The 111553-nt window shown below is 62.3% G+C and carries 110 protein-coding genes and 3 tRNA genes (2 of these 113 only partly in view); 46 read left to right on the forward strand and 67 right to left on the reverse strand.

Annotated elements, in window-relative coordinates; genetic code table 11:
* The 8 genes from ACYG9R_RS01675 to minC form a co-directional block, all read right to left on the reverse strand.
* Positions 1–740, reverse strand: the 5' portion of a protein-coding gene (locus tag ACYG9R_RS01675; RefSeq protein WP_023824429.1) for a hypothetical protein. The gene continues 436 nt to the left of window position 1, outside the view; only the first 740 of its 1176 coding nucleotides appear in the window; its start codon is at positions 738–740; the stop codon falls past the left edge of the window.
* A 144-nt stretch (positions 741–884) separates the two neighbouring features.
* The gene (locus ACYG9R_RS01680; RefSeq protein ID WP_023824428.1) at positions 885–1766 is read right to left on the reverse strand and encodes an EamA family transporter; all 882 of its coding nucleotides are present in this window, start codon (positions 1764–1766) and stop codon (positions 885–887) included.
* 340 nt (positions 1767–2106) lie between these two features.
* Complete coding sequence (locus ACYG9R_RS01685) at positions 2107–2688, reverse strand: dihydrofolate reductase family protein (protein ID WP_031199569.1); 582 nt, start codon at positions 2686–2688, stop codon at positions 2107–2109.
* 166 nt (positions 2689–2854) lie between these two features.
* Positions 2855–3391, reverse strand: a complete 537-nt coding sequence (locus ACYG9R_RS01690) for an SRPBCC family protein (protein ID WP_023824426.1) — start codon at positions 3389–3391, stop codon at positions 2855–2857.
* Entirely contained in the window at positions 3388–3819 is a 432-nt protein-coding gene (locus ACYG9R_RS01695; protein WP_023743859.1) for an ArsR/SmtB family transcription factor, read from the reverse strand. The genes ACYG9R_RS01690 and ACYG9R_RS01695 overlap by 4 nt, the downstream gene beginning before the upstream one ends.
* Before the next feature lie 337 nt (positions 3820–4156).
* On the reverse strand, positions 4157–4429 hold the full coding sequence (gene minE, locus ACYG9R_RS01700; RefSeq protein WP_023684809.1) for a cell division topological specificity factor MinE: 273 nt from the start codon (positions 4427–4429) through the stop codon (positions 4157–4159).
* Complete coding sequence (gene minD, locus ACYG9R_RS01705) at positions 4426–5241, reverse strand: septum site-determining protein MinD (RefSeq protein ID WP_023670342.1); 816 nt, start codon at positions 5239–5241, stop codon at positions 4426–4428. Before minD ends, minE begins: the two co-directional genes overlap by 4 nt.
* 49 nt (positions 5242–5290) lie before the next feature.
* Positions 5291–6130 carry a septum site-determining protein MinC gene (gene minC / locus ACYG9R_RS01710; protein WP_023824424.1) on the reverse strand — a complete coding sequence of 280 codons (840 nt, stop codon included), beginning with the start codon at positions 6128–6130 and terminating at the stop codon, positions 5291–5293.
* 330 nt (positions 6131–6460) lie between these two features.
* Here minC and ACYG9R_RS01715 point away from each other — a divergent pair, with 330 nt between their 5' ends.
* The 3 genes from ACYG9R_RS01715 to ACYG9R_RS01725 all read left to right on the forward strand — a co-directional run bounded on the left by ACYG9R_RS01715 (position 6461) and on the right by ACYG9R_RS01725 (position 8984).
* Positions 6461–6718 carry a hypothetical protein gene (locus ACYG9R_RS01715; RefSeq protein WP_031199567.1) on the forward strand — a complete coding sequence of 86 codons (258 nt, stop codon included), beginning with the start codon at positions 6461–6463 and terminating at the stop codon, positions 6716–6718.
* 620 nt (positions 6719–7338) lie between these two features.
* Positions 7339–7842, forward strand: coding sequence for a hypothetical protein (locus tag ACYG9R_RS01720; RefSeq protein ID WP_023824421.1), 504 nt, complete (start codon positions 7339–7341; stop codon positions 7840–7842).
* A gap of 131 nt (positions 7843–7973) precedes the next feature.
* A complete protein-coding gene (locus tag ACYG9R_RS01725) occupies positions 7974–8984 on the forward strand; it encodes a response regulator (protein WP_023824420.1) in 1011 nt (336 codons plus the stop codon).
* 121 nt (positions 8985–9105) lie between these two features.
* Here the strand turns inward: ACYG9R_RS01725 and ACYG9R_RS01730 are convergent, their stop codons facing one another.
* The 5 genes from ACYG9R_RS01730 to ACYG9R_RS01750 all read right to left on the reverse strand — a co-directional run bounded on the left by ACYG9R_RS01730 (position 9106) and on the right by ACYG9R_RS01750 (position 16956).
* A complete protein-coding gene (locus ACYG9R_RS01730) occupies positions 9106–10284 on the reverse strand; it encodes a DUF3644 domain-containing protein (protein ID WP_031199564.1) in 1179 nt (392 codons plus the stop codon).
* A gap of 404 nt (positions 10285–10688) precedes the next feature.
* On the reverse strand, positions 10689–11003 hold the full coding sequence (locus ACYG9R_RS01735; RefSeq protein ID WP_023824418.1) for a DUF2934 domain-containing protein: 315 nt from the start codon (positions 11001–11003) through the stop codon (positions 10689–10691).
* Between the two features lie 87 nt (positions 11004–11090).
* Positions 11091–11681: a BA14K family protein gene (locus tag ACYG9R_RS01740; protein WP_023824417.1), complete on the reverse strand. Its 591-nt coding sequence runs from the start codon at positions 11679–11681 to the stop codon at positions 11091–11093.
* Between the two features lie 192 nt (positions 11682–11873).
* Positions 11874–15683: a methionine synthase gene (gene metH / locus ACYG9R_RS01745; RefSeq protein ID WP_023824416.1), complete on the reverse strand. Its 3810-nt coding sequence runs from the start codon at positions 15681–15683 to the stop codon at positions 11874–11876.
* Positions 15684–15834: 151 nt separating this feature from the next.
* Positions 15835–16956 (reverse strand): KamA family radical SAM protein, encoded by a 1122-nt coding sequence (locus ACYG9R_RS01750; protein WP_031199563.1) that lies wholly within the window; start codon positions 16954–16956, stop codon positions 15835–15837.
* 200 nt (positions 16957–17156) lie between these two features.
* On the opposite strand from ACYG9R_RS01750, the gene ACYG9R_RS01755 reads away from it, so the two are divergent.
* From ACYG9R_RS01755 to ACYG9R_RS01765, 3 genes are all read left to right on the forward strand, one after another.
* Positions 17157–18803, forward strand: a complete 1647-nt coding sequence (locus tag ACYG9R_RS01755) for an acyl-CoA synthetase (protein WP_023824414.1) — start codon at positions 17157–17159, stop codon at positions 18801–18803.
* Between the two features lie 236 nt (positions 18804–19039).
* Positions 19040–19933, forward strand: a complete 894-nt coding sequence (locus ACYG9R_RS01760; RefSeq protein WP_023824413.1) for a hypothetical protein — start codon at positions 19040–19042, stop codon at positions 19931–19933.
* Positions 19934–20195: 262 nt separating this feature from the next.
* On the forward strand, positions 20196–22817 hold the full coding sequence (locus ACYG9R_RS01765) for a bifunctional diguanylate cyclase/phosphodiesterase (protein ID WP_031199562.1): 2622 nt from the start codon (positions 20196–20198) through the stop codon (positions 22815–22817).
* Between the two features lie 45 nt (positions 22818–22862).
* Here the strand turns inward: ACYG9R_RS01765 and ACYG9R_RS01770 are convergent, their stop codons facing one another.
* The 4 genes from ACYG9R_RS01770 to ACYG9R_RS01785 all read right to left on the reverse strand — a co-directional run bounded on the left by ACYG9R_RS01770 (position 22863) and on the right by ACYG9R_RS01785 (position 26718).
* Entirely contained in the window at positions 22863–24485 is a 1623-nt protein-coding gene (locus ACYG9R_RS01770; protein WP_023824411.1) for an ABC-F family ATP-binding cassette domain-containing protein, read from the reverse strand.
* A 379-nt stretch (positions 24486–24864) separates the two neighbouring features.
* Positions 24865–25608 (reverse strand): 2OG-Fe(II) oxygenase, encoded by a 744-nt coding sequence (locus ACYG9R_RS01775; protein WP_023715114.1) that lies wholly within the window; start codon positions 25606–25608, stop codon positions 24865–24867.
* A gap of 118 nt (positions 25609–25726) precedes the next feature.
* Positions 25727–26251 carry a carboxymuconolactone decarboxylase family protein gene (locus ACYG9R_RS01780; RefSeq protein WP_023824410.1) on the reverse strand — a complete coding sequence of 175 codons (525 nt, stop codon included), beginning with the start codon at positions 26249–26251 and terminating at the stop codon, positions 25727–25729.
* A gap of 44 nt (positions 26252–26295) precedes the next feature.
* Entirely contained in the window at positions 26296–26718 is a 423-nt protein-coding gene (locus ACYG9R_RS01785) for an OsmC family protein (protein WP_023824409.1), read from the reverse strand.
* A gap of 174 nt (positions 26719–26892) precedes the next feature.
* Between ACYG9R_RS01785 and ACYG9R_RS01790 the strand changes: the two genes are divergently transcribed.
* From ACYG9R_RS01790 to ACYG9R_RS01800, 3 genes are read left to right on the forward strand one after another with little or no spacing between them, the layout of a single operon-like run.
* Complete coding sequence (locus tag ACYG9R_RS01790) at positions 26893–27345, forward strand: (2Fe-2S)-binding protein (RefSeq protein ID WP_023824408.1); 453 nt, start codon at positions 26893–26895, stop codon at positions 27343–27345.
* A gap of 15 nt (positions 27346–27360) precedes the next feature.
* Positions 27361–29664, forward strand: a complete 2304-nt coding sequence (locus ACYG9R_RS01795) for a xanthine dehydrogenase family protein molybdopterin-binding subunit (protein WP_023824407.1) — start codon at positions 27361–27363, stop codon at positions 29662–29664.
* Between the two features lie 10 nt (positions 29665–29674).
* The gene (locus ACYG9R_RS01800) at positions 29675–30982 is read left to right on the forward strand and encodes a c-type cytochrome (protein ID WP_023824406.1); all 1308 of its coding nucleotides are present in this window, start codon (positions 29675–29677) and stop codon (positions 30980–30982) included.
* A 21-nt stretch (positions 30983–31003) separates the two neighbouring features.
* Here ACYG9R_RS01800 and ACYG9R_RS01805 read toward each other — a convergent pair whose 3' ends face one another.
* Both ACYG9R_RS01805 and ACYG9R_RS01810 read right to left on the reverse strand, forming a co-directional pair.
* Positions 31004–32497: an AMP-binding protein gene (locus ACYG9R_RS01805; protein ID WP_081726899.1), complete on the reverse strand. Its 1494-nt coding sequence runs from the start codon at positions 32495–32497 to the stop codon at positions 31004–31006.
* A 47-nt stretch (positions 32498–32544) separates the two neighbouring features.
* Entirely contained in the window at positions 32545–33360 is an 816-nt protein-coding gene (locus tag ACYG9R_RS01810; RefSeq protein ID WP_023701859.1) for a p-hydroxycinnamoyl CoA hydratase/lyase, read from the reverse strand.
* A 152-nt stretch (positions 33361–33512) separates the two neighbouring features.
* Here ACYG9R_RS01810 and ACYG9R_RS01815 point away from each other — a divergent pair, with 152 nt between their 5' ends.
* Complete coding sequence (locus tag ACYG9R_RS01815) at positions 33513–33986, forward strand: MarR family winged helix-turn-helix transcriptional regulator (protein ID WP_031199558.1); 474 nt, start codon at positions 33513–33515, stop codon at positions 33984–33986.
* A 305-nt stretch (positions 33987–34291) separates the two neighbouring features.
* Here the strand turns inward: ACYG9R_RS01815 and ACYG9R_RS01820 are convergent, their stop codons facing one another.
* The gene (locus tag ACYG9R_RS01820) at positions 34292–35374 is read right to left on the reverse strand and encodes a transposase (RefSeq protein ID WP_460221803.1); all 1083 of its coding nucleotides are present in this window, start codon (positions 35372–35374) and stop codon (positions 34292–34294) included.
* A 297-nt stretch (positions 35375–35671) separates the two neighbouring features.
* Here ACYG9R_RS01820 and ACYG9R_RS01825 point away from each other — a divergent pair, with 297 nt between their 5' ends.
* Together ACYG9R_RS01825 and ACYG9R_RS01830 are read left to right on the forward strand one after the other, a co-directional pair.
* Entirely contained in the window at positions 35672–36397 is a 726-nt protein-coding gene (locus ACYG9R_RS01825; protein ID WP_023824096.1) for a 3-keto-5-aminohexanoate cleavage protein, read from the forward strand.
* 171 nt (positions 36398–36568) lie between these two features.
* Positions 36569–37612, forward strand: coding sequence for an acyltransferase family protein (locus ACYG9R_RS01830; RefSeq protein WP_081726871.1), 1044 nt, complete (start codon positions 36569–36571; stop codon positions 37610–37612).
* A gap of 314 nt (positions 37613–37926) precedes the next feature.
* Here ACYG9R_RS01830 and ACYG9R_RS01835 read toward each other — a convergent pair whose 3' ends face one another.
* Positions 37927–38778, reverse strand: a complete 852-nt coding sequence (locus ACYG9R_RS01835) for a hypothetical protein (protein WP_023727808.1) — start codon at positions 38776–38778, stop codon at positions 37927–37929.
* A 442-nt stretch (positions 38779–39220) separates the two neighbouring features.
* On the opposite strand from ACYG9R_RS01835, the gene ACYG9R_RS01840 reads away from it, so the two are divergent.
* The 6 genes from ACYG9R_RS01840 (at position 39221) to ACYG9R_RS01865 (ending at position 44070) form a co-directional block, all read left to right on the forward strand.
* The gene (locus ACYG9R_RS01840) at positions 39221–39730 is read left to right on the forward strand and encodes an Lrp/AsnC family transcriptional regulator (RefSeq protein ID WP_023670324.1); all 510 of its coding nucleotides are present in this window, start codon (positions 39221–39223) and stop codon (positions 39728–39730) included.
* Complete coding sequence (locus ACYG9R_RS01845) at positions 39727–40890, forward strand: saccharopine dehydrogenase family protein (protein WP_023824098.1); 1164 nt, start codon at positions 39727–39729, stop codon at positions 40888–40890. The genes ACYG9R_RS01840 and ACYG9R_RS01845 overlap by 4 nt, the downstream gene beginning before the upstream one ends.
* 108 nt (positions 40891–40998) lie before the next feature.
* Complete coding sequence (locus ACYG9R_RS01850; protein WP_023824099.1) at positions 40999–41787, forward strand: ABC transporter substrate-binding protein; 789 nt, start codon at positions 40999–41001, stop codon at positions 41785–41787.
* Positions 41788–41922: 135 nt separating this feature from the next.
* Entirely contained in the window at positions 41923–42600 is a 678-nt protein-coding gene (locus ACYG9R_RS01855) for an amino acid ABC transporter permease (protein ID WP_023693902.1), read from the forward strand.
* Positions 42597–43271, forward strand: coding sequence for an amino acid ABC transporter permease (locus tag ACYG9R_RS01860; protein ID WP_023684787.1), 675 nt, complete (start codon positions 42597–42599; stop codon positions 43269–43271). Before ACYG9R_RS01855 ends, ACYG9R_RS01860 begins: the two co-directional genes overlap by 4 nt.
* Before the next feature lie 70 nt (positions 43272–43341).
* Positions 43342–44070 (forward strand): amino acid ABC transporter ATP-binding protein, encoded by a 729-nt coding sequence (locus ACYG9R_RS01865; RefSeq protein ID WP_023670319.1) that lies wholly within the window; start codon positions 43342–43344, stop codon positions 44068–44070.
* Positions 44071–44279: 209 nt separating this feature from the next.
* On the opposite strand, the gene ACYG9R_RS01870 is transcribed toward ACYG9R_RS01865, so the two are convergent.
* The 9 genes from ACYG9R_RS01870 to ACYG9R_RS01910 all read right to left on the reverse strand — a co-directional run bounded on the left by ACYG9R_RS01870 (position 44280) and on the right by ACYG9R_RS01910 (position 54719).
* On the reverse strand, positions 44280–45347 hold the full coding sequence (locus ACYG9R_RS01870) for a cyclic nucleotide-gated potassium channel (RefSeq protein ID WP_023684786.1): 1068 nt from the start codon (positions 45345–45347) through the stop codon (positions 44280–44282).
* A 144-nt stretch (positions 45348–45491) separates the two neighbouring features.
* Positions 45492–46562: an adenylate/guanylate cyclase domain-containing protein gene (locus ACYG9R_RS01875; protein ID WP_023824100.1), complete on the reverse strand. Its 1071-nt coding sequence runs from the start codon at positions 46560–46562 to the stop codon at positions 45492–45494.
* A 3-nt stretch (positions 46563–46565) separates the two neighbouring features.
* Entirely contained in the window at positions 46566–47060 is a 495-nt protein-coding gene (locus tag ACYG9R_RS01880; protein ID WP_023670316.1) for a Rab family GTPase, read from the reverse strand.
* An 11-nt stretch (positions 47061–47071) separates the two neighbouring features.
* Positions 47072–49750: an OmpA family protein gene (locus tag ACYG9R_RS01885; RefSeq protein ID WP_031199445.1), complete on the reverse strand. Its 2679-nt coding sequence runs from the start codon at positions 49748–49750 to the stop codon at positions 47072–47074.
* A 7-nt stretch (positions 49751–49757) separates the two neighbouring features.
* Positions 49758–50423, reverse strand: coding sequence for a hypothetical protein (locus tag ACYG9R_RS01890; RefSeq protein WP_023670314.1), 666 nt, complete (start codon positions 50421–50423; stop codon positions 49758–49760).
* A 196-nt stretch (positions 50424–50619) separates the two neighbouring features.
* Complete coding sequence (locus ACYG9R_RS01895) at positions 50620–51021, reverse strand: GFA family protein (protein ID WP_023715108.1); 402 nt, start codon at positions 51019–51021, stop codon at positions 50620–50622.
* A gap of 21 nt (positions 51022–51042) precedes the next feature.
* Positions 51043–52101, reverse strand: coding sequence for a Gfo/Idh/MocA family protein (locus ACYG9R_RS01900; RefSeq protein WP_023824102.1), 1059 nt, complete (start codon positions 52099–52101; stop codon positions 51043–51045).
* Between the two features lie 103 nt (positions 52102–52204).
* Positions 52205–52990, reverse strand: coding sequence for a ThuA domain-containing protein (locus tag ACYG9R_RS01905; RefSeq protein WP_023689044.1), 786 nt, complete (start codon positions 52988–52990; stop codon positions 52205–52207).
* A gap of 166 nt (positions 52991–53156) precedes the next feature.
* Entirely contained in the window at positions 53157–54719 is a 1563-nt protein-coding gene (locus ACYG9R_RS01910; RefSeq protein ID WP_081726872.1) for a DUF2778 domain-containing protein, read from the reverse strand.
* Between the two features lie 482 nt (positions 54720–55201).
* Here ACYG9R_RS01910 and ACYG9R_RS01915 point away from each other — a divergent pair, with 482 nt between their 5' ends.
* The 3 genes from ACYG9R_RS01915 to ACYG9R_RS01925 all read left to right on the forward strand — a co-directional run bounded on the left by ACYG9R_RS01915 (position 55202) and on the right by ACYG9R_RS01925 (position 56705).
* On the forward strand, positions 55202–55753 hold the full coding sequence (locus ACYG9R_RS01915) for a cytochrome c (protein ID WP_027048847.1): 552 nt from the start codon (positions 55202–55204) through the stop codon (positions 55751–55753).
* 130 nt (positions 55754–55883) lie between these two features.
* Entirely contained in the window at positions 55884–56306 is a 423-nt protein-coding gene (locus ACYG9R_RS01920; protein ID WP_023684778.1) for a hypothetical protein, read from the forward strand.
* A gap of 237 nt (positions 56307–56543) precedes the next feature.
* On the forward strand, positions 56544–56705 hold the full coding sequence (locus tag ACYG9R_RS01925; protein ID WP_023689048.1) for an FCD domain-containing protein: 162 nt from the start codon (positions 56544–56546) through the stop codon (positions 56703–56705).
* A gap of 324 nt (positions 56706–57029) precedes the next feature.
* Here ACYG9R_RS01925 and ACYG9R_RS01930 read toward each other — a convergent pair whose 3' ends face one another.
* Positions 57030–57962: a dimethylarginine dimethylaminohydrolase family protein gene (locus ACYG9R_RS01930; RefSeq protein ID WP_023693913.1), complete on the reverse strand. Its 933-nt coding sequence runs from the start codon at positions 57960–57962 to the stop codon at positions 57030–57032.
* 14 nt (positions 57963–57976) lie between these two features.
* Positions 57977–59578 carry a zinc-binding metallopeptidase family protein gene (locus ACYG9R_RS01935; protein WP_031199448.1) on the reverse strand — a complete coding sequence of 534 codons (1602 nt, stop codon included), beginning with the start codon at positions 59576–59578 and terminating at the stop codon, positions 57977–57979.
* 83 nt (positions 59579–59661) lie between these two features.
* Between ACYG9R_RS01935 and ACYG9R_RS01940 the strand changes: the two genes are divergently transcribed.
* The 6 genes from ACYG9R_RS01940 (at position 59662) to ACYG9R_RS01965 (ending at position 65334) form a co-directional block, all read left to right on the forward strand.
* Entirely contained in the window at positions 59662–60558 is an 897-nt protein-coding gene (locus tag ACYG9R_RS01940; RefSeq protein ID WP_023705214.1) for a LysR substrate-binding domain-containing protein, read from the forward strand.
* Between the two features lie 103 nt (positions 60559–60661).
* Positions 60662–61753, forward strand: coding sequence for an ABC transporter ATP-binding protein (locus tag ACYG9R_RS01945; protein WP_023824105.1), 1092 nt, complete (start codon positions 60662–60664; stop codon positions 61751–61753).
* Positions 61754–61835: 82 nt separating this feature from the next.
* The gene (locus ACYG9R_RS01950) at positions 61836–62951 is read left to right on the forward strand and encodes an ABC transporter substrate-binding protein (protein ID WP_023689052.1); all 1116 of its coding nucleotides are present in this window, start codon (positions 61836–61838) and stop codon (positions 62949–62951) included.
* Between the two features lie 21 nt (positions 62952–62972).
* On the forward strand, positions 62973–63806 hold the full coding sequence (locus ACYG9R_RS01955; protein WP_023670301.1) for an ABC transporter permease: 834 nt from the start codon (positions 62973–62975) through the stop codon (positions 63804–63806).
* Positions 63806–64612, forward strand: a complete 807-nt coding sequence (locus ACYG9R_RS01960; protein WP_023684771.1) for an ABC transporter permease — start codon at positions 63806–63808, stop codon at positions 64610–64612. Before ACYG9R_RS01955 ends, ACYG9R_RS01960 begins: the two co-directional genes overlap by 1 nt.
* A gap of 107 nt (positions 64613–64719) precedes the next feature.
* Positions 64720–65334: a LysE family translocator gene (locus ACYG9R_RS01965; protein ID WP_245259945.1), complete on the forward strand. Its 615-nt coding sequence runs from the start codon at positions 64720–64722 to the stop codon at positions 65332–65334.
* Positions 65335–65380: 46 nt separating this feature from the next.
* Here ACYG9R_RS01965 and ACYG9R_RS01970 read toward each other — a convergent pair whose 3' ends face one another.
* Both ACYG9R_RS01970 and ACYG9R_RS01975 read right to left on the reverse strand, forming a co-directional pair.
* Entirely contained in the window at positions 65381–66271 is an 891-nt protein-coding gene (locus ACYG9R_RS01970; RefSeq protein ID WP_023727817.1) for an alpha/beta fold hydrolase, read from the reverse strand.
* Positions 66271–66606: an antibiotic biosynthesis monooxygenase family protein gene (locus ACYG9R_RS01975; protein WP_031198108.1), complete on the reverse strand. Its 336-nt coding sequence runs from the start codon at positions 66604–66606 to the stop codon at positions 66271–66273. The genes ACYG9R_RS01970 and ACYG9R_RS01975 overlap by 1 nt, the downstream gene beginning before the upstream one ends.
* Before the next feature lie 130 nt (positions 66607–66736).
* Here ACYG9R_RS01975 and ACYG9R_RS01980 point away from each other — a divergent pair.
* Positions 66737–66810, forward strand: a tRNA-Cys gene (locus ACYG9R_RS01980).
* Positions 66811–66830: 20 nt separating this feature from the next.
* Here the strand turns inward: ACYG9R_RS01980 and ACYG9R_RS01985 are convergent.
* Positions 66831–66907: transfer RNA gene (locus ACYG9R_RS01985), tRNA-Arg, on the reverse strand.
* A 60-nt stretch (positions 66908–66967) separates the two neighbouring features.
* Positions 66968–67273 carry an ETC complex I subunit gene (locus tag ACYG9R_RS01990; RefSeq protein WP_023670294.1) on the reverse strand — a complete coding sequence of 102 codons (306 nt, stop codon included), beginning with the start codon at positions 67271–67273 and terminating at the stop codon, positions 66968–66970.
* 173 nt (positions 67274–67446) lie between these two features.
* Between ACYG9R_RS01990 and ACYG9R_RS01995 the strand changes: the two genes are divergently transcribed.
* From ACYG9R_RS01995 to ACYG9R_RS02010, 4 genes are all read left to right on the forward strand, one after another.
* Entirely contained in the window at positions 67447–68631 is a 1185-nt protein-coding gene (locus ACYG9R_RS01995; RefSeq protein ID WP_023742341.1) for a flavin-containing monooxygenase, read from the forward strand.
* Positions 68632–68682: 51 nt separating this feature from the next.
* A tRNA-Pro gene (locus ACYG9R_RS02000) sits at positions 68683–68759 on the forward strand.
* Positions 68760–68924: 165 nt separating this feature from the next.
* Positions 68925–69236 carry a hypothetical protein gene (locus tag ACYG9R_RS02005; protein ID WP_023824106.1) on the forward strand — a complete coding sequence of 104 codons (312 nt, stop codon included), beginning with the start codon at positions 68925–68927 and terminating at the stop codon, positions 69234–69236.
* A gap of 380 nt (positions 69237–69616) precedes the next feature.
* Positions 69617–69877 carry a hypothetical protein gene (locus tag ACYG9R_RS02010; protein ID WP_023684764.1) on the forward strand — a complete coding sequence of 87 codons (261 nt, stop codon included), beginning with the start codon at positions 69617–69619 and terminating at the stop codon, positions 69875–69877.
* A gap of 307 nt (positions 69878–70184) precedes the next feature.
* On the opposite strand, the gene ACYG9R_RS02015 is transcribed toward ACYG9R_RS02010, so the two are convergent.
* The 5 genes from ACYG9R_RS02015 to ACYG9R_RS02035 form a co-directional block, all read right to left on the reverse strand.
* Complete coding sequence (locus ACYG9R_RS02015) at positions 70185–70601, reverse strand: type II toxin-antitoxin system VapC family toxin (protein ID WP_023824107.1); 417 nt, start codon at positions 70599–70601, stop codon at positions 70185–70187.
* On the reverse strand, positions 70598–70852 hold the full coding sequence (locus ACYG9R_RS02020) for a FitA-like ribbon-helix-helix domain-containing protein (protein WP_023670289.1): 255 nt from the start codon (positions 70850–70852) through the stop codon (positions 70598–70600). Before ACYG9R_RS02020 ends, ACYG9R_RS02015 begins: the two co-directional genes overlap by 4 nt.
* A 123-nt stretch (positions 70853–70975) precedes the next feature.
* Positions 70976–71680: a DnaA regulatory inactivator HdaA gene (gene hdaA / locus ACYG9R_RS02025; protein ID WP_023824108.1), complete on the reverse strand. Its 705-nt coding sequence runs from the start codon at positions 71678–71680 to the stop codon at positions 70976–70978.
* 2 nt (positions 71681–71682) lie between these two features.
* Positions 71683–72876: an AI-2E family transporter gene (locus ACYG9R_RS02030; RefSeq protein ID WP_023824109.1), complete on the reverse strand. Its 1194-nt coding sequence runs from the start codon at positions 72874–72876 to the stop codon at positions 71683–71685.
* Positions 72848–73405 carry a CDP-alcohol phosphatidyltransferase family protein gene (locus ACYG9R_RS02035; protein ID WP_023824110.1) on the reverse strand — a complete coding sequence of 186 codons (558 nt, stop codon included), beginning with the start codon at positions 73403–73405 and terminating at the stop codon, positions 72848–72850. Before ACYG9R_RS02035 ends, ACYG9R_RS02030 begins: the two co-directional genes overlap by 29 nt.
* Before the next feature lie 187 nt (positions 73406–73592).
* Here ACYG9R_RS02035 and purM point away from each other — a divergent pair, with 187 nt between their 5' ends.
* The 3 genes from purM to ACYG9R_RS02050 are packed head-to-tail and all read left to right on the forward strand — an operon-like array spanning position 73593 to position 75907.
* Positions 73593–74672 carry a phosphoribosylformylglycinamidine cyclo-ligase gene (purM, locus tag ACYG9R_RS02040; protein WP_023684760.1) on the forward strand — a complete coding sequence of 360 codons (1080 nt, stop codon included), beginning with the start codon at positions 73593–73595 and terminating at the stop codon, positions 74670–74672.
* Entirely contained in the window at positions 74669–75376 is a 708-nt protein-coding gene (purN, locus tag ACYG9R_RS02045) for a phosphoribosylglycinamide formyltransferase (protein ID WP_023689060.1), read from the forward strand. Before purM ends, purN begins: the two co-directional genes overlap by 4 nt.
* 6 nt (positions 75377–75382) lie before the next feature.
* Positions 75383–75907 carry a SixA phosphatase family protein gene (locus tag ACYG9R_RS02050; protein WP_023705321.1) on the forward strand — a complete coding sequence of 175 codons (525 nt, stop codon included), beginning with the start codon at positions 75383–75385 and terminating at the stop codon, positions 75905–75907.
* 193 nt (positions 75908–76100) lie between these two features.
* Here the strand turns inward: ACYG9R_RS02050 and ACYG9R_RS02055 are convergent, their stop codons facing one another.
* The 6 genes from ACYG9R_RS02055 to ACYG9R_RS02080 form a co-directional block, all read right to left on the reverse strand.
* Positions 76101–76334: a DUF680 domain-containing protein gene (locus ACYG9R_RS02055; RefSeq protein WP_023689062.1), complete on the reverse strand. Its 234-nt coding sequence runs from the start codon at positions 76332–76334 to the stop codon at positions 76101–76103.
* 237 nt (positions 76335–76571) lie between these two features.
* Positions 76572–77345, reverse strand: coding sequence for a 4-hydroxy-tetrahydrodipicolinate reductase (gene dapB / locus ACYG9R_RS02060; protein ID WP_023695553.1), 774 nt, complete (start codon positions 77343–77345; stop codon positions 76572–76574).
* Between the two features lie 63 nt (positions 77346–77408).
* The gene (gene speB / locus ACYG9R_RS02065) at positions 77409–78212 is read right to left on the reverse strand and encodes an agmatinase (protein WP_023693928.1); all 804 of its coding nucleotides are present in this window, start codon (positions 78210–78212) and stop codon (positions 77409–77411) included.
* 96 nt (positions 78213–78308) lie between these two features.
* A complete protein-coding gene (locus tag ACYG9R_RS02070) occupies positions 78309–79481 on the reverse strand; it encodes an amidohydrolase (protein WP_023695555.1) in 1173 nt (390 codons plus the stop codon).
* A 12-nt stretch (positions 79482–79493) separates the two neighbouring features.
* Positions 79494–80720, reverse strand: coding sequence for a Zn-dependent hydrolase (locus ACYG9R_RS02075; protein WP_031199450.1), 1227 nt, complete (start codon positions 80718–80720; stop codon positions 79494–79496).
* Positions 80721–80722: 2 nt separating this feature from the next.
* Positions 80723–81925 carry a diaminopropionate ammonia-lyase gene (locus ACYG9R_RS02080; protein ID WP_023824111.1) on the reverse strand — a complete coding sequence of 401 codons (1203 nt, stop codon included), beginning with the start codon at positions 81923–81925 and terminating at the stop codon, positions 80723–80725.
* A gap of 103 nt (positions 81926–82028) precedes the next feature.
* Between ACYG9R_RS02080 and ACYG9R_RS02085 the strand changes: the two genes are divergently transcribed.
* Positions 82029–82505 (forward strand): Lrp/AsnC family transcriptional regulator, encoded by a 477-nt coding sequence (locus ACYG9R_RS02085; RefSeq protein WP_023689068.1) that lies wholly within the window; start codon positions 82029–82031, stop codon positions 82503–82505.
* Between the two features lie 58 nt (positions 82506–82563).
* Here ACYG9R_RS02085 and ACYG9R_RS02090 read toward each other — a convergent pair whose 3' ends face one another.
* The 6 genes from ACYG9R_RS02090 to ACYG9R_RS02115 all read right to left on the reverse strand — a co-directional run bounded on the left by ACYG9R_RS02090 (position 82564) and on the right by ACYG9R_RS02115 (position 89499).
* Positions 82564–84672 (reverse strand): molybdopterin-containing oxidoreductase family protein, encoded by a 2109-nt coding sequence (locus ACYG9R_RS02090; RefSeq protein WP_023824112.1) that lies wholly within the window; start codon positions 84670–84672, stop codon positions 82564–82566.
* Between the two features lie 158 nt (positions 84673–84830).
* Positions 84831–86708: an ABC-F family ATP-binding cassette domain-containing protein gene (locus ACYG9R_RS02095; protein ID WP_023824113.1), complete on the reverse strand. Its 1878-nt coding sequence runs from the start codon at positions 86706–86708 to the stop codon at positions 84831–84833.
* A 135-nt stretch (positions 86709–86843) separates the two neighbouring features.
* A complete protein-coding gene (locus tag ACYG9R_RS02100) occupies positions 86844–87290 on the reverse strand; it encodes a Ros/MucR family transcriptional regulator (protein WP_023670270.1) in 447 nt (148 codons plus the stop codon).
* 167 nt (positions 87291–87457) lie between these two features.
* Positions 87458–87691, reverse strand: a complete 234-nt coding sequence (locus ACYG9R_RS02105) for a hypothetical protein (RefSeq protein WP_023684750.1) — start codon at positions 87689–87691, stop codon at positions 87458–87460.
* Positions 87684–88652, reverse strand: coding sequence for a DMT family transporter (locus tag ACYG9R_RS02110; RefSeq protein ID WP_245260073.1), 969 nt, complete (start codon positions 88650–88652; stop codon positions 87684–87686). Before ACYG9R_RS02110 ends, ACYG9R_RS02105 begins: the two co-directional genes overlap by 8 nt.
* Positions 88653–88665: 13 nt before the next feature.
* Positions 88666–89499 (reverse strand): hypothetical protein, encoded by an 834-nt coding sequence (locus ACYG9R_RS02115; RefSeq protein ID WP_023824114.1) that lies wholly within the window; start codon positions 89497–89499, stop codon positions 88666–88668.
* Between the two features lie 111 nt (positions 89500–89610).
* On the opposite strand from ACYG9R_RS02115, the gene ACYG9R_RS02120 reads away from it, so the two are divergent.
* Positions 89611–90579 carry a LysR substrate-binding domain-containing protein gene (locus ACYG9R_RS02120; RefSeq protein WP_023670266.1) on the forward strand — a complete coding sequence of 323 codons (969 nt, stop codon included), beginning with the start codon at positions 89611–89613 and terminating at the stop codon, positions 90577–90579.
* Positions 90580–90819: 240 nt separating this feature from the next.
* On the opposite strand, the gene ACYG9R_RS02125 is transcribed toward ACYG9R_RS02120, so the two are convergent.
* Positions 90820–90972 carry a hypothetical protein gene (locus ACYG9R_RS02125; protein WP_023701894.1) on the reverse strand — a complete coding sequence of 51 codons (153 nt, stop codon included), beginning with the start codon at positions 90970–90972 and terminating at the stop codon, positions 90820–90822.
* 136 nt (positions 90973–91108) lie between these two features.
* Between ACYG9R_RS02125 and ACYG9R_RS02130 the strand changes: the two genes are divergently transcribed.
* From ACYG9R_RS02130 to ACYG9R_RS02140, 3 genes are all read left to right on the forward strand, one after another.
* Positions 91109–91276, forward strand: coding sequence for a hypothetical protein (locus ACYG9R_RS02130; RefSeq protein WP_023684745.1), 168 nt, complete (start codon positions 91109–91111; stop codon positions 91274–91276).
* A gap of 50 nt (positions 91277–91326) precedes the next feature.
* Positions 91327–93408, forward strand: a complete 2082-nt coding sequence (locus tag ACYG9R_RS02135; protein ID WP_023824115.1) for an ATP-dependent helicase — start codon at positions 91327–91329, stop codon at positions 93406–93408.
* 160 nt (positions 93409–93568) lie between these two features.
* On the forward strand, positions 93569–93871 hold the full coding sequence (locus ACYG9R_RS02140; RefSeq protein ID WP_023670262.1) for a DUF982 domain-containing protein: 303 nt from the start codon (positions 93569–93571) through the stop codon (positions 93869–93871).
* 359 nt (positions 93872–94230) lie between these two features.
* Here ACYG9R_RS02140 and ACYG9R_RS02145 read toward each other — a convergent pair whose 3' ends face one another.
* Genes ACYG9R_RS02145 through ACYG9R_RS02155 form a run of 3 tightly spaced genes read right to left on the reverse strand, consistent with a single transcriptional unit; the run spans position 94231 to position 96785 of the window.
* Complete coding sequence (locus ACYG9R_RS02145; RefSeq protein WP_196813603.1) at positions 94231–95358, reverse strand: acyltransferase family protein; 1128 nt, start codon at positions 95356–95358, stop codon at positions 94231–94233.
* A 34-nt stretch (positions 95359–95392) separates the two neighbouring features.
* Positions 95393–96172 carry a methyltransferase domain-containing protein gene (locus tag ACYG9R_RS02150; protein ID WP_155923276.1) on the reverse strand — a complete coding sequence of 260 codons (780 nt, stop codon included), beginning with the start codon at positions 96170–96172 and terminating at the stop codon, positions 95393–95395.
* Between the two features lie 16 nt (positions 96173–96188).
* Entirely contained in the window at positions 96189–96785 is a 597-nt protein-coding gene (locus tag ACYG9R_RS02155; protein WP_155923277.1) for an acyltransferase family protein, read from the reverse strand.
* A 477-nt stretch (positions 96786–97262) separates the two neighbouring features.
* Here ACYG9R_RS02155 and ACYG9R_RS02160 point away from each other — a divergent pair, with 477 nt between their 5' ends.
* The 3 genes from ACYG9R_RS02160 to ACYG9R_RS02170 are packed head-to-tail and all read left to right on the forward strand — an operon-like array spanning position 97263 to position 102258.
* Positions 97263–98195: a class I SAM-dependent methyltransferase gene (locus ACYG9R_RS02160; protein ID WP_245260074.1), complete on the forward strand. Its 933-nt coding sequence runs from the start codon at positions 97263–97265 to the stop codon at positions 98193–98195.
* Positions 98196–98203: 8 nt separating this feature from the next.
* Positions 98204–101473, forward strand: coding sequence for a glycosyltransferase (locus ACYG9R_RS02165; protein ID WP_196813604.1), 3270 nt, complete (start codon positions 98204–98206; stop codon positions 101471–101473).
* Between the two features lie 2 nt (positions 101474–101475).
* Complete coding sequence (locus ACYG9R_RS02170; RefSeq protein WP_155923278.1) at positions 101476–102258, forward strand: hypothetical protein; 783 nt, start codon at positions 101476–101478, stop codon at positions 102256–102258.
* Between the two features lie 35 nt (positions 102259–102293).
* Here the strand turns inward: ACYG9R_RS02170 and ACYG9R_RS02175 are convergent, their stop codons facing one another.
* The 3 genes from ACYG9R_RS02175 to ACYG9R_RS02185 all read right to left on the reverse strand — a co-directional run bounded on the left by ACYG9R_RS02175 (position 102294) and on the right by ACYG9R_RS02185 (position 105084).
* Positions 102294–103079, reverse strand: a complete 786-nt coding sequence (locus ACYG9R_RS02175; RefSeq protein ID WP_023824123.1) for a GGDEF domain-containing protein — start codon at positions 103077–103079, stop codon at positions 102294–102296.
* A 397-nt stretch (positions 103080–103476) separates the two neighbouring features.
* On the reverse strand, positions 103477–104127 hold the full coding sequence (locus ACYG9R_RS02180; protein ID WP_023824124.1) for a hypothetical protein: 651 nt from the start codon (positions 104125–104127) through the stop codon (positions 103477–103479).
* Positions 104128–104571: 444 nt separating this feature from the next.
* Complete coding sequence (locus tag ACYG9R_RS02185) at positions 104572–105084, reverse strand: DinB family protein (RefSeq protein ID WP_023824125.1); 513 nt, start codon at positions 105082–105084, stop codon at positions 104572–104574.
* A 269-nt stretch (positions 105085–105353) separates the two neighbouring features.
* Here ACYG9R_RS02185 and bluB point away from each other — a divergent pair, with 269 nt between their 5' ends.
* Positions 105354–105989 carry a 5,6-dimethylbenzimidazole synthase gene (gene bluB, locus ACYG9R_RS02190; RefSeq protein ID WP_023824126.1) on the forward strand — a complete coding sequence of 212 codons (636 nt, stop codon included), beginning with the start codon at positions 105354–105356 and terminating at the stop codon, positions 105987–105989.
* Positions 105990–106001: 12 nt separating this feature from the next.
* On the opposite strand, the gene ACYG9R_RS02195 is transcribed toward bluB, so the two are convergent.
* Complete coding sequence (locus ACYG9R_RS02195; protein ID WP_023824127.1) at positions 106002–106226, reverse strand: hypothetical protein; 225 nt, start codon at positions 106224–106226, stop codon at positions 106002–106004.
* Between the two features lie 236 nt (positions 106227–106462).
* Between ACYG9R_RS02195 and ndk the strand changes: the two genes are divergently transcribed.
* Entirely contained in the window at positions 106463–106885 is a 423-nt protein-coding gene (gene ndk / locus ACYG9R_RS02200) for a nucleoside-diphosphate kinase (RefSeq protein WP_023701900.1), read from the forward strand.
* A gap of 85 nt (positions 106886–106970) precedes the next feature.
* Here ndk and ACYG9R_RS02205 read toward each other — a convergent pair whose 3' ends face one another.
* Complete coding sequence (locus ACYG9R_RS02205; RefSeq protein ID WP_023711913.1) at positions 106971–107426, reverse strand: MarR family winged helix-turn-helix transcriptional regulator; 456 nt, start codon at positions 107424–107426, stop codon at positions 106971–106973.
* A gap of 64 nt (positions 107427–107490) precedes the next feature.
* Between ACYG9R_RS02205 and ACYG9R_RS02210 the strand changes: the two genes are divergently transcribed.
* Positions 107491–107967 carry a cupin domain-containing protein gene (locus tag ACYG9R_RS02210; RefSeq protein ID WP_023711914.1) on the forward strand — a complete coding sequence of 159 codons (477 nt, stop codon included), beginning with the start codon at positions 107491–107493 and terminating at the stop codon, positions 107965–107967.
* A gap of 3 nt (positions 107968–107970) precedes the next feature.
* Here ACYG9R_RS02210 and ACYG9R_RS02215 read toward each other — a convergent pair whose 3' ends face one another.
* The 5 genes from ACYG9R_RS02215 to uvrC all read right to left on the reverse strand — a co-directional run.
* A complete protein-coding gene (locus ACYG9R_RS02215) occupies positions 107971–108738 on the reverse strand; it encodes a YbaY family lipoprotein (protein ID WP_023824128.1) in 768 nt (255 codons plus the stop codon).
* Between the two features lie 70 nt (positions 108739–108808).
* On the reverse strand, positions 108809–109282 hold the full coding sequence (locus tag ACYG9R_RS02220; protein WP_023689088.1) for a molybdenum cofactor biosynthesis protein MoaE: 474 nt from the start codon (positions 109280–109282) through the stop codon (positions 108809–108811).
* A 4-nt stretch (positions 109283–109286) separates the two neighbouring features.
* A complete protein-coding gene (moaD, locus tag ACYG9R_RS02225; protein WP_023824129.1) occupies positions 109287–109541 on the reverse strand; it encodes a molybdopterin converting factor subunit 1 in 255 nt (84 codons plus the stop codon).
* 1 nt (position 109542) lies between these two features.
* On the reverse strand, positions 109543–110139 hold the full coding sequence (gene pgsA, locus ACYG9R_RS02230; RefSeq protein ID WP_023673449.1) for a CDP-diacylglycerol--glycerol-3-phosphate 3-phosphatidyltransferase: 597 nt from the start codon (positions 110137–110139) through the stop codon (positions 109543–109545).
* A gap of 170 nt (positions 110140–110309) precedes the next feature.
* Positions 110310–111553 carry the 3' portion of an excinuclease ABC subunit UvrC gene (uvrC, locus tag ACYG9R_RS02235; RefSeq protein ID WP_023824130.1) on the reverse strand. 832 nt of this gene lie beyond the right edge of the window, so 1244 of the gene's 2076 nt are visible here — the last part of the coding sequence; the start codon falls outside the window, past its right edge; it ends in the stop codon at positions 110310–110312.

Below are 111553 nucleotides of genomic sequence, written 5' to 3' on the forward strand. Positions count from 1 at the left end.
GACGCGGCGCTGTCGACTGCCGCATTCTCGGGCGACAGCAGGCCGAGCTCGGTCGGGTAGGCGGACAAGGCCAGTCGTCGTTCCATGCCATCGCCGGTGACTTCGATCGCGTCGGCGTCATCGGGCAGATCGAGACGGAAGCCAGCTCCAGCACTTAGCGGATGCACCGCCACCTCTTGCCCTTTCGCCATCACCGAGATGCTCGCCGAAGCACCGTCCGCTACGCGGCCGCTGAGCCGGCGTATCGCAAACAGGCCGACCGGCTGCAGCATTGCTTCCGAGGCCAGCCCGGTGGGCGAGCCCGGCAGCGGCCGGAGGTGCTGCGACTGGACCTCGTTGGCGCTGCTGGAGCGCCAGCCGGGCGGAACCGACACGGTGAAGCGGTAGCTGCCCGGCACATGGATGGGCGCGGCCCGACGTTTCGCCGACGCCAGGAAATTGGCAAAGCCGCCGCGGTTGCTCCGCGCCGCGGCGACGAAGCGGCCGTCGCCATCATGCAGTCTGACCATGATGCCGGCCATCGGGCGGTCGCCGAGCCCGTAGCGGCCGTCGCGATCGGCATCGAAATAGACAAAGGACGAATGATTGAGCTTGCCGTGGTTGCCCGACCAGTCCCGGCGCACGGCGTAGTCGTTGGCCGGATCTTCACGAAGCCGGGCTCTGAGACGAGACCGCGCCAGCCGCCAGGCGAGAGCCGCAACGACAGCGGCGAACCCGACAAGGAGTATTGCCTTGATCACGGACGGCTCAAGCAATGCTGTCGGCCCTGCTCATCTGGATCTCCTGCACATACATCGATCCATATATCGATGCTGCAGGCGCTTGAGCAACCGGACACGGGACCGGCGGACATGGCGTCGGCCTCATATACCCATCTCGGGCAACTATTCCGGCGACGGCACCGGCGGCTTGGTGGTCAGCGCGGCGCCGAAGGCGGCGACGACCACGGCGGCGACGCCCGCGCACTGCAGCGGGCTCAGGGTCTCGTGCAGGAACAGGAAGCCGGCCAGCGCGCCCAGCGCCGGCTCCAGACAAGTCAGCGTGCCGTAGAGCCTGGCCGGCATCCGGGTCAGCGCCACCATCTCCAGCCAGAACGGCAAGGCGCTGGAGAACAGCCCGACCAGCAGCGCGCTGACCAGGATCGCGGGTGCGATCAGGCCGGTACCCGCCTCGGCTAGGCCGAACGGCAGGGCGAGAGCAGCGGCAATGACCAGCCCGTAAGCCGTGGTCTGGCTGCCAAGCTCGGCGCCCGCCTTTTGCGCAAAGACGATGTAGAGCGCCCAGCAGCCGCCGGCGGCCAGCGCCAGCATCACGCCGATCGGGTCGAGTGCACTGCCGGAGTGGATGAAGGGCGACAACAGCAATATGCCGGCAACGGCCAGCACCACCCAGACGAAGTCGGTGGCGCGCCGCGACGACAGCGTCGCCACGAGCAGCGGGCCGGAGAATTCGAGCGCCACCGCGACGCCGAGCGGAATTCTGGCGAGCGCTGCATAAAACAGCAGGTTCAGCGCCGCGAGGTTGACGCCGTAGGCGATGAGCCAGGGCAGCACGGCGCGCGACGGCCGCACCCGCCACGGCCTCAGCACCGCCGCCAGCATCAGCGCCCCCACGACCAGCCGCAGCGCCGTGGTGCCGTTGGCGCCAATCAGTGGAAACAGGCCCTTGGCGAAGGTGGCGCCGATCTGGATCGACACCATGGCGCCAAGCAACGCGCCGATCGGCAAGCCCTTCGCTTCAGCTGCGGCAATCGGCGTCGACGTCAATTCCAGTCCCTCCCCGCGCGACCAGCCGGCCGTAGCGCAGGCCGGAGATAGGGATAAAGGGCCTGGCTGTCGTGTGGCACGAGCGGGCTGTTGATAGGGCAAGGGTGGGAGGCGAACGCCGACGCATTTCCTCTCCCCGTCGATCAGGGGAGAGGTGTCGAGCGTAGCTCGACGGAGTGGGGGTCGACCGTTCATCCGCCTGATTGCCTGCTTGCAGGCGTTTCGCCCCTCGCTCCGTCGCTCCTGTTTTGCGGCGACCGTGGGTTTCATGAGCGCCTTCCCCCACTCCGTCGCCGCTTCGCGGCGCCACCTCTCCCCCTCGGAGGGAGAGGAAAAGAGGCTAGCTCGCCAGCCCATACACCAGGCTCACACGTCCATCCGAAAGCGCCTCGGCCTTGCGCAGTTCCAGTCCGTGCCGGGCGTGCACCGTGCCGAACAGCGCCTTGCCGTCGCCGGCGAGCAGCGGATAGACGATGAGCCGCATTTCATCCACTAGCCCCGCCTCGATCAGGCTGGCGGTGATGCGGGCGCCGCCCATGAGATAGATGTTCTTGCCGGGCTCGCGCTTCAGCGCCGCGACGTCGTCGAGGCTGCGCAGGAAGCGCGTCGAGGCCCAGGCGGCCGAAGTCATGGTGTTCGACAGCACATAGTGCGGGGTTTTCGCGGCAAAGCGCGCCCATTCGAGTTCGGCCGGGTCGACCAGTCTGCCGGTCATCGGCAATGGCTGGTCCGGCTCGTTCTCAAGGATCGCGCTCCAGTAGCGCTCATAGCCGGCATACATGACGCCGCCGAGCAGGCAGGCGTCGATCTCAGGCATCAGGCTGTATTCCTCCGACCAGTTGTCGACCCAGTCGGCGAAGCCTTCGGGGCCTTCCATCTTGCCGTCGATGGAGATCTTCATTCCGGTGATCAATTTACGCATGACTTCCTCCTTCGGGCTTGCGGGATGCAAGCACGTTGCCTGGTTTCACTTCCGATGACGCGCCGCGGTGTCTGGCGAAGGCGCGTGTTTCGCCGGCCCTTGCGCCGGCATCCGATGCAAGGGATCGATGGGGCCCGGTCGGACCGGGCGACGCGTCAGGTCAGGGTCAGGCCGGCAGGCGCCGGTCGTATTCCGCCACGATACGGCTAAAGCTGTCCCAGAACGGTTCGGGCTTCTCGGCCGCCACGCGGGCAACCAGGAGGTCGAGATGCACGTGCCAGCCGGCGGCATGCATCATCAGGCTCGAGCGGTCCGGCAGGCGGCGGTGGACCAGGGTGAGCAAGACGTCGTCGCCGCGCTGCGCCAATTCGAAGGTGACATTGCCGCTGCCGTTCCAGGTGATGGTGAGCTTGCGCGGCGGATCGCACTCGACGATCTGGTTGTGCATCCGCTGCTCGCCGCCACCGAAGCTGGCCGGCCTGTCGCCGGGCGGGTCGGTCAGTTCGTCGTTGCGCCAGACCAGTTCGAAGGAAGAGCCTTCCTCCATCTCCATGTCGCCGGCCGCCAGCCATTTGCGGCGCAGATCGCTCTGCGTCAGATATTCCCAGACGCGCTCCCTGGTTCCGGGCAAGAGCCGTTCGATCCTCAACGTGGCCGGCTGGATCAGCTGGGCGTAGCCGTCGAAGCTGTTCATCTGATTCATCGGTCGTCTCCCTTGGAAGGTGTTGGCCTGGGTGATTCCGGCTTGGATGGTTCTGGATTTGCCGGTGCCGGCATTGTCTGCGTTGTCGACGTTTTGCGCCCCGCCTCCTCGCGCAAAAGCTGTTCGAGGACATCGAGGCGGCTGTTCCAGAAACGCGCGTATTGGCCGAGCCACTGATAGGCGGTGGCCAGCGGGCGTGCCTCGAGGCGGCAGACATGGGTGCGGCCGCGCACTTCACGCCGGATCAGCCCGGCATGCTCCAGCGCCTTGATGTGCTTGGAGGCGGCGGCCAGCGACATGGCAAAGGGCTGTGCCAACTCGCTCACCGTACGCTCGCCGCCGGCGAGGTGGTTAAGCATGTTCCGGCGCGTGGCGTCGCCAAGGGCGTGAAAAACCTGGTCCATCTGGGGCGTCTCTAATTCAACCATGTAGTTGAATATAGAGGCGAGATTTTAGATAGTCAACTAGTTGGTTGAATGTTTTTTGGCGAGAGGAGCTGGCCCCCTACCTCCCCCTTGTGGGGAGGTCGGACCGCAGGTCCGGGCGGGGGTGCTTGGCGCAGGCGAGCGCGAGGAGCGCAATCTCCCCCCTCGTGGGGGAGATGTCCGGCAGGACAGAGGGGGGCGCGAAGGATCGCTACGTCTCAGCGAATCCAGATCTTCGGCAAAGCCGTTGCTACATGTAATTGACAGGCCAGCGGGACAGCGCCCCCCTCTGGCCTGCCGGCCATCTCCCCCACAAGGGGGGAGATCAGCAGCTTCAATCTCACCCCGCCATGGCCAGCGGCACCGCGCTCTTGTTGGGGATCTGGATGTCGATCTCCAGCGTCGACATGGTCTCGCCGCGGTCCATCGAAACTTGCAGATAATCCTGGTCGATCTGCACGTGCTTGGCGATCACCGCCATGATCTCCTCGCGCAGGATGGAGACGAGATCGGGCTGGCTGCGGTTGCGGCGCTCATAGGCAAGCAGCACTTGCAGCCGTTCGCGCGCCACCGGCGCGCTGGTGCGCCGCTTGAAGATGTCGAGCAGGTTCATGCCGCCCTCCTTCCCAAAAGACGATCGAGGAAGCCCTTGCGCTCGAAGGGCACGATGACCGGCAGCTGTTCGCCCTCGAGGCGCTTGGCGGCGTCGATGTAAGCCTTGGCGGCGGCATTGAGCGGCTCCGACAGCGTCACCGGCGAACCGAGGTTGGAGGCGCGCAGCACATCCTGGCTTTCGGGAATGATGCCGAGCAGCGGCACCGACAGGATCTCCAGCACATCGTCGATCGACAGCATTTCGCCCCGCGCGGCGCGTCCCGCATCATAGCGCGTGACCAGCACATGCTTGGCGATCTGCTCGCCCTCCTCGGCCCGCAAGGTGCGGGAATCGAGCAGGCCGATGATGCGGTCGGAATCGCGCACCGACGACACTTCCGGATTGGTGACGATGACCGCCTCGTCGGCAAAGCGCATGGCGAGCTGCGCGCCGCGCTCGATGCCGGCCGGGCTGTCGCAGAAGACATAGTCGAACACCGAGCGCAGCTTGCCGATGACCTCGGCCACGCCCTCCTCGGTCAGCGCATCCTTGTCGCGCGTCTGCGAGGCCGGCAGCAGGAACAAGGTCTCGACCCGCTTGTCGCGGATCAGCGCCTGCGACAGCTTTGCCGAGCCTTGGATGACGTTGACGAGGTCGAACACCACGCGCCGTTCGGCGCCCATGATCAAATCGAGGTTGCGCAGGCCGACATCGAAATCCACCAGCGCCACCTTCTTGCCGGTCTTGGCGACCGCCGCCCCCAGAGCCGCGGTAGAGGTCGTCTTGCCGACGCCCCCCTTGCCCGAGGTGACCACCACTACCTTGCCCATCAATAAAGCCTCCGTTGTTGTTCGTTATGTCGTTGTCGGGCGAGACGCATTAGCTGAAAGGGGCGATGCGCAGCATGCCGTTGTCGAGAAATGCCTGCACAGGCTTGCCCCGGACTGACGGGTCCATCTCCTCGGCCGTGCAATACCAGCCATCCACCGAGAGAAGTTCGGCTTCGTTCCTGCGGCAGAAGACACGCGCCGCCGTGTTGCCTTGAGCGCCTGCCGAAGCGCGGCCGCGCAGCGTGCCATAGACGTGGATCGAGCCGGTGGCGACGATCTCGGAGCCGGAGGCGACGGAGCCCAGCACGATGACGTCGCCATGCGGATGGAAGATCAGCTGGCCCGAACGGATCGGCGAGCGGATCATCAACGTGCCGGCGTCCGGGGCCTTGGTGTCTCGAGGCTGCGTCTTGGCATCGCTCGCCGGTTTCAGATCGCCCGTCTTCAAATCGCCCGCCTTCAAATCGCCGGCCTCTGCCTTGATGTCACCGGCCGCCTTCGTATCGCCTGCCGGCGTGGCGTCCTCCGCCCTGCCCGCCTTGCGGCTGGGCTGCAGCAGCCCGTCGGTGGTCGCCTCCTTGGCGCCGACCAGCACTGGCGGCAGATGCGTGCCAAGCTCGGCGCCACCATCGAGTTCCATGGCATAGATGCGGATTCCGCGCTGGCCGAGCAGATCGACCAGCGCTTCGATGGCCACGACATCGGGCTTCAGCACGTTGAGATCGAGCACCACCGGGCGCCCGACAAAATAGCCCGGCGAATTGCCGACCCAGCGATCGAGGCTCTCCAGCCAAACGTCCAAAGGCGCCTCCGGCGTCAGCGTGAAAGCGACGAAGGAGCGGGCGCGAAAGCGAATGGATTTGGCCTCGAGGGGAGCGGCAAAGGTCACGGCGGGCGATTCCTTACTGATAGGTAAACGCTAGCCGTGGTATGGTTAACGAAAGGTTAACGGGAAGGGGTATTCGCGCGCTGCGAAAGCTGCCTTTCCGGACAGCCGGCGCCAAGCATCCTGCCACCCTTACAAAGGCACCAATCGACGCGCCCCATTCCCGGCCACCAGCGAGGCAAGTTGCAATCGCAACGGCCGCAACGCAGCAAGTGTCGGCGCAGATTGTTAAAAATTTCATGTATTGCCCAGTGCCTAATACTTGCGCGCCGCCATACGCCGCGTAATGTTGGCGCGGGATGGGTTAATGGGGGAAATTATGAACGTAGTGTTTTGGCACTATCGCTGCTGGCTGGCCTCGCCGGGTGCGCCACGCCGCCCGACAAGATTGCGGGCGTTCCGAATTCCGGCCCCTGCACCGCAGCCGACCGGCAGCGCCTTGCCGTCATATCAAATCAGCAGAACAAGTCAGCATCCGGCGATGCGCTCGGCGTCTTCCTGATCGGCGTGCCGCTTGCGTCCATGTCGGGAGGCGACCACGAGGCCGAGATCGCGATTCTTAAGGGGCGCTGTGGGCCGCCGAAGACGTAAGTGCGGATCATTGAGCCGGGTAAGTTCACAGGAGGTGAGTGGTGAGACAAGATCGAAGCAGGCGCGCAGCCAAAGCAAGCGCCGCAATCGGCGCGCTGGTACTGGCAAGCATATTCCTTGCGGGATGCACTACAGTCTCGACCGCCAACAAGGACGGATGGCAGAACAAGACCACCGCTGTGCCGCTCGACGAGGCGATGAGGCGACAGGGCTTCATGCCGGCGAGTATGGACTGCCGGATCGATGGCCGCCAGATTTATGGGTCTAGGTTTACCTGGAAGCCCAACCCGAAGAACAAGCGCTGGGAGTGGCAAGTCGGCGAACCGAATTTCGTCGCGGCCAATAGAGCTGCTATGCTGAAACTGGGACTTCACCGTGTGTCCCACAAGAGCGTTCGCGACCCCGCTACCGGCCAAACAGTTGAATGCGCGATCTGGACGAACTAGTCGACAGTTCGATGGGAGAGGATGGCAGAGTCATTTTGGCGTTCGCGATGGCCGCGGCATGTCGATGACATCTCCTGTAGACAGCACGGGCTGCCCCTACCCCCAGAGTGGTGCAGGCACTAGAACAGGATCATTACATTTTCCGCCCAACCGGCCGAGTGAGGAAAAACCATCATGGTTTCGCACAGGATAGCATTTATCGTGCGGGACCGCTCGCTGGGAGCGAGAGACCTTGTGCGAGTGGTTCGGGACGCTTCTAAGACATTCAAAAACGATCCAAACTCTGTCGACGCTGCCAACGCTTCTGACGACGCGTGGAAAGCCATGGTGGGCCTGTTTGACGTGCTCCGAAATGAACAAGATCACGGAAAGCCAATACGTTACCAAATGTCGGAGGACACCGGCCAGCCATTTAGGGGTGTTAGTCACCTGGAACTTCTTGCCATGCTGGGCTCCTGCCGAATCGACCGTAAACATCCGGGCATCAAAATTCTTAGCCTGCGGGATGCACTTAACAAGATTGCCCATCATAATAAGGAAATCTCGACGTACCGACTTGATGGCCGGGGTGCTCACTATCTCGTGCTGGCCGGTCAGGAGGGGAATAAGCAGTGGGTCGCTGAATTCTTGGTATCGAGATTTTGCAGGAACGCTACGGCCGCGATACGGGCACTTTGAGGCTTCTCAAAACTATTCCGAGTCTTAATCGTAGCGAGAGGCACGCAAACACAACGCTCCATCCCTACACAGGCGTGAGTGGAACGGGTAGATGTTGAGTCATTATCTGCGCGTCGGCAATTGGATTCGGAATGAGCGGAATATTTCTTAGCCATGCGGTAGCAGACCGACACCTCGCGGAGCTGTTGGTGGACTTCATGATGGATGCGATCGGCGTTCCAAAAAGTGAAATCTTTTGCTCCAGCCTGACTGGCTTTGGCATCCCGCTCTCACACGATTTCAACGAGGATATGCGAGATAGAATCCAGCAGCCAAAACTGGTTATTCTACTGATGACACCAGCCTATATGGACAGCCCCTTCTGTCTAATGGAGGTCGGGGCGGCCTGGGTAAAAGCTTTTAAACCACTCCCTGTCGTCGTGCCTCCTGTCACCTTCGCGCAAGTGACAAGCACGATAGGGCTCAAGCAGGGCTGGAACATTACAGATTCTAAGAAGCTACAGGAGGTGCGCGATACGGTGCTCCAAGCTCTGGGTATCCAGGGTCACGACAATCATACCTTTGACCGTAAGAAAGAAAAATGGCTGCACGACCTGGCCAAGCAGTTAAAAAAGCTGGCGCCATCACCTAAGGTGGCTCGTGCGGAATTAAAAAACGCCGAAGCAGGCAAGCTCGCGGCTCAAAAAAAGCTTGCGGCGAAAGCCGAAGAAAATGCGCGCTTAGACGCAAGGCTCGAGGCGTTGAAGGCATTCCAACCTTCTGCTCTCATTATTGAAGACGAGCCTATCATTGCCATGGATATAGAAGAGCTGCTTACGAAGCAGGGCTTTAAAGTGGTCGGCATAGCCAGAACTGAGCGAGAGGCTCTTGACCTTGGCCTGCGCCTGCGGCCCGACATCATCACCACCGATATACAATTGGCCGACGGCAGCTCCGGCATCGATGCGGTGAATACCATTCTCGAAACAATCAACGCGGGTGTGGTATTTGTAACGGCCTTTCCAGAAAGGCTGCTCAACGGAAACAGGCCGGATTCCTCGTACTTGGTCACTAAGCCATTTGGGATGGAGGTTCTCGCCGAAAAGGTGAAGGAAAGTTATGCGGACCTGTTGAGGCAGCGGGAGTATATCGAGCGTAAATAAAATCACGTAGCGACGTGCAGTCACCGAGAGCGATGACGCACCTCGTGCACAATCGCAGCAAGGGAAGCGACTGGGAGAAATGGCGGCGGAGGTCGACGCCGCCAGATACTGAGTTCGCGATTTACGCCTCGGGCGCAGCCTGCGCTGCATCGTAGTCAGCTTCCCACACCAACCGCTCCGCAATCAGGAGGTCAACCCAAGCATCGTTGTAGGTGTAGCTCTTATAGGCCTTGTGATAGATGCAGTATTTCTTATTGGTCTTATCGCCCTTGGCCGGGCGGGCTTTGTGCTTTTTCCAAGCCGCAGTGTGATCACTCACCGAATATGCGTATTTGCATTTGCCTTGAACGGCGTGGGCAACCTCCGTCGGCTTATGCGGATAAAGATCGTCGGAAATCTTGTATTTCTGCAATACGTTATGGACCACCTGCCCTTCTTCTGAATCCGGCAAGAGAAATTGGATATGCGATCCGCCTTTTGAGGCGCTGTCGAGCGTGTAAACGACCTTGAACTGATATTCCAAATCCTCCAGCTCCTCTTCGGTTAGATCGGCAGATACCAGCGCGTCCAGAGCAGATATATGCGCTGGCACATCGTAGCCCTGAAGCTGTGCTGCGTGGTCGATCTGAAGCTTGCCAAACTGCAATGCGACCGAGATCTCATTCTGAAGGGTCAACCGCGGTCCAAACCACTCCACTATGGTCTTGTCGAAATTCAGTGAACAGGCCTGGAAGATCGAAAGCCATTTCGGGTCGCTCCGACCCATTAGGCGGTGTTCCACCTCATCTCGGATCGACTTTATCGTTCTCAGGTTGTTCCTAATGCCCTTGCTCAAAGGGCAATCCGGGCGGCTGAGCATAAAGCTCAAGCCGAACGACGTGCCATCGGCGTTTAGCGTGGGAATGCTTTTGCGCTCGTAGTGCTCATGCAGCAGGTACGTCCAGGCTATGTTCGCCATTATCGCGAATATGCCGGTTTTAAAATTGTAGGTGCTGCTATTGAAGATGGTCACCGCAAGGATCATCGCCTCACGGGCACGAATGAGCCGCTCGTCTTCGTAAAGGTTCAGGCCGGTAACCGGAGCGAAACTCTCCTTCTTCTTTTTGAAGAATTCAATTTCAGCGTCCGTTGCGGCGGCAATGGCGGCATTTTTCTTGACTGTCGTGATGCGGCCGAAATTCACAGTCGGCTCACGTCCGAAGTTGATTAGGGCATGAATGTCCTGGTTTCGTTCGCCTCTCGCGAGGAGACCCTTGATGACGCTCTTCTCTTCTGCGTCAAGTCCCCGAAGTTTTGGCATGTGTCGCCCCTCCCACAAAACCCAATGGAACTTAGGCAGGTCTGGCGAAATCTGCAATCATGATTGAGCAGTGCAAGTAAACGGTTTGACGGCTCTGCTGTGACAGCACAGTATTTCGCTTGTAAATCTGTCTGACTGAGACCAGGGCGTGAAACCATCACGAGCTGCTTGTACGGCATCCGAAGCGGTCGAGTGTAGCTCCGGGCCTACGAACCACGCTACTCGTGCTGATTGGAGGGACGGCTTAGGCCGCTCCCGGCAGGACTCTGGAACTTTCTATCCAATTCAGTATGTATGTTGGCGGCGAGGATGTCCGCTTTCAGTGGACGGTTCCGACTGCCCAAAATGACCGGTAGGAGACGCAAAGCTGTCAGAAAATGACGGCCCTATGTCGCGCGCCCCAATTAGGCCTTTCCCCGCCTCCCCTCGCTCCCCCTCGCCGCCTGCTCAACCGCCGCGCGGTCCGTGCCCAGTCTGTCGATCAGCTCCTGCGCTTCCTCGCCCGATATGCCGGTGCGCATGGCCAGTTCCTCGACCGCCAGGATGTCGGTGCTGGCGATCTCGCGCGGCAGGGCGTCGTCGGCGGTCAGCGGCAGCGCCGCCTCGCGGTCGATTTCAGCCTCGGCCCGGTGCCAGTGATGCTCGGGGTCGCCAGTGCCTTCGCGCTCCCAGATCTGGTAAGCGCGCTGCTGTATCTTCTGATGCCGGTCGTCTTCCATGGTGGTTCCTCCCTGGGTTTTTGAGGACGATCCGGACGATCCCAGAAATCGCGCGGTCGCAATCGTTCGCGGCGCCCTTCGCGCTGGCTATTCGCATTGCCGTCTCGGCCCGCCGGAATATGGCTGGTAGCTGTTGTCTTCCGGACGGTACGAGCGATAGCGGCTGAAGCAGGAGGCGACATGGTCCGCGTCGCCGCCGGCGGCCGCGTAGGCGCCTTCGCCCTCGACATAGCTTGCCTCTCGCGGCGCGGCGCGGTCAGCGGCGAGATAGGGCGAGACGCAGGTGCGCTGCTGTCCGCTATAGGACATGTAGCTGTTGTCGTCGGGATCGTAGGAGCGGTATCGGCTGGCGCACCAGGCGAGATGCGGCGGCGGCAGTTCGGTCCGCGCGATGGCGCCGGTGACTGTGGGATCGGGCTGCTGCCTGGCCGGGTCCTGGGCTGGCTCCTTGGCGGCGATGTCGGCAGGCGCGGACTGCTCGGGCGGCACACGTTCGAAGTCCTGCGCCGTCTTGTCCACCGGCCGCGCTTTCCGGGTCCACAGTTCCGCCACGCTGACGGTGGGCCTTGCCTCCCGCACAGGCTTGGCGGCAAGCAGCCAGGCTGCGAAAACCAGCCCGCTGCCGAACACCGCAAGGGTCAGCACGAAGCCGCCGACCAGTCCCAAAATCGCTTTCACTCGACACTCCTTGTGTCCCTGCCAATAAAATGCGGGACATCACGGCTTGTTCCAGAAAAGCAGGCGCGAGGGACCTAAGTCTGACCGACCGACAACCGGCAGCTCGCCGAGAACCGGGTGCGGCGCGATTTTTTTCGACGGTGAAAAATCAAGGGAGCGGTCGAGCAGCCATTGGGCAAGATCACGTCCCGGCTATTCCGCCGCCTCGGCATAATCCACGGGCACATAGTTGAGGATCGGCCCAAGCCAGCGCTCGGCATCGGCCAGCGGCATGGCTTTACGCCGCGCATAGTCCTCGACCTGGTCGCGTTCGACCTTGGCGACACCGAAATAATAGCTTTCGGGATGGGCGAGATAGATGCCGGAGACCGATGAACCCGGCCACATCGCATAGCTTTCGGTGAGGCTCACGCCGGCACTGCGCTCGCCGTCGAGCAGCCGGAACAAGGTCGCCTTCTCGGTATGATCGGGCTGCGCGGGATAGCCGGGCGCCGGGCGGATGCCGCGATAGGGCTCGCCGATCAGTTCGTCGGGGGCCAGCTTCTCGTCTGATGCATAGCCCCAGAATTCCTTGCGCACCTTCTCGTGCATGCGCTCGGCGAACGCTTCGGCGAAACGATCGGCCAGCGCCTTGACCATGATCGAGGAATAATCGTCATTGGCGCGCTCGAAGCGCTCTGATATCGCCACCTCCTCGATCCCCGCGGTGACGATGAAGCCGCCGATATAGTCCGGCTTGCCGCTGTCGGCCGGCGCGACGAAATCCGACAGCGCGACATTGGCCTTGCCGTCGCGCCTGGTCAGCTGCTGGCGCAGCGTGAAGAAGGTCGCCAGTTCCTGCGAGCGTGCCTCATCGGTGAACAACCTGATGTCGTCGCCGACGGTGTTCGCCGGCCAGAAGCCGATGACGCCGCGCGGCGCAAACCATTTCTCGGCGATGATCTGCTTCAGCATCGCCTGCGCATCCTCGAACAGCTGGCGCGCGGCCGGTCCTTGCTTGTCGTCCTCGAGGATCTTGGGATAACGCCCCTTCAGCTCCCAGGTCTGGAAGAACGGCGTCCAGTCGATGTAACGCGAGAGTTCAGTCAGGTCCCAGTTCTCGAACACTTTCACGCCCGTGAACGAGGGCTTCGGCGGTTGGTAGGCGCACCAATCGACCTTGTGCGCATTGGCCCTCGCTCTGGCGAGCGGCAGCCGCTGCTTGTCGGCCTCGGAGCGGGCATGCGCGTCGGCGACCTTTTTGTACTCGGCCCGCAATGTGTCGACGTAGCCGCCCTTGGTCTCGTTCGACAGCAAGGATGACACGACGCCGACGGCGCGGCTGGCGTCATTGACATAGACCGTCTGTCCCTTGGAATAGCGCGGGTGGATCTTCACCGCCGTGTGCACGCGGCTGGTCGTGGCGCCGCCGATCAGCAGCGGAATGTCAAACCCTTCACGCTCCATCTCGGCGGCCATGTGCACCATCTCGTCCAGCGACGGGGTGATCAGGCCGGACAGGCCGATGATGTCGACATTTTGCTCGCGAGCCGTCTGCAGGATCTTCGCCGCCGGCACCATGACGCCGAGATCGATGATCTCGTAATTGTTGCAGGCCAGAACGACGCCGACGATGTTCTTGCCGATGTCGTGGACATCGCCCTTTACAGTCGCCATCAGGATTTTGCCGGCTGTCTGGCGCTCGCCATTGTCGATGCCATTGGCGGCGTTGGCCAGTTTTTCGGCCTTCATGTGCGGCAGCAATCCGGCCACCGCCTGCTTCATCACGCGCGCCGACTTCACCACTTGCGGCAGAAACATCTTTCCAGCGCCGAACAGATCGCCGACGACATTCATGCCGGCCATCAGCGGGCCTTCGATGACATGCAGAGGCCGCTCGGCCGCAAGCCGCGCCTCTTCGGTGTCGGCGTCGATGAATTCGGTGATGCCGTTGACCAGCGCATGGGAAATCCGCTGCTCGACTGTCCAGTCGCGCCAGGCGAGATCGCGCTCCCTGGCTTCCTTGCCGGCCGTGCCCTTGAAACGCTCGGCGATCTCCAGCATGCGTTCGGTGGCGGTGCCGCCGGCCCTGGGCGCGCGGTTGAGCACGACGTCCTCGCACGCTTCGCGCAGCCCCGGCTCGATCGTGTCGTAGACGGCGAGCTGGCCGGCATTGACGATGCCCATATCCATGCCGCGCTGGATGGCATGGTAGAGGAACACGGCGTGCATCGCCTCGCGCACCGGCTCGTTGCCGCGGAAGGAGAAGGACAGGTTCGAGACGCCGCCCGAGATATGCACATGCGGCAGCGTGGCGGTGATCTCGCCGGTGGCCTCGATGAAGTCGACGCCGTAATTGTCGTGCTCCTCGATGCCGGTGGCGACCGCGAAGACATTGGGGTCGAAGACGATGTCCTCGGGCGGGAAACCGGCCTGTTCGGTGAGGAGTTTGTAGGCGCGGGTGCAGATCTCGACCTTGCGCGCCCTGGTGTCGGCCTGACCGGCCTCGTCGAAGGCCATGACGACCACGGCCGCGCCATAGGCGCGCACCAGCTTCGCGTGATGCAGAAAGGCTTCCTCGCCTTCCTTCATCGAGATGGAGTTGACCAGCGGCTTGCCCTGCACGCATTTCAGCCCGGCCTCGATGATCTCCCATTTCGAGGAGTCCACCATCACCGGGACCCGCGCGATGTCAGGCTCGGCGGCGATCAGGTTTAGATACTCGACCATCGCCTTCTTCGAATCGATCAGGCCTTCATCCATGTTGATGTCGATGATCTGTGCGCCATTGGCGACCTGGTCGCGCGCCACGTCGAGCGCCGGAACATAGTCGCCCGCCGTGATCAGCTTTCGGAACTTGGCCGAGCCGGTGACGTTGGTGCGCTCGCCGACATTGACGAAGGGAATCTCGTCGGTCAGCGTGAACGGCTCCAGCCCGGACAGGCGCATCTTGCGCTCGATCTCGGGGATGGCGCGTGGCGGATATTTCTTGACAGCCTCGGCGATGGCGCGGATGTGGTCCGGCGTCGAGCCACAGCAGCCGCCGACGACGTTGACGAGCCCTTCCCGCGCAAAATCCTCGATCTGCGCGGCCATGAAGTCCGGGCTCTCGTCATAGCGGCCGAATTCATTGGGCAGGCCGGCATTCGGATAGGCGCAGACGAAGGTGTCGGCGGCGCCTGAAATTTCGGCCAGATGCGCGCGCATCGCATTGGCGCCGAGCGCGCAGTTGAGGCCGATGGTGAAGGGGTTGGCATGGCGCACCGAATGCCAGAAGGCGGTCGGCGTCTGGCCCGACAGCGTGCGGCCGGAGAGATCGGTGATGGTGCCGGAAATCATCACCGGCAGGCGCACGCCCTTTTCGATGAATATCTCGTTGCAGGCGAAGATCGCCGCCTTGGCGTTCAGCGTATCGAAGATGGTTTCAATGAGAATGATGTCGGCGCCGCCGTCGATCAGGCCGCGCAGCTGCTCGCCATAGGCCAGGCGCAGATCGTCGAAGGTGACGGCGCGGTAGCCTGGATTGTTGACGTCGGGCGACATCGAGGCGGTGCGGTTGGTCGGCCCGAGCGCGCCGGCGACGAAGCGCCGCTTGCCGTCTTCCTGCTGTGCCCTCGCCGCTGCCCGACGCACCAGTCGCGCGCCGTCCCGGTTCAGCGCGTAGACGGCATCCTCCATGCCGTAGTCCGTTTGGGCGATCGAGGTCGAGGAGAAGGTGTTGGTCTCGAGGATATCGGCGCCAGCGATGGCGTATTGATAATGGATCTCCTTGATCGCCTTCGGCTGCGTCAGGATCAAGAGGTCGTTGTTGCCCTGCTGGTGGCAGGCGCAGCCAGCGAAAGCCTCGCCGCGGAAATGCTCCTCGTCGAAACCGAGACCCTGGATCTGCGTGCCCATGGCGCCGTCGAGAATGAGAATGCGCTCGCGCGCCGCCGCCGTCAGCGCCGCCAGCACTTCGGACCCATCGGGCCTGGCCGCGACGGGGCCGAACAATGCGTCCAGCGATGCAGAATTCTGCGACATTTTTTATCCTTGAGGCGACAACCATCACATAAGGATATCTTTATGTCAACATACGGAATGCAAGCGAACGCGTCGTGGCGATAGTTCGGTGCGATCGGTCATCCCGATCGACAATGTGACGGCGGCGATCATTGGCGCCGCTGCGCCGTGCCTACACCACCACGTCCCGATACAGCCTCACCTCGCCGTCCTGGCCGCGGATGCGCCAGTCCTGCCCGTCCCGGCCCTCGACATGGCATGGCCCGAGCGGCACCTTGCCACCGCCTTCCGGCAGGTCCAGCACATAGACCGGATTGCAGATGCCCGACAGGCGGGCGCGCAGCGCGCCGGCCAGCGCCTGTCCCTGCGCAATCGTGGTGCGCCTGTGCGCCATGCCGCGCGCGAGGTCGCCATGGTGCAGGTAATAGGGTTTGACGCCGAGCCGGTACATCAGTTCGCGGCAGAGTTCCTCCAGCACCTCGACCGTGTCGTTGACGCCCTTGAGCAGGACACTCTGGTTGAGCAGCACGAAGCCTGCCTGGCGCATGACGCGGCAGGCCAATTCGGTGGCCGGCGTGATCTCCCGCCCATGGTTGAAATGGGTGACGATTGTGACCATCAGCCGGCCCTGCAACGCGCCAACCAGCCCCGGCGTGATGCGCGCGGGCAGTACGACAGGCACGCGCGTGTGGATACGCAGCAGCCTCACATGCGCGATCGCCTCGATACGGGCGCGGATTTCGGCCAGCGCCTTGTCCGGCAGCGAAAGCGGATCGCCGCCGGTCAGGATCACTTCGCGGATTTCGGTATGGGCTTCGATATAGGCAAAGGCGTCTTCGAGCGCCTCGCGCGTGTAGCCGCGGCCGATCGAGGTCAGAGACTCCTTGCGGAAGCAGAAGCGGCAAGAGACCGCGCATTGGTAGGTCGCAAACAACAGCACGCGGTCGGCGTGGCGGTGCGTCAGTCGCGGCACCGGACTGAAGGCATGGTCGGCGATCGGATCGTCGAGCTCGCCTTCCGTTTCCGTCAGCTCATCCGGCGATGGAATGACCTGGGCGCGGATCGGGTCGGCGGGATCGTTCCAGTCGATCAGGTCGAGATAGGTTTTTGGGGCACGCACCTTGTGGCGCGTAGCCGCCTCCTGCGCCGCCGCGTGCTCGGCGGGTGACAGCGGCAGCGAGGCGAGATCGCGGACGTGGCGCACGCCCGCGCGGATGTCGTTTTGCCAGGCGGTGTCGGCATCGCGTCCTTCGTCGGCTGTGGCCGAGTCATGGAAAGTTGAGTCTGGGATCATTGGGGCCTCGGGGCAATTCTGGCGGTGCTATCGGCCGGATGGACGGTTCGGTCAACAGCAGTGGCTCGGCGCGGATTGTCGCTGCGCTGCGATCCTTCGCATCCCCGACTATCGCCGTAATCGACCAGCGCAGCAATTTCAGGCAATCTCACCGATAAGGCGCTCCAAGGGGAGATGGGCGCCGCCTAGGGAGGATCGCCATGAGCAAAATGCCGCGTTATGAGGATGCCGTTCAGCGCTTTCGCATCGAAGATGAGATCGCCCGGCTGTATGGCAACCCTAGAACCGGCATCAATGCCTATGTCGAATGCTGCGGCCGCTACACCGGACAAAACCGGCTGGCGCTGCGCGCGATCTCGGCCGGCGGCGAGCTTCGCGAATTCAGCTTCGACGATCTCGCCGACATGTCCGGGCGCGCCGCCAATGTGCTCAAGGCCGCCGGCGTCGGTGCCGGCGATGTCGTCGCCGGCATGCTGCCGCGCGTCCCCGAACTGGTGGCGCTGATCCTCGGGACGTGGCGCATCGGCGCGGTCTACCAGCCGCTGTTCACCGCCTTCGGTCCGAAAGCCATCGAGCACCGCCTCGGCTATAGCGGCGCCAGGATCGTGGTGACCAACCCGGCCAATCGCGGCAAGCTCGACGAGGTCGAGACATCAGCGCAAATCGCCACCATCCTTGGCAATGGCGGTGAGCTACCTGCAGGCGACATCGATTTCCGCGCCGCGCTTGCCGCCGCCTCGCCCGAGTGCCAGCCGGTGATGCGCAAGGGCGACGACTTGTTCATGATGATGTCGACGTCGGGAACGACCGGCCTGCCCAAGGGCGTGCCGGTGCCGCTTCGCGCCCTGCTCGCCTTCGGCGCCTATATGCGCGACGCGATCGGCTTGCTGCCCGACGACATCTTCTGGAACATCGCGGACCCCGGCTGGGCCTACGGCCTCTATTACGCCATCACCGGCCCGTTGCAGCTCGGCATCGCCACGACCTTCTATGAAGGCGCCTTCAACGCCAAGAGCACTTACGACATCATCGAGCGGCTCGGCGTCACCAGCCTTGCCGGCTCGCCGACCGCCTATCGCCTGCTGATGGCGGAAGGCGCGGAAGCTGCGGCCCGTGTCAAAGGCAGACTGCGCGTGGTGAGCAGCGCCGGCGAGCCGCTCAACCCGGAAGTCATCCGCTGGTTCGACGCAAATCTCGCCGCGCCCATTCACGACCATTACGGCCAGACCGAGAACGGCATGATGGTCAACAACCATCATGGGCTCTCGCACGTCGTGCGCGTGGGCTCGGCCGGCTTCGCAATGCCCGGATATCGCATGGTGGTATTGGACGAGGCCGGCAACGAGCTCGGCCCCAACCAGCCCGGCATCCTCGCCGTCGACATCGCGAAGTCGCCGCTGCGCTGGTTCGACGGCTATCACCAAGCCGAGACGCCAGCGATCACGGGCGGCTACTACCGCACCGGCGACACGGTGGAGTACGAGCCGGACGGTTCGGTCTCCTTCATGGGCCGCGCCGACGATGTCATCACTTCGGCCGGCTATCGCATCGGCCCGTTCGACGTCGAAAGCGCGCTGATCGAGCATCCGGCGGTCAACGAGGCGGCTGTCGTCGGCGTGCCCGATCCGCAGCGCACCGAGATCGTCAAGGCCTTCGTCGTCCTGGCGCCGGCTTACAAGGGCAATTCGGAGCTCGCCGAAGAGCTGGCCCAGCACGTCAAGAAACGGCTGTCGGCGCACGCCTACCCGCGCGAGGTCGAGTTCATCACGGAACTGCCGAAGACCCCAAGCGGCAAGATCCAGCGCTTCCTGCTGAGGAAGGCGGAGGTGGAGAAGCGCAAGGCGTGATTAGGCGCCAATCTCCCCCCTCGAGGGGGAGATGTCGCCGAAGGCGACAGAGGGGGTCGTTGCGCGTGAAGCGCTAACGTCGTCTCGCGCTGCAAAAGGAGTCAGCGCTTCAAGCGCAACGACGCCTCTGGCCTGCCGGCCATCTCCTTCCTCAAGGGGGCAGCTCCAACGCCGTCTTTTTTCAGCCCAATGTTGTCATGTATCCTTGGAATCGAACGTAGAGCAGGGTTTATATCATGCGGTGGGTCTGGACGTTTCTGTTTGCGCTGGTGAGCAGCGTGGCTTTCACGGCCTCGCCGGAGGACGACTATGTGGCCGCGCGTGACAAGGCGATTGCTGATATCGCGGCGCTGAACAGTGCGAACGCGGCAATCGAGACCATCGACGCTGAGAACGAGAAGGCGCTGGCCGACCTCCAGCAGCGTCTTGCCGGCATTATCGGGCCGCTGGCGGTCAGGGACTTTCCGCCAACCGGCACAATCAATATCGAAAGCCTCAGCGACTCCGATATCGGCTATGGCATGCTCGATGGGCTGCGATACACCAAGGGCGACGACGGCCCCAGCCTGGTGGCAACGACGCGAGGGCTGCTGGAGCGCTGGCTCCAGTCCAGAACCGCCGAGACCGACGAAAGTTTCAAACTGCCCGCCGGCATCGATGAGGCGCTTAAGCTGGATGCCTTCTATACCCAGGCGATCAACAGCGACGCCGCCTTCGAGGGAACGCTCGACTTTCCATTGAAGAAACCCGAAGGCGCCGACATCGCCTTCGCACGGCTCGGCGGCTGGACGCAGGACGTCGGGCCGATCTATGAGCAGGAAGTCATCGTTACGCTCGTCAAAGGCAACAGCGTGAGAATTATCGCAGCGCCGGCAGCCCCTGCCGTTCCGAAGATCGCCGCCTGCGACGCCGTGTGGGCTGCTGCGGACGCCGCCGCGCAGAAATTCCAGGAGGCCTACCAGGCATCGGACCTGAAGGACGAAAAAGCGTTCGAGTCCTCCAACGCCGCCTGGGACAAGGGCGACAGCGACTACCGGGCCTGCATGGCGCAGCGCCTGCCGGCTGACCCGGCTTTCCCGGCGCTGCTCGCCCAGGCGCAGGCGCTGGCCGATCAAATGGCTGGGAAGTAAGCCTCCCGCAAGGGCCCGCGCGGCAAGATCAGGCGGCTTGTTGCAATCTGAGGCGAATATGACTTCGCCGCTGGGTTGCAGAACGCTGCAACCTGGCGTCCTACTTTCGGACACTCATTCAGATTTCGGCTGGACCCTGGCAGCCAAAAGCTTACCGTTTGTTCTCGGATTCGTCTCGAAGCTCAAACTTAAGCTTTAGCTACTATGGTCGACCGAAGGACTACTGTCCTGGAAAGGTCTTCGGATCGAGTTGGCAGGTGCAATGCTCAATTCCGGCCGGTTGAAACGGGCCGTTTTTTCTTCCGCCAACTTGCCGGCGGCGATTGCCTTTGTCGTGCTTCTCGTCTGCGCCCTGGTTGCCGACCAGAGGAACAGAGAGGTCTCCGATCAGCTGGCGCGCGCCGACGTCCTGGCCAAGGTCAACATCATACGCGCCAAGCTCGAAGGCAACATAGGCGGCAATCTCCAGCTGGTTCAGGGTCTCGTTTCGACAATCGTTACCGAGCCCTATATGGGCCAGCAAAGATTTGCGGCACTCGCCCGTAATCTGTTCGAGCAAAAATCGCAGTTGCGCGATATTGCCGGCGCCCCCGACCTCGTCATCGCGCTGATATATCCGCTGGAAGGCAATGAAAAAGCCATCGGGCTGGACTACCGCAAGAGCGATACGCAACGCATGGCCGCGCTTCGCGCCCGTGACCAGCGCGCGCTGGTGCTCGCCGGGCCGGTCAAACTGGCGCAAGGCGGACGTGGCTTCATCGGCCGTATCCCGGTCTTCGTGCCGACGGCGGGTGGCGGCGACCGTTTCTGGGGTATCGTCTCGGCCGTGATCGATGTCGATCGGCTCTACGCTGCCAGCGGACTGACCGACCCTGATCTGGATATCGATGTGGCGCTTATCGGCAAGGATGCGCTCGGCGGCGGCGGGGAACTGTTCTTCGGCGGCGATAATGTCGTGTCCGGCAATCCGGTGATGGCAGAGGTGCAATTGCCTTCAGGCTCCTGGCAAATTTCAGCCATACCGAAGGGCGGCTGGCCGACCGCTCCGAAAAATGAGTGGCTGTTGCGTCTGCTCATGGCGCTTGCCGGCGCGCTGGTGGTGCTGCCGATCCTCGTGGCAGGACGTCTTTTCGGTGAGCGGCAGAAAAGTGACGCCGAGTTGAGGCGCCTGTCCCGGCGGCTGGAGCTGGCGTTGGAAGCCTCTGCTATAGGCGTGTGGGAGCACGATACCGTCAGCAACGAACTCGTATGGGACAACCGCATCAACGAAATCTATGGCAAACCCGGCGGCGGCAAGACCCGTAGCTATGACGACTGGGCGCTGGCGATCCATCCCCAAGACTTCGAACGGGCTAAAGCAGATTTCGATTCGGCTGTTGCAACACAAGGCCCCTACTCTTCGCAGTATCGGCTCCTGCGGCCGGACGGCACCATTCGCCATGTGCGCACCCGCGCCAGTTTCTTCCGGGACATCGACGGCACGCCAAAAATGATCGGCGCCGAATGGGATGTGACAGGCGACGTGCTGCTCAACGAGAATCTCGTGCGTGAACGTCGCCTTTCAGAATCGAAAAATGCCGAACTGAACCTGGCCAAAGCCCGCATCGAGCATGTCGCGATGCATGATTCGCTGACCGGTCTGCCCAACCGTCGGTATCTGGACGAGATGCTTGCCGAAAACCGCGAAGCCGACGGCCGTGCGGCGTTGCTGCATCTCGACCTTGACCGGTTCAAGCAGATCAACGACACGCTCGGCCATGCAGCGGGCGATGCATTGCTGGTGCATGCTTCGAAAGTCATCAAGGCTAGCGTCGGCAGTGCCGATTTCGTTGCGCGCATCGGCGGCGACGAGTTTGTCGTGCTGAGCCATGGACGCGACGACAAGGAACTCGCCGCGCTGGCCGACCACATTATCGATGCGATGCGCCAGCCGGTCGACTATCTGGGTCACCAGTGCCGGTTCGGCGTCAGCATCGGCATTGCGGCCAATAGCGGCGTCGATGCAAGGCAGTTGCTTGTCAATGCCGATCTGGCGCTGTACCGGGCGAAAGGCCGCGGCCGCAACCGCTACGAGTTTTTCAACGAAGAGCTGCAGAGCGAGATCGTGCGGACCAAGCAGACCGCCGACGAGATTCTGGGCGGGCTCGAGCGGAACGAATTCATCGTCTACTATCAGCCGCAGTTCGACGCCAAGACGCTGGAGATCGTCGGCGTCGAGGCGCTGTCGCGTTGGGATCACCCGCAACGCGGCATGCTGACCCCCGACGCCTACATCAAGGTGGCTGAAGAACTTAATGTCGTGGCGCTTATCGACCGCACCGTCCTGGAGCAGGCGCTCGATAATTTCGAGCGTTGGTCGCGCAGCCACCTCAACATCCCGCGCGTCTCGGTCAACGTTTCCGCACGGCGCCTGGAAGACAGGGACCTGATCAAGGGTTTGCGCAAGCTTCCCATCAAGGAAGGGACCGTGTCGTTCGAACTGGTGGAGTCGATTTTCCTCGACGAAAACGACGAGCTGGTCAGCTGGAACATCGAACACATCAAGGGGCTCGGCATCGACGTCGAGATCGACGATTTCGGCACCGGGCATGCCTCGATCGTCTCGCTGTTGAAGTTGCGGCCCCGTCGCCTCAAGATCGACCGCCAGCTGGTTACCCCCATCACCAGCTCAACCGCACAGCGGCAGCTTGTGTCGTCCATCATCGACATCGGCAAGTCGCTCGGGATCGAAGTGATCGCCGAGGGCGTCGAGACGATGGAGCACGCGCGCATCCTGAAAGAGCTTGGCTGCGACATCCTGCAAGGCTTCCTGTTCGGCTACCCGATGGATGCCAAAGTCTTCAAGGCCTTCGCGCAGTCGCGCAAATGGCTGGCGGCGAGCTGACAAATCCTGGCTTTGCTGGACGCAAATGCGGACGCAGGACCTGCGTCAGATCCGCAGCCCCGGCGCCTCGTGCCCGGTCCTCTCCACATATTCGGTATAGCCGCCGCCATAGGTGTGGATGCCTTCTGGCGTCAGTTCCAGCACGCGGTTGGAGAGTGCGGCCAGGAAATGGCGGTCGTGCGAGACGAACAGCATGGTGCCTTCGTATTGCGACAGCGCCGTGATCAGCATCTCCTTTGTGGCGATGTCCAAATGGTTGGTCGGCTCGTCCAGCACCAGCAGATTGGGCGGATCGAACAGCATCAACGCCATCACCAGGCGCGCCTTTTCGCCGCCCGACAGCACCCGGCATTTCTTCTCGATCTCGTCGCCGGAAAAGCCGAAGCAGCCGGCGAGTGCCCTGAGCGGCGCCTGGCCGGCTTGCGGAAACGCGTCCTCCAGCGTCTGGAACACGGTGCGTTCGCCCTCCAGCACCTCCATGGCGTGCTGGGCGAAATAGCCCATTTTCACGCTCGGCCCCCGCGCGACCGTGCCGGTGTCGGGATCGGAAGCGCCTGCCACCAGCTTCAGCAGCGTTGACTTGCCGGCGCCGTTGACGCCCATGATGCACCAGCGCTCGCGGCGGCGGACCTGGAAATCCAGCCCCTCATAGATCGAGCGGCTGCCATAGCCCTTGTGGACGTTCTTCAGCGTCACGACATCCTCGCCGCAGCGCGGCGCCGGCTGAAAATCGAAATTCACGATCTGACGGCGCTTGGGCGGCTCGACACGATCGATCTTGTCGAGCTTCTTCACCCGGCTCTGCACCTGGGCGGCGTGTGACGCCCGCGCCTTGAAGCGCTCGATAAAAGCGATCTCCTTGGCCAGCATGGCCTGCTGGCGCTCGAACTGCGCCTGCTGCTGCTTGTCGGCGATCGCCCGCTGCTGCTGGTAGAATTCGTAATTGCCGGAATAGGCGGTGAGCGAACCGGCGTCGATCTCGACCACCTTGTTGACGATGCGGTTCATGAACTCGCGGTCGTGCGAGGTCATCAGCAGCGCGCCCTCATAACCCTTCAGGAACTGCTCCAGCCAGATCAGGCTTTCGAGATCGAGATGGTTGGACGGCTCGTCGAGCAGCATGACGTCGGGCCGCATCAACAGGATGCGGGCCAGCGCCACGCGCATCTTCCAGCCGCCGGACAGTTTGCCGACATCGCCGTCCATCATTTCCTGGGAAAAGCCGAGGCCGTCGAGCACTTCGCGGGCGCGGCCATCGAGCGCATAGCCGTCGAGCTCCTCGAAACGATGCTGCGCCTCGCCGTACTTCTCGATGATCTCGTCCATCCGGTCGGCCTGCTCGGGATCGGCCATGGCCGCCTCGAGTTCGGCCATTTCGGCCGCCACGTCGCTGACCGGCCCGGCGCCGTTCATCACTTCGGCCACAGCACTATGGCCCGCCATGTCGCCGACATCCTGGCTGAAATAGCCGATGGTGACGCCGCGATCGACCTGCACCTGGCCTTCGTCGGGCTGTTCCTGGCCGGTGATCATGCGAAACAGCGTCGTCTTGCCGGCGCCGTTCGGGCCGACAAGGCCGACCTTCTCGCCCTTCTGTAGCGAGGCCGAGGCCTCGATGAAGACAAGCTGGCGGCCGTTCTGCTTGCTGATGCTTTCAAGACGGATCATGCGACTGGAAGAACCTTGGAGGATTTTCCCCGGCCCTTACGCGATCGGCCGCGCCAGAGGAAGCGCCCATTTGACGCCGCGCGCAAAAGCCGCTGCGGTCCGCACCTCCAGAATGCAAAACAGCCCGCCGCGCGATTTTGCGCAACGGGCTGTTTTTGAACCAGCTTCTGTACTCAGTTCGGTGCGGGCACTTCCGCTTCTATTGACGGCACCTGCTGGGCGGCGAGCGAGGCGAGCTTGCCCCGTCTGACGAGTGTCGGCTTCTCATAGGATCGTTTCATAAATTCCCCTCTCTTACACAAGCGGAGACTGTTCCGCCGAACTCGCCATGTCAATAAGCAGCCGGTAGTGAAGTGCTTTGGCTGTGTCCGACGAATTGTCACTTCGCGTCGTGGAAAATGATCCCCACTGTATGCCGCCTGCCGGAGCGCAGGCGGCTGACGCCGTGCCTGAGGTTGACGCGGTAATGGCCTTTCGTGCCTTGCACCGGGCGGTTGTGGACAGCAAAGATCACCGCATCGCCCCGGGTCAGCGGCACCACTTCGGCACGGCTTTGCATGCGCGGGCGCTGTTCGGTCAGGACGAATTCGCCGCCGGTGAAATCCTCGCCCGGCTGCGACAACAGGATTGCGACCTGCAGCGGAAAAGCGAGGTCGCCATAGAGGTCCTGATGGAGGCAGTTAAAGTCGCCGGGGCCATATTGCAGGAGAAGCGGCGTCGGCCGCGTTTGGCCGCTTTCGTGGCAAAGCTGGAGGAAGGCGGCGTGGTCATCGGGATAGCGCCGTGCCGCGCCCATGCGTTCGTTCCAGTCGTTGGCGACGCCGGCCAGCCTGGGATAGAGCGCGGTGCGCAGGCCACCGACCAGATCCGGCAGCGGATAGCGGAAATAGCGGTACTCGCCCTTGCCGAAGCCATGGCGGGCCATCACCACATGGCTGCGGAAATGGTCCTCATGCGGATAGAGACCGGCGATCTCGGTGCACTCCTCGGGTGAAAGCAGCGCCGGCATGACGGTGCTGCCGTGGCTGTTCAGTTCGCCGATCAGAGCACTCCAGTCCTGCGCTGCGACGCGCGCTTCGGCCGAATGGGCTGCGCGTTTGGTGCTTATCGAATGGATGGTCATCGATGCCTCCTTTGATGTGATCAAAGTGGGGCGAACGGCGGGCGTGAACCACCCGATTCCTGCGGAGGTGAAGCGCGATCTTCCCCTTCGCCCCCTGTGGGAGAAGGGAAAACGCGCTTCACCGCTTGCGATACACCTCCAGCTCCGGGTCGAGATCAACGCGCACCGCATTCGTGAACACGCAGGTCGCCACCATGATGCCGGCGAAGGCGACGAGGTTGACCAGCAGTGTGTCGTCGTAGCCAGCCTTGAGTGCCGCCCAGACATCGTCGGGAACGGCGTTGGTATCGGCAGCGACTGCCTTGCCGAATTCGATCAGCAAAGCTTCGTCGGCGCTGGGCTCGATCGCCTCGGGATCAAGACCGCTGTCGATCAGCGCGCGGCGGAAGAAGGTAAGCGGTATCTCGGCGCGGCATCTCTCGGAGATCGCCAGCGACAACAGCCAGACAGCGCGGTCGTCGAGTGCGGGCTTGAGCAGATCGCGCAGGGTGACCCATTCGGCATAGATGCGGTGGGCCGCCGGTGAATGCAGCAGGATGCGCTTCATGTTGGTCATGCGTCCGCGCAGGCCAAGCTCCCTGTCGTGCTCGGCGCGGATGTCATGCGATGCCGAGGCGTAGTCGATCGGCGGGATCATGGCCATGGGACGGTCCTTGGTTGGTGGCAGCGAGGCATTCTGCGAAGCCCTCACCCAAGCGTCGTATGCAATTGCGGCGCGGCGCGCAGCGTGTTGGACACCGTGCAGATCGCTTCGGCGTCCTCGACGATCCGCTGCTTGGTCGCAGCGTCGAGATCGCCTGAGATGTCGAGCCTGATGTTGAGCCTTTCGACGCGCGACGGCTCGTCCTTGGCCTTCTCGCCGCTGACCTCGGCGCGCACCTCGCCAAGCGCGGCGGCAACCCCGAGGCGGGAGGCGGCGATGCGCGCGCTCAGCACCATGCAGGCGGCGAGCGAGGCGTAGAGCAGGTCGAGCGGATTGAAGCCCGGCGCGCTGATGCCGGTGACGACATCGACTGCACCGCCGGTCGGAGTGGTGATGGAAGGCAAGCCGCCGGGCTGCAGCGTCGCCGTCGCGCCGGTGACGCGGGTTCTGACCTTCAACTCAGCCATCGCAAAAACCTTTCAGCCGGCAGCCCGACAAAGATCAGGGGCACTGTGGCGCGCACACGAGTGCGATTTGCACACGCGTTGCGGTGCCGACCAACATGCATGTGATTAGACACGACCGGCAAACAGGTGCCTACTGCATTGTCCACGGGGATGGGGATAACCGAGGAGAGGCCCATGATTGCGCTCAATGTAAACGGCGAGGATCGCAGTGTCGACGTGCCGGACGATATGCCATTGCTGTGGGTGCTGCGCGATGTCATCGGCCTGACCGGCACGAAGTTCGGTTGCGGCATCGCCCAGTGCGGCGCCTGCACGGTGCAGCTTGACGGGCAACCGGTGCGATCCTGCGTGTTGCCGGTCGCGTCGGTTGGGTCGCGCCATGTCACCACCGTCGAGGCGATCGGAGCGACGCCATCGGGTAAGAAAGTGCAACAGGCATGGCTCGACCTTGAAGTGATCCAGTGCGGCTATTGCCAGTCCGGCCAGATCATGTCGGCCTCGGCGCTGCTGGAGCGCAACCCCGACCCGAGCGACAGCGATATCGATGCCGCCATGTCCGGCAATATCTGCAGGTGCGGCACCTACACGCGAATAAGAGCGGCCATAAAACGGGCCGCGAAGGCCTGAGGGAGATAGCCAGCCATGAGCAAGCCGTCCTCCTCCCCCACCCAAAAATTCACCTCGCGCCGTGCCTTCCTGCAGGGCAGCGGCCTTCTGCTCGGCTTCACCATGCTGGGCGCCGGCACCAGGCCCGGTTTTGCCGCCGCCGAGCCCGTCGAGGGCGACGTCACCGCCGCCTTTTCACCCGATGCCTTTATCCGCATCGACAGCGACGGCAAGATCACTTTCATCCTGCCCAACATCGAGATGGGACAAGGCACCCACACCGGTGAAGCGACGCTGATTGCCGAGGAACTGGAAGTCGGCCTCGACCAGGTGAAGGTCGTCGACGCACCGCCCAACGACAAGCTGTACGCCACCGCTGCGCTTGGCGGCCAGGCAACGGGCGGCTCGACCTCGATGCGGGCTACCTGGGAATCGCTGCGCAAGGCAGGCTCCGTCGCCCGCACGATGCTGGTTGCGGCAGCAGCCGCGCAATGGGCGGTTCCGATTTCGGAATGCAGCGCCAAGCTTGGCGTGGTCACGCATCAGCCGACAGGCCGGCAGCTGGCCTATGGCGCGCTCGCCGACGCAGCCGGCAAGCAACCGGTGCCGAGCGACGTCAAGCTCAAGGACCCCAAGGATTTCCAGCTAATCGGCAAGTCGCTGCGCCGGGTCGACACGGCGGGCAAGGTCAATGGCGCAGTGGTCTACGGCATCGATGTGCGCGTGCCCGGCATGAAGGTGGCGACGGTCGCCGCCTGTCCGGTGATCGGCGGCAAGCTCGGCGATGTGGACGAGACGGCGGCACGCGCCGTCCCAGGCGTGCGCGATATCGTCAGGCTGGACAATGCGGTCGCCGTGATCGGCGATCATTTCTGGGCGGCCAAGAAAGGCCTCGAGGCCCTCACCATCACCTGGGACGAAGGCGCCAACGCCAGGCTTTCAAGCGCCGATATGATGAACACGCTGAAGGCTGCGTCCAAAAACAAGACACCGATCATGGCGCGCCAGGAAGGCGACGTCGCCGGCGCGCTGAAAGCCGCCGTCAAGACGGTCGAGGCGAGCTATGAGCTGCCGTTCCTGGCCCATGCGCCGATGGAGCCGGTCAACTGCGTCGTGCATGTGCGCGCCGATGAATGCGAGATCTGGCTCGGCACCCAGGTGCCCACCCAGGCGCAAGGCTGGGCGGCACAGGTCACGGGCTTTCCGCTCGACAAGATCATCGTGCACAATCACCTGATCGGCGGCGGCTTCGGCCGCCGGCTTGTCGCTGAATATGTCGGCCAGGCGGTGGCGATCGCCAAACAGGTGAGCTACCCGGTCAAAGTTATCTGGACGCGTGAAGAAGACATCCAGCACGACCTCTACCGGCCGACCTACTACGATCGGATATCAGCCGGTCTCGGCGCCGACGGCTTGCCAACGGTGTGGATCGACCATGTCGCCGGCGGCTCGGTGTTGGGCAATTACATCCCCGGCGGCTGGCCGCAGGACAAGCTTGATGACGACGCGGTTGAGGGCGCCGCCAAACCGCCCTATGATCTGCCGGTCATCCAGGTCGACTGGGTGCGCGAGGACCCGCCGGTGCCGATCACCTGGTGGCGCGGCGTCGGACCGACGCACAATGTCTTCGTGGTCGAAAGTTTCATGGACGAACTCGCCAATGCGGTGGGCAGGGATCCGGTAGAGTATCGCCGGGCGCTGACGAAGAACCAGCCGCGGGCCGCAGGCGTGCTCGAGCTTGCGGCCGAAAAGTCGGGCTGGGGCTCGCCGCTTCCGGCCGGCAGCGGCCGCGGCATTTCCCTGCACGATGCCTTCGGCAGCTTCATGGCCGCGGTGCTGGAAATCTCGGTGTCAGCGGCCGGCGAGATTACGCTGCAGCGCGCGGTGGTGGCCGTCGATTGCGGCATCGCCATCAACCCAAACACGGTCGAAGCCCAGATCGAAGGCGGGTTGATCTTCGGCCTGTCGGCGGCGCTCTACAGCGGCATCACTTTCAGCAATGGCCGCGTCGACCAGAGCAATTTTCACGACTACCGCATCCTGCGCAACAATGAGGCGCCGAAGATCGAGGTCTATCACGTCAAGAGCCTGGAATTGCCTGGCGGCATCGGCGAGACGGCAACGGTTTCGGCCGGCCCTGCCCTCGCCAACGCGATCTTCGCCGCGACGGGAAAACGCCTGCGCAGCCTGCCCATCGACCGCAACCAGCTGAAGAGCGACGGCGCCGACAAGACCAGCGTGTCGATGGTGCCGCCGCCCGCAGCACCCTTGCTGGCGGTGCTGGCGAACAGCAGGGAGCGCCCGGAGACCGGCATCGAAACCGAAGCCGAAGCGCTGTGAGGGCCAGGCCATGAGAAGTTTGGTCCGTATCCTCCTCGCTGTCGTGGTCGTCATCGCCGCCGGCGTTGCGATCTTCCTGTTCAAACCGGCGTCGCTGCCGGACGTCTCCGTGGCGGCAGCGAAACTGCCGACCGGTCAGGCGCTGATCGATCGCGGCGAATATCTGACGCGCGCGGCCGATTGCGTCGCCTGCCACACAACCGGAGGCGGCACGCCCTATGCCGGCGGCCTTGCCTTCAAGCTGCCGTTCGGCACCGTCTATTCCCCAAACATCACCGCCGACAAGGAAACCGGCATCGGCGACTGGAGCGACGCGGAGTTCGTGCGTGCCTTGCATCAGGGCATCGACAAGCAAGGCCGCAATCTCTATCCGGCCTTTTCCTATGCCTCCTATGCCAGGATGGCCACGGAAGATGCGCTGGCGATCAAGGCCTATCTGTTCAGCCTGCCGCCGGTGCACGCCGAGGCGCCGAAGAACGATCTGAGTTTTCCGTTCAACCAGCGTTATGTCCTGCGGTTCTGGAACCTGTTGTTCGTTCCCGACGGTCCGTTGCCACAAGACGAAAAGCAGAGCGCGGAATGGAACCGCGGCGCCTATCTCACCGAAGCGATGGCGCATTGCGGCGAATGCCACACGCCCCGCAACCTGTTCTATGGGCTCGACAACAGCAAGAAATTCGCCGGCGCCGAACTGCAGGGCTGGAAGGCCTACAACATCAGTTCGGACAAGACGACCGGCATCGGAAGCTGGAGCGAGGAGCAGCTGTCCAACTATCTCTCCAAGGGTCATGCGGAAGGGCGTGGTGCGGCCACCGGCAACATGGGCGAAGCCGTCGACTACAGCCTGCGCCATTTGACGCCGGAAGACATCAAGGCGATCGTCACTTACGTAAAAACCGTTCCGCCGCAAGTCAGCAGCGACAAGGCGATCGTCGAAGTCGAGCCGCCGGCAACACTGACGACGTCCATCGCCTACGCTCCGTCTGCCGATTCAGTGGCGCAAGGCGGGCTCGGCCTGAAGCTGTTCCAGGGCGCCTGTGCCAGCTGTCACGGATGGAACGGCGAAGGGCTGCAGACACCTTATGCGGCGCTGCGCGGCAGCCGCACGGTCAACGACCCCGATGGCACAAACCTCATCCAGGTCATCCTGAAGGGCGCGCATATGACGACGCCGCTCGGCAAGCAGGCGATGCCGGCTTTCGCCAATGCCTATTCGAATGTCGAGATCGCGGCGCTCGGCAACTATGTGCTGGCGCATTTCGGCGGCAAGCAATCCGCCATCACACCGGCCGACGTGGCCAAAGCGCGGGCGCAGTGAGGACGGCGGTGAAGCCCGATCTCACCGCCCGCGCAAGATGTGTTTCTGAATCTTGCCGGAGGCGGTGCGCGGCAACGCGTCGGTGAGCAGGAATTCCTTCGGCACCTTGTAGCGGGCGATGCGAGCCGCACAGTGCGCCGCGAGCGCCGCCGGATCGAGGACGCAGCCAGCCTTCAGCACGACGAAGGCGCGGCCGACCTCGCCCCAGCGCTGGTCGGCGATGCCGATGACGGCGACGTCCGAAATGTCGGGATGATCGAGCAGCGCCATCTCGACCTCGGCTGGATAGACGTTCTCGCCGCCCGAAATGAACATGTCCTTGCGGCGGTCGACGAGGGTGACGAAACCATCTTCGTCGCGGCGCGCAATGTCGCCGGTGCGGAACCAGCCATCCGATGTAAAGGCCTGCGCCGTCTCATCGGGCCGGTTCCAGTAGCCCGGCGTGACATTGGGGCCTGACAGCCATATCTCACCCGGCTCGCCGGCTGCGGCGCCGTGGCCATCTTCGTCGACGATGCGCAGCGACAAAGACGGCGCCGGCAGGCCGGCGGAGCCGGCCTTGCGGGCGATCTGGTGTGCCTCGACCGGCATGCCGAGCACGGTGCCGGCTTCGGTCATGCCGAAGCCGTCGACCATGCGCACGCCCTGCTCCAGCCACCAAAGGATGTCGGCGGCGGGATTGGGCGCGCCACCGGTAAAGATGGCCGTCAGCGTGGTCCAGTTCGCCGGCGCGAACGCGGTGCCGTCGCGCAGCATCCGTGCCATTTGCGGGACGCAGAAATAGTGGGTGACGCCGAGGTCCGGGTCTGCCAGACGGCGGTTGGTGAGGCCGGCCTCGAAGCCGGACGAGATCAGCACCGTGCCGCCCTGCAGCAAGGGCGGACGCAGGCTGGTGATGAGGCCGATGACATGGAACATCGGCGCGTCGCAGAGGAAGATGCTGGAATTGCCGACCCGCCCCAGCACGCCGAAATTGACCGCGGTGGCGAACGCATTGGCCTCGGTCAGGATGACACCCTTGGGCCGGCCCGATGTGCCGGAGGTGTAGAGGATGATCGACGGTACATCGCCCGCCGGCAAAGCGCGTCGTAGCGCGGGCGCTTGCGCTTCGACCGCCGCGGCAAAGGCCCTGACCTCCACAGGTACGCAGCCTTTTGGCAGCGCCGTAATCAGCGCCGCGTCGTGCAGCAGCAGCACCGGCTCGCAATCGGCCAGGACCGTCTGCTGCTCGACGGCGGAAAGGCGCCAGTTGACCGGCACGAAGATGGCGCCGAGCCGCATGGCGGCCTGCTGCGCGATGAGTAGATCGGCGCTGTTGCGGGCGAGCGTCGCGATGCGTTGTCCCGGCTCGATGCCGTAGTCTTCCAGCACAGCCATGGCGCGCTGGATGGCCTCGTCGAGCGTACGGTAAGTCCAGCGCCGCCCGGATGCGAGATCGACGCAGGCGACGCGCTGCGGCTGCGCGCCCGCGTGCAGCGCCACGGGGTCTGAAGTCGTCCAGGCCGGCATTCGCATCTTCTCCCGGATTGCGCCCTCACTCTCGGCTCAGTCGGTCGCCGGGATCACCTCGCCTTGTCATAGGCGCCGAGCCCGGGCTTGTAGCTCTTTTCGTCGATGAACTGGCGGATGCCTTCCTTGCGGCCGTCATTGTCGTAGGAATTGGCCGCTTCCTGCGCGCGCACCAGATAGTCCTCGGCATTGTCGTAGGTCATCTCGCCGACGCGGCGGATAGCATCCTTGGTCGCCTTCAGCGCCACCGGGTTTTTCTTCAGCAGGATGTTCGCCACCTCGGTAACTCGTGGCTTCAGCTCCGCCAGCGGCAGGCTTTCATTGACCAGCTTCCAGGCCGCCGCCTTCCTGCCGTCGATCAGCTCGCCGGTCAGCGCGTGATACATGGCGTCGCGCATCGACAGGAGATCGACCACCACCTTGGTGGCGCCGCCGCCGGGCAGGATGCCCCAGTTGATCTCCGACAGAGCGAATTGCGCCTCGTCGGCGGCGAAAGCGAGGTCGCAGGCAAACAGCGGGCCGTAGCCGCCGCCAAAGCACCAGCCATTGACCATGGCAATGGTCGGCTTGCGATACCAGCGCAGCCGCCGCCACCAGCCATAGGCCTCGCCTTGCGCCTTGCGGACGGCGCCCAGCCCCTTGGCCTCGGTTTCGCGAAAATACTCCTTGAGGTCCATGCCCGCCGACCACGCACTGCCCTCGCCCGACAGCACCAGAACACCGACATCGTCGCGGTATTCCAGCTGGTCGAGCACCTCCATCATGCGCCGGTTGAGCGCCGGGTTCATGCAATTTCGTTTTTCAGGCCGGTTGAAGCGCACCCAGGCGATGCCGTCCTCGATGTCGAAGGCAACGGTCTCTTCGGTCATGGCAACTCTCCTCCGGCTTGCGTTCCTGTGGCGGGGAGAAGAGTTGTGCTCTTCCCCTGCATCAATCGCTATGTGACATAGCTTTTAGAATTGCTATGTTGCATAGTCTTTTTTGCTTGACAAGAACCTTGGTCGCAGCGATCGGTTGCAGCATGGACGAGACATCGGACCGCAGCGGCAAGGTGGCTAGGGTGGCGCCTGAAGACAGGCTCGACGCACAGATCGGCTACAATCTGCGGCGCGCTTCGACCCTGGCGCTCAATGATTTCGCCGCCGAGATGGCCGATGCCTCACTGCGCCCGGTCACCTACGGGATGCTGGCGCTGATCGACGAACGGCCCGGCATCAGCGCCGGCGAGCTTTGCCGCCGGCTCGGCATGAAAAGCGCCAACATGGCGCCGCTGCTGGCCGAACTCGAGGAGCGCGGGCTGGTCGAGCGCAATGACCATGCGCAGGACAGGCGCGTGCAGGTGCTCGCTCTGACCAAGGCAGCCAAAGCCGCCATGCCGGCATGGCGGCTCAAAGTGCGCAACCACGAGGACCGGTTCCTGCAACGGCTGACGAAAAAAGATCGGGCAACACTGCTGCGGCTGTTACGGCTGATCTGGAGCGAGGACGGCGATTGAAAGGGAGGCCGGGGTGCTTCGGTGCTGATCGTAGCGATGATGGGCGCGGCGACGCCGAACACCACCTGAGGTTTACGCGAGACACCCCCCTCTGCCCTACCGGGCATCTCCCCTCAAGGGGCATAGGCGCTAAGATAGCTTTGGCATGGACTGAAATTTGCGCTTTCGTGGTGGTTCGCGCCAGCGATATCGCAAGGCATGGAGATTTTGGCGCAGGGCCGCCAAGGAAGGTTGAGTAAAGATGGTCGCGATCAGAGAGGCGACGATCTGGCGGGTGGCGCGCCACAGTAGCGGGCGCCCGTCGCTCAAGGGGGAGAGACACCCAACTCCTGCGAGAGGGGTTCGGTCACAAGCGCGATGAGGAAGTGTGCAAGGATCCAAGACCTTGCGATCCTTGGGTCTTTGGCGGGAGGAGAGCGCAGCCCGATCAGGCTCTTCAGGCGCTTGAAGGCGAGTTCGATGCGCCAGCGCATGCGGTAGAGCTTGAGGACCGTATCGGCGGGAAACTCCTCCCGGTCAAGCGAGGTCACAAGCAGGACGAAGCCGGCCGCAATCAGCGTCTGCGGTTGAACCTTGTTGCCCTTGGCCCTGGCTTCCTTGTTGATTTTGCGCCGCGCTTCTTGTGCCGCGGCCTCGGATTTGCGCAAGGCGATCAGGCGCATCTTCACAGGCTCGCCCTTCTTGAGTGCCAGCCGGGCAGGCGTTTCGCAGACTTCCTCCCGGCAGCTCTCCAGGTAGCCGATGAGATCGAACGCCCTGCCGTTGGCGTCGAGCCATCGCGCGTTTTTCCACGACGCGCGCACAACAACATCGCCGCCTTGCGCCATCACCTTGGCGATCCGCTCGGCCTGCAGATAGGCGCGGTCACCGATGCGGATCTCGCCCGCCACCACCGGCACGCGGTCGATCAACTCGGCCTCGCTCTGGTCGGTGATCTCGAGGAAGTCGAACTGCTCGCGCTCAAGCTCGAAGGCGCAGTGCATGCGCCAAAGACCATTGTTCTTCTTCTCATACGCACCGGCCTTGGCAACCGCTGTCGCATCGAGGATGCGGATCAGCCGGCCTTTGGCCAAACCTGCATCCTCGCGCTTCAAAAGGTGCCCAATCAACTGCTGCAGCCATGGTCCTGCATTGCGCAGCCGGCCGAGCAACGCCACGTCCGAAATGTCGGCAATCCCGCTCGCCGCCGCCCAGGCCACGACGCCCCGCATGCCAACCTTGCCAAGGCAGTAAGCCAGTGTCAGGCGCAACAGGTCGCTCGCCGACCTGACGCCGCGCGGGCGCAGGAACGCCTTCGTCTCGCGGGCACTTCCTGCGATCAACTCTTCGCCGCCCAGAAGCTCAATCGTCTCGGCCCAGCCGTCATCAACAAGCGATTCGTGTGTCATCGCAGCGTAGAATCACACCCGATTCCGCAAGGCAATACCTATCTTAGCGCCTATGCCTCAAGGGGGGAGATTGGACCTCACCTCTGCCTTCGCCAAATCTCCAACGTTGCGACGCCGTAGGCGCAGATGATCTCCCCTCTTGAGGGGGAGATGGCCGGCAGGCCAGAGGGGGGTGCGAAGGAACTCGGCATTGCCCAGGTTTGGCGCAACACTCTGCCAGCAGTCTTCACCGCGCCCGTTTCCTCTCCACCCTGCTCTTTGCTAGGCTCGCCCATCGGCAACCGGATCGCGAGAGCCATGATCGTCCAGACCTGCATCAACGGCGCGCGCGCCGCCGATTTTCACCCCACGCTGCCGCTCGATGCCGAGGCGATGGCGCGCGATGGGGCGGCTTCTATTGCCGCGGGCGCGGCCGAGTTGCATGTCCATGCGCGCGGAGCGGACCGCCGCGAAAGCCTTTCGCCGGCGGCGATGGACCCGACGATCGCAGCACTTCGCCGCGCATGCCCCGGTACGCTGATCGGCGTCTCCACCGGCGCCTGGATCGAGAACGACGACGTCAGCACGCTGGTCGCCATCGCCGCCTGGCGCGAACTGCCGGACTATGCCTCGGTCAATCTCAGCGAGGCGGCAGCACCCATCGTCATGGAAAGCCTGCGTCAGCGCGGCATCGGCATCGAAGCCGGTCTGGCTTCAGTCGCCGACGCCGAGCGTCTCGTCAGCCTCGACCATGGCGGGCGCGTGCTGCGCGTCCTGATCGAGATTTCCGAGCAGACGCTAGACGAGGCTTTTGCGGTCGCCGACGGCATCGAACAGGTCCTGGAGCGCGCCGGCATTCGCCGTGCCATCCTGCTGCATGGCGAGAACGCGACGGTGTGGCCGTTCGTGCGCCGTGCGGCGGATCGCAACTGGTCGACGCGCGTCGGGCTGGAGGATGGGAAGCATCTGCCGGATGGCACGGTTGCGGCCGGCAATGCCGCGCTGACGGCGGCAGCGGTGGCGATCTTCCAGGCCGGGCGATAGCGCATACAAGCAGCGCGCCAAGGCATCGCCGAGACGATGGCGATCGCAAGGCCCGGGCCGCGAAAGTCGGTGGAAGCTATTCAAATTTTATGTATTAATTAAACCGGCAGTTAATAGTCGCATCAACGGTCTCATCTATGTTAATATTCTCCCGCATCGGGGACTTTTTTAATGAACGTCATTCCGGATAATGATCACGCTGCGCCGCGTCGGATTCAACAATATACATCGATACAGACCCTGCGGGGGCTAGCAGCCCTTATGGTTGTTATCTATCATCTTCCGGCCGCACTAGGCGTGCTCGATTTGCCTATTCCCATTCTAAACAGCGGCGTCGACCTGTTTTTCGTCATCAGCGGTTTCGTCATGGTTCTCTCGACGGAGAACAGACATCGCGACCACCGTGCTTTTTTGATGCAGCGGTTCACGCGCGTCGTTCCGTTCTATTGGGTCATGACCTTCCTCATGGTCGCCGCACTTTGTCTGTTTGCCGGTCGTGGAGTGTCCTTTGAGCAGATTGCCAACAGCCTGCTTTTCGTGCCCTATCTCGATACGGCCACAGGCTATGTCCAGCCAGTGCTTGGCGTGGGTTGGACGCTCAATCTGGAAATCCTGTTTTACATTCTGTTCGCGGCGACTATGGGTTTTGGTGCGCTGACGCAAATGGCCACCATTGGAGTTGTCTTTGCAATCGCCGTAGCCGCACGCATTATCTTCAAACCCGCCGCCGACACTGTGCTGTTTTTCTATACCACGCCAATCCTGTTTGAGTTCCTTGCCGGCATGGCTGTCGGCCATCTGGTCGGCAGACTGGTGCGTTTGCCCGCTTTCCTGGGTGCCTCGGCTGTCGGGTTCGCTATTGTGTCCACACTGGTGATGGTACTTGGCTTCAACTTGCCGCGAACCCTTGCTCAAGGTATCCCGGCGCTGATCCTTGTCGCGGGTTGCATCAGCCTGGAGAGCTACTTCCGACTTTTTGCTCCTCGCGTGCTGGCAAGGCTGGGAGATGCTTCCTACTCTCTCTATCTGACCCATCCTATCGTGCTGCTCGCGATCGCTCCTGTCGTTGCAACCGCCAATGTGTCACCATGGCTTGCAGGCATAGCTATTGTCACCGCCTGCATCGCCGTGTCCCTGGCGAGTTATAGTTTTATTGAAAGGCCGCTTTTGGCCATGTCGCGAATGAGCCTCTCCGCTTATCAGGTGAAGGCGTGAGTTGCGGCTACGCCGCAACTCGGTCGGCCTGCTACGCGGGTGCGTTGCTCACTACGACCTCGCGTCGCGTTCAAGCGACCACGGCGGCGGCAAGATCGTCTTCGAACTCCGTCGCCTAGTGCTGTCGCGCACATCCTCGACTGCCTGTCGCCCCAAAATGCACAGCGGTTTTGGGACGACGACATGCATGAACAGAGACTTAAGCGCGTCGCAGGGGTCCCGTTCAAACGCGACGTGCTCAAGTGCAAAAAAAGCTGCCCCGTTTGGACCCGAAGCAGCTTAGTGTTTTATGCGTCAGGGCAATTTGGCAGTAGCTATTTTGCGATCAAATAGGCATCGTCCGTATAGATCTTGCCAACTCCACCATAGTGACCCACGCCAAACACAAATGACTGAGGTGTACCTGATCCGTCTGAATCCCGCCCGACCGGCCACGTTGCGTTTGACGATGATTGCCAAAACACCCCGTCCAGATACCAATCGATGCCCACCCCTTCATAGAGATCCGCGCGCAGCTGAAACCAACGGCCCTTCGGTGCGGGAACATCATTAGCCGGATTGTAGGTCCCGGCTGCCGCATTTTCCACATGCAGCAGCAGCAAATCCTCAGTCTGACTGTCGCGCAAGTTGACCCACCACGTTGGTTCCTGCGAGAAAGGCGATTGCTCGGTCACCTTGAACTGGAAGATATTCGTCCAGCCATTGGCCGCCTGGTAATTGGACGGAATGAAAAACCACGAGACATAGGTCCCATCGATCCCTGATGGCGACACGGCCTGGAGCGGACGTCCGAAAGCGTCGTTCTTGGCCAGGCCGCCTGGAAAGAGCCACTCTTTGTAGACTTTGGAATGGGGCTTTCCAGCATTGATGGCAGCCACCGTCGTTTCGAACTTTCCGAAGCTGTTGCCGCCGTGCGAGGATACATTCCCCGCGCCGGTCGAGACCAAGCCGCTGACAATTGCGTTCAGGTTGGGATCAGCTTCCGCGGGATCCTCCGCCTGAACGAAAGACCAGTCGGTATAGCACGAGGCTCCGGTGCAAGGCCCCTCCTCCCAGTCCGCACGCCAGTAGGGCGCATTCTGGGCATATGCGGCGCCAATTGGCACCATGGTAGCAGCAATGGTGCAGATTGCAGTTAGCACCAACAGATGAAAAATCTTCTTCATATCGATTCACCATTCCTTTCCATGAAATTCGAAGCACACCTCTTGCGCCGTTTGCTTTTTCGCCTTCGAACACAGCGCCCCGAACGGCGCTGTCCCGCCAGCCTCAAAGGCGGCGATGAACCTTCAAAGGTATGCTGAAAACAAAAAACCCGCCTCGGAAGGCGGGCTGGCGGCGCGAATCAGCACCTACCCCAAATTAGTAGCATAGCTGCTGGAACAAAACAAGAACAAATGAGGCAACCTCGACGAAACTAGCGATTTCCCTCTTGTGAGGAGATGTCCAGCAGGACAGAGGCCCCTGATCCTGTCTAGCCCGAACGCACACGGAAGGGACACAGAGGGATGACATAGCTCTTGCTGCTGTAAAAAATTCCCCATAAGGTATTTTTCATATCCGAAAGAAAATCCCATCGTTTCTTTCCCTTTATGAAAGCCTTGCCTTTTGCGTGAGCATCTCGATCAAACCGATCGACGGCTGGTAAAGCTGTTGTCGCAAGATGCCCAGCCCGGCATCAACCGGCTCGCCGAGACGATGGCGATCTCAGTGCCGACGGTGCGCTCAAGGTTGCGCAATCTGCTCGACCGCAACCTCTTGAAGATCGTCGGGCTGCTCAATCTGACCGAACGCCCCGAGCTGATCTCGGCCATTGTCGGCATCAACGCTCAGGGACGTGGCCGCGCCCGGGAACTGGCGCAGCGCATTGCCGAACTGCCTTTCGTCAACTCGGCCTCGGTGGTTACCGGGCGCTTCGACATCATCGTCGACGTGACCGTCGCCGGCGATGTCGCCGACCTCTACCGCATCACCAGCGAGCTGATTCCGGGCGCCGGCATTCCCGGGGAAGTCGTGCGCAGCGAAACCTTCGTCGTCATGGCTTCATGCAACAAATGGGTCAGCCTTCCCGAAGGCTGCTGGTCGGAAGAAACACCGTCGCGCAAGGAGCCGGCATGAGAATAGCTGTTCTCGGCGGCCTCGGCCTGCAGGGACGGGCGGCCATCGCCGATCTCGTCGCCAGCGCCGGCGTCGAGGAAGTCGTCTGCGTCGATACGTCGGCCGACGGCCCTGCCCGGCTTGCCGGCCTGACCGACCTTTCCCGCGTGCGTTTCGTCATGCCCGAGGGCGCGATCGGTCCGGCGCTTGCCACCGTGCTGGCGGATGTCGACGCCGCCATCGATCTGCTGCCGCAACCATTGATGCGTGAGGCGGTGCAGGCCGCGATCGCAACGCGCACACCGCTGGTCACTACCAATTACGGCAAGGCAATCGCCGACCTGGCGCCGGAGGCTGAACAGGCCGGCGTTTCGATCATGACCGAATGCGGGCTCGACCCCGGCATCGACCTCGTGCTCTACGCGCGCGCCGCAAAGCAGTTCTCTAGGATCTCCTCGATCGATTCCTATTGCGGCGGCATCCCCGAACCGAAGGCGATGGCCAAGCCGCTCTGCTACAAGGTGAGCTGGAATTTCGACATGGTTCTGGTCAGCCAGAACCGCGACAGCGTCATGATCGAGGATGGCAAGCGCGTCGAAGTGCCGGCCGGGCGGCAACACGACAATCCCTTCATCCACGAAATCGAGGTCGCGGGCCTTGGCCGACTGGAAGCTTTCCCCAATGGCGACGCGCTGCACTATGTCGAGATGCTGGCAGCCGCCAAGGGATTGCAACGCTCGGGCCGCTATACGCTGCGCTGGCCGGGATGGTCGGCGTTCTGGGCGCCGCTGAAGGAACTCGGCTTCCTCTCCGAAGACAAGGTGCCCGGCACCAGCGCCAGCCCGCGCGAATTTCTCGGCCGGCTGCTCGGCCCGCAACTGCAATATGGCGCCGACGAGAAAGACCTTTGCGTGATGCGCAATGTCTTTTCCGGTCTCGAAGGTGGTCGCGCCAAGACGGTGACATCGGACCTGATCATCGAACGCGACCTGGCATCAGGCCTGTTCGGCATGAGCCTCGGCGTCGGCTATCCCGCCAGCATCGTGGCGCAGATGCTGGCGCGGCGCGAGATCGCCACACCTGGCCTGCTCAACCCGCTGCTGCATGTGCCGGACGAACCCTTCTTCGGCGAGCTGGCGAGGCGTGGCATCAAGGTGACCGAAACGGTGGCCTGGGAGTGACGATTTTCGAACGGTGGCTGCCGCCGGCAAACGGCGCTGCCGCTCAAAAAACACCCAAAAGGGTGGAATAACAAAGTGGAACAACAACGATAACAGGAGGAATGCCAAATGAAGATTGCCAAGCTTTTCATCGCCGGACTTGCGCTTGCGGGTCTGACCGCTGCTGCCAGTGCCGGAACCCTCGACGAGATCACCAAGCGCGGCGAGCTGCGCGTCGCGGTGCAGACGCAGGGACCGCCCTTCTCGCTGGTTGGCGCCAATGGCGAACGCACCGGCAGTTCGGTCGAACTCGCCGAACTGATGGCCAAGGAAATGGGCGTCAAGATCACCTTCCTCGACTATGACTGGGACGGGCTGATCCCGGCGCTGCTTTCGGGCAAGGCCGACCTGCTCGTCGCCGACATGACGCCGACGCTGGCGCGCGGCATGAAGGTCGCCTTCACCACACCTTACATGTATACCGGCAGCACCGTCTTCACCAAGGCCGACAGCAAGTTCAAGACAACCGAGGACTGCAAGGCCAAGGGCACCAAGATCGCCGTGCTGTTGGGCGCCACCGGCGAAAAGGAAGCCAAGAACGCCTTCCCGGATGCCGACATCAAGAGCTACAAGGGCGGCGGCCCGCTGCTGCTCGACGCGGTCAACAACGGCCAGGCCGATTGCGGCGTCAACGACGTCTCGGCGGTCAAGGGTCAGTCGACAGCCTATCCCGCCGGCACCTTCACCATCATGCCGGACCTGTTGTCGAAGGAGCCGCTTGCCTTCGCCACCCGCTACGACGAGCCGGACCTGTTGATCTGGATGAACCTGTTCCTCAACCAGGTCAGCATCGACGGACGCCTGCAGAAGAACCTCGACTACTGGGTCAATTCCGACGCCTGGAAGAAGGATCACTAAGCAGAGGTAAGCAGGGAGTAGTGAGTAGGAAGTAGTGAATGGTGAATGGTGAATGGCCATTCCGGACGCCCTTCACTGCTCACCACTCACTACTCACTACTCACTACTGCCCATTACCATTCACAATTCACCGCCATGCTCGAAAATTTCAGCTTCCGCACCATCATCGAATATCTGCCTTTGTTCGGGCAGGGTCTGATCACGACCGTATGGCTGTCGGCGCTGTCCTTTGCGGGCGCGCTGGCCGTCGGCATCGTGCTCGCCGCCATGAACCTGCAGCGCGGCCAGCTGTTTCGCGTGCTGGCCAAGGGCTATATCGATGCCGTGCGCGCCACGCCGTTGCTGGCGCAGCTCTACTTCCTCTATTTCGGCCTGCCGCGTCTCGGCTTCGTCCTGCCCGAGCTGGTCGTCGGCATCATCGCTCTGTCGCTGAACAGCGGCGCCTATGTCGCGGAAATCATCCGCGCCGGCATCCTGTCGATCCCGCGCGGCCAGGTCGAGGCCGGCGTCGCTTCGGGCATGACCTATGTCCAGCGCATGCGCCTGGTCATCCTGCCGCAGGCGTTCAAGGTGACGATCCCGCCGCTGCTCGGCCAGGCGATCGTGCTGGTCAAGGATTCCGCGCTGTTGTCGCTGATCTCGGTTTCCGAACTGACGCGCGCCGGCCAGTTGCTGGCGTCCGACCGCTTCATGCCGGCCGAAGGTTTCATCACCATCGCCGCTTTCTATCTGCTGCTTTATTACGGCCTCAAAGGACTGGCGGGGCTGTCCAGTCGCTGGCTCGGTCTGCAGCCGGCAAGGAGCAGCACATGATCTGGCAACAGCTGCAAAGCCTGGCCGGCAGCTACCCCCTCGCCTTGCGCGGCCTCGGGATGACCGTGATGCTGTCGGCGATCAGCCTGGTGCTGGGCACGCTGCTTGGTTTCGGCCTCGGCATATTGCGCACCGGCGGCAACCGGCTGATCTCGAGCGTGATCGGCGCCTGGGTCGACCTGATCCGCGGCACGCCGTTCCTGGTGCAGATCTTCCTGATCTTCTTCATCCTGCCGGAATTCGGCATCGAGCTCGATGCCTTCACGGCCGGCATCATCGCGCTCACCAACCTCGCCGCGTGCTTCATCTGCGAGATCGTCGCCGCCGGCATCCGCTCGGTGCCGACCGGCCAGGTTGAGGCAGCTCTGGCGTCTGGCCTGTCGCGCTGGCAACGCATGCGCCAGGTGGTGCTGCCGCAGGCGATGCGCATCGTGCTGCCGCCGCTGGTCGGGCAATATGTACTCTTGATCAAGGATTCCTCCGTCGTCTCGGCGATCGGGCTGACCGACCTCACCCGCGTCGGCTGGCTTGTGGTGCAGCGTGTGCCCAACGGCCTGCTGGTCTTCTTCCTGGTCGGCGTCGGCTATTTCGTCGTCTGCTATCCGCTGATCATGCTCGCCCGCCGGCTGGAGCGCCGCATGGGCGCGGCGCATGGCGAGGTGCAGCTGTGACATCGAACCCAAAGGGCTGACCGCCATGACCAATCCAAGCCCGACCAAGACAAACCTGACCAAAACGGGCATGATCGACTTTCGCGGCGTCAACAAATGGTTCGGCTCGCTCAATGTGCTGAAGGACATCACGCTCAGCGTCGAGCCGCGCGAAGTGGTCGTCGTCTGCGGCCCAAGTGGTTCGGGCAAGTCGACGCTGATCCGCTGCATCAACGGCCTGGAAGCGATCAAGGATGGCGACCTCGTCGTCGACGGCCAGCGCCTCGGCGACCCCGCCACCAACATGACGCAGCTGCGCACCGAGATCGGCTTCGTCTTCCAGTCGTTCAACCTCTACCCGCACAAGACGGCGCTGGAAAACGTCACGCTGGCGCCGATCCATGTGCGCAAGATCCCCCGTGCCGAGGCCGAGCAGGCCGGGCGCGACTTGCTGGCCAAGGTCGGCCTCGCCGACAAGGTCAACGCCTACCCGTCACAGCTGTCCGGCGGCCAGCAGCAGCGTGTGGCCATCGCGCGCTGCCTCGGCATGCGGCCCAAGATCATGCTGTTCGACGAGCCGACCTCCGCGCTCGATCCCGAGATGATCTCCGAAGTGCTCGACGTCATGGTCGCGGTGGCCGAGGAAGGCATGACCATGATGGTGGTGACGCACGAAATGGGCTTTGCCCGCAAGGTGGCGCAGCGCGTGGTGTTCATGGACGCCGGCGCCATCGTCGAAAGCGGCACGCCGGAGGCGTTTTTCTCCGACCCGAAGACCGACCGCAGCCGGGCTTTTCTAAGCAAGATTCTAAGGCATTAGAGTTTAGCCAAAGCCGGTCGTCCGAAAGGCCGCGGGGCAGGAACTGTCGACGCACAGCGCCAAAAAAACGAGCCGCCGGTAGAGTGGATCGGCTACGTTTAGGTCTCCGGCTACGCCTCTGGGACCTTCCACGTGCCGTCCAGAACCTTCGCGCGTGGTCGATAGAGCCGTACCATCCAGTTCCAGCCGGGCCACCATCGGCTGTACGGTCAAGCCACCGGCGCCGCGCCGCGCCGCTCGAGCGCGGTCCTGCGGATGATTTCCGCGATCTCCGGGCTGCTGCTGCACAGCATCTGGAAATCCGCCGCGTGCAGCGACAGGAGTGAGACCGAAGTTGCGGCAGTGACGGTCGCCATACGCGGTTCGCCGCTGATCAGCGCCATCTCGCCGAAGAAGGCGCCAGGGCCAAGCTCCACCGGGTTCGGCGTCGCGACGCTGACGCGGCCCTCCACGACGAAGAACATCCGATCGCCGGTCTCGCCGCTGCGGCAGATCACGGCGCCCGCCGGCACCGTGCGGGGTCTTAACGCGCGCACGATCTCGACCAGCGTGGCCGGGCCAAGCTTCTGAAACAACGGAACGCCGGCAATCAATTGCCAATTGCGGACGAAATCCTCGCGACGGACTTCTTGATAAAAGCCGGAGGCAAGAATGCCGGCCCAGAGCCCGAAGATGCCGATGCCACACATCATGACAGCCCCGGCAAGGACGCGGCCGGCGAAGCTTTGCGGAATGTCGTCGCCGTAGCCGGTAGTGGACAGCGTGACCACCGCCCACCACATTGTCTCGGGGATGCTGCCGAACTTTTCCGGTTGGACGTCGCGCTCGATGACATAGGCCGCGAGTGCGACACCGAACAAAACCAGGCCGAAGACCGTGGTGACGCCGACCAGGTTGCGCGCTTCGTTGGCCAGAACCCTGCCAAGCAGCGGGAAGAAGGTCGAGTCGCGCAGCGGCTTCAGCAGCCAGACAGCACAGTAGAGGCTCCGGTCGGGCGTGCCGTCGAGCAGAAATGCGGCGACTGGAACCAAAACCGCGAGCACATCGATCGCGATTGCCGGCGTCCTGTCCCTGAGGTCTCCCGCCCAGCGCTTGAGCAGGGTCTCGGCCATCTGCAGAAGATAGGCGGCCCAAATGACAGCGAGCACGGCAGCCAGAGCCAGTCTGCTTCGTCCGGACATGTTCGGCATCGTGAGCGCAGCCACCGCCAGAAGCCCAGGCGCAGCGAGCACCGCATTTAGCGGTGCGTAGATTCTCAGAAAAGGCAGTACCGACATTCTATCCCACCAGCGGCCACTGTGCTCCAGAATAGAGGCCTCCCGGGCAAGCGCAAAGGGTGCTTTGCGATCGCAAGATCAGGTCACGCCAATGGCTTTCGGGCGCCGCTATCGGCGCTCCACGGTCGCACCGCAGGCGACGGATCAGCTCGGGAGCCGCCACATTCGCACGCGACCCGCACCGCGCAATTCCGTTTCCTCGAGTGGGTCGCAAGCAAATTTCGGTCCAAGCAGTTGGCAAGTTGCATCGGAAATACGGATTTCATCGGGCTCCGCGGACGTTTGAATACGTGAGGCGAGATTAACGGTCTCACCCCACAGGTCATAGGCGAACCGCCTCTTGCCTATGACGCCGGCGACGATCGGTCCTGAGTGAATTCCAATTCTCAGCCTTATCGGTTCTCCTGCGAAGCGTTCCCGCTTGACCGCCTTGCGCAGCTCAATCGCATAGCGCGTGAGGGCCTTTGCATGATCGGATCGCGCCGTGGGCAGGCCGGCGACCACCATCACACAATCGCCAATTGTCTTGATTTTTTCGCAGCCGTATCGCTCAGAGAGCCGATCCGCCGCCTTGAAGAAGTAGTTTAAAATAGCGAGCGTCGTCACCGCTCCGACGCTGCGCGCTCTTTCGGTAAAGCCGACGATGTCGGCAAAAAGCACACTCACCTCCGCATGGTTGTCGGCAATTTTCTTTTGCGCTTTCAACCGCTCCGCGATGGATGCCGGAAGAATGTTGAGGAGCAGGGTTTCGGCGCGCTGGTATTCACGCGCCAATCCCTCCTGGCTCTTTCTCAGTGCCTCGTTCGTCGATTGCAATTTTTCGTTGAGTTGACGCTCCCTCTCTTGCAGGAGCGTCATTTCATAGGCCTTCTGTTGAAGCCGCTGCCTGTTGTCTCGTTCGGCAGTGGCGTCCAGAAAAAGCAGCCACACGCACGCATTGTCAGCAAAAAAATGAAGGTCGGCGACACGCCCGCCGGGCAGTTCGATCATGTCCATGCGAAACGGAAGCTCCGGGCAAGGCAGCAAACCTTCCATGAATTCAAGCTGCCCCGCAACAGGCTTGCCGATGCGAAGCGATGACAGCCCGTAATGTTCAACATTACCGCCCTTGGCAGCTATGCAAAGCTCAGCGTCGATTTTCAGATAAGCGACAGCGTGCCCGTCGAAGAAGAAATTGAAAAACCAATTTCTGACTTCTTTTGGCAATTCATGCATGGTCTATTTGGTGACCATCAAGGCAAGTTGACGAAAGGCGTCATCGACCTGCTCGCCCGAAAGCGCACTTGTTAGATAGATTTGCCATCCACGTTGCCTCAACTCGTTGATCTCACCATCCGATATCGCCCACCGATCGGCCAGATCGGACTTGTTGAACAGCAATACGAACGGCATGGCGCCGAATTCGGCCTCGACCCGTTCGCGCAGCGTGAGTGCCACGGCAAGAGTAGCAGCGCGGGTTCCATCGACGACTAGCACGAGCCCGGTTGCACCGCGAACATAGCTGACGCGGAATGAGCCGATATCGTCCTCGCCGGCCAAATCCCACAAAATCAGATCCACGGTTTTGTCCGGGAGCGCGACGCTCTTCTTGTCGATTTTCACTCCAACGGTGGTCAAGTAGGTTTCTGAGAAGATGCTCTGCACAAACCTGCGGACCAGACTCGTCTTTCCGACAGCGAAACCGCCCAGCATGCAGATCTTTTTTTGCAACATGTTGGGCTCCGCTAGTCCAGGTTTACGGTAATCGAAACCCGGCGATTGGTGGAGCTACCGGTTAGACTGTTTTCAGGTACAGCCGGCTCAAAAGTGCCCGCGCCCCGAACCAGCAGCAATTCGGGAGCGACGCCCCGCTTGTTGAGAAGCGCACGAACTGTCTCGGCGCGGGCGGCGCTGATCGACGCGTTGGCCGTCTCACGGCCCGTGGTGTCCGAATGCCCGGTCAACATGAACCGCGCCGTTACGCCGGAATTGCGGGCACTCTGGGCGAATTCCTTTATTTGATCCGCCAACCTGTCGAGAACCGGCGTCTGCTCCGGTCCCGGCACAACCTTGCCGGAAGAGAAGAAAATATCGGTCGTCTGGATGGCCTGCCTCAAATGATTAAGTTCTGCAAGGTTCAGTTCACGCAGCTGCGAGACATCCAGAACCACTCCGTCCGCCGAAAGTTGTTCAGCGGCGGCCCGCGCGCGGTTGATCCAGCCGGCAGGAGCCTCACCCACGGCCACGATGCGACCCTGGATGATCGAGAGCTGAACGGTTTTCGGCGGGGACAGCGCCGCCGTCAGCCGCTTCACCACAAACTTCGGATCAAGGCTCTGATAGAATTGCCACTGTGCATGAACGCGGGCAGGATCAACGTCCGTTCCGGAGAGCAGGGCTTGCGGGTCGGCGGCAAGCGGGTCTCTCAAGCCGGAAATGTAGAAATGTCCGCCCCTCGCGCTTTGTTGGGCGACGATGATTCCCGATTGGGCCTCAAGTCGCGACACATAATACTGCCAGTGCTCCGCCGCGCGTGCTTCGGGGCTCACGTCACGAACCTTGGAGATGTCGAATTCGGGTCCGCCTGCCGAAAGCTGCCGGGCCGCTGCGCGCGCGCGATCGATCCAGGTGTCGGGAGCCTCACCCTCGGCAACGATGCGATCATCGACGATCGAAAGTCGTACTGTATCCGGCGGATACAGTGACGCCGTCAGCCGCTTCAGCACGAACTCCGGCTCAAGGCTCTGATAGAAATGCCACTGCGCATGAACCCGGGCGGGATCGACCTCTGTTCCCGACAACAGCGACTGCGGATCGGCGCCAAGCGGGTCTCGCAGGCCGGCAATATAGAATTGGCCGTCGCTTATCTTTTGGTCTGCAACGATGATGCCCGGCTGGGTCTCCAGTCGCGACACATAGGCGTGCCAGCGCTCCGCCTCGCGCACTTGGGGACTTACGTCACGAACCCCCGAGATATCGAAGACCGGCCCGCCTGCCGAAAGCTGCTGGGCCGCCGCGCGCGCCCGGCTGATCCAGGTGTCGGGAGCCTCACCCTCGGCGACGATGCGGCCATCGACAATCGAAAGTCGCACTGAATCCGGCGGAGCCAGCGACGCCGTCAGCCGCTTCAGCACGAACTCCGGCTCAAGGCTCTGATAGAATTGCCATTGCGAATGAACCCCGGCCGGATCGACTCCCGTGCCTGACAACAGCGACTGCGGGTCGACGGCAAGCGGGTCCCTCAGGCCGGCAATATAGAACTGGCCATCGCGTACCTGCTGTTCGGCAACGATGATGCCCGGCTGGGCCTCCACTCGCGACACGTAAGCCTGCCAGCGCGACACGTAAGCCTGCCAGCGCTGCGCTGACTGCCAGGAAAGAAAGTACCAACCGCCTGCCAGACTCAAAAGCAGCAGGGCAACGGCCGCCACCAGCCACGGAAATCCGTCGTTTGATTCCTCCTGCTTCAGCTCGACGCAGGTCTGCAACTGCGCCTCTACGCCGGCCAGCTGCGAACCGTCGCCGTCAAACTGCTCTAAGGCCTGTGAGCTTTCCTCATGGATGCGAAGCAACACATCGCGAACGATTTCATGCAATTCCTCCGGCGGATTTCCCCGGATCACCGAAACCAGGGTCGCAAACGGTCCAACTTCCGACCAGAGACGAAGCTCGCCGAAACGGATTGTGTCCAGGCCGCTCTGCTCTTTCTCGTTAAATGAGTCCTTTACAAAGTCCTGAATCGCACTGAGCATCGAAGAAATGAGCTGAGGATCTTCGCTCGTTGCATTGTGGGCCGTTACATGCGCTATCAAAAGGCCGGAATTCCGATGAATGAGAAACGCATGTTCCACACGGTAGACAAGGGAATGCTTCAGAACAACTGCCGAGAAGCTTGCCCCTGTTCTCCAGGCTTCAAGTCTCCACTTGAGCCCGTGCCAGGTGAATATGTGCCTTAGAGTTTCATTCAGCGACTGAAAGGTCTGGTCGATCTTTTCGCCGATCGACTTGCGAATTGCCGGCAGAAACACCGGGTACAATATGTCCGTCAGCGTGCGCGGGCTCTTCTGGATCGACCGTTGCACAGCCCGTTCGACAGCCGGCGCAAGCGCCTCGCCGAGTTGCGCGTAAGGCGCTCGTCCGGCAGCACTGGGAAGAACGTCGCCCACGGCCGCCGCAAGCTGCTCGGGTTCGTCGAGCAGATGCGTAACGCGTGAAAGCTCCGAGATTTCGCGGCTGACCAGCAACTGCCGCAGCGTTTCCATGCGCGGATCGGCGGTGGGAACCGCCTCGAACTGCGCACGGTAGTCCGGATCAACGTTCCGGGCAATTTCGATCAAAAGACGAGCCAGAGCCTCGCGATCAATCTCTGTATCGTTCGAGGCTGTTCTTTGCGGAAGGTTGAATGGGTCGACGGTGGACGTCAAGGTCCCATCAACTCACTTTCCAGCTACGGTCCGAGTTGCTCTTGCTCCCGACGGGATCCTGATTGAGACACTTTGCAACCTCGACAAACAGGCCAGCCAAAAGATTTCGGTCGGTCTTGACGTTGCTGAGGTCGGCAAACATCTTCTCGATCAGCATCTGAACGCCTTCATTCTTCTGCTTGATTTCCTCACGCAGCAAATGATCGTTTCGATTTATCCGGTCGGAAACGTCGCGCTCGAGCGCGCTCAACTGATCCGACAACGTGCGCACCTGCTTTTCAAGAGCCTGGTTTTGCTCGCGAAGATTCCGGTCGATCTCCTTGTCGGCATCGGCTCGTGAATCTTTTTCGCTCCGCAATTGCCCTGCAAGCGAATCGATCTGCTTCTTTGCATTCGACTCGTACATTTCGAGATTGCGCTTGGCCTCGGACTCGACATCCTTGAAGCGCTGCAACACCCGTTCTTCAAGCTTGGAAAAACGGCGGTCATAGTCCTGCATCTGGTTGCCGAAGAGCAGGTCACGGATCTTGTCGACACCGACGGCGTCGCCGGCGGTTCCGTTTTCGCGGGCCTGAACTCCCATGAAGTTCAGCCCGTTTCCTTCTGTGTTACCTATCAGATTTACGTCCGCCTTCTTTTCTGAAGAAGCGGAATTCGAAGATTCCTTAGCCATCCATATACCCCCATTGAACACATGCCGTCAGGTAAGCATGTCAGCAATCGGGCCGCAAGCCGGATTCGTCTTGACTTATGCCTATTCATGGGGCAGCCGAGCGCGGTGGCTAGCGGCTCGGCAATGGCAATCAGGGGCGATGCCCTCTTAAAGGCGCGGAGCGTGCGGACGGTTCCGGGTATTCAAAAAGCGGCCTTCAGTCGAACGTCGCCAGCGGCTCGGCATTGATCTCGACCCACTCACAGCGACGGCTTTCGTGGTAAAAAGACTGGAAGGGCGGCGGGAACGACGGGTCGGCGAAGGCGCCGACGGGAATGGCGATCACACCGGGCTGCGTGTCGATGCGATAGTGGACGGCGGCGCCGCACTCCGGACAGAAATTGTAGATGACGCGGCCGCCCTCGTCGCCGGCGCGCGTGAACTGCTTCGCCCGCCCCTCGATCGATACATCAGCTTGCGCAAACCGGACATTGTAGCTGAAGGCGCTGCCGGTGCGGCGCTTGCAGTCGAGGCAATGGCAGACCGAGATGCGCACCGGCTCGCCCGAACAGACGGCTGAAAGCTGGCCGCAGAGACATTGCGCGCGGCGCGTGACCATTGTTTCTTCCTCCTCTTCACATCACTGCGTATCGGCGCTGGCCCTCAGTTCCGTCCGCTTCTGTTCCGAAACCATGGCCAGATCCAGCACCTTCTGCAGTTCGGCGGCATGGTGGAATGAAGGCTCGGCCTGCACGCTGCTGCGAACCGCATCGACGAAGCGCTGGTAATTGGTCGGCACCGTGCCGGCGTCGAGCACCTGCCACTTGGCGTTCTCGATATCCTCGCCGACACACGCCTTCAGTTCCGAACCCTCGAGATTGTGCACGACTTCGATGCCGCCCTTGTCGCCATAGATGCGCAGGCGCAATTCGTTGATGTGGCCGGTCGCCCAGCGGCTGGCGTGAACGACGCCAAAGGCGCCGTTGGAGAAATCCAGCGTCATGGCGAAGCTGTCATTGGCGTCGAGGTCGTATTCGCCGATACGGTTGCCTGGCGCCTTGTCGAAGGTGCGCAGCCGGCAAAACACGTGGTCGACGTCGAGTGCGGCGCCATAGCTGGCGAAATCGAGGATGTGGATGCCGACATCGCCGAGCACGCCGTTGGAGCCGTGGTCGCGCGACAGCCGCCACAGCCATTTCGGGTCGGTGCGCCAGTCGCCCCAGAATTTCGAGACCAGCCAGCTCTGTAGATAGGAGGACTCGACGTGGCGGACGGTGCCGATCTCGCCGGCCAGCACCATCTGCCGCGCCTTCTGCAAGGCAGCGACATTGCGATAGGTGAGATTGACCATGTTGACGATGCCGGCGGCCTCAGCCGCTTTGGCCATCTCGCTTGCCTTGCCGAAGTCTTCGGCCAGCGGCTTTTCGCACAGCACCGGCTTGCCGGCCGCGATCAGCGCCATGGTGGTCGGGTGGTGAATGCGGTCGGGCGTGACGTTGGCGACCGCATCGAACTCGCCCCACGCCAGCGCGTCTTCCAGCGATGTGAATCGCTTCGGTATCTTGAACCCGTCGGCAAATTCGCCAACGCGCTTTTCATCGACGTCGACAGCACCGACGATCTCGACGCCGTCGATACCGCCGAAGCGGCGGGCATGCTCCTGCGCCATCCAGCCGGTACCCAGTATCAAAAGCCGCATTCTCTGCACTCCGAGCGAATTGGTTCGATTCAATCATATGGCGCAGATACGGTCTAGAAAACCCATGCGGAAAACCGCTACGCCTTTTTTCCTGGATTTTGCTTTAGCGGAAGCCGGCCTCGCCCGAAGCGTGCAGCTTGCCGCCGCGCTCGACGATCGGCTCCAGCGCCTTCTCGACCGGCACGTTCGGCGCCTCGAGGATCGCCGACTTGGTGCCCTGCGGATTGTGCGCCCACTTCACCGCATTGCGCAGCACCTTGTGCACATTGGCGTCGTGATAGGTCGGATAGGTCTCGTGGCCCGGGCGGAAGTAGAAGACATTGCCGGCGCCGCGGCGATAGGTCAGCCCAGAACGGAACACCTCGCCGCCCTGGAACCAGGAGATGAAGACGGTCTCCAGAGGTTCGGGCACGGCGAACTGCTCGCCATACATTTCTTCATTCTCGAGCTCGAAATATTCGCCGACGCCTTCGGCGATCGGATGGCTGGGACTGGTCGCCCAGAGCCGCTCGCGCTCACCCGCCTCGCGCCATTTCAGCGTGCAGGGCGTGCCCATCAGCCGCTTGAAGATTTTCGAGAAATGGCCGGAATGGAGAACGATCAGCCCCATGCCTTCAAAGACCCGGCGGGCGACGCGCTCGACGATCTCGTCGGCAACGGCGCCATGGTCCTTGTGGCCCCACCAGACCAGCACGTCGGTCTCGGCCAAGCGCGCCTCGGGCAGGCCATGCTCGGGCTGTTCGAGCGTGGCGGTCGAGGCGGAGATCGCCTCGTCGGCATTCAGCGCCTTGGCGATGGTCGTGTGCATGCCCTCGGGATAGAGGGCTGCGACCACCTCATTGGTCCGCTCATGGATGTTCTCGCCCCAAACGACAGCGCGTATTGTCATGATGTCCTCGTGGTGAAGCCGACCCGCAGCGGTCACTCATAGTCTGCCTGGGGGTGAAAAGGGAATAGGCAGTGGGGAATAGGCAATAGGGGCAGAAAAACAATCAACAGGCGATGGACGCTCCTGGGCCCTACTGCCTACTGCCTACTGCCTACTGCCTACTGCCTTACGCTCCCCGGCCTTCCTGAGCGACCCGCGTCAGCGGCTTGGTCAGGCGCGGCACGACGACGAGGCGTTTGATCTTGCCCTTCTTGTAGGCAGCAAGGAAGCGGGCATAGTCCTTGAAGACGACGCAGCCATTGGATTCCGCACGGCCGCCGCGCAGCATGTAGGTGTGGGCGAGCAGGCCGTCGCGGCCGTATTTGTTGCCGCCGCTGACGGGAGTGAGACGGAGCGCCTCGACGCCATGGAAGCGGGATTCGCGCAGCCGCAGATCATAGGTGTTGGGCGGCGTCGGGCCGACATTCTTCTTGTGCACGAAGCGCGGCTGGTCGACCATCGAGCCCAGCCCCGAATGGGCCTCCAGCCGCGAGCCGTCCGGCATGTAGACGGTCTTGGCCGAGATATCGTAGACGGCGACGCCGCCGCCCATTCCGGGCGTGGCGAACAGATCCTTGAAGGCGCGACCGACACCGCCCGCCGGGACGTCCGGCTTGGCATAGGCCAGCATCTCGCCGGCCTGTGTCTTCGACCGTTTGCCAGGCTTGATCCGGCTTGATCGGATGCTCTGGCTGTCTGGCACGCCAGGCAGTGCGGCAACCTCCGAAGTACTGCGTGGCGACCGCGGCGACGAATTGCCCGGCAACTGGGGTGCGGGGTTCTCGGCCGTCCTGTCGGTCTGTGGCTTGGCTGCCCTGGGCTTGCTGGCTTGCTGCGCCTCGGCAGGCTGAGCGGTTTCGGCGCGTGGACGCCAACCGGGCAACGCAATGTTGTCGGGCAGATCGTCCTGCGGCGGCAGCGAAGCGACCTGGACCTCGGCCTGCCCAGGATCTTGCGCACCGGCGATTGCTGCAACGGCGGGCGGCGGCGCCAGCATGTCAGCGTCTTCCGGCAAGCTGTTGGCCAGCGCCAGCGCCAGGCGCGACGAGCGTTCGATCTCAGCCACTTCCGGCCCAAAGCGTTCCGAGGCCGGGCCGTGCTGATCGGGCAGCCGGACTTCGGCGAAACGGGCAGCGACCGGAAGGCTGGCAAGCATGAAGGGCGCATTCGAGGCCTTGGCGAAGGCGGCAGCCAGCTTTTGCGGCGACAGCCCTGCCTTGGCCACCACGCCGTCGAAGCGCATGCCGCGCGAAGTGGCGAGAGCGACGCTGGTGTTTGGCGCAATGTTTGAGGCGACACTGCTCGGGGCCACAGCGTGCGCGGCCGGCTTCAGCCGCGCCATCTTGCCGTCATGCGCGAAGTTCGCGGCGGCATGCGCGCAGCCGGCGTCGCATTGGCTGAGCAGCGAGGCCTGTGATTTTTGCGCCGAAAGCCGAGGCGCCCACGAATTGGCGAGGCTGCGGCGCGAATCGGCAAGTGCTGCGTTCGGCAGAAGCAGACTGTGCGGAAGGCTGTTGGAGGCTGCGGTGAGCGAGGTACCGAGCGAATAGAGGCCGGCCATGGTTGCCACCGACCACAGCGCCAAGGCCGCGCCGACAACCGGCACCACCACCCAGCGCTGGCCGGATCTCTTCGAAGTCAAACCCCGTTCAGGAGTATCGCCCCGGTCTTTCAAACGCAAAAACGCCATACAACCACTCTCAATCGGCATGCAGGCTTGCGACCCTCGCATCCGTGACATCCACAGTTCGCTGGTGCCCCCTGCACCTTTCGCGTCTGTTGCCGATTGAATCAAAAGATGGACAAAGTTGGTTAACCAATCCCTCCATCAGCCACCGATTATGCGGCGCCTGATACGAAAAAAAGAGCACTCCATGGTCTGCGCCACGGTAGAATGCTCTCCCTCACCCCCGCCTTGCTGCCCGTTTTTGCGATCCAAGTCAAGGAAACGCTGCGTCAGCTTGCTGCAAGCCTGTGCTGATTGCCCGCTGATCGGCCTTCTCAATCAGTTGACCTTCCGGTGGCTGGAAGGTCTATCCGCTCAGAGACGGAGACCTCCGGCGACGGAAATTTACCGATGAGAACCGGCATCACGACCGAAGAATCCGACTGCAGGTAGAACCCCTGCTGCGGCTGGCTGAGCACGGATGGATGGGGCAAGGACATGGCGCCGTGAGATGGACTGTGAAAGCGGCGCTGCTGTGGCTGGTCTGTGCCCTTACGATGGGCGCCTCCGTCGGCAGCGGACCGATCGTCGCGGCCCGCCAGGCGTCGATGAAGGAGATGGCGGCGGCTGCGAAAACCATTGCCGGGATGTTCGACCGCAGGCAAGCCTATGACGCGGCAGCCTTCAAGGCGGCAGCGGACACGCTGCGCGCGCGCACCGGCCCTGCCCTGATTGCCGAATTTCCGAGCGGCTCGCTTGGACCGCCTTCGCAGGCCAGGCTGGAGATCGATCAGTCACGGGCGGAATTCGAGGCCCTGGCAAATCATATCGGAACGCTGGCCGACGCTCTGGCCGCCAAGGCCGAAAGCGCGCCGGCCGTCATCACCGATGACATGCGCATGGGCACCGGCCTGGCGATGGGCGGCGGCAGCCTGCTCGGCAAGCGCTCGATTCCAGAGGAAGCCGATCCGACCAAACTGCCGGCGGAGCATATCCTGCATCTCATCCTGCAGGATTGCTCGACCTGTCATTCGAAATTCCGGCAAAAGGTACAGTGAAGCGACATTATCCGGCTGAGCATTTTCTTGCTGGCCTGCGCCACAGTCACTTTGCATACAAGTAAATTCGTTTGTGCTAATATATCGCCGGTCGTGCATATCCATGCATGACGAGCATCGGGAGGATGCAATGAAAACCATGAATCGCAGGTCTGCAATTGCCCTCGGTCTGACGACCGCCGCGGTAGCGCCTTTGTTCACCTTGGCGGCATCGGCAAAAATCAAGAAATACGGCCCGAAAGAGGGCAAGGAGATTGCGCCCGGTGTCCGGGTGGTGGAGGTCGGCACCGGCAATGCAGACATTCCCGCCTACAAGAGCATCGCAATTATCGACGTTGTGTTTCAGCCCGGAGCACATGCTCCTCAAACCGTGATGGACAACGACATGGTGTGCACCATTACCTCAGGTGCATTCACGATCAAGAAAGCGGACAAGGAATTCAAGCTCAAGACGGGTGATATGTACACCTGCTCCAAGGGCAAGACCGATGAAGCGACGAATACAAGCAAGGAGGTCGGCGTGCATCGCATCGCCGTATTGATACCCGCATAGCAGATGGAATTCCGGCCGGACCACGCCGTCGCGAGTCCGGCCGGCCAGAGGAGGCGATCTCGTTCCGTCGTCAGCGCGGCCATCTCACGCCAGCCACTCCCTGATCGCCGGGCGGGCGGGAACGGCGCGCATGTGGTCTTCGCGCTATGGCTTTGTTTGGGCATGATCTTTTGGGGAAGCTGGCTTGGTTTCAAAATCAACGGCTAGGTCGAATGGCTGATCAATCAGCGCATCCACGTGGCCAATACGGAGATCGAAAACCGCAGGAGTTTTGCCGGCCACCAGGCGGTGTTCGAGGCGATCGAGCGCCACGACCCGGAAGCGGCCGGCCAGGCGATGCGCGCGCATCTGGAAAACGCCCGGCGCAAGTTCAATTCAGGGTCGGGAAGACTGGGCTAGCCAGTTGACGCGGCGGCGCTCTGGCGCAAAGCAAAAAGCCCGCCGTTCAAAGCCGGCGGGCTCCCTTCAATCATACAGCGCGATCCGGTCGTCGGTAACCAGGACGACCGAATTTCGGCCTTCAGCGGCTGGTTGCGCTCAGGGGGCGGGCTTCGACGGGTTTGAAGCGACCAGCGATCCGAGTTTGCCGGCTTTGGCCAGACTCGGCTTTTCGTAAGTTTTCTTCACAGAATCCCTCCTCTAACGGCATCAATTTCCTCTGCCAGGCCTGTTTTGTCAAATCTGACAGCAGTCCGTCACAGGTCCCGGCGGCAATTCGTGCCCTTACGCCGGCTCGCGCTTGAGCGCCTGCGCCATGCAGTGAATGCCGCCGCCGGTCTTGGAAATCTCGCTCATGTCGACGGCAGCAACCTCGAAGCCGCGCGCTTTGAGTTGGCCGATCAGCGACTGGCTCGACGTCGGCGCGATCACCCTGTCCTTGCCAAGCGACATGAAGTTGCAGCCGAGCGCCATCGTGTCCTGGAAGGGCACGTCGATGATCTCGTGGCCCTTGCCCTTCAGCCAGTCGACGATGCCGGGCTCGGTGCAGGCGAGACACACCGCGGTGAGTTTTTCGGCGATCGGCACCACCATCAGGTCGATATGGACGTAATATTCGTCGATGAAGGCGAGGCGCGTTTCCCAGCCTTCCTTTTCGAACCAGTCCTGCACCTGCCGGGCGCCCTCTTCCTGCGTGCGGGCGCCGCCGCAGCCGATCAGCACCACGCCCTCCTCGATGACGTTGAAGTCGCCGCCTTCGAAGGTGCCAGCCGTGACCATGTCGTAGATGGGGATGCCGAGCTTTTCATAGGTGCGGATGGCGGCATAGTTCTCGCCGCGCCGCCACCAATTGGCCATGGCGGTGATGAAGGCGCCGTAGGGCGTCATGACGCTGGAGTCTCTGGAATAGACCTGCATCGGCAGTTCCGGCGTCGGCTCGTGCCAGTGGATGTTGACGCCGAAATGCTCGTAGGCGGCGACGAGGTCCTTGTGCTGCGCCTGCGCGATCTGGACGTTGCAGGGCGCTTCGCGCAAATGCTTGCGCGACAGCGAGCTGGTCGAGAGGTGGCGCAGGAAGTTTGGCGAGCCGAGCAACACGTCTGTCAGCACGTCGGTCTCGTTGGCAAAGCCCCATGACGTCAGCGGCTTGGTGCCGCCGGCGGGGTTGCGGCGTTGCAGCGAGAACGGCTCGGCGACGATGCGGTCATGGACGGTCATAAGGTTCTCCTCGATTATGCAGCTTGATTGGGTTGGCTGCTCGGAATCCACCAATCGCGCCCCCGCGCGGTGGTGACATATTCCGGCCAGCGGAAATTGATCGGCGGGTCATAGTCGCAAAGCGGCGCGATCCAGTTGGAGCCACCAATGCCGCCGCCGGTGCGGGTGACGAATTCGTCCATGGCCGCATCGCGCGCGGCCTTGTCCTCGAGCAGGCGGAGGGCTGCAAGCGCAACCGTCTTGGCGGCGCAAATGACCATCGGGTCGATGGTGGCCGAGATACCGCCCAGCGCGTTCATCGCCCAGGATGGATAGGCATGGCCATTCGCCGAGCGCAGCGCCGGGCGGGCGACATAGAAGCGTGCGGTCGGCGTGTGCCACGACATGTCGGTGTAGTCGTCGGAGGTCGAGTTGATCTGCGACGGAGGCAAATCGCGGCGCAGGATTGCCTCGGCCTCTTGCGGCGCAACCAGCCGCTCCATCTCGTCGATGAAAGGGTTGTCGGTCGCGGTGCCGCCGGCATTGACCTGGACCTCGCGACCGATCGCTTTCGCCGCCTCGTCCCAGCTCGGAGCGCCAACGGTGGACAGCGCCTCATAGGCAATCCCCGCCATGGCGTGATTGGCGAGGCCCGGCCTCGACTTCGACACCCAATGGCGCTCATAGCGACAACCGCTGATCGCCGCGGCCGCGGCCGCATTACGGTCGAGCACCGCGGTGACCTGCTCTGCCATGGCAATGGTCGGCACGCGGATCATGTACTGGATCTCGGCCAGCCCCGCCGGCAGATTGTCGGCGGTCGCCTGCCCGGCGGTGAGGATCGCCTCGCTGATCGACCAGCCGCCCTGGTGAGGCAGCATGGAATCGCGCAGCGCCTTGGAGGTCATGTACATCGTCATCAGCGCGTCATTGGCACCGGGCGCCCGCACCGCCGAATGCGCCTGCGGGATCGGCGCGCCATCGCTTGCGCGAACCCAGTTTTCGGGTTCGTCGCAGACAAAACGGTAGATCATCGCGTAGGCCGCGCCGCAATGCGTGTCCCAGCGCGCCGTGTTGCAGAGCGGCAGCATATAGAAGGGGTGGAAGGAGATCATGCCGGCAAGGCCGTCATAGTAGCCCTTGGCCGCATGGATCGGCTTCGAGCCCCTGACCTTCTCGGCCGGCTCGCCGGTGAAGCGCAACGTCCCCTCGATGCCGTGGCGTTGCATTGCCGCCTTGGTGGCGAGAAGTCCGCCGAGGCCGGCAATGCCAAGCCCGGAATGCGGATCGGTGTGGCCGCCGGCCTCGCTGCCGAGGCCCGGCCGCGATCGCTTCACCGTTGCCGCGTCCTGGCAGTTGCCGGGCACGGCGTCGTATTCGCCGTACATGCCGATGGTCGGCCCCGGGCCGTTCGTCCAGTGGGCGCAAAAGGCGGTCGGCATGCCGGCCGACCCTTCCTCGACCGAAAAGCCCTCATGCTTCAGCCGCGCGACATACCAGGCCGCCGACTGGTATTCGCGCCAGGCTGTTTCGCCGAAATCGAAAATGGTGCGCGTCCACGCCGACAGCGACGGCTGGATGCTATCGAGACAGGCAAGCGCGGTGGCTTGCGCCGAGGTCGTCACCGGTTTCTCCATGCGGCCCAAGAAAGCAGTGAAGCGGCATTGCAAAAAGTGATATGTTTTTCCGGTTCATGCAAATTCGGTTCACCTGAGGCCTCTTGCGAATACCTTCCACACAGGCGCTGCGCGCCCTCGACAGTTTTGCCCGTCACGGCAGTGTCTGGCGCGCAGCCGATGAACTGCATTTGACCCGCAGCGCCGTCAGCCATCAGTTGCGGCTGCTCGAACGCGACCTCGGCTTCGACCTGCTGGAGCGCATCGGCAAGGGCGTGGCGCTGACACCGCGCGGCCAGCGCTATGCCGCCGATGTGAGAAAGGCGCTGACGGTGCTCGGCGATGCGGTGACGCGCCAGGCCGGCACGGGCGTCGGCGGTTCGTTCGCCGTTTCCTGCACGCCGGGCTTCGCCTCTCTGTTCCTGTGCACGCACATCGGCGAGTTCCGGCAGATGTATCCAGACGTGGCGCTGTCGATCCTGACGCCGCGGCGGCTGGACGATGTCAGCAATCCGGACGCCGATGCCTTCATTGCCTTCGGCGTCGGCAACTGGCCGAACCGCTCGGTGGAGTTGCTGTGCGAAATCTCGTTCACGCCACTTTGCAGCCCGACACTGCTCAACAAGGTCGGCGGCTTTTCAAAACCGGCCGACGTGCTGCGCGCCAATCTCCTGCATCTCGGCGACACCGAGGACTGGGCGCGCTGGCTGGCGCTGTCCAAGGTGGAAAACCCCGACACCGAAAGCGGTATCTTCTTCTCGGACATGAACCTCGTCTTCTCCGCGGCGATCGCCGGACAAGGCATCGCAATGGGCGACGAACTGACCAGCCGCCGCGCGCTCAGCGAAGGCCGTCTGGTGCGCCCCTTCGACATCGCGATCCCCTCGCCGCGCTCGTATTTCCTGGTGTCGGAACATGCCAAGGCCAGCCACCCGGTGCTGGAAGCATTCAATGGGTGGTTGAGGTCGAAGCTGTCGGAGAACCGGATCAGCCCGTACTAGCCTCCCATCCGTGAATCAAATTTGCCGATCAGGCGAAAACTATTCGGTTGCGGTGAGCCGGCGCACTGCCCTACGCTCAAGCCACGATCAAGGAAGAGGCAGGATGCAGCAACCCGGCCGGGCCGCAGAGATCAAGGCAATCGGGATCGGCAAGAGCTTCGGCTCGTTCCAGGCGCTGGACGATCTGACGCTCAATATCGGCCGCGGCGAGTTTTTGACGCTGCTCGGCCCCTCGGGTTCCGGCAAGACCACCTTCCTGATGATTCTGGCCGGCTTCGTGCAGCCCACCGTCGGCAGGCTTTTCAGTGACGGCGTCGATATCACCGAACGGCCGGCCGAGCAGCGTGCCGCCGGCATGGTGTTCCAAGGCTATGCGCTGTTTCCGCATATGTCGGTCGAGGCCAACATCGCCTTCCCGCTCAAGGTGCGCAAGAAATCGGCTTCCGAGATCAAGCGCCGCGTTGCCGAGATGATCGAGCGCGTCGGCCTCAAGGGCCATGAGACGAAACTGCCGGCGCAGCTTTCCGGCGGCCAGCAGCAGCGCGTGGCGTTGGCCCGCGCTTTGGTGTTCGAACCCGGCGTGCTGCTCCTCGACGAGCCGTTCTCAGCGCTCGACAAGAGCCTGCGCGGCCAGATGCAGGCCGAGATGAAGCGGCTGCATCAGGAGACCGGCACCACCTTCGTCTTCGTCACCCACGACCAGAGCGAGGCGCTGGCGCTGTCGTCGCGCGTCGCCATCTTCAACCACGGAAAATTGCTGCAGGTCGGAGCGCCGGACGAGGTCTACGACCGGCCGGACAACCGCTTCGTCGCCGAGTTCCTTGGCGAGATCAACATGCTGCCGTTGAAGGGGGTCAAGCCCGCCGACAATGGCTCGACGGGCCTCTGCGAGGACCGCGCGGTCAACATGCTCTGCAAGGCCGAGAAAGTCCGTGGCGATGCCATATTGGCGATCCGGCCCGAACATATGTCGATCACGCGCGAAGCCGCCGCCGGCGAGAACGGCATTGCCGCCACCGCCATCGGCTCGACCTATCTGGGTGCGGCGACCAAACTCGATCTGACGACACGCCAGGGCGCCAAGGTGACCGTCTCGGTGCCGAACGAGGTCGCGGCGGCTGCACTCAGCAAAGGCAATTCCGTCTGGCTGACATGGCCGGCGGAAAAGGGTTTCCTCCTTCCGGACGGAGGATGACGACGAGAACGGCGAAGTCTTCCAGCAAAGAATCTGGAGCGCGCCATAACCACCGGAACCAAAACGAAAAAGGGGAACTAAAATGACAAACCAAAGCAAAAAACAAGCCATGGACGGGCTGACCGCCCGGGCTGTGCGCGGCGAGATTTCGCGCCGGCAATTCACCCAGCTTGCAGCCCTCGTGCTGGCCGGCACACCGATGCTGCTGCGCTCGACCGGTGCCTTTGCGCAGGCCAAGGAGCTGGTGCTGGTCAACTGGGGTGGCGATGCCCTTACCGCTTATGACGCCGCCTACGGCCAGGCCTTCACCAAGGAAACCGGCATCACCGTCAAGATGGACGGTTCGGGCCCGACCGAAGGCGCGATTGCCGCACAGTTCAAGAGCGGCGCGCCGACCTGGGACCTTGTCGACGTCGACCCGTTCTCGGCCATCACGCTCGGCGCGCAGGGTGCGCTCGAGCCGATCGACTACGCCATCGTCGACAAGAAGAAGATGCGCGAGGGGTTCGGCTGGGAATACGCGGCGTCGACCTATTTCTTCTCCTATGTCATCGCCTATGATTCCGAGAAATACGGCAAGGACGCGCCGACCGGCATGGCCGACTTCTTCGACGTGAAGAAGTTTCCGGGCAAGCGCTCGCTCTACAAATGGGGCGTGTCGAGTTGGGAAGCCGCACTTCTCGCAGACGGCATCGCGCCGGCCTCGCTCTACCCGCTCGACCTGAAGCGCGCGCATGACAAGATCGCCGCCTTCAAGGAAAACGTCGTGGCTTACTGGGGCGGCGGCGCCGAGAGCCAGAGCGTGCTGCTCAACGGCGAAGCCTCGATGGCGATCGTGTGGTCGACCCGCGCCTCGCTGATCGAGCAGGACTCGGGCGGCAAGATCAAGTTCATCTGGGATCAGGGCCTGATTTCGCCCGGCGCGCTGGCCGTGCTCAAGGGCAACCCCGGCGGCAAGGACGCAGCGATGAAGTTCATCGCCAGCGCCCAGGATCCGCAAAAGCAACTGGTGATGTTCGACAAGCTCGGACAGGGTCCGGCCAATCCGGCCGCCGATGCGCTGATCCCCGCCGACAAGAAGCGCATCAACCCGGTCGATCCCGAAAACATGAAGAAGCAGATCGCGCTCGACATGGACTGGTACGCCAAGAATTACGGGGCAGCACTCGACGAATACACCAAGATCATCTCGGCCTGACCAGGCCGGGCACGAGCTTCGATGAGAGGCACCCTCTCCGACAGGATGGGCGCGGCGGTGCTGATGGCGCCGCTGCTCCTGTTCCTTGTGCTGGCCTACGCCTGGCCGTTCCTCGGCGTCGTCAAGTGGAGCGTCACCTTGCCGACACCGGGGCTCGGCCAGTATGGCGCGCTCGCCACCGATGCCCTGGTGCAGTCTGTGTTCATCCGCACGCTGCGCATCGCGCTGATCGTCACCGTGGTTTCCGTGGCGGCGGCATACGCCATCACCATGGTGTGGGTGCGCGGCAGCCCGGCACAGCGCATAATCGCTGAATTCTGCATTCTCGTCCCCTTCTGGATCTCGGTGCTTACCCGCGCCTTCGGCTGGGTGGCGCTTTTGTCCAACCGCGGCCTGATCAACACCTGGCTGCAATCGATCGGCTTCATCTCCGAGCCGCTGGCGCTGGTGCGCAACGAGTTCGGCGTCATCGTCGGCATGACGCATTTCCTCATTCCCTTCGCGGTGTTCCCGCTGGCCTCCGCCATGCGCAGCCTCGACGAGCGCGTGCTGCTCGCGGCGCGCGGGCTCGGCTCCAGCCGTATGCGCACCTTCTGGACCGTGTTCGTGCCGATGACGCGCTCCGGCATCATCGGTTCGGCGATGATCGTGTTCGTCTTCTCGCTCGGCTTCTTCGTCACGCCGGCGATCCTCGGCGGCGGCCGCAGCGTGATGATCGCCGAGCTGATCTATCTCCGCATCTTCCAGAGTCCCGACTGGGGACTGGGTGCGGCGATCAGCGTCGTGCTGGTGCTGTTCGTCGGCGCGCTCATGGCGCTGCTGTTCCGCTATGTCAGACCGAAGCAACTGATCTGATGCCGACCTATCGCCCCGGTCCCGTCTCCCTGATCCTCGCCGTGCTAGTGGCGCTGTTCCTGCTGCTGCCGCTGTTGGCGGTCATCCCGGTGTCGCTGACGCCAAGCCGCATGCTGGCTATGCCGACGGGCGAACTGTCGCTGCGCCACTACCGCGCGCTGATCGAGGATCCGCGCTGGCTCGACGCCATCCTGCTGTCGATCCGCATCGGCATCGTCAGCAGCGTCATCTCCACCGTGCTGGCGCTGTGCTTCAGCCTTGGCGCCTGGATGTTCCAGCCGCGCTTCACGGCCACCCTTGTCGGCTTCGTGCTGTTGCCGATGGTGGTGCCGCCGGTGGTCTCGGCGATCACGCTCTACTTCCTGCTGACGTCGATCTCGGGCATGAGCTCGTTCTTCGGCTACGACACCTGGCTCGGCGTCGCCATGGCGCATTCGGTGATGACGGTGCCTTTCGCCACGGTGCTGATCCTGGTCTCGCTCAGCCAGCTCGACCGCCGCATCGACCTTGCCGCGCGCGGCCTTGGCGCCGGCGTGTGGGAACGCGCCACGCGCATCATCATGCCCAACATCAAGTTCGGCATCGTCACCGCCGCGCTGCTGTCCTTCGTGCTGTCCTGGGAAGAGATCGGCGTCACCCTGTTCATCACCTCGGTCAACGCCATCACGCTGCCGCGGCTGATGTGGATGGGCCTGCGCGACAACATCGACCCGGCGATCGCCGCGCTCTCGGTGATCCTGATCATCATCACTGTGCTGGTGCTGGCGGTGAGGACTGTGGTGGTGAAGATGCGCGGCGGGCACTGAGCCAAGGTGGCCAACAACAATCGGCGATAGCCAAGCCGCTGTGTGAAGGGCGTTACGGACGGTGAGCGCCGGGTACATTACGCGGCGTCATGGGAAACCTGCCGCTGGTGACATTTGCCTTCGTGTCGGTGCTCGGAATGGCGGTTCCGGGACCGGACGTCGTGCTCGCCATCACCAACGGCTCCCGCTACGGTTTTCGACGCGCGTTTCTCGGCATGGCCGGCGTCGTACTGTCTGATTTCGTTCTTATCAGCATCGTCGCGCTGGGCTTCGGCGCTCTTCTGCTGGCTTCGGAATTCTATCTCTCGGCTCTCAGGATGTTCGGCGCGGGCTATCTGCTTTTCGTCGCCATCGGTACCCTGCGCGCCGCATCCCGACCTTCGTTCAACCCTAACCTTCCCGAAACACGCCATTCAGCCAAGGCACTCATTGGGCGCTGCTTCCTGGTGGCGGTCACAAATCCGGCGGCCTGGCTGCTTTTCCCCGCGATCCTGCCGCATTTTGTCCGCGTGGATGAGCCGATCGCGATCCAGTATGGCATCCTGGCCATTATCGCCGCGCTTGCCGATGTGTTTGTGCTGACGTTTTACGCAGCCCTTGGCGCGCGGGCTGCAAGGCTTCTGGCTGGGCCAAACGCCGTGTGGATCGACCGGTTTTACGGTATCGCCCTGCTTGGTCTTTCGAGCACTTTGATCCTGCAATCCCTCGGCCATCTGAGATAGTCGACACAGGAACACACAGGCCCGGATTTTAGCAATCGGCCCGCAGTCAGCTTGCGAAGAATCTCGACAGCCTTGCAGCCGTGTCTTCGGGGTGCTCTTCCGGGAAGAAATGCCCACCCTTGACCGAGCCGCCTCCGACGTTATCAGCCCATTGCCGCCAGATCGCCAACGGGCCGCCCTCCTCCGCATACCAGTTCTCCAACCCGCCCTCGCCGCTCCAGAGCGCAAGCAGCGGGCATCTGATGCGACAGCCATTAGCCTGGTCCTGCGCGTCGTGCTCGCGGTCGATGCCTGCGGCGGCGCGATATTCCTCGCAGATGGCGTGGGCATGGGCGGGATCACGCAGCGCCTCGATATAGGCGGCCCTGACCTCAGCGGGAAAAGCATCTGGAGCCGAGCCCCAGCCGGCGATCGCATTGTCGACAACTGCGTCGGGTGCTGCGGACAACAGGCGCTCAGGCAGCGGTTCCGGCTGGGCGAGCAGGCTCCACGGCCAGAAGGCCAGCGCCAACCTGGCATCGGCCCGATCCCAGGCGGAGGCCGTGGGGACGATGTCGAGAACGGCGACTTTCGACACGGTTTCGGGATGGTCGAGCGCCAGCCGGTAGGCGACGCGACCGCCACGGTCGTGGCCGGCAACCATGAAACGGTCGAAACCGAGAACGTCCATAACCTGCACCATGTCGCGCGCCATCGCTCGTTTGGAATAGGCGGCATGATTGGCTCCGGAAGCCGGACAGGCGCTTTGTCCGTAGCCTCTCAGATCGGCGGCAACCACGCTGAAGTGCGGCGCCAATGCCACGGCGATGTCCCGCCACATAACATGCGTTTCGGGAAAGCCATGCAGGAGCAGCAGCGGCGGCCCTGAGCCACCGGCCCTGACGAAGATCGATGTCTCCTCCATTTGAACGGTCCTGGCGTCAAAGCCCGCAAACATCAGCTGCCGCCAACCATTCCGTGGCTGGAACGGATTCGCAGCACCTGGACACCCTTCGGCAATTCGATCAGGAACTCCTTGTCGCGGTCGAGATGGTGGATGCTTTGCGGATCGCCGCCGGTAAAGGCGGCCATCGCCTCGACGCTCTCCCAATAGGAGATGGTGATGAATTCCGAATGCGTCGGCGTGTCCTCGCGAAAAGTCTGCACGCCCAGCGCTTTCTCGATCAGCGGCTTGATACCGACCTCGTAGTTGTAGCGCTCATAGGCGTCGGCCTTGTCGGGCAAGGTCCTGCCGCGCCAGATGCGCGCAATGGTCGGGGTTGTCGGTGCCATCAGCAACAAACGCCTGAACGCGAGCCGCGTTCCGAACATCTCGACTGGTGGCAGCCGGATCGCGGTCCGAACCTGCGAGCAGAGGCCGGCCAAGTTGACTAGCTGTCGCGGTCAATGCACAAGGAGCCATGGTCTGAGGGCGGGACGGTGACGCATCGGTCTGCAAAACCGACGTAGTGGGTTCAATTCCCACTCAGGCCTCCACACTATCTCTTTGAAGTTGTTGGCGATCCCGACAGGATTCGAACCTGTGACCATCGGCTTAGAAGGCCGGTGCTCTATCCAGCTGAGCTACGGGACCGCTGGCCGGCATTTGATATCTTGGCCGGCTGGTGTCTATGTGCCAGGCGCTGACCGCCGGTCAATGCGTCCAGGGTATCCTGCGGTCATAGCGGAAATTTTCCGCATAGGAAATCTGCCGGCGCTTGGTCTCTTTCGGCTCCTCGACACGGAAGGCCAGCCCCTGCTTTTCGGCATAGGCCACCGCTTCTTCCCTGGTGTCGAAGGTCAGCCTGATCTGGCTCAGCATGTCGCCCGATGTGGTGTAGCCCATCAGCGGGTCGATCTTCTTGCGTTGGGCGGGATCGAATTCCAGCACCCAATGGCCGGTCTTGGCCTTGCCGGACTGCATCGCGGTTTTGGCTGGGCTGAAAATTCGCGCGGACATGGGCACCTCGTAGCTGCGTTGGCGGTAGCGCCGCCTTATTTCAGTCAATACTGTGCAACACTGCCGACGGCAAGGCCGAAGCGGCCTGCAACCAGGCCGCTTCGGCAGCGGCATAGGCTGGATACACTGGCGTAGCATCAAAAGTCATGGTCATGATGGCGACACAAAGAGGCATGGACGCAGGGATTTTGCACGCCGAGGCCGACAGCCAAGCGATTTTCGACGGCGCGATCGTGATCGGCGCCGGGGCAGCCGGCTTGACCGCAGCCCATGCGCTGCTCAAGACCGGCGTGCCTGTGATGGTGTTGGAAAAGGAAGCCCAGCTGGCCGAGCCATGGCACGGGCGGCACGAGCGACTGCATCTCAACACGCATCGCGACCTTTCGGCGCTGCCGGGCGTTTCCTTTCCTGCCGGCACCCCTGCCTTTCCGCACCGAAACACCATCATCGGCCATTTGAACGAATTCCACGCCATGCACCGGCTGCCGGTCGAGTTCGGCATCGCGGTCGAGGAGATTGGCTTCGAGGGCGACCACTGGCTTGTGCGGACCAGTGCCGGGCCGCGGCTGGCGCGCCATGTCGTCATCGCCACCGGGCGCGACCGGCAGCCCTTCATCCCGGCCTGGAAAGGCATGAAGGCCTTTGCCGGACGCATCATCCATTCGGCCGCATTCGGTAACGCCAAGGCCTATGCGGGCAAGAAAGTGCTGGTCGTCGGCGCCGGCAATTCCGGCTTCGACGTGCTCAATCACCTGGCGGCAGCCGGCACGGGACAGATCTGGCTGTCGGCGCGCAACGGTCCGGCACTGCTGCCCAAGCGCCTCGGCCAGATCGCCGTCCACCGGTTTTCGCCGATCCTGGCGCGGCTGCCGTTCAAGCTCGCCGATGCGGTGATGGCGGCGACGCAGCGATGGGCCTTCGGCGACCTCACGGCCTACGGCCTGCCGCCGACGCCTTCGGGCGGCGCAAGCCGGCTGGCGTCGGATTATACCGCCATCGCCACCGATGACGGCGCCGTCGATGCCATCAAGGACGGCAGGATCATCGTGCTGCCAACCGTGCGGGAATTTACCCGCGACGCGGTCGTTTTCGACGATGGCGCGACGATCCAGCCGGATATCGTCATCGCCGCGACCGGCTACCGCACCGGGCTCGAGGCCATGCTGGGCAAGCTCGGCGTGCTCGACCAAAAGGGCGTGCCGCTGTTCAACGGCGCCGACAGCGACCCGAAACTGCCGGGCCTGTGGTTCACCGGCATGCGGCCAAGCATCCGCGGCTGCTTCGCCAATGCTCGCATCCAGGCCAAGGCGATCGCAGCCAGGATTGCGCGGGAGCGCAGACCGCCAAGCCCCGTTTGATGTTTTAGGGGTTGCGCGACAGGGTCCGGAACCGTATACGCCGCAGGGCCTCGGAGTGTAGCGCAGCCTGGTAGCGCATCTGGTTTGGGACCAGAGGGTCGGGAGTTCGAATCTCTCCACTCCGACCATTTTTTCCCACAAAGCCAGTCCTTGCCCAAGGTCGCCAATGACTGCCTCGCCGGTAGCGCATGGCGGCACGCATTGCCCAAGCAGCAGCCGCTCGCCGATCGGACCCTACATTGGAACACCAGTTCGCTCCGAGAGTTGTGTATGTTCAACCCAAGGAGCCAACAATGAAAACCCTTCTCATCGCCTCGATGATCGCGTTCGCCGGAACGGCGGCTTTGATCGCACCGGCGCAAGCCGCCAGTCTGATTATCCAGTCCGACGACGGCGATCAATATTCGTCCGACGATGGCGATATACAGATTCGTCGCCATCACCAGCGCCACAAAGACTATAGCGACGATTATGGCGACGACTACAGCGACAACCAGGATGGCCAATGGCGGCGCCACCACCGCCATCACCGCTGCCATATCGAACTGGTCAGGCACTGGCGCCATCACCACAGGGTCGTCGAAGAGGTCAGGGTCTGCGGCTGATCCGATCGCTTCGGACCTGCTACGGCCGAGTTGGCGGCCGGAGCACCAATCTGACCTAAAGCGCGTCTCATTTGAACGGACTCACGCGACGCGCTTGAGGTCTTGTTTGATGCATGCGGTTCTCTCAAAACCGGGTCCACTTGAGCGACATGCATCAGGCGCCCGTGTCATCGAACAGCATCCCTTCGGCGGGTTTTGCTGAAAATCGACGCAGGGATAATCCCCTCGCTTCCACCTCTATCGCCGGTCTAAAAGCGCGTCGCGCTGAAACGTATCCAGGCGACGCGCTTTGATTTTTGTTTTGATGCATGTCGTTCTCTCAAAACCGGGACCACTTTTGAGCGACATGCATTAGACTCCGGGCAAAGGGGAGATTCTGGATGCTTGGTCTCGAGGCATGGCTTTCGCTGATTGGCCCTGCCTACTTCGCTTACATCGGCATCACGGTTCCGTTCGTCGTCGTCTGGGCCATTATCTGTGCAGCCCTGTGGATCTGGAACAACCGGCCGAGCAAGAGGCAAGGCCGTCCCCGCTCGTGGCCCGCCAGCGTGCTGTTCTTTGTCGTCGTCGCCGCGTGCTACGTGGCAGCGCATACGGTGGTCTATCTGCTGGTCCGGTATCTGGCGGCGTTGTGGCTATAGGGCACCCTTCCGGACACTCCGGTGACTGCTCTACGAAGGTAAGCTCGCCGGGCGAGAACCCCAATCATCACTCCCGGCGAGCCTACAACCCGATCAGGAACGCGACCAGGACCGGGGTCAGCCGGCAAGTTCCCAGGTGCAAGACGGATGCCAGATAATGTTTCCCGAAATGGGACAGCGGCCCTCATGCGGCGGTGGGCACGGAGAGATCGAGTGTATTCATTCGAACACGCTGTCGTCGCTGTAGAGGAAATCCTGCGGAAACGCATGTTCGCAGCTCGCGCTCTGGTCGGGCTGCCGTACCTGGTTACGGCTGCCAAGGATCGATGACAGGCACGCCGGCCGCATGGAATGGCGCCGTGTCACGCGAGGCGACATGAAAGCCGTTTGCGGAGGCGATTGCCGCGATGTAGCCGTCGGGCACAGGAAACCCCTTGCCGGCTGCCCTCGCCTTCACTGCAAGTCGGGCATAGTGCCGGGCCGCCTCGGTATCGAAAGGCAGGATGCGGCGCTCAAACACGGCGCACGCACCGGCGAAGGTTTCAGCGAGCGCAGCCTTGCGCCGACCCGCCGGCATGGCCTCGATGCCGAACAGCACTTCGGCGAGCGTCACACTGGAGAGGTAAAGCGTTTCCTCGGCCTGGTCATCAAGCCAGGCCAACACAGCTTGATGCGGTTCGGGCTTCATGGCCTCCGAAACGACATTGGTATCGAGGAGGATCATTCGAACCCCAGCGGTTCGGCCGGCGCCTTGTCGCGAGCCTGCTCCAGGACCTCCACGTCTTCATTGGTCAGCCCGGCGCGTCGGGCAATGTCTGCCAGAACGGAGCCGAGTTTCACACGGCCGTCCGGCCGCACCGCGTTTTCCAGAATGTCGCGTATCTCGGCCTCGGTGCTGCGACCGTGCAAGGCCGCCCGTACACGCAGAGCTCGGTGGGTCGCTTCCGGAAGATTTCGGACGGTCACTGCAGGCATTGATATCGCTCCGATGTCATTGATTGAAAGTATCATATTGTTTCAGGTGATGTCACCATCCATGTTTTGAAAACGTCGCACGGGCGGGATCAACAATCGCCGTCCAGGGAATTGCAGCAGGATCTAAACCTCGAACTCGCCCTGCCCTTCGTCCATTGCGCTGACGGTTTCGGCGGCGAGCGCCCTTGTGATCGGCGTCTTGCGCTCGAGCGCGGTGCGGTCGAGGCGCTCGACCACGCGCATGGCGGTGGCCAGCGAGCGCTCGATGCGGCGCACCAGATATTGCACGACATGCGGCTCGACCTCGACCTGGCGGTCGGCGAAGAGTTTGGTGATGACACCGGCCAGAAGCAAATCGTCCGGCTCATGGATCTCGACGGTTGCCGCCGCCTTCAGCCGCGAGGCAAGATCGGGCAACGTCACCCTCCAGGCGGCGGGGAAGCGCCGCGCCGTTAACAGCAAGGTGGCCCCGGCGCCGCGCACTTCATTGATGAGATGGAACAGGCCCGCCTCGTCGATGGCTGTCTTGTCGACATCGTCGATCAGCGCGGGCCTGCCGCCAAGCCCGGTGATGGCATTGCCGATGCGCTGGGCATCGACCGCCACAGCGTTGGCCCGCGCCTGCCAGATCGAGCCCAGATGTGTCTTGCCGGAACCGGCCGGGCCAGCGAGCACGATCACCGGCGACGGCCAGTCCGGCCAGCGGTCGACAAGGGCTGCCGCCTCGCGGTTGGTGGCCGACACCACCAGCTCGTCGCGCGAGTAGCCGGTGCCGTGGCCAAGGTCGAGCGGCAGTTGGCGCGGCGGTTCGGTCTTATGATCCGCCACGTTCAGCCGCGCGGCGACCGGTGGCCGCCGCCGCGAGCGGCGGGCAGCGGCGGGACGGGCTCGGTGGAGTGTCCCTTGTAGAGAGGCGATTCCAGGTAACGGGCAATGGCAAAGCGCACCAGCACGGCAACCGCCGCCGAAGCAGGAACAGCGATCAAAAGGCCTACGAAACCGAACAGGGCGCCGAAGGCAAACAGCGCAAACATCAGCCAGACCGGGTGCAGGCCGACGCTTTTTCCGACCAGCCGGGGCTGCAGGATGTTGCCCTCGATGAACTGGCCGATGAAGAAGACCACCGCGACAGCAACGATCATGGTCCAGTCCGGCCAGAACTGGACCAAGGCGACGCCGACGGCCAGCACCAGTCCGGTCAGCGAGCCGACATAAGGGATGAACGAGATCAGCCCGGCGAAGAGGCCGATCAGGATGGCGAAATTCAGCCCGGTCAGCGTCAGGCCAGTGGCATACATGCCGCCGAGCACCAGGCACAGCGTGCCCTGGCCGCGCACGAAGCCGGCGGTCGCGGTGTTGATGTCCCTGGAGATCGCCCTGACCGTCCCGACATAATCGCGCGGCACCCAGCTGTCGACGACCGCCACCATGCGATCCCAGTCGAGCAGCATGTAGAAAGCGACAACCGGAGTGACCACGAACAGGCTGACCACCGACACCAGAGCAACGCCGGAACTCCAGATCGAGGTGAAGACGGTGCTCAGCAGGCCGAAACCGGACGTGAGCAGCGAATTCAGCCCGTCGCGCAGGCCATTGGCATTGACGCCGAATTTCTGCTCCAGCCATTTCGGATCGAGGCTGGTGATCAGCGACTGCAGCCGGGTCAGATATTCCGGAAGCTTGCTGGCGAAATCGGCCATCTGCGTGGCCAGAACCGGAACCAGGATGACGAAGGCCAGCACCAAAAGGACGATGAAGGCGATCAGGATGACCACCGTCGCCATCAGCCGGGAGAGGCCGAGGCGTTGCAGCCGGTCGGCGACCGGGTCGAGGAAATAGGCCAGCACCATGCCGGCAACGAACGGCAACAGGATGCTGGAAAAAATGTAGAGGAACAGCGCCAGGAAGATTGCCGTGCCCAGCCAGAAGAAAATCTGGCGGCGAAACGCCAGGGACGCAGCCGCCTCTGCCAGCGCGGCGGTCGCGGCATTCTTGTCAACTACCCGGGGTGGAGCCTTCGCCATAGCCGCTCATATGCCTCAGCCAAGCCACGAGATAGGCCGCGGCCGAAGCCACGGTCAAGACCCCGGACAGCAATATGAGCGCAGGCCTGAGCGGGTCGAGGTGGAGGCCAAGGGCAAGTTCGCCCAGCACCACGGCCGCCAGCACGATCTGGGCGGCGGTGTTGGCCTTCGACACATAGAGCGGCTTCATCTCGACCGGATGCGCCATGATCGTGGACAAAAGCACGGCGCAGATGATCAGCGCATCGCGTGACACCATGGTCACCACCAGCCACAGCGGCAATTGCCCGATGAAGCCCATGACCACGAACACCGAGACCAGAAGCACCTTATCGGCCATCGGATCTAGATAGGCGCCGAGTCTCGAATGCTGGTTGAAGCGGCGGGCGATGAAGCCGTCGACGCCATCGGAAATTCCAGCAACGAGAAATCCGGCAAAGGCCCAGTCCCAGCGCATGTTCAGCATCGCCAGCACCACCGCCGGCACCAGCACGAAGCGCAGGATGGTGATGAGGTTGGGAATGGTCAAAGGCATGTCCCGCCATGCTTGTTCTGCAGATAGATGATGGAGATGGATTGTGGGTGCAAGGACCAGCGGTGAAGGGACGACTGTCCACGTATTTATCTTGGGCAAAAGCCCGGTATCCTGTCGTCATCCTTGCCCCCCGAAACCATTCATGCGAAGAGCCGCCGAGGGAAACAGGGATGCGCCGACGATGAGCAAGGGCGACCGGGCCAAGCGCAAGAACGGGCTCACCTATGCCGAGGCGGGCGTCGACATCGATGCCGGCAACCTCATGGTCGAGAAGATCAAGCCGCTGGTGCGCGCGACGCGCCGGCCGGGCGCCGATGGCGAGATCGGCGGTTTTGGCGGCCTGTTCGACCTCAAGGCGGCGGGTTTCACGGATCCGGTGCTGGTTGCCGCCAATGACGGCGTCGGCACCAAGCTGAAGATCGCCATCGATGCCGGCAAGCACGACACGATCGGCATCGACCTCGTCGCCATGTGCGTCAACGACATCGTCGTGCAGGGCGCCGAGCCACTGTTCTTCCTCGACTATTTCGCCACCGGCAAGCTCGACCCCGACCAGGGGGCGGCAATCGTCGGCGGCATAGCAATCGGCTGCCGACAGGCCGGCTGCGCGCTGATCGGCGGCGAGACGGCCGAAATGCCCGGCATGTATAACGACAAGGATTACGACCTTGCCGGCTTCGCCGTCGGTGCTGCCGAACGCGGCCAGTTGCTGCCGACAGACGATATCGTCGAAGGCGACGTGCTGCTTGGCCTGGCTTCCTCGGGCCTGCATTCCAATGGCTTTTCGCTGGTGCGCCGCATCGTTGGCGTCAGCGGGCTTGCCTGGAGCGATCCGGCGCCGTTCAACGATGAGGCGACGCTGGCCGAAGCGCTGCTCGAGCCGACCCGCATCTATGTGAAGTCGATCTTGAAGGCGATCCGCAACACGCATGGCATCAAGGCGCTGGCCCATATCACCGGCGGCGGCTTTCCCGAAAACATTCCGCGCGTCCTGCCGAAGGACTTTTCCGCAGAACTCGATCTCAATGCCATCGATGTGCCGCCGGTGTTTTCCTGGCTGGCGAAGACTGGCGGCGTGGCGCCGGAGGAGATGATGCGCACCTTCAACTGCGGCATCGGCATGATCCTCGTCGTCGCCTCCGGCCAGGCGGCACAGGTCGCAGCCGTGCTGCAGGAGGCCGGCGAGACTGTGACGCCGATCGGCCGCATCGTGCCGCGCCGCGACGCCGGCGTTATCTATCGGGGCTCGATCGGCCTATGAGCAGGAAACGCACGGTTGTTTTGATCTCGGGACGCGGCTCGAACATGACGGCGCTGATCGCGGCGGCGAGCGACCCGGCCTATCCCGCCGAGATCGTTGGCGTCATTTCCGACCGGGCCAACGCCGCCGGCCTCGGCATCGCGGCCGCGCGCGGTATCCCGACCAAGGTCATCGTGCGCGCCGACCATGCCAGCAAGGAAGCCCATGATGCGGCGATCGACGCCGCGCTGATTGCGTTCAATGCCGAGATCGTGGCGCTGGCCGGCTATCTGCGCATTCTCTCCCGCGGCCTGGTCGAGAAGTGGCAAGGGCGCATGCTCAACATCCACCCTGCCCTGCTGCCGGCCTTCAAAGGGCTCGATACGCATGCGCGCGCCCTGCGCGCCGGCATTCGCATTCATGGCTGCACGGTGCATTTCGTCACATCAGAGATGGATGACGGCCCGATCATCGCGCAGGCAGCGGTGCCGGTGATGGTCGGCGACAACGAAGACACGCTGGCCGCCAGAGTGCTGAAGGCCGAGCACCGGCTTTATGCGCTGGCACTCGGGCTGGTCGCCGACGGCAAGGCGCACATGGAAGGCGGCCGCACCGTGCTGGCGCATTTCGCCGACGATGCCGAAAACGGAACTTCCGTGGTGATGGCGCCCGACCCGCTGCGCGAAGAACGCGATCTCGAACATCTGGCGCGGATCACGCCGTAGGCCGACATGGCGACACCGAGACAATTGCTCCTGCTGCGCCACGCCAAGTCGAGCTGGGACGACCCGGCGCTTGCTGATTTCGACCGGCCGCTCGGGCCGCGCGGGCTGAAGACGGCGCCGCTGATGGGGCGCGAACTGGCCCGGCGCAGTTGGCTGCCTGACCTGGCGCTGGTGTCGCCGGCGCTGCGTACGCGCGAGACATGGCGGCTGGTCTCGGCGGAACTGTCGGCGAGCGTAACGGTGGAGTTCGCCGAGGCGCTTTTCGAAGCCACGGCTGGCGACATTCTGGCCGAGCTGCAGCAGGCAGTCGCATCGGCTAGCTGTCTCCTGGTGCTCGGCCATAATCCCGGCCTGGAGGACTTTGCCCGCCGGCTCGCCGGTCCGCGATCGGGTGTGGCTGCTCTCAGGAAACTTGAAGAGAAATTCCCGACCGGCGCCCTTGCCCGCTTTGTCATCGACGGCGACTGGGCGGATCTCGGCTTCGGCGCGGCCCGGTTGACGCATTGCATCAAGCCGAAGGATCTAAGCTAGACCAAGCTGCCTAACGGGCTAGCCGCAGGTGACAGCCGCAAACCGTGTTTTGAAAAGACCACGGTCAAACAAGGAGATAGGACCAATTGCTGGCGGATTGATTCAAGATCTTTGCGGCCCCGAGTCGATTGCATAAAAACAAGAGCGGTGGGCCGGGCCCACCGCTCTTTGTGGTCGTAGATTTCTCAGAAAATCAACGACCCCAGATGCCCTGGCCGGATTCCGGCTGGTTCGAGTCGCCCTTGATCGTGAAATCGCCGAGGCTGGCCGGCTTGCGGATCGAGGCGGTATAATTGTGATCGATGTTGCCGGCGGGCGCTGTTACAGCAGGCTGGTTGACGCTGTCGGAGCCGTAGTGGTCGCTGCCTGCGAAAGCGGTGCCGGTGGCAAGGAGGATGGCAGCAGCGGTAAGTGCGATCTTGGTCATTTCAGGTAATCCAGATTTTTCAGTTCTGTCCGTCAAGTGGCGTGCCTTGGGAGGAATTCGCGTCGCTCGGACCACCCCGAAATGGGTGTGCGTTGCTGCCATTGCCAATCACAAAAATGTGCGAACCGAACCGTTCGGTTCGGTCTAGGAAGGCGCGAAATGGCGTAGTTGTTGCTATATTCTATTCTCTATACGGCTCCGACCTCGCAACGCCCCTCGTTGCGTTACGCTTGCATCTCAAAAGGTCGTGAAGCCCAGTACGTCGCGCATGTCGTATTCGCGGGGCGGCCGGACGGCGACCCAGCGTGCTGCCGCAATGGCGCCGCGCGCGAACATCGAGCGGTCGGCGGCCGAATGGGAAAGCGTGAGCGTCTCGCCCTCGGCCAGCAAGCTCACGCTGTGCTCGCCGACGATGCTGCCGCCGCGCAGCACGGCAAAGCCGATCTCGCCGGCAGGGCGTGGACCTGTAACGCCGTCGCGGATGCGTTTCGCCACATCGTCCAGCCTGACGCCATGTCCGCGAGCGGCCGCCTCGCCCAGCATCAGCGCCGTGCCCGACGGTGCGTCGACCTTCATGCGGTGATGCGCTTCCAGGATTTCGATGTCGGTGTCGGGACCAAGTGCTCGCGCCGCCTGCTCGACCAGCCCGGTCAGCATGCTGAGCCCGAGCGAGTAGCTGCCGGAGCGAACGATGGCGACGGACTTCGAAGCAGTAGCGATGGCGGCGAGATCGGCCGGCTCGAAGCCGGTCGAGCCGATGACCAGCGCCGGGCCGCCGCGGGCCGCGCAAGCTTGTGCAAGATCGACGGAGGCCGCAGGCGTGGTGAAATCGATGACGACATCCGCAAGCGCCAGTGCTTCGTCGCGCTCGACCAGCCCCTCACCGATGCTGCCCGGCCTGTGAAAGCGGGCGACGAGCGCCAGCCTGGGATCGGTCTCGACGGCCAGCGCCATCTCCCTGCCCATGCGGCCGAGCGCACCGGCTATGGCTATTTTCAATGGATGCGGCATGGCGGCTTTCACTGGAAATGCGAGTCGCAACAATGATCTACCATGCCGCCCTGCCAGATTGATTCAGCCGGCGCCATGCGTCTTGAGCATCATGCCGGCGATCTCCTTGACCAGCTTGGCGGCAACCAGCGCGGTGAGATTGGAGACGTCCTGGCTTGCATTGTATTCGACGACATCGGCGCCGACGATGGGCTGGTCGATCCGCTGGATCAGGTTGATCACTTGCCGGGTTGTAAGACCACCGGGTTCGCGGTGCGACACGCCGGGCGCACAAGCCGGGTCGAGGCCGTCGAGATCGACCGAGAGATAGACCGGCGTCTTGAGATCGAGCTGCAGATCCTCGCTGAAATGCCGCGCCTCGATCATTTCGACGCCGAAGCGCTTGAGCTGGTCACGAAGCTCATCATTGAGGGTGCGCGAGCCGATCTGGATCAGCCGGTCGGCCAGCCCCTCCTCCAGGATGCGCGCGAAGGACGAGGTGTGGGACCGCCTGTTGCCCTGATAGGCATCGTAGATGTCGGGATGGGCGTCGATCTGGACGATCGTTAGCCTGGCATGGCGGCGGCGCACGGCACGCAGCACCGGCCAGGCGATGGCATGATCGCCACCGAGGCTGATCAACGGGTGGCCGGCATCCAGCGCGCGGCCGACCTCGGCCTCGATCCGCTCCCATGGACCGCCGGCGCCTGAAAAGTCGATGTCGCCGTGGTCGACGAAACTGTCCGCCACATCGAAGCCGGTTTCGCTCCACGAGCTGTGCGCGTCGCTTTTGAGTTCCCGCCGGATCAGGGCCGGCGCTGCGGCCGCGCCTTTGAGATAGGACGAGTTCTCGTCATGCGGTATTCCCAGAAGCGAAACCCTGGTCATCGGCGTGCGATCTCCGGCAACAGGCAATCTCCCTAAACCCGGCAGCTGGCTGGCGATAGCAGTGCCGCTTGGGCCAGTTGCGAAGGCGATCAGGCGTCATTTCCCGATCGCGCCGCCCAGTCTTTGCCTGACGATCGCGATATGGAAATCCGTGCCATGCAACAGCCCGTCATCGTTGAAGTCGTAGCTGGAATTGTGCAGCGGCGGCGAGGTCTCGCCATTGCCGAGAAAGACGAAGCAGCCCGGTACGTGATCGAGGAAGCGGGCGAAATCCTCCGAGGCGGTCATCGGCTCCGCCGCGATGCTGGCGGCGCCATAGGCCAGCACGCGCCTTGCGGCGACAAAGGCCGCGTCCACCAGGTCGGCATCGTTCTGCAGCGGCACGAATTCCCTGCTATAGGTCACGTCGGCGGCGACATTGTAGGCAGCGGCGGTGCCTGCCGCGATGACCCGCATCTGGCGCTCGATCTCGGCGCTGACCTCGGGACGAAAACTGCGGGCGTCACCGAGGATGCGGGCGAGGCCGGGCAATGCGTTGCGGGTGCCGTCGGTGATCAGCTCGGTCACCGAAACCACCGAAATGTCGGCGGGACTCAGCCGGCGCGAGACGATGGTCTGCAGATTGGTGACCAGCGCGCAGGCGGCGACCAAGGTCTCGTTCCCGGAATGTGGCCGCGCCGCATGGCCGCCGATGCCCTTGAGCACGATCTCGAAATTGTCCTCCGCCGACATGAACGGGCCGGCACGGGTCTCGAAATGCCCGACGGGCAGGCCAGGCATGTTGTGCAGGCCAAAAATCTCGTCGAAGGGAAAGCGCTGCAGCAGCCCGTCGTCCAGCATCGCCAGCGCGCCCCTGCCCCATTCCTCGGCGGGCTGGAAGATGAAGCGCACGGTGCCGTCGAAACCGCCCTCGGCGGCCAGCAGCTTTGCCGCGCCGAGCAGCATGGTGGTGTGGCCGTCATGGCCGCAGGCATGCATGATGCCGGGGTTCTGCGAGCGATGGGCGGTCGCGGACTGCTCGGTGATGCGCAGCGCATCCATGTCGGCCCTGAGCGCAATCGCCCGGTTGCCGCTGCCGCGCTTCAATGTGCCGACGATGCCGGTGCCGCCGACCCCCTCTGCAACATCGTCCAGCCCGAATTCGCGCAGCTTCGCGGCGACAAAGGCAGCGGTGCGCTTTTCCTCAAAGCCGAACTCGGGGTGCGCGTGCAAATCGCGCCGCCAGCCGGTCATTTCCTGCTTCAGCACATCACGATCGAGCTCAGCCATTTTCTCCCCGACCTATCTTGCAAGCTCACTGGCGACATCAAGCAGGATGTTGGTGCCGGCGACAAGCTCGGCATCTTCAGTGTGTTCGCGCGGATTGTGGCTGATGCCACCGGCGCTCGGGACGAAGATCATTGCCGCCGGCGCGAGGCGGGCCATCATCTGCGCGTCATGGCCGGCGCCCGATGTCATGCGCCTGACGCCGAGACCGCGGTTCTTCGCGGCCGCCTCGATCCGTTCGACGATGCCGATGTCGAATAGCACCGGTTCGAAGCGGGCGAGCCGCTCGACCGAGATCGATACGTTCTCCAAAACCTCAAGCTCCTCGAGATAGGCAGCAAGGGCCGCCTCATGCGCCTGCAAGCGCTGTTCGTCGGGATCGCGCAGGTCGATGGTGAAGACGGCGCGCGCGGGAATGACGTTGATGGCGTTGGGTTCGAAGCGCATCGTGCCGACCGTGGCCACGGTTGGCCCATTTGAAGCCCTGGCCCGATCGTGCAGGAAGGTGATGATGCGGGCGGCGGCGTGGCCGGCGTCGCTGCGCATCGACATCGGCGTGGTGCCGGCATGGTTGGCGGCGCCGTCGATGGTGATGCGCTGCCAGGAAATGCCTTGCAAATTCTCGACCGCGCCGATCGGCACGCCTTCACGCTCCAGCACCGGCCCCTGCTCGATATGAAGTTCGAGATAGGCATGCGGCTTGAGGAAGCCGGGTTCGCGGTCGCCGGCATAGCCGATGCGGGCGAGCTCCTGGCCGAGCACGCTGCCATCCGTGCCGATGGCGGCCAGCACGGCCTCGGCACTGACGCCACCGGCATGGCATAGCGAGCCCATCATGTCAGGCGTGTAGCGCACACCTTCCTCATTGGTGAAAGAGGCGACCGCGACCGGGCGCGACGGCGAAAAGCCCGAAGCCTGCAGCGTCTCGATCACCTCCAGCCCGGCCAGCACGCCGTAGCAGCCATCATAGATGCCGGCATCGATGACGGTGTCGATATGCGAACCGATGAGCAGCGGCGCCTGCCCGGCATTGTCGGGGCTTTGCCAGATGCCGAAGATATTACCGACCCGGTCGATGGCGACTTCCAGCCTGGCCTGCCTGAGCCAGCCGACAAAGAGGTCACGGCCCTGTTTGTCTGTGTCGGAGGCGGCGAGCCGGATCAGCCTATCCTCACTGTCGCGGCCAACGGCGGCGAGTTCCCGGATGCGGCCAAGCAGACGCTGTGCATCGATCCCGATCATGGCTATGCCTCGGCCTTCAGCTTGCCGGCCAGCACATCGGCGGGGCTCTGCCCGACCAGCTCGGTATAGCGGTGCGGGTCTGTGGCGCCTTCGGTGTTGATTACAAGCACGCGGGATTTGTCGTCGAACCCGAGAGCGGCCTTGTGGTCGGCCACCGCCCGGATCAGCCCGGCCAGACCGACGCCGCCGCTTTCGCCGGCGACGATCACTGGATCATTGCCAGCCGGCCGTGCCAGCCGCCGCATCACCGCGACCGCCTCCTCCTCATCCACCGTCATGAAGGCATCGGCAACCCGCGCCAGAACGCGCCAGGCAACTTGCGAGGCCTCGTAGCATTCGAGCATCGCCATCACCGTCGGCTGGTCGTGTGCGACCTTGACCACGTGGCCCGCCCGGGCGGCTGCGACAACGCAGGCGGCGCGGGCCGGCTCGACGACGATGAAGGTCGGCCTGGCGTCACCGAGCACGATGGCGAGATGGCCGGCCAGGGCGGCGGCAATGCCGCCGACACCGGCCTGCACGAAGACATGGGTCGGCGGCTGCGGCAACTGGCCCAACGCTTCGCGCACGATCGCCGTATAGCCCTGCATGACCAGACCGGGGATGCGCTCGTAGCCCGGCCAGGAGGTGTCGGACACCACGGTCCAGCCTTGCTCCGCTGAAACCTCGGCGGCCTGCCTGACCGAGTCGTCATAATTGCCGTCGACGCGGATCATCTCGGCGCCATAGCGGGCTATTGCTGCAATGCGCGCCTCGCTGACGCCGGCGTGAACTAAGATTGCCGCTTTCGCGCCAACCAACTGTGCACCTTGCGCGACCGAGCGGCCGTGATTGCCGTCGGTGGCGCAGGCAACCGTCATGCCGGCAGCGACCGCCCGGACGTCGAACCGGTTGAGATCGGCCACGTCAACGGGCCGATGAAGCGATCGGCTCGCCTCCTCCAGCACCAGTCGAAAAACGGCATAGGCGCCGCCGAGGGCCTTGAAACTGCCGAGACCGAGGCGAAAGCCTTCATCCTTGATGTGGACGGCGCCGAGGCCGAGTTCCCCGGCCAGCGTCGGCAATGCATGCAACGGAGTTGCCAGGTGATTGTCGCGATGGGCCAGAAAGCGCTCGACCGTATCGGCGCCGGCATTCCCCAGCGTTTCGGCATCGACCGGATCGAGCGGCCGACGGTGCAAGGCATTGCTGTTGAGCAGGAACACGGGCGGCCTCCTTTGGGTGTGACGAAATCATATTGCAGCCGAGGCGCAAATAGCGCTGTTATTGGCGCTTCGAAATGCAAGTTTGTTTCGCCGGGATAGCGCTTTGCCTCGATCGCCTTCGCTCGACAGTTTCGACCTCGCCATCCTTGCCATCCTGCAGCGGGACAACACGACGCCGCAGCGGCTGATCGGCGAAGCCGTCAACCTGTCGGCGCCGGCGGTGCAGCGGCGCATCAAGCGCATGGAACAGTCCGGCGTCATTGCCGGCAATGTCGCCGTGGTCGACCCGGCGGCGGTCGGCCATCCCATCACCATCTTCGTCGAAGTGGAACTGGAGAGCGAACGCTCGGACCTGATCGACGCGGCCAAGCGGCAATTCTCGGCAGAGCCCGAAGTGCAGCAATGCTACTACGTCACCGGCGAGGCCGACTTCATCCTAGTCATCACCGCGGCCGACATGGGGGCCTATGAGGCCCTGACGCGCAGACTGTTCTTCGACAGCAAGAATGTCCGAAAATTCCGCACCTTCGTTGCCATGGACCGTGTCAAGGTGGGGCTGACGGTACCTCTGCCGGGATAGCCAGTCACTTTTACGCAATTCCGGACGGAAAACCGCTCACACTTTTCCTGGAATTGCTTTAGCCCGCCGGCCGCAGCCAGACCTTGTTGTCGTGGAAGGCCGCACCGCCATAGGGCGCTGGTGCGTCGGCGCCGGTGAGCACATTGATGCCTTCGCCACGCTCATGGGCGCTGTTTGGCCAGATGCCCTCGGCGATCACCACGCCGCGCTTGAGGCCTTCGAACAGCTTTGCGTGCAGCACCACCTCGCCGCGCCGGTTGCCGACCTCGATACGGTCGCCGTCGCCCAAGCCAAGCGCGGCAGCGTCGTCCGGATGCAACAACAATTCCGGCCGGCCTTCCTTGGCCTTCGACACCGGCGTTTCCGAGAAGGTCGAATTGAGGAAGTTGCGCGCCGGTGATGTCGTCAGCCGGAACGGATGCTCCGCATCCGCGACCTCGATCAGGTCGACATGGTCGGGGAATTCGGGGAGTTCCGCCACCGGCCCGAACAGGCCCATGCTTTTCGGCGGCCGGTTGGGCGCCGCCTGCCCGCTCCAGTTGGCGCGGAAGTGAAATTTCTTGTCGGCATGGCCGAAACCATCGATAAAATGCGCCGCCTCGAAATCCGGCTGCAGGTCGACCCATTTGTCTTCCTTGAGGCTGGCGAAGGAGCCCAGCCCGCGCTTGCCGAGGATGATGTCGATATGCTGCTGCTCGGTCAGGCCAAAGCCCGGCCGGTCGGCGACGCCGAGACGCTGCGCCAATTGCTCGATGACGAAATGGTTGGTGCGCGGCCCTTCCGGCGGTTCGATCAGCTTGGGACCGAGCGTGATGTGCTGGTTGCCACCGCCCTTGTAGACGTCGTCATGCTCGAGAAACATCGTTGCCGGCAAAACGACATCGGCAAGCTTTGCCGTGTCGGTCATGAACTGTTCGTGCACGCAGGTGAACAGGTCATCACGCAGAAAACCATGTTTCACCAGCCGCTGCTCGGGTGCGACATTCACCGGGTTGGTGTTCTGGATCAGCATCGCCGTCACCGGCGGGCCACCGTAAAGCGCGTCCGCTGCGCCGGTCAGCACCGGACCGATGCGCGACTGGTCGAGATGGCGAATATTGGGATCGCGCATCGCGGTGCCTTCCAGCACATCCTGGTTGAGCTTGAAGATGCCGGAATTGGAATGGAAGGCACCGCCACCCTCATATTGCCAGGCGCCGGTGACGGCGGCGATGCCGGACGCCGCGTGCATGTTGACCGAACCATTGCGCTGACGCCCAAAGCCATAGCCGAGGCGGAAATAGGTTTTCCTCGTCGTGCCGACGAGGCGGGCGAAAGCCTCGATCTCGGTGACGGCAAGACCGGTGATGGCGGAAGCCCATTCCGGCGTGCGCGTCTCCAGATGCGCTTCCAGCCCCTTCGGATCGTCGGTGTATCTTTCGAGATAGGCGCGGTCGGCCATGCCTTCCCTGAACAGCACATGCATGACCGCGCAGGCCAGCGCGCCATCGGTGCCGGGCTTCAGCACAAGGCCTATATCGGCCTGCTTCATCGTCGCGTTCTCGTAGACATCGATGACGACGATCCTGGCGCCACGCTCCTTCCGCGCCTTGATGGCGTGGGTCATGACATTGACCTGCGTGACCACGGCATTGGTGCCCCAGATCACCACGCAGTCGGACTTCGCCATCTCGCGCGGATCGGGACCGCGCAAGGCGCCCGCTCCCATCATCCAGCCGGTCCAGGCCAGATTGGTGCAGATCGAGCCGAAGAAGCCGGAGTATTTTTTCGCATGGCGCAGCCGGTCGATGCCGTCGCGCTGCACCAGCCCCATCGTGCCGGCATAGAAATAAGGCCAGACGGTCTCGGAGCCGTATTTTTCCTCGGCCGCGATGAAGTTCTCGGCGACGACGTCGAGTGCCGCTTCCCAGCTGGATTCCTTCCAGACGCCGTCGCCCTTGGCGCCGGCGCGCATCAGCGGCTTCAGCAGTCGGTCCGGATGATGGACACGATCGGCATAGCGCGCGACCTTGGCGCAGACGACGCCAGCCGTATACGTATTGGACTTGGCGCCATGGACACGGCCGATGCGGTTGCCATCGAGCAGCTCGACCTCGAGCGCGCAGGTCGAAGGGCAATCATGCGGACAGGCGGAGTGGCCGATTCTGAGCTTGGCGTGCTGGTTCATGCGGCGTTTTTAGCGGGTTTCGCGGGCGGCGTGTAGGGCCAGATCTTACCCTCCCCTTGATGGGGAGGGTCGGCGCGCAGCGCCGGGGTGGGGTGCGGCGCAGACCCCCGCCCCGCTCGGCTTTGCGGATCGACCCTCCCCACAAGGGGGAGGGTAAATCACTCCGCCGTGCCTTCCTCGTACTCGGCCGACATGGTCAGCCACTTTTCCTCGTGACCGGCAAGCTGCTGTGCCAGTTGCGAGCGCTCCTTGGCCAGCCGGGTCGCCGTCGATGGATCCTTCTCGTATACCGCCGGATTGGCGAGTTCATCCTCGATCAGGTCGATGCGCTTGCGGATGCGGTCCATCAGCGCTTCGGTGGCGCGGATTTCCTTTGCCAGCGGCTCGAAGGCGGCGCGGCGCGCCGCGGCATCGCGGCGGCGATCGGCCTTGGATGCCTTCTCGGCCTCGCGCTTGCCGCGTCGGTTGCCGGACACGCCGGTGACCAGCGTCTTGTAGTCCTCAAGGTCGCCGTCATACGGGTTGACCGCCCCGTCCTTGACCAGCCACAGCCGGTCGGCGGTCGCTTCCAGCAGATGGCGGTCATGCGAGATGAGGATGACGGCGCCGGGAAACTCGTTCAGCGCATGGATCAGGGACTCGCGGCTGTCGATGTCCAAATGGTTGGTCGGTTCGTCGAGGATGAACAAGTTTGGCCCCTCAAAGGCCGACAGGCCCATCAGCAGGCGCGCCTTCTCGCCGCCGGACAGGTCCTTGGCGGCGGTGTTCATCTTCTCGGTGGTGAGACCGAACTGGGCGACGCGGCCACGTACCTTGGATTCCGGCGCCTCCGGCATCAGCCGGCGGACATGCTCGTAGGCGTTTTCATCAGGCCTGAGATCGTCGAGCTGATGCTGCGCGAAGATCGCCACCTTCAGGCCCGGCGCCACCGTCATGGTGCCGGTTTCCTGCTTCAGCCGGCCCGAGAGAAGCTTGGCGAAGGTCGACTTGCCGTTGCCGTTGGCGCCGAGCAGCGCGATGCGATCGTCGGCATCGATGCGCAACGTCATCTTCTTCAGGATCGGCTGGCCCTCGGTGTAGCCGACATTGACGTTGTTCAAGGCAATGATCGGCGACGCCACCGTTTTCACCGGTTCGGGGAAAGAGAACGGCCGCACCGTGTCGTTCACGATCGCGGCAATCGGCTTCATCTTCTCCAGCGCCTTGATGCGCGACTGCGCCTGTCTCGCCTTCGAAGCCTTGGCGCGGAAGCGTTCGACGAAGGACTCCATGTGTTTGCGCGCGGCTTCCTGCTTGACGCGGCCCTTCTCCTGCAATTCCTTCTGCTCGGTGTACTGGCGCTCGAACTGGTCGTAGCCGCCGCGCCAGAAGGTCAGCTTCTTCTGGTCGAGATGAACGATGGAATTGACGGCGCGGTTGAGCAGGTCGCGATCGTGCGAGATCAGAAGCACCGTGTGCGGATATTTCGACACGTAGTTTTCCAACCAAAGCGTGCCTTCGAGATCGAGATAGTTGGTCGGCTCGTCGAGCAGCAGAAGGTCGGGCTCGGCAAACAGCACCGCGGCGAGCGCCACACGCATGCGCCAGCCGCCGGAGAAGGACGAGGCCGGGCGGCGCTGCGCGGCGTCGTCGAAGCCAAGGCCAGCGAGGATGGTGGCCGCGCGAGATTCCGCCGAATGCGCATCGATATCCGCCAGCCGCATATGGATGTCGGCAATGCGGTGCGCGTCGGTGGCGGTCTTTTCCTCCTCGAGCAATGCGGTGCGCTCGAGGTCGGCCTTGAGCACGATTTCGATCAGCGGCTCCTCGGTGCCGGGCGCTTCCTGCGCCACCTGGCCGATGCGGGTGTTCTTGGGCAGGCTTATCGAGCCGGTCTCGGAGGGAAAGTCGCCGGTGACGGCCTTGAACAGCGTCGTCTTGCCGGTGCCGTTGCGGCCGACGAGGCCGGCCTTTGTGCCGGCCGGCAAGGTCAGCGAGGCATGATCGAGAAGCAAGCGTCCGGCCATGCGGAGCGAAAGATCGTTGATGATAAGCATGCCGGGGCTTTTGCACGGGAGGGCGGCGCTTCGCAAGGGCCTGGGCGCCGGCGGGGGCATAAGGCATGAAAACGGCGCGCCTTAAGCGCGCCGTCCATTGCAAACAGCAGACTGACTTTTCAGAGGCTGCCTGGTTCAGGCTTTGGGTTTGCGCTTCGTCACCTTGGCCGCGGCGGCCGGAACGGCCGGCTTGCGGCCGAGGCCCGAAGACTTGGCCAGTGCCGAACGGGTCGCGGAGTAGTTCGGCGCCACCATCGGATAGTCCGACGGCAAGCCCCATTTGCCACGATATTCCTCCGGGCTGAGACCATGGTCGGTCATCAAGTGGCGCTTCAGCGACTTGAATTTCTTGCCATCTTCCAGACAGACGATGTGGTCGGGAAACACCGACCGCTTCGGATTGACAGCCGGGTTCAGCGCGGGGCTTTCCACGGCGGCAATGCTGCCCAGCTTGCGCACCGATGCGCTGACGCTGGCAATCAGATCCGGCAGGCCAGACGCAGGGAGAGGATTGTTGCCGACATAGGCCGAGACGATGTCAGCAGTCAGTTCAATAGCGGTCTTGCTGTCGATGGTGTGCAATTCTGTTTCTCCCGCCGGTCATGAAGTTGCCGGCTTTTTTTAAGACTTCTCTTGATGTATCGACCTAGCTGCCCCCCCCAACGGGTCGCTAAAGTCTCAATAAACGATCAAGAATCGGAACAGGAGGATGTTTCCACAACAGGTTGCAACGTTGCAAATTAGAAAATCTAATACTTGGAAACGGCCGACTTCGCGCCAGCAGATTTCAACTGCACGGACGCCGCAGGTTTAGAGTCGGCCAGTATGTCCAGAATGCGCTTCCAGCGGGCGCACCGGCCGAAATCTTTTTGCTCTATCGCCTTTTCGGCCTTCATGGCGGCGTAGAGCGGCGCCTCGGCGCCGAACTCCTTGAGCAGCCAGAATGCTTCCTGTCTGGCGAGGCGTTCATCGTCGTCAAGCATGTTCAGCCTCCGAGCGTTCTATGCCCACCGCAATACAGCTGCCGATGACGAGGACCGCACCGGCTATCGCGGTCAGCGTCAGCCTTTCGCCCGAAAGTGTCAGCAGCAGCGTCGATGCGATCGGGGTCAGATAGGCGATGACCGCAACCTTGCCGCCGCCTTCAAGCTTCAAGGCGCGCGACCAGAAATAATATCCCAGCCCCATCGGACCGGCACCGAGATAGAGGCCAAGCAGGAGGTGCTCACTGGATGGCCAGGCTGCGCCGTCGTGAATACACCACAGCAAGGTCAGGCCGACGCCGACCAATGCCGAAGGCAAAAGCAAACGCTCCGACGGTGTGGCCAGGCGGGCGACCGCAATCGAATAGAAGGCCATGCACAGCGCCGAGCCGAAGGCAGCGAGATAGCCGACGATGCTGCCCTGGAGAAAAGGCTGGCCGCGACCACCCGAGATCACCAGCGCCACGCCGACAAAGCCAAGCACGGCAGTCAAACCCAGAAGCACGGGGCGTTGCCGCTTGCCCAGCACGATGACCGCCGCCGCGACCATCAGCGGCCAGGTGTAGGCGACGAGATTGGCCTCGATCACCGGCATGGAGGCAAAGGCGATGTATTGCAGCACCATGGTGCCGACCAGGCCAATAAAGCCGACCGCGACCGGCGCCAGGGTGCCGTCAGCACCCTTGGCAAAGGCTGCGTCTTGCGTGTCCCCCTTCCGGCTCGCCAGATGGATGACGGCGAACACCAGAGCCGCTCCACAAAACTGCAGCAACTGCACGAGCGACACCGGATGGCTGGCCAGCAGGGATTTGCCGACCAGCGCGTTGGTCGACCACAGGGCGACCGCGCCGGCGGCGAAGACCAGGGCCGATGGCGAACCCGATCCATCCCGGAATCGGCGCGACGGTGCCTTGTCCTTATCGCCGACCATGATGTTACCGACGGCCAAACCGGTGTCCACTTCTATGCCCTGGCTACCATGATTCCCTTGATCCGCCCGGGACCGGCGCATCGGTCGCCGCCGCAACCGGACGCTCTTCCTCGAAGCGGCGATAGGCCGGCAGCTGGTTCGTCCAGACGTCTTCGGCCAGTTCGTTGACCCATTCGCGATCGTGATCATTGTCGGCTGCGAGATAGAACATGCGATTGTCGTCGACGTAGGGCTTGGCCACAGAGCGCTGGTTGAGGACCAGCGTGACGCGCGAGCCGAGCTGGATCGGCGCGGTGCGGTGCAGCACACCGAGAAACTGGCCGAGTGTGGCATAGTTCATCTTGTGGTCGATGCGCATGACCTGGTTGCGCGGGATTTCGCGGCCGGATTCAAGGATGGCGCGGCCGGTCTCGGAATCGTCACAGTAGATTTCGAGATGGCCGCCGACCAGCGGATTGCTGATCGACAGCGGAATGAGTTCGGTGACCGGGACACCGTCGCAATGCCAATCGACGGCGCCGTCCTTGGGATTCATGAAAGTGACGGTCGAGCCGACGATCGACAGCGGATAGGGCTCGAGCTTGGCGCCCATCATGTCGGACAGACGTTCCAGGCGCAGCTTGTCATGCAGCAACTCCTTGATCTCCGGGATAAAACGGTCGGCGCCGGTGATGAAGGTAAGGTCGAGGTGCTTGTGCACGGCGTGGCTGGCCTTGAGCTTCAACGCCGCCTCTTCGATCGCCGCCAGCAGCGCCGGGTCGTAGCCATGCAGATACTGCGCAACGCCGAAACCCGACACTTTCCAGGCCGTCTCATGGCCGATAATGGCTTCTCGGCTCATCGCGTAGCGCAGTTCAGGTATGGTATGGGCGTTCATTCTACTTCTCCAGGATGGGGGCATCACTTGGTAAACTGTCGATTAATTTCCCCACCCCTGTAAAATTAGGAATGCTGGTGCTAGTGTAAGCCCAGCTTAAGGTCGAAACGCGTGCGTCTGCTCAGTCAGGTCAACCTCAATTCGCTGAAGATTGTCGAAAGTGCCGCCCGGCACCGTAACTTCACGCGCGCGGGCGAAGAGCAGTTTATTACTGCTTCCGCCGTCAGCCAGCGCGTCAAAAGCCTTGAGGAACAGCTGCGCTTCAAGATCTTCCAGCGCGGCGGCAATGCGGTGTCGCTGACACCCGAAGGCGAGACCTATGTGTCGCGCGTTCGCGAGGCGCTGGAGCGCATCGTGGCGGCCAGCATGGAGGCGACCGGACAGTCGCAGGCGCATGTGCTGAAGATTTCGGTGCTGCCGACGTTCGCGGCGCGCTGGCTGTTTGCCCGCCTGCCGCTGTTCCAGCGGCAATATCCCGAAATCGAAATGCGGGTCTCGACCTCCTACGCCACCAATGAGTTCGCCACCTCCGAGTTCGACCTCGAGATCCGCTATGGCGACGGCAGCTTTCCCGACCTCAAGGCGGACCTGCTGTTCAAGGAGGATTTGACGCCGGTGTGCAGCAGGAAGCTGTTCCACGAGGTTCTCGGCGATAGGCCGCCGTCAAAGGTGACGCCCGACGACCTCAGGCATTTCACGCTGCTGCATTCCGACACCTGCACGCAGAACTGGCAGTCGTGGCTGGGTTTTGCCGGCGCGAGTTCCGTGCTCGGCGAGACCAAGAGCATCTATTTCGATTCCTGCATGATGTCCTATGAGGCGGCCAATGCCGGCATGGGCTTTGCAGTCGCCAACCGCGCCTATATGGCGAGCGAGATCCGCGCAGAGCGGCTGGTGGCGCCGTTTGCCGTGCATCACCCCAACACCGCCGGCTGGTATTTCGTCTGCCCGGTCACCGCGCCCTACACGCGCAAGGTGGAATTGTTCAAGCAGTGGATCATGGCCGAGGCGGCGCTGACGCAGTGCCAGCTGGACGCCGGGATTGCCGGCGGCCCGGTGCTGCGCAAGGCCATTGCCTGAGGTCGGATTCTTTCCGCGGCCTTGCGGGATTTGTGGTCTTTTCTGCTGGTTTTGCGCAGACGGCACGAGCAGACCGGCACGAAAACTGCCACCTCATGACGCAGGCGAGAGACTCAGCTATCTTCGGTTGTTGCGGCGGACCTGATATCCGCCTGGCCGGCGCTATCAGCTCACCTCCCAAGCGGCGCCGGCCTTCTTCTCCCGAAGGCCACCTTCAGCCTTGTCGTCCCGCTAAAACGATCATTGCGCGGGCTGATCGCCGCCGGCCGCCGGCTTTGGCGCCGAATCCGTCTGCGGGGTTTGATCGAGCACAGGGGCTTTGGTTGGCTGGATGTCGCCGTCGCAGGCGGCGAGCGCCAAGCTGGCGGCCAACAAAATCAGAAGCCTCTTCATGGCGACCTCCTAGGTCTGCCCTCTCCTTCGTAAGGCAACGAGGTGGTTCGGCTTTGGTTGCACGCTCGCAAACGACGCCGCGTCGGCTGGAACCAAACGGCGGCTCTGAGGTTGGTTGCCCAAAGGAGATCGCGCCATGATCCGTCTGCTCATTACCGGACTTTTCGCTTACGCGACCTATCGCATCGCCAAGGAGATCATCAAGGACGTGCCCGACAATTTCGATCCGTTGCCGGTGCCTGGCGACGAACGCGCCGCCTTGCGGCGCCAGTCGGCGGCAACGGGTGTCGCGCCACGGCGGTAAGGGCGACTTCCGCCCGTTGCGAACAAAGCGGAAACGATGCTTGATAGGCGATGACCATCGCCATCAATGATTCGTCCTTGCAGCCCGCCTATCTGACGAAGCTCAACGCCGAGCAGCGGCTCGCTGTCGAACATGGCGACGGCCAGATCGCCGGGCCGCTGCTGGTGATCGCCGGCGCCGGCTCCGGCAAGACCAACACGCTCGCCCACCGGGTTGCTCATCTGATCGTCAAGGGCGCTGATCCCAGACGCATTCTGCTTATGACATTCTCGCGCCGCGCCGCCACCGAAATGGCCAGGCGGGTCGAACGCATCGCCGGCGAGGTGCTGGGCCGAGACGCGTCCGTCATCGCCGACGCGCTGGCCTGGGCCGGCACGTTTCACGGCATCGGCGCCAGGCTGCTGCGCGACTATGCGCTGACGATCGGCCTCGACCCGGCCTTTACCATTCACGACCGCGAGGATTCCGCCGACCTGATGAATCTTGCCCGGCATGAACTTGGATTCTCGAAGACCGAAAGCCGTTTTCCGACCAAGGGCACCTGCCTGGCGATCTATTCGCGCGCCGTCAACGCTCAGGCGCCGCTCGGCGAGGTGCTGGGTTCGGCCTTTCCGTGGTGTGCCGGCTGGGCCGAACAGCTGAAGGCGCTGTTCGCCCGATATGTCGAGGCCAAGCAGGCGCAGAACGTGCTCGATTACGACGACCTCCTGCTCTACTGGGCGCAAATGGCCGCCGAGCAGGAGATCGCGGCGCATCTGGGCTCGCGTTTCGACCATGTGCTGGTCGACGAATACCAGGACACCAACCGGCTGCAGGCCTCGATCCTTTCGGCGCTGAAGCCGGACGGCGCCGGACTGACAGTGGTGGGCGACGACGCGCAGTCGATCTATTCGTTTCGCGCCGCGGAAGTGCGCAACATCCTCGATTTCCCGCAACAATTCGCGCGAGCCGCCGATGTCATCATGCTGGAGCGCAACTACCGCTCGACCGTGACTATTTTGGCGGCAGCCAACGCGGTCATCTCGGAGGCGTCGGAGCGCTTCACCAAGAACCTCTGGTCGGAGCGCAAATCCTCGCAAAGGCCGAAACTGGTCAGCGTGCGCGACGAGGCCGAGCAGGCGAACTATGTCTGCCAGGCCATCCTGGCCGAGCGCGAGGCCGGCACGGTGCTGAAATCGCAGGCGGTGCTGTTTCGCGCCTCGCACCACAGCGGCCCGCTGGAGATCGAACTGACGCGCCGCAACATCCCCTTCGTCAAGTTCGGCGGGCTCAAATTCCTCGACGCCACCCATGTCAAGGACGTGCTTTCGGTGCTGCGTTTTGCCGAGAACCCGCGCGACCGCGTCGCCGGCTTCCGCGTGCTGCAGCTCCTGCCCGGCATCGGCCCTTCGGCGGCGAGCACCATCGTCGAGACCATGGCGACATCGCTCGATGACGCGATGGGGCTGGCCCGCTACCGGCCGCCGCAACGCGCAGCTGAGGACTGGCCGGCCTTCGTTGCGCTCTATTCCGGCCTGCGCGCGCGGTCGGGGAAATGGCCGGCCGATCTCGAACAGGTCAGGCTGTGGTACGAGCCGCATCTTGAGCGCATCCACGAGGATGCGACGACGCGGCGGGCCGACCTCATGCAGCTCGAGCAGATCGGTTCAGGCTATGCTTCGCGCGAGCGCTTCCTGACCGAGCTGACGCTGGATCCACCGGATGCGACCAGCGACCAGGCCGGGCCGCCGCACCGCGACGAGGACTATCTGATCCTGTCGACCATTCATTCGGCCAAGGGCCAGGAATGGAAGAACGTCTTCGTGCTCAACACCGTCGATGGCTGCATCCCGGCCGATCTCGGCGTCGGCACCAAGGAAGACATCGAGGAGGAGCGCCGGCTGCTTTACGTCGCGATGACGCGGGCCAAGGACGGCCTGCATCTGGTGACGCCGCAGCGCTTCTTCACTCACGGCCAGGCAGCGCGCGGCGACCGCCACGTCTATGCCTCGCGAACCCGTTTCATCCCGGCCTCGATCCTCGGCGCCTTCGAGCAGACCTCTTGGGCGAGCGTCCACGCAAAGGACGATCCGCGCCACAGATCTGAAGTCCGCGTCGACCTCGGCGCCCGCATGCGCGGCATGTGGAAATAGCCGCAACCGCGGATGCCGGCCGGGGAGCGACCTCAAGAAGCAAATCGGCCTGTCATGGCATCTCTCAGGGAACCTCGGGCCGCCAGCCGCGTTTTCTGGCGTCCAACCCGCGATCGGAGAGCGGCGACCGCCGCCTTTCCGCCCATCCAGAGAGGCCAGAATGCACGACGCGATGTTCTTCACCCCGGTTGCCGTTAGCGTTGGCGCCGGCCACAAACGCATGCTCGCCTCGCTGTTCGAGATGCATGATTTCCTGACCGAATTTCCGCCGTCACGCCGGCGCCTGAGCTATGGCGCGGCCGTGAGGGCCTGCGAGGCGGCACGCGCCGGCGAAATCTCGACTGAGGCCGCACGCGATGCCCTGATCACCTTTGCAGTCACGGCAGGGATCCTCTGGCCCGCGGTCCAGCCGGCCGTCTCGGTCAAGCCGGTCGCACACGGTTATGGCGGCTACGCCGTCTGAGACGGCCGGGACCCAAGCCCAAAACCGCGAAAATATAGCTTCGGTCTGCCTGCCGGTGTCGTCCGGCTTCGACCAGCCTTACCCTATGCAAAGATGCTCGGGCCTGCCGGCGAACGGACAGGCAAGCCGCCGATGATAGAGCAACGGAACCCGGGTCGTCGGTGCCGTATTTCCGCAGAATCCTCGCGGCATGAAGAACGGGCCGCCCAGCCGCGAGATTGGACACACATGCCCTCATTGTGGTCGAAAATCGGCTCGCCAGATATTTGACGCCAAGGGATGAACGGATTACTGACGGCGGCTGGCGGCGGATTACTGCCATTTGCCGGCATGGACCGCATGTCACGCCAAACCAGGTCTCAGGTTTGCTGAACCGCCAGTCCGTTCGGCAGCGCAGGGGCAGGCAGCGGCGCGACGGCGACAGGAGAGCTCGGCGCCATCGACCCGGATTGCCCCGACCTGCGGAACAGACTGCCTGCCCATCGTGTCGACGGGCGCTCTATCCATCGATGGCTTGCCCAGCTTGCGATCAAGACACAAATGCCTGTGGAAAGAATGTAAAGGACGACACCCGCTGAACGGCTCAACCATGCACCAAACAGGAGCGACACTGCGATCATGATCGGCCAATGCCACATATAGCTCGAATATGAGATGTCGCCTAGAAATGTGAGCCACTCGGCCGGGCGCCAGCCTGCCCTTTCCACGGACAGAGCACCCCATACGATCAGCGACGCGGCTGTTCCATAAACTGCAACGCGAAGCAGCCCGGTCGTGGTTCCGAGCGGCTGGGCAGCGTAAAACCCTGCCACAGCGACGATGATACAACCCAGGACCATACCGGCTCGCGGCAACGGCAAAGACAGCCGAGGCGCGATGTAGCCGATCAGCAATCCCGGCAGGAACTCCAAAGTGATAGGGGTGGCAAAATACCATCCGCGGTCCCAGCCGCGCCCGGCGGCAATCACTGCCACAATATGGGCCGCGCCCCAGACTGCGATCGCCGGTCCAGACCTCCTGCCGAACAGCATGGCCAAACCCGCGACCAGATAGAATTGGATCTCATTGCAAAGCGTCCAACTGAGCGGATGCAGAGGACTCGTCGTCAGCAGGCCGATATTCCTCAACGTCAGCTGCGAAAAATCGACCGGATAGAGACCGCTGCTCCCGAGTGAGACGGCGATTGTCGCACCTAGCGAAAGCCAATAGATCGGATAAATCCTGACAAAACGCCTTACAAAGAATTGCAGGGAATGAAGAGGATGGTCAGCCTGTTTCTGCCGCAGCAGACCGGCGGTGATCACTCCGCTGACGACGAAAAAAATATCGACCCCGAATGCCCCAAACTGCAAGAAAAAATTGTAGGCATAAGCGCCCCATTGATTCTTCCCGAATGACGACATTGTGCAAACATGCAGTAAAACAACCAGTGTTGCAGCGGTTCCTCTTATTGCCTGGACAGAAAGTGATTTTGAAAGAGAGTCCACCAATCACCTGCGGAGAAATGACGCGTCAGCCGCTTTAGGACTTTTGAGGGGCCGGATAGCGATCGCCGTCTACCACATCGTCCGCTTGCACCTGCGTCCAATCGAAATTCACCGCCTCGCGATCTTTGCGACACAGGATCGAACTATGGCAGTACAGTTCAGGGATCGGCCGGCGCTGGAGATATTCATCGCAGTCGTCACTGAAGAAGCCCATCATCGGGTTGCTCATCCCCATATCGAGAATCTCGAAACCAAGCGACTTGTTGAACAAGACGCGAAGGCCAAGTTCCGAGAACTGAAAGAAGTTCCACGGGCGCTCGTGGGCGGCGTAGGCGAAGGTCGTTTCGATGTAGGCAACGCCACCGACCTTCATGACCTTGGCAATCTCCTGCGCGATCACCCAAGGCATATAGAGGTGCTCAAAAACGGCGAGCGAATAGACCAAGTCGAACCGCTGGCTTTCGTTGAAATATGTAGACAGTCTATGGGCGTCGCCGGCCACGTCGACATTCGGCCCTTCATAGAAGTCAAAGCCGACATAGTCTGCCTTGTCGAAATGCGCCCGATAGTTTGCTCCGGTGACGACGCGCGACCCTAATTCGAGCACACGTGCGCCGGAATGATTGTAGTTAGAGGAAAGATATCCCATTGCGCCCATATGCGTGACGATCTTTGGCGGCGCCACGGTATGGTCGCCGCGTGTCGGCATGATCAAAAACCCAGGGGTTGGTTCAGCCTGCGCTGGTTCAGCAATTGCGGCCGGCACTTCGGGGCTGATTGGTTTACATCCCTTCAACAGTTCTCGTAGGCGCATAAGGATATCCTCCTCTTCAAGCTAGCGGGGGCTGATGCGGGAGCGCTCCGGAGAATTGAACTGGATGCGCCGCTTTCAAGCTGGCTGCCAACCGCCGATCACGGATAGTTCTGAAGGGCATTTCCACGAACACGGCGAGCAGCGCAGCGAAAGCGATGCAGATAACAAAGACCGCTGCGGCTCTTGATGCTCCTGATATCGGTAGAGTTGTGCGCATCACCTCGAGGACCAGCAGATGCGAAATGTAGAGAGGATAGGAAAGCTCCCCAATCAGGCGGTCGATTCTGCTGTCCTTGGTCAGCGTAAACAGCACCGGCAGCCCGCCAGCCAGGGCGGAGGAGGTGACAGGGGATGGCAGACTATTCAGGCCGCCGATATATGTGTCGATACCAACATAGACAAAGGTGAGGGCGAGAACCAGCCAATAGGTCGGGTAGATTCTAAGGGCGCGATTCGAATAAAACAACCATGCAGATTTGTAGCGGCCGCCCAGAATGAGGCCCATGTAGAAACCAGAAACCATATAGAAGGCCTGGACACCAACCAAGCCGCCGGTCATTTGCAAACGACCAAAGTCGGCGTGACCGAACATCACGCCCAGCGCTAGCAGCACACGAAGAATCCCCCAAGACACTACCGGCCGCGAATGAGATCGACAAATGCGTTTCTGGCGTTCGTTATGATAGGGGTAAGAACGCGGTGTTCGTGGCGGCAAATGTTGGCGTCAACGATCGCTGACTGCTGCATGCTCATGCTGGGCCCCCTTGAAGCGACAAGAACCGTCTTCAGAATCCACTTTCTCATCCCTACCAGCAGGCTGTGGGGAAACACAAGACATCGATCGACAACTATCCGATTTCTGGTAGGTTATCTTACAGCGCGCTAAATATGGAATAAGCTGTGAATATCGATTTTTCCAGAGAGTACGATGCATCCGCGATTCAAACCGCTCTCGATGGCTTTATTGATATTTACATTGACACTTTGCTGAAGATGTTCATATTTTTTTGAATGCCTTAAGTAGAGGTTATGAATCGAGAATCTTACCATTAATCCGCTCCAGCCTTTCTCTGGCCCAGGGTGTTTTGTCATGATCGCAAGCTGGGCGAGCCACCTGTGCATAGGGCGTCTGATACACTGGGTCGCCGGTACGGCAAACGGATCGACCGCGCCAATGGCAACTCCAGGCGTATCGGTCGAATTGCCCGCAGCAACTCCTCCGCAGGCATTGCGCGACGCAATCCTTGATGCAGCCGGCAAAGCGAAATCTGCACTTGAGATCGGGCCCTTCTTCGCACCCTGCCTCACCGGCGCCAACGTCACCTATTTCGATGTCCTGACCAGCGACGATCTGGCGGAGCGAGCCAGGAAAATCGGATACGGCACTGACACCATTCCAGCAAGGATTGACTTTGTTTCACCTGTTGGCGACCTGCGCATAGTCGATCGCAAGTTCGACGCCATCGTCAGTTCGCATTGCATCGAACATCAGCCCGACCTAGTTCGTCATCTAGTCGATGTCGGCAATCTTCTGGAAAATGACGGCAGGTATTTCATCCTTGTTCCCGACAAGCGGTATTGCTTCGACAGCCGGCTGCCGGCATCGACCATTGCTGATGTTATCGACGCCCATTTTGACGATCGGCGCGTCCATACGTTGGCCAGCGTCGTCGCGACACGCGCGCTGACCACCCACAATGAGGCGTCAAGACATTGGCTGGGCGATCACGGTCCGGCGCCGAGCCTGGATGAATTGGCCATTCGGACCCAACACGCCATCGACGAATGGAAAAACAGCAATGGAGGCTACATCGATGTCCATGCTTGGCAATTCACGCCTGCAAGTTTCGCGGAGATCGTCATGATATTGGGGAGGCTCGGCATGATTGGATTGGAAGTTGAAGAGGTCCATGAGACGCTCACCAATGGCATTGAGTTCACCTGTATCCTGAGAAAGTCCAATTCGTTGCCGGCGATTGCGCCGGGGTCGGTCTTGCAAACTCCCGATGCGTGCGCTGCATGAAGGCCACCATGAGCGACAGCGGAACGACGGAAACCTTCAACTTCCAGATTCCGGCAACTGGATCGCTGAATGTGCGCGCCAAAGCGAAGCCGATTGCAAAGCGTACCTGCATTATGGTGCTCGGCATGCACAGTTCGGGTACCAGTGCTGTGGCCAGGGCAATCAGCCTGCTCGGTGCCGAACTTCCAAGGAACATATTGCCCCCCGCCGCAGACAACAGGAAAGGCTTTTGGGAATCTGTGCCGTTGGTTACACTGCATGAGCGACTGCTTAAGGAAGCTGGGAGCCGGTGGGACGATTGGCGCGATTTCGAAATCGCAAGTCTCCCAAGATCGCGCATCCGACACTACAAGGTCGAAATCGCACGCCTCCTCGTTGAGGAGTTTGGTGAGCCCGAACTCTTCGTCCTCAAAGAGCCGCGAATATCTCGGTTCGCACCGCTTTATGCAGAGGTATTGAAGGCCATGGGGGTTGACGTGCGTTACGTGCTCGTCAACCGCAACCCGTTTGAGGTCGCCGCCTCCCTGGAAAAACGCTATCAATTTACCCTGGGCTTCTGCTGTCTGCTCTGGCTACGTCACACCCTGGATGCTGAGCACGCGACTAGGGGCAAGCAACGTGTATTTGTGTCTTATCAGGACCTGACCTCCGAGTGGCGGCCAGCGCTTTCGAAAATAGTCGACGAGTTGGATCTCGCTTGGCCACTCACCCTTCGAGAGGCCGCTGACAACCTCAATCGATATGCTTCTACCGACCATCATACTGCCAGCGCTGCGGAGCTTGTCGACGACAACCGCATTTCCCTCTGGGTCAACGAGGCGTATGCGGCCCTCAATTCTCTAGCCATCGACAAGCGCGACAAATCCGCGAGCCATAGCCTTGATAGGATCAAGGCCGAATTGGACACCCTTTCGGCGATTTCCGGCGACACCTTTTTTTCCGAACTGGATGCTCGCCTGAAAGTCCAGCGTGAGAGTGGGGCGTTGCACAGGGAACAGCGCGAAGGTGTGACTCAAGCTTCGGTCGCAGACCAAGCGCAACGATCGAAATTGGAATTCCTGTTCAGTCAGGAGAGACTTCAGAGCCTTATCTCGGATCTAGTGGCTCTCAAAATGCACCACCGAGAACAAGCGGCAAGTCTCGAGACCGCGAATAAAATGACGTCAGAACTCTGCGAGGTCATCGGACAGATCCATGCCAGCCGCTCCTGGCGGGTAACTCGGCCTATGCGCGCTGTCGCGCGCATTTTGCGAGGTCAGGCAACGTTCTCGGGACTGTTTCGAAGAATGTTCCATCAGAGCCATGATTTGAAGGCACCCTCAAAGGCCGATGTACCAACGTCGGCAGTTTCGAAATTTCTTTTCTACTCGCGGGTTATCTCAACAGAGACAATCAGCCGCGTTCGAACTCCACATGACGCACTTGTCGTTCTCAGGCGTGCGCTCAAATCGCTAAAGACAGGCGGTGCTACCGCTCTGTTGTCGGATCTCCGTCGACTGGGAGCGCAAGGCACTGGGGATCAGAGCTATGCGTCGTGGATCTCAGCATACGATGCCTGCTCTAGTCGCGACATAACTGTTATAAAATCATTCGTGTCACATCTGCCTGAGAAGCCGCTGATCTCGATCGTTATGCCGGTATACGATACGCCTGAGCACTTCTTGCGGGAGGCAATTGAAAGTGTTTTGGCACAACACTATGAGCGCTGGGAACTATGCATAGCTGACGACGCCTCTACCCAGGAATCCGTTGCCGCGATCTTGGGCGAATACGCAGCCCGAGACCCTCGCATAAAAATCATCTTCCGGCCCCAGAACGGGCACATATCCCATGCTTCCAACTCGGCCATTTCGTTGTGTACGGGCGAATGGATTGCATTCCTCGACCATGATGACACACTTGCACCGCATGCTTTGGTATGTATTGCCAAAGCACTCGCTGACAACCCAGATGCCAAACTCTTGTATTCAGACGAAGACAAAATAGATGAGCAAGGGAACCGCTGCGATCCGTATTTCAAATCGGATTGGAACGTAGATTTATTCAGATCGCATAATCTGGTCACCCATCTAGCTGTATACCATACGCAAACTGTTCGGGATCTGGGAGGCTGTCGACCGGGGTTTGAAGGAGCACAAGATTATGATCTTGCTCTCAGATTCACGGAAGCCATAAGCCCCGAGCAAATCGTCCACATTCCTCATGTCCTCTACCATTGGCGGACTCACCAGGGCAGCACAGCAAAGACCTCCGATTCCAAGCCATATGCGATGCTTGCCGGTGAAAGGGCCCTCAACGAACATTTGAAACGAGTTGAGCCAAACGGTGTCGCGAAACTCGCGGGTTTCGGTTTCTTTACACGCTACCCAATTGCCGGCCCGCTGCCTTTGGTAAGTGTGATAATTCCGACGCGTAACGCGTCGCTACTCGTTCAAAATTGCATAGGGTCGATCAAGAACCTGACCGGCTACAGCAATTTCGAAATCATTCTGGTGGACAACGGTTCCACCGATCCGCAGGCGTTAGAATATTTCTCACAGCTTTCAAGAGACGGCATTGTTCGCGTAGTCCGGGACGATGGTCCGTTCAATTTCTCCCGGCTTAACAACAATGCCGTTAATGTTGCTTCGGGCGAAGTTATTGCTCTTGTGAACAACGACATAGAAGTGATCGCGCCAGATTGGTTGACCGAAATGGTTGAACACGCCCTCCGCCCGGGCATCGGCGCTGTTGGAGCGCGACTACTCTATCCCAACGGGACACTTCAGCATGGCGGTATAATCATGGGGCTTGGAGGGCTCGCCGCCCATGCTCATCAAGGATTCGATCGATGGTCCCCAGGATATGTCGGGCGTGCGGCGCTCAATCAGAATTTTGCGGCGGTGACAGGTGCGTGTCTGGTGGTCACCAAGGCGAATTACGAATCGGTCGGCGGCCTCAATGAGACCAATCTTGCCGTCGCTTACAACGATGTCGATTTTTGCCTTCGTCTTCGTGAGATCGGGTTGCGCAACATTTGGCTGCCCGGCGCGGAGCTATTCCATCACGAGTCGGCAACGCGTGGCTATGAAGACACCGCAGAAAAAAGAGAGCGTTTTGGACTGGAGAAGGCTTACATGGTAAAGCGTTGGTCATCGATAATTGCGAATGACCCTTACTATAGCCCGAACCTTACTGTGGACCGGACGGATTTCTCAATCGCCTTTCCACCCCGCGTGAGCAAGCCATGGGAAGTCTTGTCGCAACCGACAGGTATTAATGGGCAGAGAGGGAGATGAATATGCTGGTAAACGAACGATACTCCTCAGAACTCCCCTCTAAACAAGCTGCGATAGATGTTTTTTCAGGTCGCTGGACATCGGGGTTCCCGCGTGAATCCGGCCTGAAGAGCGGCGGTGTTGTTCCGCTGTTCGACGATCCCCGAATTGCCTATCTCGTTAACAAGCTCGGTGCATCGATTGTCGGGATCAACGCCGTGGAACTGGGTCCTCTTGAGGGAGGTCATAGCTATTCATTGATCCGTGCCGGGGTTGGGGAACTTACTGCCATCGAGGGGAATTCATTTTGTTATTTGAAGACGCTTATCACCAAGGAGGTTCTGAATCTGACGAACCTTCACGTCGAATATGGCGAGGTGGAAAAATGGCTGGATACCGAAAGCAGGAAGTTCGGACTTATTGTAGCCAGTGGGATACTTTACCATCTCGTTGATCCTCTGCGCGCTTTGGTCAATATGACGCGGAGGTCCGACAGCATCTTCTTATGGACGCATTTTTTCGACGAAGAGTATATGCCGGCGGGAGATCTTCGACGTGTTCCATTCTCTGGGCGGGTGACCGCAGCTCAATATATGGGATATACGGCGGAGTACTACTGGCGCTCATATCTGGGTGCTCAGACCACCGATCTCTTCAACGGTGGTATTCATGACACCTCCGTGTGGATGTCACGTAAGGGCATTCTTCACACTTTTGCCCGCGCGGGCTTCGACGTTGAGGAATCGTTTGTCGCGGCTGATCACGTCAACGGCCCGTCGGCTTGTTTCCTGGCCCAGCGGCGTTGACTGGTGGCACCAATTGATTGGCTGAAGTCGTCAGTTCAATGCAACGTCGGATCACCAGCCAGCAGGGCGCGCGGCCCTGTGGTCTCGAAACTGACCTGGTCGCGGCCGTTGGATTTGGCCTTGTAGAGGTGCCGGTCGGCCGTCAGGAACATGTCGGCATAGGTGGTGGGTCCGCTGAAGGCGACGCCGCCGATGCTCACCGAGAGCGGACAGGGCCGCCCATCCGGGGCAAACTCGACCTCGCGGATGCGCCGCCGGATCCCCTCGGCAACTAGCCAGGACTGCGACGGGTCGGCGCCAGGCAGGAAGATGGCGAACTCCTCGCCGCCGATGCGCCCGACAATGTCGGCGCCGCGCAGCTGGGCCTTGATCGTCTGCGCAATAAGCTTGAGCGCCTGATCGCCGCAATCGTGGCCCAATCGATCGTTGATGGTCTTGAAATGGTCGGCGTCGACGATCAACAGAGCGCCGGCATCGACGACGGTCTGGCTGCGCGCCTGTTCGAGATAGGCCTCGACCAGCATTGAAAACGCGCCGCGGTTGAACACCGCGGTCAGGCTGTCGGTCGCCGCGACAATGCTCAGATTCTTCTGGGCGATCGCCAGCTGGCGCATCTTGTACATCAGGAAAGAGAAGAACGATCCACCCAGCACGAGCGGCAGTAGCAGGTCAGTGAGCATTGCCCAGCGCAGCGCATCGGGCGACAGCGACGGAAAATTGTAGGAATCGACTAGGAAGGCCGCCGCGATACAGATCGCCGTGCCGACAACCGTGACTGCTATGACCCTGCCCCAGCTCGTGGGCGACAGATCGACCCGCATGCCATTTCTCCCACTGTGTTCGCCATTTTGCAGCGGGAACACAAATGAAACCCTAAAATCCTACCCGCAATTCGAATGTGGTTAACCAGAACAATTCCAGGAAAAGCGTGAGCGACTTTCCCGGGAAAAGTGCGTAGCGCTTTCCTTTCGGAATTGCCAAGACAAAGGGATAGCGCGTTTCATCGTTTCCGTTAAACGATAAAACGCTCCGGCAACCGAAAGGCGCAATCGATTGCCTTGATATGAATGGCGACAAAAAGCCCGCCACTTGCGCGGCGGGCTTTCCGACTGGCCGGAGGCTTCTCGTCAGCGCATGTCCCTCGGGAAGTCTGGGCCATGCGGTAGGAGAGTGCCGTAAAGCCTCACGGCTGGTTCGACACTCCCGGCGAAACCTGTCTCAGCGACGCGAGATCATAAGGCATAGCTGCCGCAGATCGCTGTCGTAGGTGCCCTCGCTGGCGAGCACATCGACGCAGCGCTTCTTCATACGTGTCAGTTGGCTGTTCGACATGCTGGCGACGACACCGGGTGTCCCAGGGGTGCCTGGTGTTCCAGGAGTTCCTGGAGTGCCGGGGGTACCGGGCGTACCGGGCGTTCCGCCAATGCCGACGCCGACGCCGACGTTGATGCCGCTGCCGACGTTGACGCCGACACCGGCCTTGATACCTCCGCTGCCGCCGACCGTGGCCCCAACACCGGCCTTGATGCCACCGGCTCCGCCGACCGTCGCGCCAGCGCCGGCCTTGATGCCGCTGCTACCGCCGACTGAGGCGCCGAGGCCCGCAGTAACGCCGCTATTGCCGCCGACCGTTGCGCCAGCACCCGCCTTGATACCGCCGCTGCCGCCAACCGAGGCGCCGGCACCGGCCTTGACCCCGCCGCTGCCGCCGATCGAAGCGCCAACACCTGCATTGATGCCGCCAGCACCGCCGATAGATGCGCCGACACCGACGCCAATTCCGCCGCCTGCATTCGCGGGAGCGGCAAAAATGACGATAATTGCACCCGCCGCCAGTGTTCTAGCGATTTTCCGAGTGATATTAACCATGACACTCTCCTTGTTGCCGTTCTGCTTTGTGCACTGCAACATGCCAGCAAATCAAACAGACATATGCTTATGCACTCACAGCTACGCACGAGTCTTCCTTATAGTTTCTTTATTTTTTTCAAGAATAAGGATTGTAGTTCTCAAGGTGTGCACTGGTCTGCTAAAAAAAAATATGTTTTTGCTTCAATATTTAAACTTTGTTTAATTCTCTAAACAGAAGTTCCACCGGAGTTGGAGCGGGTTGTGGCTGCGGCGGCCTGGAGCCGAAGGCCCACAAAAGGCGGGCCACCGACAGCCCAGCCACCTGGCCCCGTCACCGGGCAGAGTTGTGCCGACAGGGTCCTCACAACCCGGCTGGAATCAGAGCTGGCGTCGGGCATGGATGGTCGGCGCAAATGTACCGGTAACGCTCCCGTGCGTTCAAACGGAAGCGCGGTCAGGAGATCAGGCGTAGGCGCGGCCTTCGTCGGTGCGTTGGAAAAACGCCAGGTCGAGCTGCACCGAAGGCCGGCCGAGAATGGTCAGGATGGTATGCGCCTGGCCGCGGTGATGGGTCTGGTGGTTGAAGACGTGTCCCAGCGCCGGCGCCAGCCGCTGCGAGACGGTGCGCATGTCGGAAACGGTCATGTAGGAGAAGCGGCCGGACAAAGCCTTTTCGGTCAAACCGCCGACCCAGTCGACGATCCGCCTGTCCTCAGCCTCACGCGCCAGCTTTAGGCCAGGCAATGCGCGGTGCAGGATGGCGTCGAGCTTTGCCGGCGCGTCGCCCTCGCCGGTGAAGCGTTTCATCCAGATGCGGTCGGTGGCCAGCAGATGGTTGAGCGTGCCCATCATCGAGCCGAAAAATGCGCCGACATCGCGGTTGAACTCTTCTTCGTCAAGTGCGGCGACGGCATCGTAGGTGCGGCCATTGGCCCATTGATTGTAGGCCGCGAACATCATGAAATGCTGTTTCATCTTTTTCCCGCCGACGAGTTCCGCTTCAGCCGCAGGCGCCTAATTAGACCGCGAGGACGCAGCCGCCAATGACCATTCTGTTCTATGAACTCGTCGGACACGACGCGACCCGTCCGCTCAACCGGCATTGCTGGAAGGAGGCGGCGGCAGCAGCTTAGGGAATAGGCAGTAGGCAATAGGGTCTGAGCGCTGTACTGCCTACTGCCTACTGCCTACTGCCTACTGCCTACTGCCTACTGCCTACTGCCTACACAAGTCTCCTGATCGCCATGCCACCACCCCCCGATTTCACCGATGATTTTCGCGCCGGGCTGGTCACGCTGCTGCGCTGGCGCCGGGATGTGCGGCGCTTCGAGCGGACGGCTTTGCCCGAGGGTACGCTGGAGCGGCTGCTGGAGCTTGCCAGCGTCGCGCCGTCCGTCGGTCTCAGCCAGCCGTGGCGCTTCGTGGTGGTCGAGAGCGCCGAGCGGCGGGGCGCGGTGAGAGACTGTTTCGAGCGCTGCAATGCCGAGGCGCTGGCATGCTTTTCGGGCGAGCGCGCCGCGCTCTATGCCCGGCTGAAGCTCGCCGGTCTCAATGAAGCGCCCTGCCAGTTCGCGGTTTTCGCCGACCGCACGACGCAACAGGGCCACGGGCTCGGCCGCATGACCATGCCGGCGACAATCGACTATTCGGCCGTCATGGCGGTGCACACGCTGTGGCTGGCGGCGCGGGCGGAAGGCATCGGCATGGGCTGGGTGTCGATCCTCGACGCCGCCGAGATGGCCGCAATCCTGGACACCCCGCCTGAGTGGACGCTGATCGGCTATTTCTGCCTCGGCTATCCCAGCGAGGAGCATGAGATGCCGACGCTGGAGCGCGAGGGCTGGGAGCGCCGGCGGCCGCCCGTTGTTATCAGGCGGTAGTGATACTGACAGTCACTTCGCGCCGTCTTTGCCGACCAGCTTGACGCAGATCGGGTCGCCCTTCGGCATCGGCGTGCATTGCCATTCGGGCCCGAAACCGAAATTCGTATCTGTGCGGCGACCCGAAAAGAGCAGCAGAACAAGGCCCACGGCAGCCAAGATGCCGATAATCCAAAGGCTCCCTTTTATGTCGCCCGGTCTGAGGTGGAGGTAGGGCCAGCGCGTCCCGTCAAACATGGTCCGACGTCTTTCCGTTCAGCTGATTTCCCTTCGAACTCATCCGTACCTGCGCAATCGCCATTTTTCCGCAAAGTCTTGCCTTTGACCAGGGCGTTGCGAACAGCCATGCGGGCGGTCGCGGCCGAATAACGCTGCCGGGGCCCTTCCTCTTGGCAATGGGCCGGGCGGCTTGTATAGAGCCCGCCACTCCACATTCCATTCTCAAGACTTTCATTCAAGACAAGGACGACCCCATGGCGCTCGAACGCACCTTTTCCATGATCAAGCCGGACGCGACCCGGCGCAATCTTACCGGCGCCATCACCAGGATGCTGGAAGAGGCCGGCCTGCGCGTCATTGCCTCGCGTCGCGTGTGGATGAGCCGCCGTGAGGCCGAAGGCTTTTACGCCGTCCACAAGGATCGTCCGTTCTTCGGCGAACTGGTGGAATTCATGTCGTCGGCGCCGACCATTGTGCAGGTGCTGGAAGGCGAAAACGCCATTGCCCGCAACCGCGAAGTGATGGGCGCCACCAATCCGGCCAACGCCGCCGAAGGCACCATCCGCAAGGTGCATGCGCTGTCGATCGGCGAGAATTCCGTGCACGGCTCCGACGCGCCGGAAACCGCCGCGCAGGAGATCAAGTACTGGTTCTCCGACACCGAGATCGTCGGCTGAGCCGACGCGAACCAATGTATGCAAGAGGCCGGCACTTCGCCGGCCTTTTTCTTTGGTCAGGTCCCGGCTTCGGCTTCATCCGCTTTCAACGGATGAGCGGCGTGTCCCAGAGGTCGCCGAGCAGCGTTTTCAGCTCCGTGAAACGCTTCTCGCCCAGTTCCTCGGCCCATTCCCGTTCGACGTCGAGCAGGATGTCGGCCATCTTCTGGTATGCGGCGCGCCCGCGGTCGGTGAAGTGGACAACGGTCCCGCCGCTCTCATCGGGTGCCGCCGAGCGAGTGATATAACCCATCGCTTCCAGCGTCTTCAGCAGTTGATTCATGGCCTGCTTGCTCATCGCGGCGCGCTCGGCGAGCGCGCTCGGCCGAAGGCCATCCGGGCCGGGATATTGGATCACCGCCATATGCGGCGGGCTGAGGTCCTCGAAACCCGACGCCCTGAGATCCCTGATCAGCTTGCGGTGAATGGCCATGGCCGGAACGCGCAGCAGTGCACCGATCAGCGGTGGCTTCTTTGGCGGTTCTTCCCTGGATAATGGCATTGACACTCGGGTAAATCGAGTTTACTCATTTCGGTAAATCGGATTTACCACATGGGAGGGTGAAATGCTAGACAGAGCTAGCCAGATCAGCGTCAATCCGGCCGACGAGACAATCAGCCATGGCGGCCTTGCCGTGCGCTTCCTGCTTACCGGCGACCAGTCGAACGGCAGCATCGCCGCCTTCGAACTGACGGTCGCCGGCTCGCAGCGCCTGCCCGCCCCGGCGCACAGCCACGATCACTATGAAGAGACGATGTACGGGATCGAAGGCGTGCTGATGCTGACCGTCGACGGACACCGGCACGATATCGGGCCGGGCCAGGCGCTGTGCATTCCGCGCGGCGCGGTCCATCGCTTCGACAACGACACCGCCGCGACCGCCAAGGTGCTGTGCGTGGTGACACCGGCGGCGATCGGCCCGGAATATTTTCGCGAGGCCTTCGCCATCTTCAGCACTGGCGGCCCGCCAGACCGCACCAGGCTGATGGACCTGATGCGCCGGTTCGGCCTGACGCCGGCGCCCCCGCCGCCGCAGTCTTGATTCTTAGCTCGCTGCGTTGAAGCGCAAGATATCGTGGCCGTCCTTGTCGGCGATGATCAGCTTGCCGCCATCGACACGGTATGACGCCGCCTTGGCGAGCGCCTCGAACAGCGCCTTTTCCTCGGCCATGATCTCCGGCGCGCAGGCCTTGTAGGTCGAGCCGATGTCGCTGATGACGATGGTCTCGCCATCGACCTTGGCGGTGGCGAAATAGGCGTTGCACGGGCCGCTGCCGCCCGCCTTGCCGGCTTCGCTGACCCGGAACGTCGCCTGCGGCTCCGAAATCACGCCGATACCGTCGATATATTCGACTAGCCAGCTCTGGCCGAACAGCGAGGCCGAGGTCGGCTTGTCGCTCGGCGCCACCGTTTTCAGCACAATGGCCTGCGGCGCGTCGCTGAGCGGATCGACCTGATAGCGCGAGTCCGTGACGAACAGCAGCTTGTCGTCGGCGGTGATGCGCGCCTGCAGCGCATAGGTCATGTTGGGCCGGATCACCGTTGAATCGAAGCTGATCTCGAACTTGATCGGCACCTGGCCGGCCGGCGCTACCTTGCGCTCGCCGACAATGGCGGCCGGCGCATCGGCCAGCGATACATCGGCAAGTTGAACCGACAGCACGGCGTTGGGCGGCAGCGCGATGCGCTCGCGATACATCACCTCGCCCTTCAGGGTTTTCTCGGCGGCGACGGAAGGCTCGGGAACGGCCAGAACGCCCATAACCAGCGGCACAAAACCGAAGACGAAGAATTCGGCGATCCTGTCCAGCATGCCCTTGCTCCCTTTTTGGCCGATGCGATTTGGCCAAGGGAATGCGGTCAATACATGGCTGCGCCGAGATTTATTCGGGCCGCGCCTTCCAGCGCGCCGCAGCCTGGTCGTCGGCGTCCTTGGCCTCGACCCAGCCGCCATCGGTGCCGTCCACGCGGTGCTCCTTCTTCCAGAAGGGTGCACGCGATTTCAGGAAATCCATCAGGAAATTGGCCGCTTCGAACGCCGCCTGCCGGTGCGAGGACGCCGCCACCACCAGCACGATGTTTTCGCCCGGTGCGATCTTGCCGTGGCGATGGATGACGGTCAGCCCTTGCAGCGGCCAGCGCTGAAGTGCCTCGCGGGCGATCCGGCTGATTTCGGCCTCGGCCATGCCTGGATAGTGCTCGAGTTCCAGCGCCGACAGCTGGCCCTGCTCGTCGCGGCAAAGTCCTGAGAAGGACACCACGGCGCCGATGTCGGCGCGACCCCCGGTCAGTTTCGCGATCTCGGCGGCAACGTCGAAATCGTCGCGCTGGATGCGCACCGTCGGCGCGCCGGACATGGTGTCAGCCCCCGGTCATCGGCGGAAACAGCGCGATCTCGCGCGCGTCGGCTATCTTCTCGCGATGCTCGACATGTTCCTGGTTGATGGCGACGCGGATCACATCAGGATATTGCAGCGCGTGCTCATATTCCTCGCCACGCGATTTTAGCCAGCGCAGGAGGTCGGCCACCGTCTCGATACCGGCGGGCAGTTCGACATCCTCTTCCGGCTTGCCGATCCGTTCGCGCACCCAGGCGAAATAAATGAGCCGGGTCATCTCACTCGTCCATGATGTGCTTGAGGCCGGCGCGGAAATAGTCGTAGCCGGTGTAGAGCGTGACGAGGGCTGCGATCCACAGCAGCACCAGTCCGGTCTGCGTGGTCAGCGGGAAGATCTTGTCGCCGGCAGGCCCGGCCAGCAGGAAGGCGATGGCGACCATCTGGATGGCGGTCTTCCATTTGGCGAGCTGCGTCACCGGCACCGAGACTTTCAATGCCGCCAAATATTCGCGCAGCCCCGAAACCAGGATTTCGCGGCACAGGATGATGATTGCCGCCCACAACGACCAGCCTGCGATGCCGGCATGGCGGTCGGTGTCGGCGGCGAGCAGCAGCAGGCAGGTGGCGACCAGCAGTTTATCGGCGATCGGATCCAGCATCTTGCCGATGTTGGACGTCTGCTGCCAGGCGCGCGCCAGATAGCCGTCGAGATAGTCGGTGATCGAAGCCAGCAGGAAGATGATCAACGCCGACCAGCGGGCGAAGTCGCTCGATTTCAGATGCCCCTCGAGAAAAAAGCACAGCACCACCAGCGGCACCGCGACGATGCGGGCATAGGTAAGCATGTTAGGCAGGTTGAACGCGCGCTTGGCCATATCTCAGGGACTCTTTCTGCCTGCGTACTCAAATCAGAACCGGATGTAGGGGGTCAACAGGCGAGATTCGATTGGCCAGACGAAAATAGCGCGCGATTGCCGGGATTCGAGTGGCCTGCGAGAAAAGAACGGCTGCTGCCATTTGATCGGGACAGCGGCGTCACCGGCGCTCAGCTCTCATGGAAATGATTGTAGACGAGCTTGGCGACCTGCTCTGAAATACCGTCGACCTTGACCAGATCCTCGACTGCCGCGCGGCTGACCGCCTTCGCAGTGCCGAAGGCCAGCAGCAGCGCGCGCTTGCGGCCGGGACCGATGCCGGCGATCTCGTCGAGCGGGCTCTTGACCAATTCCTTCTTGCGCCGCGCGCGGTGCGAACCGATGGCGAAGCGATGCACCTCGTCGCGCAGCCGCTGGACGAAATAGAGCACGGGATCGCGGACGGGCAGCGAAAACGAGTCCCTGCCTCTGACGAAGAAACGCTCGCGGCCGGCATCGCGGTCCTGGCCCTTGGCGATGCCGATGGCCGCCACGCGATCCTCGATGCCGAGGTCGGCGAGGATCTTGCGCACCGCGCTCATCTGGCCCTGGCCGCCATCGATCAGGATGACGTCGGGCCAGGCCGGGAAGCTGCCGGAGATGTCTTCTTCGATGTCGTCGCCTGCTCCACCGGCTGCCGCGTCGTCGGGAACGACATCGCCATGTTCCTTCAGCAGCCGCGAAAAGCGCCGTTCCATCACCTCGCGCATCATGCCGAAATCGTCACCGGGCGTGATCTCGGTCGAGCGGATGTTGAATTTGCGGTACTGGTTCTTCACAAACCCTTCCGGCCCGGCGACGACCATGGCGCCAACGGCGTTGGTGCCCATAATATGCGAATTGTCATAGACCTCGATGCGCACCGGCGGCTTCGGCAGGCCGAAGGTCTCGGCAAAGCCGGCGAGCAGCCGGCCTTGCGTGGAGGTTTCGGCCAGGCGGCGGCCGAGCGCCTCGCGGGCATTCTGCAGCGCGTTGTCGGTCAAATCCTTCTTCTCGCCGCGCTGCGGCACCGAGATCGACACTTTACGGCCGGCGCGGGTGGACAGCGCTTCGGCCAACAGTTCCTGATCCTGGACGCCTCGCGACAGAAGGATGTTCCGTGGCGTCGGCTTGTCGTCATAGAACTGCGCCAGGAACGAGCCCAGCACTTCCGCCCCCTCCAGTGCCGGATCGGCCTTGGGGAAATAGGCGCGGTTGCCCCAGTTCTGGCCGGTGCGGAAGAAAAACACCTGGATACAGACCTGGCCGCCCTCCTGATGGATGGCAAAGACATCGGCCTCGTCGACCGTGGCCGGGTTGATGCCCTGATGGCTCTGCACATGGGACAGTGCAGCCAACCGGTCGCGATAAATGGCGGCGCGCTCGAAATCGAGCT

The organism is Mesorhizobium sp. RSR565B (assembly GCF_054719465.1).

What these genes read in the sequence shown, in the direction of transcription:
- purM (WP_023684760.1), top strand. Translation starts at nt 73,593, where the DNA reads ATGAGCAAGGGCGACCGGGCCAAGCGCAAGAACGGGCTCACCTATGCC.
- bluB (WP_023824126.1), top strand. Translation starts at nt 105,354, where the DNA reads ATGCCACCACCCCCCGATTTCACCGATGATTTTCGCGCCGGGCTGGTC.
- ACYG9R_RS01855 (WP_023693902.1), top strand. Translation starts at nt 41,923, where the DNA reads ATGCTCGAAAATTTCAGCTTCCGCACCATCATCGAATATCTGCCTTTG.
- ACYG9R_RS01870 (WP_023684786.1), bottom strand. Translation starts at nt 45,347, where the DNA reads ATGTCGGTACTGCCTTTTCTGAGAATCTACGCACCGCTAAATGCGGTG.
- ACYG9R_RS01810 (WP_023701859.1), bottom strand. Translation starts at nt 33,360, where the DNA reads ATGACCGAAGAGACCGTTGCCTTCGACATCGAGGACGGCATCGCCTGG.
- ACYG9R_RS01955 (WP_023670301.1), top strand. Translation starts at nt 62,973, where the DNA reads ATGAGAGGCACCCTCTCCGACAGGATGGGCGCGGCGGTGCTGATGGCG.
- ACYG9R_RS01950 (WP_023689052.1), top strand. Translation starts at nt 61,836, where the DNA reads ATGACAAACCAAAGCAAAAAACAAGCCATGGACGGGCTGACCGCCCGG.
- ACYG9R_RS02075 (WP_031199450.1), bottom strand. Translation starts at nt 80,720, where the DNA reads ATGATCGGGATCGATGCACAGCGTCTGCTTGGCCGCATCCGGGAACTC.
- ACYG9R_RS02030 (WP_023824109.1), bottom strand. Translation starts at nt 72,876, where the DNA reads ATGGCGAAGGCTCCACCCCGGGTAGTTGACAAGAATGCCGCGACCGCC.
- ACYG9R_RS02135 (WP_023824115.1), top strand. Translation starts at nt 91,327, where the DNA reads ATGACCATCGCCATCAATGATTCGTCCTTGCAGCCCGCCTATCTGACG.
- ACYG9R_RS01850 (WP_023824099.1), top strand. Translation starts at nt 40,999, where the DNA reads ATGAAGATTGCCAAGCTTTTCATCGCCGGACTTGCGCTTGCGGGTCTG.
- ACYG9R_RS02170 (WP_155923278.1), top strand. Translation starts at nt 101,476, where the DNA reads ATGCTGGTAAACGAACGATACTCCTCAGAACTCCCCTCTAAACAAGCT.
- ACYG9R_RS01755 (WP_023824414.1), top strand. Translation starts at nt 17,157, where the DNA reads ATGAGCAAAATGCCGCGTTATGAGGATGCCGTTCAGCGCTTTCGCATC.
- ACYG9R_RS01875 (WP_023824100.1), bottom strand. Translation starts at nt 46,562, where the DNA reads ATGCATGAATTGCCAAAAGAAGTCAGAAATTGGTTTTTCAATTTCTTC.
- ACYG9R_RS02140 (WP_023670262.1), top strand. Translation starts at nt 93,569, where the DNA reads ATGCACGACGCGATGTTCTTCACCCCGGTTGCCGTTAGCGTTGGCGCC.
- ACYG9R_RS01785 (WP_023824409.1), bottom strand. Translation starts at nt 26,718, where the DNA reads ATGGCTGAGTTGAAGGTCAGAACCCGCGTCACCGGCGCGACGGCGACG.
- ACYG9R_RS01765 (WP_031199562.1), top strand. Translation starts at nt 20,196, where the DNA reads ATGCTCAATTCCGGCCGGTTGAAACGGGCCGTTTTTTCTTCCGCCAAC.
- ACYG9R_RS02205 (WP_023711913.1), bottom strand. Translation starts at nt 107,426, where the DNA reads ATGCCATTATCCAGGGAAGAACCGCCAAAGAAGCCACCGCTGATCGGT.
- ACYG9R_RS01835 (WP_023727808.1), bottom strand. Translation starts at nt 38,778, where the DNA reads ATGAAGAAGATTTTTCATCTGTTGGTGCTAACTGCAATCTGCACCATT.
- speB (WP_023693928.1), bottom strand. Translation starts at nt 78,212, where the DNA reads ATGACCAGGGTTTCGCTTCTGGGAATACCGCATGACGAGAACTCGTCC.
- ACYG9R_RS01995 (WP_023742341.1), top strand. Translation starts at nt 67,447, where the DNA reads ATGGACGCAGGGATTTTGCACGCCGAGGCCGACAGCCAAGCGATTTTC.
- ACYG9R_RS01905 (WP_023689044.1), bottom strand. Translation starts at nt 52,990, where the DNA reads ATGACAATACGCGCTGTCGTTTGGGGCGAGAACATCCATGAGCGGACC.
- minE (WP_023684809.1), bottom strand. Translation starts at nt 4,429, where the DNA reads ATGAACCTGCTCGACATCTTCAAGCGGCGCACCAGCGCGCCGGTGGCG.
- ACYG9R_RS01820 (WP_460221803.1), bottom strand. Translation starts at nt 35,374, where the DNA reads ATGACACACGAATCGCTTGTTGATGACGGCTGGGCCGAGACGATTGAG.
- ACYG9R_RS02125 (WP_023701894.1), bottom strand. Translation starts at nt 90,972, where the DNA reads ATGAAGAGGCTTCTGATTTTGTTGGCCGCCAGCTTGGCGCTCGCCGCC.
- ACYG9R_RS01930 (WP_023693913.1), bottom strand. Translation starts at nt 57,962, where the DNA reads ATGACCGTCCATGACCGCATCGTCGCCGAGCCGTTCTCGCTGCAACGC.
- ACYG9R_RS01845 (WP_023824098.1), top strand. Translation starts at nt 39,727, where the DNA reads ATGAGAATAGCTGTTCTCGGCGGCCTCGGCCTGCAGGGACGGGCGGCC.
- ACYG9R_RS02005 (WP_023824106.1), top strand. Translation starts at nt 68,925, where the DNA reads ATGAAAACCCTTCTCATCGCCTCGATGATCGCGTTCGCCGGAACGGCG.
- ACYG9R_RS01805 (WP_081726899.1), bottom strand. Translation starts at nt 32,497, where the DNA reads ATGCGAATGCCGGCCTGGACGACTTCAGACCCCGTGGCGCTGCACGCG.
- ACYG9R_RS01790 (WP_023824408.1), top strand. Translation starts at nt 26,893, where the DNA reads ATGATTGCGCTCAATGTAAACGGCGAGGATCGCAGTGTCGACGTGCCG.
- ACYG9R_RS01760 (WP_023824413.1), top strand. Translation starts at nt 19,040, where the DNA reads ATGCGGTGGGTCTGGACGTTTCTGTTTGCGCTGGTGAGCAGCGTGGCT.
- ACYG9R_RS01920 (WP_023684778.1), top strand. Translation starts at nt 55,884, where the DNA reads ATGAAAACCATGAATCGCAGGTCTGCAATTGCCCTCGGTCTGACGACC.
- ACYG9R_RS02055 (WP_023689062.1), bottom strand. Translation starts at nt 76,334, where the DNA reads ATGACCAAGATCGCACTTACCGCTGCTGCCATCCTCCTTGCCACCGGC.
- ACYG9R_RS01730 (WP_031199564.1), bottom strand. Translation starts at nt 10,284, where the DNA reads ATGCCAAAACTTCGGGGACTTGACGCAGAAGAGAAGAGCGTCATCAAG.
- ACYG9R_RS01900 (WP_023824102.1), bottom strand. Translation starts at nt 52,101, where the DNA reads ATGCGGCTTTTGATACTGGGTACCGGCTGGATGGCGCAGGAGCATGCC.
- moaD (WP_023824129.1), bottom strand. Translation starts at nt 109,541, where the DNA reads ATGACCCGGCTCATTTATTTCGCCTGGGTGCGCGAACGGATCGGCAAG.
- ACYG9R_RS01860 (WP_023684787.1), top strand. Translation starts at nt 42,597, where the DNA reads ATGATCTGGCAACAGCTGCAAAGCCTGGCCGGCAGCTACCCCCTCGCC.
- ACYG9R_RS01775 (WP_023715114.1), bottom strand. Translation starts at nt 25,608, where the DNA reads ATGACCATCCATTCGATAAGCACCAAACGCGCAGCCCATTCGGCCGAA.
- ACYG9R_RS01725 (WP_023824420.1), top strand. Translation starts at nt 7,974, where the DNA reads ATGAGCGGAATATTTCTTAGCCATGCGGTAGCAGACCGACACCTCGCG.
- ACYG9R_RS02010 (WP_023684764.1), top strand. Translation starts at nt 69,617, where the DNA reads ATGCTTGGTCTCGAGGCATGGCTTTCGCTGATTGGCCCTGCCTACTTC.
- ACYG9R_RS01890 (WP_023670314.1), bottom strand. Translation starts at nt 50,423, where the DNA reads ATGGCTAAGGAATCTTCGAATTCCGCTTCTTCAGAAAAGAAGGCGGAC.
- ACYG9R_RS02050 (WP_023705321.1), top strand. Translation starts at nt 75,383, where the DNA reads ATGGCGACACCGAGACAATTGCTCCTGCTGCGCCACGCCAAGTCGAGC.
- ACYG9R_RS01975 (WP_031198108.1), bottom strand. Translation starts at nt 66,606, where the DNA reads ATGGCACCGACAACCCCGACCATTGCGCGCATCTGGCGCGGCAGGACC.
- ACYG9R_RS02090 (WP_023824112.1), bottom strand. Translation starts at nt 84,672, where the DNA reads ATGAACCAGCACGCCAAGCTCAGAATCGGCCACTCCGCCTGTCCGCAT.
- ACYG9R_RS01685 (WP_031199569.1), bottom strand. Translation starts at nt 2,688, where the DNA reads ATGCGTAAATTGATCACCGGAATGAAGATCTCCATCGACGGCAAGATG.
- ndk (WP_023701900.1), top strand. Translation starts at nt 106,463, where the DNA reads ATGGCGCTCGAACGCACCTTTTCCATGATCAAGCCGGACGCGACCCGG.
- pgsA (WP_023673449.1), bottom strand. Translation starts at nt 110,139, where the DNA reads ATGGCCAAGCGCGCGTTCAACCTGCCTAACATGCTTACCTATGCCCGC.
- metH (WP_023824416.1), bottom strand. Translation starts at nt 15,683, where the DNA reads ATGTCGCAGAATTCTGCATCGCTGGACGCATTGTTCGGCCCCGTCGCG.
- ACYG9R_RS01935 (WP_031199448.1), bottom strand. Translation starts at nt 59,578, where the DNA reads ATGGAGAAACCGGTGACGACCTCGGCGCAAGCCACCGCGCTTGCCTGT.
- ACYG9R_RS02160 (WP_245260074.1), top strand. Translation starts at nt 97,263, where the DNA reads ATGATCGCAAGCTGGGCGAGCCACCTGTGCATAGGGCGTCTGATACAC.
- ACYG9R_RS02215 (WP_023824128.1), bottom strand. Translation starts at nt 108,738, where the DNA reads ATGCTGGACAGGATCGCCGAATTCTTCGTCTTCGGTTTTGTGCCGCTG.
- ACYG9R_RS02195 (WP_023824127.1), bottom strand. Translation starts at nt 106,226, where the DNA reads ATGTTTGACGGGACGCGCTGGCCCTACCTCCACCTCAGACCGGGCGAC.
- ACYG9R_RS02220 (WP_023689088.1), bottom strand. Translation starts at nt 109,282, where the DNA reads ATGTCCGGCGCGCCGACGGTGCGCATCCAGCGCGACGATTTCGACGTT.
- ACYG9R_RS02185 (WP_023824125.1), bottom strand. Translation starts at nt 105,084, where the DNA reads ATGAAACAGCATTTCATGATGTTCGCGGCCTACAATCAATGGGCCAAT.
- ACYG9R_RS01880 (WP_023670316.1), bottom strand. Translation starts at nt 47,060, where the DNA reads ATGTTGCAAAAAAAGATCTGCATGCTGGGCGGTTTCGCTGTCGGAAAG.
- ACYG9R_RS02180 (WP_023824124.1), bottom strand. Translation starts at nt 104,127, where the DNA reads ATGGTTAATATCACTCGGAAAATCGCTAGAACACTGGCGGCGGGTGCA.
- ACYG9R_RS02095 (WP_023824113.1), bottom strand. Translation starts at nt 86,708, where the DNA reads ATGCTTATCATCAACGATCTTTCGCTCCGCATGGCCGGACGCTTGCTT.
- ACYG9R_RS01990 (WP_023670294.1), bottom strand. Translation starts at nt 67,273, where the DNA reads ATGTCCGCGCGAATTTTCAGCCCAGCCAAAACCGCGATGCAGTCCGGC.
- dapB (WP_023695553.1), bottom strand. Translation starts at nt 77,345, where the DNA reads ATGCCGCATCCATTGAAAATAGCCATAGCCGGTGCGCTCGGCCGCATG.
- ACYG9R_RS01770 (WP_023824411.1), bottom strand. Translation starts at nt 24,485, where the DNA reads ATGATCCGTCTTGAAAGCATCAGCAAGCAGAACGGCCGCCAGCTTGTC.
- ACYG9R_RS01825 (WP_023824096.1), top strand. Translation starts at nt 35,672, where the DNA reads ATGATCGTCCAGACCTGCATCAACGGCGCGCGCGCCGCCGATTTTCAC.
- ACYG9R_RS01735 (WP_023824418.1), bottom strand. Translation starts at nt 11,003, where the DNA reads ATGGAAGACGACCGGCATCAGAAGATACAGCAGCGCGCTTACCAGATC.
- ACYG9R_RS01815 (WP_031199558.1), top strand. Translation starts at nt 33,513, where the DNA reads ATGGACGAGACATCGGACCGCAGCGGCAAGGTGGCTAGGGTGGCGCCT.
- ACYG9R_RS01865 (WP_023670319.1), top strand. Translation starts at nt 43,342, where the DNA reads ATGATCGACTTTCGCGGCGTCAACAAATGGTTCGGCTCGCTCAATGTG.
- ACYG9R_RS01945 (WP_023824105.1), top strand. Translation starts at nt 60,662, where the DNA reads ATGCAGCAACCCGGCCGGGCCGCAGAGATCAAGGCAATCGGGATCGGC.
- ACYG9R_RS01780 (WP_023824410.1), bottom strand. Translation starts at nt 26,251, where the DNA reads ATGGCCATGATCCCGCCGATCGACTACGCCTCGGCATCGCATGACATC.
- ACYG9R_RS02210 (WP_023711914.1), top strand. Translation starts at nt 107,491, where the DNA reads ATGCTAGACAGAGCTAGCCAGATCAGCGTCAATCCGGCCGACGAGACA.
- ACYG9R_RS01895 (WP_023715108.1), bottom strand. Translation starts at nt 51,021, where the DNA reads ATGGTCACGCGCCGCGCGCAATGTCTCTGCGGCCAGCTTTCAGCCGTC.
- minD (WP_023670342.1), bottom strand. Translation starts at nt 5,241, where the DNA reads ATGGGCAAGGTAGTGGTGGTCACCTCGGGCAAGGGGGGCGTCGGCAAG.
- ACYG9R_RS01970 (WP_023727817.1), bottom strand. Translation starts at nt 66,271, where the DNA reads ATGTTTGCGGGCTTTGACGCCAGGACCGTTCAAATGGAGGAGACATCG.
- ACYG9R_RS02115 (WP_023824114.1), bottom strand. Translation starts at nt 89,499, where the DNA reads ATGAACGCCCATACCATACCTGAACTGCGCTACGCGATGAGCCGAGAA.
- purN (WP_023689060.1), top strand. Translation starts at nt 74,669, where the DNA reads ATGAGCAGGAAACGCACGGTTGTTTTGATCTCGGGACGCGGCTCGAAC.
- ACYG9R_RS01750 (WP_031199563.1), bottom strand. Translation starts at nt 16,956, where the DNA reads ATGATCCCAGACTCAACTTTCCATGACTCGGCCACAGCCGACGAAGGA.
- ACYG9R_RS01910 (WP_081726872.1), bottom strand. Translation starts at nt 54,719, where the DNA reads ATGGCGTTTTTGCGTTTGAAAGACCGGGGCGATACTCCTGAACGGGGT.
- ACYG9R_RS01690 (WP_023824426.1), bottom strand. Translation starts at nt 3,391, where the DNA reads ATGAATCAGATGAACAGCTTCGACGGCTACGCCCAGCTGATCCAGCCG.
- ACYG9R_RS02020 (WP_023670289.1), bottom strand. Translation starts at nt 70,852, where the DNA reads ATGCCTGCAGTGACCGTCCGAAATCTTCCGGAAGCGACCCACCGAGCT.
- ACYG9R_RS01960 (WP_023684771.1), top strand. Translation starts at nt 63,806, where the DNA reads ATGCCGACCTATCGCCCCGGTCCCGTCTCCCTGATCCTCGCCGTGCTA.
- ACYG9R_RS01720 (WP_023824421.1), top strand. Translation starts at nt 7,339, where the DNA reads ATGGTTTCGCACAGGATAGCATTTATCGTGCGGGACCGCTCGCTGGGA.
- ACYG9R_RS01695 (WP_023743859.1), bottom strand. Translation starts at nt 3,819, where the DNA reads ATGGTTGAATTAGAGACGCCCCAGATGGACCAGGTTTTTCACGCCCTT.
- ACYG9R_RS02015 (WP_023824107.1), bottom strand. Translation starts at nt 70,601, where the DNA reads ATGATCCTCCTCGATACCAATGTCGTTTCGGAGGCCATGAAGCCCGAA.
- ACYG9R_RS02175 (WP_023824123.1), bottom strand. Translation starts at nt 103,079, where the DNA reads ATGCGGGTCGATCTGTCGCCCACGAGCTGGGGCAGGGTCATAGCAGTC.
- ACYG9R_RS02070 (WP_023695555.1), bottom strand. Translation starts at nt 79,481, where the DNA reads ATGGCTGAGCTCGATCGTGATGTGCTGAAGCAGGAAATGACCGGCTGG.
- ACYG9R_RS01795 (WP_023824407.1), top strand. Translation starts at nt 27,361, where the DNA reads ATGAGCAAGCCGTCCTCCTCCCCCACCCAAAAATTCACCTCGCGCCGT.
- ACYG9R_RS02130 (WP_023684745.1), top strand. Translation starts at nt 91,109, where the DNA reads ATGATCCGTCTGCTCATTACCGGACTTTTCGCTTACGCGACCTATCGC.
- ACYG9R_RS02105 (WP_023684750.1), bottom strand. Translation starts at nt 87,691, where the DNA reads ATGCTTGACGACGATGAACGCCTCGCCAGACAGGAAGCATTCTGGCTG.
- ACYG9R_RS01800 (WP_023824406.1), top strand. Translation starts at nt 29,675, where the DNA reads ATGAGAAGTTTGGTCCGTATCCTCCTCGCTGTCGTGGTCGTCATCGCC.
- ACYG9R_RS01830 (WP_081726871.1), top strand. Translation starts at nt 36,569, where the DNA reads ATGAACGTCATTCCGGATAATGATCACGCTGCGCCGCGTCGGATTCAA.
- ACYG9R_RS02165 (WP_196813604.1), top strand. Translation starts at nt 98,204, where the DNA reads ATGAGCGACAGCGGAACGACGGAAACCTTCAACTTCCAGATTCCGGCA.
- ACYG9R_RS02150 (WP_155923276.1), bottom strand. Translation starts at nt 96,172, where the DNA reads ATGCGCCTACGAGAACTGTTGAAGGGATGTAAACCAATCAGCCCCGAA.